92 protein-coding genes and 2 tRNA genes (2 of these 94 cut by a window edge) are annotated in these 115,343 nt (G+C 60.3%); 42 read left to right on the top strand and 52 right to left on the bottom strand.

The genetic code is table 11. The features are described from left to right. Positions 1-2,556 carry the 5' portion of a DUF4329 domain-containing protein gene (locus AEQ63_RS09310; protein ID WP_161806072.1) on the bottom strand. Its footprint begins 2,250 nt before the window's first position, so 2,556 of the gene's 4,806 nt are visible here — the first part of the coding sequence; its start codon is at positions 2,554-2,556; its stop codon lies beyond the left edge, outside the window. A 307-nt stretch (positions 2,557-2,863) separates the two neighbouring features. Between AEQ63_RS09310 and urtA the strand changes: the two genes are divergently transcribed. From urtA to ureC, 11 genes are all read left to right on the top strand, one after another. Further along, complete coding sequence (gene urtA / locus AEQ63_RS09315; protein WP_064363020.1) at positions 2,864-4,129, top strand: urea ABC transporter substrate-binding protein; 1,266 nt, start codon at positions 2,864-2,866, stop codon at positions 4,127-4,129. A 161-nt stretch (positions 4,130-4,290) separates the two neighbouring features. Then, a complete protein-coding gene (gene urtB, locus AEQ63_RS09320) occupies positions 4,291-5,793 on the top strand; it encodes an urea ABC transporter permease subunit UrtB (protein WP_064363022.1) in 1,503 nt (500 codons plus the stop codon). Further along, the gene (gene urtC / locus AEQ63_RS09325; protein WP_064363024.1) at positions 5,793-6,872 is read left to right on the top strand and encodes an urea ABC transporter permease subunit UrtC; all 1,080 of its coding nucleotides are present in this window, start codon (positions 5,793-5,795) and stop codon (positions 6,870-6,872) included. The genes urtB and urtC overlap by 1 nt, the downstream gene beginning before the upstream one ends. After that, complete coding sequence (urtD, locus tag AEQ63_RS09330) at positions 6,869-7,738, top strand: urea ABC transporter ATP-binding protein UrtD (RefSeq protein WP_039756989.1); 870 nt, start codon at positions 6,869-6,871, stop codon at positions 7,736-7,738. Before urtC ends, urtD begins: the two co-directional genes overlap by 4 nt. 133 nt (positions 7,739-7,871) lie before the next feature. Further along, positions 7,872-8,570: an urea ABC transporter ATP-binding subunit UrtE gene (urtE, locus tag AEQ63_RS09335; protein WP_016771889.1), complete on the top strand. Its 699-nt coding sequence runs from the start codon at positions 7,872-7,874 to the stop codon at positions 8,568-8,570. 44 nt (positions 8,571-8,614) lie between these two features. Next, positions 8,615-9,454, top strand: coding sequence for an urease accessory protein UreD (locus AEQ63_RS09340; protein ID WP_064363027.1), 840 nt, complete (start codon positions 8,615-8,617; stop codon positions 9,452-9,454). A gap of 154 nt (positions 9,455-9,608) precedes the next feature. Beyond that, entirely contained in the window at positions 9,609-9,911 is a 303-nt protein-coding gene (gene ureA / locus AEQ63_RS09345; RefSeq protein WP_042608931.1) for an urease subunit gamma, read from the top strand. Positions 9,912-9,920: 9 nt separating this feature from the next. Next, positions 9,921-10,454 carry a GNAT family N-acetyltransferase gene (locus AEQ63_RS09350; protein ID WP_064363030.1) on the top strand — a complete coding sequence of 178 codons (534 nt, stop codon included), beginning with the start codon at positions 9,921-9,923 and terminating at the stop codon, positions 10,452-10,454. 5 nt (positions 10,455-10,459) lie between these two features. After that, a complete protein-coding gene (locus AEQ63_RS09355) occupies positions 10,460-10,996 on the top strand; it encodes a GNAT family N-acetyltransferase (protein ID WP_042608933.1) in 537 nt (178 codons plus the stop codon). Next, on the top strand, positions 10,993-11,298 hold the full coding sequence (locus AEQ63_RS09360; protein ID WP_064363032.1) for an urease subunit beta: 306 nt from the start codon (positions 10,993-10,995) through the stop codon (positions 11,296-11,298). The genes AEQ63_RS09355 and AEQ63_RS09360 overlap by 4 nt, the downstream gene beginning before the upstream one ends. A gap of 156 nt (positions 11,299-11,454) precedes the next feature. Then, positions 11,455-13,155, top strand: coding sequence for an urease subunit alpha (ureC, locus tag AEQ63_RS09365; protein ID WP_064363034.1), 1,701 nt, complete (start codon positions 11,455-11,457; stop codon positions 13,153-13,155). Positions 13,156-13,215: 60 nt separating this feature from the next. Here the strand turns inward: ureC and AEQ63_RS09370 are convergent, their stop codons facing one another. The 3 genes from AEQ63_RS09370 to AEQ63_RS09380 form a co-directional block, all read right to left on the bottom strand. Further along, positions 13,216-14,685: a hypothetical protein gene (locus AEQ63_RS09370; protein WP_236705250.1), complete on the bottom strand. Its 1,470-nt coding sequence runs from the start codon at positions 14,683-14,685 to the stop codon at positions 13,216-13,218. A 111-nt stretch (positions 14,686-14,796) separates the two neighbouring features. Next, the gene (locus tag AEQ63_RS09375) at positions 14,797-15,102 is read right to left on the bottom strand and encodes a chaperone modulator CbpM (protein WP_042608936.1); all 306 of its coding nucleotides are present in this window, start codon (positions 15,100-15,102) and stop codon (positions 14,797-14,799) included. A 23-nt stretch (positions 15,103-15,125) separates the two neighbouring features. After that, positions 15,126-16,070 carry a DnaJ C-terminal domain-containing protein gene (locus AEQ63_RS09380; protein WP_024011397.1) on the bottom strand — a complete coding sequence of 315 codons (945 nt, stop codon included), beginning with the start codon at positions 16,068-16,070 and terminating at the stop codon, positions 15,126-15,128. Positions 16,071-16,361: 291 nt separating this feature from the next. Between AEQ63_RS09380 and AEQ63_RS09385 the strand changes: the two genes are divergently transcribed. Then, positions 16,362-17,636: an Hsp70 family protein gene (locus AEQ63_RS09385; protein ID WP_064363038.1), complete on the top strand. Its 1,275-nt coding sequence runs from the start codon at positions 16,362-16,364 to the stop codon at positions 17,634-17,636. Positions 17,637-17,700: 64 nt separating this feature from the next. Here the strand turns inward: AEQ63_RS09385 and AEQ63_RS09390 are convergent, their stop codons facing one another. The 3 genes from AEQ63_RS09390 to AEQ63_RS09400 all read right to left on the bottom strand — a co-directional run bounded on the left by AEQ63_RS09390 (position 17,701) and on the right by AEQ63_RS09400 (position 20,204). Continuing rightward, the gene (locus AEQ63_RS09390; RefSeq protein ID WP_039756974.1) at positions 17,701-18,714 is read right to left on the bottom strand and encodes an AI-2E family transporter; all 1,014 of its coding nucleotides are present in this window, start codon (positions 18,712-18,714) and stop codon (positions 17,701-17,703) included. A 326-nt stretch (positions 18,715-19,040) separates the two neighbouring features. Further along, on the bottom strand, positions 19,041-19,346 hold the full coding sequence (locus tag AEQ63_RS09395) for a PsiF family protein (protein WP_064363040.1): 306 nt from the start codon (positions 19,344-19,346) through the stop codon (positions 19,041-19,043). Positions 19,347-19,409: 63 nt separating this feature from the next. Continuing rightward, positions 19,410-20,204, bottom strand: a complete 795-nt coding sequence (locus AEQ63_RS09400) for an AraC family transcriptional regulator (RefSeq protein WP_064363042.1) — start codon at positions 20,202-20,204, stop codon at positions 19,410-19,412. Between the two features lie 94 nt (positions 20,205-20,298). Here AEQ63_RS09400 and AEQ63_RS09405 point away from each other — a divergent pair, with 94 nt between their 5' ends. Next, a complete protein-coding gene (locus tag AEQ63_RS09405; protein ID WP_064363044.1) occupies positions 20,299-21,186 on the top strand; it encodes a DMT family transporter in 888 nt (295 codons plus the stop codon). Positions 21,187-21,281: 95 nt separating this feature from the next. On the opposite strand, the gene AEQ63_RS09410 is transcribed toward AEQ63_RS09405, so the two are convergent. Further along, complete coding sequence (locus AEQ63_RS09410; RefSeq protein WP_064363046.1) at positions 21,282-22,160, bottom strand: esterase/lipase family protein; 879 nt, start codon at positions 22,158-22,160, stop codon at positions 21,282-21,284. Positions 22,161-22,452: 292 nt separating this feature from the next. Between AEQ63_RS09410 and AEQ63_RS09415 the strand changes: the two genes are divergently transcribed. Continuing rightward, positions 22,453-22,983: a ferritin-like domain-containing protein gene (locus tag AEQ63_RS09415; RefSeq protein ID WP_042608942.1), complete on the top strand. Its 531-nt coding sequence runs from the start codon at positions 22,453-22,455 to the stop codon at positions 22,981-22,983. 101 nt (positions 22,984-23,084) lie between these two features. Here the strand turns inward: AEQ63_RS09415 and AEQ63_RS09420 are convergent, their stop codons facing one another. Beyond that, entirely contained in the window at positions 23,085-25,160 is a 2,076-nt protein-coding gene (locus AEQ63_RS09420) for an AsmA family protein (protein ID WP_064363049.1), read from the bottom strand. Positions 25,161-25,543: 383 nt separating this feature from the next. Between AEQ63_RS09420 and AEQ63_RS09425 the strand changes: the two genes are divergently transcribed. From AEQ63_RS09425 to AEQ63_RS09455, 7 genes are all read left to right on the top strand, one after another. Further along, complete coding sequence (locus AEQ63_RS09425; RefSeq protein ID WP_064363051.1) at positions 25,544-26,050, top strand: hypothetical protein; 507 nt, start codon at positions 25,544-25,546, stop codon at positions 26,048-26,050. Positions 26,051-26,204: 154 nt separating this feature from the next. Then, the gene (locus tag AEQ63_RS09430) at positions 26,205-26,837 is read left to right on the top strand and encodes a TetR family transcriptional regulator (RefSeq protein ID WP_064363053.1); all 633 of its coding nucleotides are present in this window, start codon (positions 26,205-26,207) and stop codon (positions 26,835-26,837) included. Positions 26,838-27,135: 298 nt separating this feature from the next. Then, positions 27,136-27,636, top strand: coding sequence for an urease accessory protein UreE (gene ureE, locus AEQ63_RS09435; protein ID WP_042608946.1), 501 nt, complete (start codon positions 27,136-27,138; stop codon positions 27,634-27,636). Further along, positions 27,633-28,307, top strand: a complete 675-nt coding sequence (locus AEQ63_RS09440) for an urease accessory protein UreF (protein WP_064363055.1) — start codon at positions 27,633-27,635, stop codon at positions 28,305-28,307. The genes ureE and AEQ63_RS09440 overlap by 4 nt, the downstream gene beginning before the upstream one ends. A 23-nt stretch (positions 28,308-28,330) precedes the next feature. Beyond that, positions 28,331-28,945, top strand: coding sequence for an urease accessory protein UreG (ureG, locus tag AEQ63_RS09445; RefSeq protein ID WP_064363057.1), 615 nt, complete (start codon positions 28,331-28,333; stop codon positions 28,943-28,945). Positions 28,946-28,972: 27 nt separating this feature from the next. After that, positions 28,973-29,545, top strand: coding sequence for a HupE/UreJ family protein (locus AEQ63_RS09450; protein ID WP_064363060.1), 573 nt, complete (start codon positions 28,973-28,975; stop codon positions 29,543-29,545). Positions 29,546-29,728: 183 nt separating this feature from the next. Continuing rightward, positions 29,729-30,862: an AGE family epimerase/isomerase gene (locus AEQ63_RS09455; RefSeq protein ID WP_064363062.1), complete on the top strand. Its 1,134-nt coding sequence runs from the start codon at positions 29,729-29,731 to the stop codon at positions 30,860-30,862. A gap of 96 nt (positions 30,863-30,958) precedes the next feature. On the opposite strand, the gene AEQ63_RS09460 is transcribed toward AEQ63_RS09455, so the two are convergent. From AEQ63_RS09460 to amaB, 9 genes are all read right to left on the bottom strand, one after another. Further along, positions 30,959-31,864, bottom strand: coding sequence for a cation diffusion facilitator family transporter (locus AEQ63_RS09460; RefSeq protein WP_064363064.1), 906 nt, complete (start codon positions 31,862-31,864; stop codon positions 30,959-30,961). 205 nt (positions 31,865-32,069) lie between these two features. Next, positions 32,070-32,834: an SDR family oxidoreductase gene (locus AEQ63_RS09465; RefSeq protein ID WP_064363066.1), complete on the bottom strand. Its 765-nt coding sequence runs from the start codon at positions 32,832-32,834 to the stop codon at positions 32,070-32,072. An 838-nt stretch (positions 32,835-33,672) separates the two neighbouring features. Beyond that, positions 33,673-34,389 carry an ABC transporter ATP-binding protein gene (locus tag AEQ63_RS09470; RefSeq protein WP_042608953.1) on the bottom strand — a complete coding sequence of 239 codons (717 nt, stop codon included), beginning with the start codon at positions 34,387-34,389 and terminating at the stop codon, positions 33,673-33,675. Next, positions 34,386-35,258, bottom strand: coding sequence for an ABC transporter ATP-binding protein (locus AEQ63_RS09475; RefSeq protein ID WP_064363068.1), 873 nt, complete (start codon positions 35,256-35,258; stop codon positions 34,386-34,388). Before AEQ63_RS09475 ends, AEQ63_RS09470 begins: the two co-directional genes overlap by 4 nt. Next, positions 35,255-36,556, bottom strand: a complete 1,302-nt coding sequence (gene livM, locus AEQ63_RS09480) for a high-affinity branched-chain amino acid ABC transporter permease LivM (protein ID WP_024011385.1) — start codon at positions 36,554-36,556, stop codon at positions 35,255-35,257. Before livM ends, AEQ63_RS09475 begins: the two co-directional genes overlap by 4 nt. Before the next feature lie 3 nt (positions 36,557-36,559). Continuing rightward, on the bottom strand, positions 36,560-37,474 hold the full coding sequence (locus tag AEQ63_RS09485; RefSeq protein ID WP_039756948.1) for an ABC transporter permease subunit: 915 nt from the start codon (positions 37,472-37,474) through the stop codon (positions 36,560-36,562). 241 nt (positions 37,475-37,715) lie between these two features. Then, on the bottom strand, positions 37,716-38,849 hold the full coding sequence (locus tag AEQ63_RS09490) for an ABC transporter substrate-binding protein (RefSeq protein WP_064363070.1): 1,134 nt from the start codon (positions 38,847-38,849) through the stop codon (positions 37,716-37,718). A gap of 368 nt (positions 38,850-39,217) precedes the next feature. Next, on the bottom strand, positions 39,218-40,501 hold the full coding sequence (gene amaA, locus AEQ63_RS09495) for an L-pipecolate oxidase (protein ID WP_064363072.1): 1,284 nt from the start codon (positions 40,499-40,501) through the stop codon (positions 39,218-39,220). A 151-nt stretch (positions 40,502-40,652) separates the two neighbouring features. Further along, on the bottom strand, positions 40,653-42,143 hold the full coding sequence (gene amaB, locus AEQ63_RS09500) for an L-piperidine-6-carboxylate dehydrogenase (protein WP_064363073.1): 1,491 nt from the start codon (positions 42,141-42,143) through the stop codon (positions 40,653-40,655). Positions 42,144-42,307: 164 nt separating this feature from the next. Here amaB and AEQ63_RS09505 point away from each other — a divergent pair, with 164 nt between their 5' ends. From AEQ63_RS09505 to nadE, 3 genes are all read left to right on the top strand, one after another. After that, positions 42,308-43,207, top strand: a complete 900-nt coding sequence (locus AEQ63_RS09505) for a LysR family transcriptional regulator (RefSeq protein WP_064363075.1) — start codon at positions 42,308-42,310, stop codon at positions 43,205-43,207. Positions 43,208-43,422: 215 nt separating this feature from the next. Beyond that, on the top strand, positions 43,423-44,646 hold the full coding sequence (pncB, locus tag AEQ63_RS09510; protein ID WP_042608959.1) for a nicotinate phosphoribosyltransferase: 1,224 nt from the start codon (positions 43,423-43,425) through the stop codon (positions 44,644-44,646). 4 nt (positions 44,647-44,650) lie between these two features. Next, positions 44,651-45,478, top strand: coding sequence for an ammonia-dependent NAD(+) synthetase (gene nadE / locus AEQ63_RS09515; protein ID WP_064363077.1), 828 nt, complete (start codon positions 44,651-44,653; stop codon positions 45,476-45,478). Between the two features lie 150 nt (positions 45,479-45,628). Here nadE and azu read toward each other — a convergent pair whose 3' ends face one another. Then, positions 45,629-46,075, bottom strand: a complete 447-nt coding sequence (gene azu, locus AEQ63_RS09520; RefSeq protein WP_064363079.1) for an azurin — start codon at positions 46,073-46,075, stop codon at positions 45,629-45,631. A 342-nt stretch (positions 46,076-46,417) separates the two neighbouring features. On the opposite strand from azu, the gene AEQ63_RS09525 reads away from it, so the two are divergent. Together AEQ63_RS09525 and AEQ63_RS09530 are read left to right on the top strand one after the other, a co-directional pair. Next, positions 46,418-47,005, top strand: coding sequence for a TIGR00730 family Rossman fold protein (locus AEQ63_RS09525; protein ID WP_042608963.1), 588 nt, complete (start codon positions 46,418-46,420; stop codon positions 47,003-47,005). A 68-nt stretch (positions 47,006-47,073) separates the two neighbouring features. Beyond that, entirely contained in the window at positions 47,074-47,262 is a 189-nt protein-coding gene (locus tag AEQ63_RS09530) for a hypothetical protein (protein ID WP_016771927.1), read from the top strand. 205 nt (positions 47,263-47,467) lie between these two features. On the opposite strand, the gene AEQ63_RS09535 is transcribed toward AEQ63_RS09530, so the two are convergent. The 4 genes from AEQ63_RS09535 to AEQ63_RS09550 all read right to left on the bottom strand — a co-directional run bounded on the left by AEQ63_RS09535 (position 47,468) and on the right by AEQ63_RS09550 (position 56,917). Next, positions 47,468-48,358 carry a transglutaminase family protein gene (locus tag AEQ63_RS09535; RefSeq protein WP_064363081.1) on the bottom strand — a complete coding sequence of 297 codons (891 nt, stop codon included), beginning with the start codon at positions 48,356-48,358 and terminating at the stop codon, positions 47,468-47,470. Then, on the bottom strand, positions 48,358-50,844 hold the full coding sequence (locus tag AEQ63_RS09540) for a circularly permuted type 2 ATP-grasp protein (RefSeq protein WP_064363082.1): 2,487 nt from the start codon (positions 50,842-50,844) through the stop codon (positions 48,358-48,360). Before AEQ63_RS09540 ends, AEQ63_RS09535 begins: the two co-directional genes overlap by 1 nt. An 88-nt stretch (positions 50,845-50,932) precedes the next feature. Next, positions 50,933-54,208: a transglutaminase family protein gene (locus AEQ63_RS09545; RefSeq protein ID WP_064363084.1), complete on the bottom strand. Its 3,276-nt coding sequence runs from the start codon at positions 54,206-54,208 to the stop codon at positions 50,933-50,935. 405 nt (positions 54,209-54,613) lie between these two features. Continuing rightward, a complete protein-coding gene (locus tag AEQ63_RS09550; RefSeq protein ID WP_064363086.1) occupies positions 54,614-56,917 on the bottom strand; it encodes a YgiQ family radical SAM protein in 2,304 nt (767 codons plus the stop codon). Positions 56,918-57,125: 208 nt separating this feature from the next. On the opposite strand from AEQ63_RS09550, the gene AEQ63_RS09555 reads away from it, so the two are divergent. Continuing rightward, complete coding sequence (locus tag AEQ63_RS09555) at positions 57,126-59,738, top strand: hypothetical protein (RefSeq protein WP_236705251.1); 2,613 nt, start codon at positions 57,126-57,128, stop codon at positions 59,736-59,738. 373 nt (positions 59,739-60,111) lie between these two features. Beyond that, positions 60,112-64,506, top strand: a complete 4,395-nt coding sequence (locus AEQ63_RS09560; RefSeq protein ID WP_236705252.1) for an NEL-type E3 ubiquitin ligase domain-containing protein — start codon at positions 60,112-60,114, stop codon at positions 64,504-64,506. 42 nt (positions 64,507-64,548) lie between these two features. On the opposite strand, the gene dnaB is transcribed toward AEQ63_RS09560, so the two are convergent. The 7 genes from dnaB to rnr form a co-directional block, all read right to left on the bottom strand. Then, entirely contained in the window at positions 64,549-65,946 is a 1,398-nt protein-coding gene (dnaB, locus tag AEQ63_RS09565) for a replicative DNA helicase (protein WP_016771936.1), read from the bottom strand. A 119-nt stretch (positions 65,947-66,065) separates the two neighbouring features. Next, positions 66,066-66,512: a 50S ribosomal protein L9 gene (gene rplI, locus AEQ63_RS09570; protein ID WP_003221136.1), complete on the bottom strand. Its 447-nt coding sequence runs from the start codon at positions 66,510-66,512 to the stop codon at positions 66,066-66,068. An 18-nt stretch (positions 66,513-66,530) separates the two neighbouring features. After that, positions 66,531-67,424 (bottom strand): hypothetical protein, encoded by an 894-nt coding sequence (locus AEQ63_RS09575; RefSeq protein WP_064363089.1) that lies wholly within the window; start codon positions 67,422-67,424, stop codon positions 66,531-66,533. Positions 67,425-67,460: 36 nt separating this feature from the next. Next, positions 67,461-67,691, bottom strand: a complete 231-nt coding sequence (gene rpsR / locus AEQ63_RS09580; protein ID WP_002551829.1) for a 30S ribosomal protein S18 — start codon at positions 67,689-67,691, stop codon at positions 67,461-67,463. A gap of 29 nt (positions 67,692-67,720) precedes the next feature. Continuing rightward, positions 67,721-68,143: a 30S ribosomal protein S6 gene (gene rpsF, locus AEQ63_RS09585; protein WP_016771938.1), complete on the bottom strand. Its 423-nt coding sequence runs from the start codon at positions 68,141-68,143 to the stop codon at positions 67,721-67,723. 306 nt (positions 68,144-68,449) lie between these two features. Next, positions 68,450-69,214 carry a 23S rRNA (guanosine(2251)-2'-O)-methyltransferase RlmB gene (gene rlmB / locus AEQ63_RS09590; RefSeq protein ID WP_024011372.1) on the bottom strand — a complete coding sequence of 255 codons (765 nt, stop codon included), beginning with the start codon at positions 69,212-69,214 and terminating at the stop codon, positions 68,450-68,452. Next, complete coding sequence (rnr, locus tag AEQ63_RS09595; RefSeq protein ID WP_064363092.1) at positions 69,211-71,841, bottom strand: ribonuclease R; 2,631 nt, start codon at positions 71,839-71,841, stop codon at positions 69,211-69,213. The genes rlmB and rnr overlap by 4 nt, the downstream gene beginning before the upstream one ends. A gap of 225 nt (positions 71,842-72,066) precedes the next feature. Here rnr and AEQ63_RS09600 point away from each other — a divergent pair. The 4 genes from AEQ63_RS09600 to AEQ63_RS09615 all read left to right on the top strand — a co-directional run bounded on the left by AEQ63_RS09600 (position 72,067) and on the right by AEQ63_RS09615 (position 75,181). Further along, positions 72,067-72,153 (top strand) — tRNA-Leu (locus AEQ63_RS09600). Positions 72,154-72,333: 180 nt separating this feature from the next. Further along, positions 72,334-72,420, top strand: a tRNA-Leu gene (locus AEQ63_RS09605). Positions 72,421-72,605: 185 nt separating this feature from the next. Beyond that, on the top strand, positions 72,606-73,616 hold the full coding sequence (locus tag AEQ63_RS09610) for an extracellular solute-binding protein (protein WP_064363094.1): 1,011 nt from the start codon (positions 72,606-72,608) through the stop codon (positions 73,614-73,616). Next, a complete protein-coding gene (locus AEQ63_RS09615) occupies positions 73,616-75,181 on the top strand; it encodes an ABC transporter permease (protein ID WP_064363095.1) in 1,566 nt (521 codons plus the stop codon). The genes AEQ63_RS09610 and AEQ63_RS09615 overlap by 1 nt, the downstream gene beginning before the upstream one ends. 91 nt (positions 75,182-75,272) lie before the next feature. Here AEQ63_RS09615 and AEQ63_RS09620 read toward each other — a convergent pair whose 3' ends face one another. The 3 genes from AEQ63_RS09620 to AEQ63_RS09630 all read right to left on the bottom strand — a co-directional run bounded on the left by AEQ63_RS09620 (position 75,273) and on the right by AEQ63_RS09630 (position 79,878). Further along, on the bottom strand, positions 75,273-77,207 hold the full coding sequence (locus tag AEQ63_RS09620; RefSeq protein ID WP_064363098.1) for a methyl-accepting chemotaxis protein: 1,935 nt from the start codon (positions 77,205-77,207) through the stop codon (positions 75,273-75,275). 139 nt (positions 77,208-77,346) lie between these two features. Next, entirely contained in the window at positions 77,347-78,636 is a 1,290-nt protein-coding gene (locus AEQ63_RS09625; RefSeq protein WP_064363103.1) for an adenylosuccinate synthase, read from the bottom strand. Between the two features lie 54 nt (positions 78,637-78,690). Further along, positions 78,691-79,878 carry an ATP phosphoribosyltransferase regulatory subunit gene (locus AEQ63_RS09630; RefSeq protein WP_042607806.1) on the bottom strand — a complete coding sequence of 396 codons (1,188 nt, stop codon included), beginning with the start codon at positions 79,876-79,878 and terminating at the stop codon, positions 78,691-78,693. 49 nt (positions 79,879-79,927) lie between these two features. Between AEQ63_RS09630 and AEQ63_RS27900 the strand changes: the two genes are divergently transcribed. Continuing rightward, positions 79,928-80,173 (top strand): hypothetical protein, encoded by a 246-nt coding sequence (locus tag AEQ63_RS27900; protein WP_133247382.1) that lies wholly within the window; start codon positions 79,928-79,930, stop codon positions 80,171-80,173. Between the two features lie 17 nt (positions 80,174-80,190). Here the strand turns inward: AEQ63_RS27900 and hflC are convergent, their stop codons facing one another. The 9 genes from hflC to AEQ63_RS09675 form a co-directional block, all read right to left on the bottom strand. After that, positions 80,191-81,060 carry a protease modulator HflC gene (gene hflC / locus AEQ63_RS09635; RefSeq protein ID WP_016771945.1) on the bottom strand — a complete coding sequence of 290 codons (870 nt, stop codon included), beginning with the start codon at positions 81,058-81,060 and terminating at the stop codon, positions 80,191-80,193. Beyond that, entirely contained in the window at positions 81,060-82,226 is a 1,167-nt protein-coding gene (gene hflK, locus AEQ63_RS09640) for an FtsH protease activity modulator HflK (protein ID WP_024011368.1), read from the bottom strand. The genes hflC and hflK overlap by 1 nt, the downstream gene beginning before the upstream one ends. Before the next feature lie 96 nt (positions 82,227-82,322). Then, the gene (hflX, locus tag AEQ63_RS09645; protein WP_042607805.1) at positions 82,323-83,624 is read right to left on the bottom strand and encodes a ribosome rescue GTPase HflX; all 1,302 of its coding nucleotides are present in this window, start codon (positions 83,622-83,624) and stop codon (positions 82,323-82,325) included. Between the two features lie 12 nt (positions 83,625-83,636). Beyond that, entirely contained in the window at positions 83,637-83,903 is a 267-nt protein-coding gene (gene hfq, locus AEQ63_RS09650) for an RNA chaperone Hfq (protein WP_016771947.1), read from the bottom strand. Between the two features lie 95 nt (positions 83,904-83,998). Next, positions 83,999-84,970 carry a tRNA (adenosine(37)-N6)-dimethylallyltransferase MiaA gene (gene miaA / locus AEQ63_RS09655; RefSeq protein WP_064363106.1) on the bottom strand — a complete coding sequence of 324 codons (972 nt, stop codon included), beginning with the start codon at positions 84,968-84,970 and terminating at the stop codon, positions 83,999-84,001. Then, the gene (gene mutL / locus AEQ63_RS09660) at positions 84,970-86,877 is read right to left on the bottom strand and encodes a DNA mismatch repair endonuclease MutL (protein ID WP_042607803.1); all 1,908 of its coding nucleotides are present in this window, start codon (positions 86,875-86,877) and stop codon (positions 84,970-84,972) included. The genes miaA and mutL overlap by 1 nt, the downstream gene beginning before the upstream one ends. Then, positions 86,874-88,253, bottom strand: coding sequence for an N-acetylmuramoyl-L-alanine amidase (locus AEQ63_RS09665; protein WP_376779067.1), 1,380 nt, complete (start codon positions 88,251-88,253; stop codon positions 86,874-86,876). Before AEQ63_RS09665 ends, mutL begins: the two co-directional genes overlap by 4 nt. A 51-nt stretch (positions 88,254-88,304) precedes the next feature. Then, entirely contained in the window at positions 88,305-88,775 is a 471-nt protein-coding gene (gene tsaE / locus AEQ63_RS09670; protein ID WP_042607801.1) for a tRNA (adenosine(37)-N6)-threonylcarbamoyltransferase complex ATPase subunit type 1 TsaE, read from the bottom strand. Continuing rightward, on the bottom strand, positions 88,763-90,262 hold the full coding sequence (locus tag AEQ63_RS09675; protein WP_064363107.1) for a bifunctional ADP-dependent NAD(P)H-hydrate dehydratase/NAD(P)H-hydrate epimerase: 1,500 nt from the start codon (positions 90,260-90,262) through the stop codon (positions 88,763-88,765). The genes tsaE and AEQ63_RS09675 overlap by 13 nt, the downstream gene beginning before the upstream one ends. 63 nt (positions 90,263-90,325) lie before the next feature. Here AEQ63_RS09675 and queG point away from each other — a divergent pair, with 63 nt between their 5' ends. Beyond that, positions 90,326-91,399, top strand: a complete 1,074-nt coding sequence (gene queG / locus AEQ63_RS09680; RefSeq protein WP_064363109.1) for a tRNA epoxyqueuosine(34) reductase QueG — start codon at positions 90,326-90,328, stop codon at positions 91,397-91,399. Between the two features lie 25 nt (positions 91,400-91,424). Here queG and AEQ63_RS09685 read toward each other — a convergent pair whose 3' ends face one another. From AEQ63_RS09685 to orn, 7 genes are all read right to left on the bottom strand, one after another. Beyond that, a complete protein-coding gene (locus AEQ63_RS09685) occupies positions 91,425-96,206 on the bottom strand; it encodes an RHS repeat domain-containing protein (protein WP_082367774.1) in 4,782 nt (1,593 codons plus the stop codon). Positions 96,207-96,290: 84 nt separating this feature from the next. Continuing rightward, positions 96,291-97,277 (bottom strand): hypothetical protein, encoded by a 987-nt coding sequence (locus AEQ63_RS09690; protein ID WP_064363113.1) that lies wholly within the window; start codon positions 97,275-97,277, stop codon positions 96,291-96,293. A 337-nt stretch (positions 97,278-97,614) separates the two neighbouring features. Next, complete coding sequence (locus tag AEQ63_RS09695; protein WP_152972345.1) at positions 97,615-100,044, bottom strand: DUF6543 domain-containing protein; 2,430 nt, start codon at positions 100,042-100,044, stop codon at positions 97,615-97,617. Positions 100,045-100,228: 184 nt separating this feature from the next. Further along, positions 100,229-101,260, bottom strand: coding sequence for a hypothetical protein (locus tag AEQ63_RS09700; RefSeq protein ID WP_064363117.1), 1,032 nt, complete (start codon positions 101,258-101,260; stop codon positions 100,229-100,231). A 173-nt stretch (positions 101,261-101,433) separates the two neighbouring features. Continuing rightward, positions 101,434-102,045 carry a trimeric intracellular cation channel family protein gene (locus tag AEQ63_RS09705; protein ID WP_042607795.1) on the bottom strand — a complete coding sequence of 204 codons (612 nt, stop codon included), beginning with the start codon at positions 102,043-102,045 and terminating at the stop codon, positions 101,434-101,436. A 146-nt stretch (positions 102,046-102,191) separates the two neighbouring features. Then, on the bottom strand, positions 102,192-102,701 hold the full coding sequence (locus AEQ63_RS09710; RefSeq protein ID WP_064363118.1) for a hypothetical protein: 510 nt from the start codon (positions 102,699-102,701) through the stop codon (positions 102,192-102,194). A 25-nt stretch (positions 102,702-102,726) separates the two neighbouring features. Then, positions 102,727-103,269, bottom strand: a complete 543-nt coding sequence (gene orn, locus AEQ63_RS09715; RefSeq protein ID WP_042607793.1) for an oligoribonuclease — start codon at positions 103,267-103,269, stop codon at positions 102,727-102,729. Between the two features lie 107 nt (positions 103,270-103,376). Here orn and rsgA point away from each other — a divergent pair, with 107 nt between their 5' ends. The 3 genes from rsgA (at position 103,377) to AEQ63_RS09730 (ending at position 106,166) form a co-directional block, all read left to right on the top strand. Beyond that, a complete protein-coding gene (gene rsgA / locus AEQ63_RS09720; RefSeq protein WP_064363119.1) occupies positions 103,377-104,408 on the top strand; it encodes a small ribosomal subunit biogenesis GTPase RsgA in 1,032 nt (343 codons plus the stop codon). Between the two features lie 313 nt (positions 104,409-104,721). Beyond that, the gene (locus tag AEQ63_RS09725; RefSeq protein ID WP_064363121.1) at positions 104,722-105,681 is read left to right on the top strand and encodes a caspase family protein; all 960 of its coding nucleotides are present in this window, start codon (positions 104,722-104,724) and stop codon (positions 105,679-105,681) included. Then, complete coding sequence (locus tag AEQ63_RS09730) at positions 105,681-106,166, top strand: toll/interleukin-1 receptor domain-containing protein (protein ID WP_042607791.1); 486 nt, start codon at positions 105,681-105,683, stop codon at positions 106,164-106,166. Before AEQ63_RS09725 ends, AEQ63_RS09730 begins: the two co-directional genes overlap by 1 nt. Before the next feature lie 254 nt (positions 106,167-106,420). Here the strand turns inward: AEQ63_RS09730 and motB are convergent, their stop codons facing one another. Continuing rightward, the gene (motB, locus tag AEQ63_RS09735; protein WP_064363123.1) at positions 106,421-107,467 is read right to left on the bottom strand and encodes a flagellar motor protein MotB; all 1,047 of its coding nucleotides are present in this window, start codon (positions 107,465-107,467) and stop codon (positions 106,421-106,423) included. 3 nt (positions 107,468-107,470) lie between these two features. Further along, a complete protein-coding gene (motA, locus tag AEQ63_RS09740; protein ID WP_024011357.1) occupies positions 107,471-108,322 on the bottom strand; it encodes a flagellar motor stator protein MotA in 852 nt (283 codons plus the stop codon). Positions 108,323-108,488: 166 nt separating this feature from the next. Here motA and AEQ63_RS09745 point away from each other — a divergent pair, with 166 nt between their 5' ends. From AEQ63_RS09745 to AEQ63_RS09760, 4 genes are all read left to right on the top strand, one after another. Then, positions 108,489-110,027, top strand: a complete 1,539-nt coding sequence (locus AEQ63_RS09745; protein ID WP_064363126.1) for an HDOD domain-containing protein — start codon at positions 108,489-108,491, stop codon at positions 110,025-110,027. 42 nt (positions 110,028-110,069) lie between these two features. After that, positions 110,070-110,903 (top strand): thiosulfate sulfurtransferase, encoded by an 834-nt coding sequence (rhdA, locus tag AEQ63_RS09750; RefSeq protein WP_064363127.1) that lies wholly within the window; start codon positions 110,070-110,072, stop codon positions 110,901-110,903. Further along, positions 110,903-111,763, top strand: coding sequence for an archaetidylserine decarboxylase (asd, locus tag AEQ63_RS09755; RefSeq protein ID WP_064363130.1), 861 nt, complete (start codon positions 110,903-110,905; stop codon positions 111,761-111,763). The genes rhdA and asd overlap by 1 nt, the downstream gene beginning before the upstream one ends. Before the next feature lie 66 nt (positions 111,764-111,829). Next, positions 111,830-113,578 carry a hypothetical protein gene (locus AEQ63_RS09760; RefSeq protein WP_064363132.1) on the top strand — a complete coding sequence of 583 codons (1,749 nt, stop codon included), beginning with the start codon at positions 111,830-111,832 and terminating at the stop codon, positions 113,576-113,578. Positions 113,579-113,681: 103 nt separating this feature from the next. Here the strand turns inward: AEQ63_RS09760 and serB are convergent, their stop codons facing one another. Beyond that, positions 113,682-114,896 (bottom strand): phosphoserine phosphatase SerB, encoded by a 1,215-nt coding sequence (serB, locus tag AEQ63_RS09765; protein WP_041477650.1) that lies wholly within the window; start codon positions 114,894-114,896, stop codon positions 113,682-113,684. A 134-nt stretch (positions 114,897-115,030) separates the two neighbouring features. On the opposite strand from serB, the gene AEQ63_RS09770 reads away from it, so the two are divergent. Continuing rightward, positions 115,031-115,343: the start of an AhpA/YtjB family protein gene (locus AEQ63_RS09770; RefSeq protein WP_064363135.1), read on the top strand. 1,199 nt of this gene lie beyond the right edge of the window; 313 of the gene's 1,512 nt are visible here — the first part of the coding sequence; it begins with the start codon at positions 115,031-115,033; the stop codon falls past the right edge of the window.

A 115,343-nucleotide genomic window follows, 5' to 3' on the forward strand; every position in this document is an offset into this window, starting at 1 on the left:
CAGGGCATCGTCGCCTGTCGCGATGAACAGTGTCTTGTGCAGGCCAGAGGTGATGACCGGGCGCCGGGGCGACAAGTACATCGCCACGGCGAGGGTATCGGGTGAAACAAAAAAATGCCCAAGCCAGTCCGCAGGATCACGCGAAGGATCCTCGACACGCCGGTGCGAATAAAAACCGGCATGCAGATCGAAGCCATCCGGGTATTCATGCCAGGGGGGTGTTGTTCGGGAGCCAAACACCGATGCCAGGCGAAACAGGTTGTCGCCTGCGTCATTCACGGGAAACAGTTCGGTGCCGATGTACTCTTCCCGATCGTTGTGCTTGAGGATAAAACCGAACCACGCTCGGTTTTCGGTGTGCAAGCGCCGGTCAGCAGCGCACTGACTCACGGCCACATCGTCCGCCGAAGCGAAAACCGCACCGAAGAGCACCCTCTCAGGGCGTTTCCATGGCATCACCGTAGCGGCGGGCAGAGGGGGTGCCGGCGACGGATACGGCGGCAAAGAAGGTTGCGGCAATGACGGCGCCGGCAGCGTGGTCTGCGGCCTCTCGGGCTCGGCGGGGACAGCCGGGAAAGCCACCGGCAGGTAACCGTCGGGCTTGATCTGACCGCGATAGCCCCACAGGGGATGGTCGATCAGATTGACCAATTGTCCCGCCTGCGCCTGTTCGCGGACAAAATCCTGCGGCCGCTTGCTGCCTCTTTCCAGCTCATTGGCCAACCAGCCCGGCTGCTGGCGAGTGCCGAGGCGTTTGGCCAGGTCGTTGGCCTGCGCGGTTGCCGAGGGCTCGAATCTGATCAGGCTATTGCCGGCACCGGAACAGTACACAATCGCGCCATCGAGCAAGGTCTGGCGCATTTCATCGACACTCAGCATCTGCTGACTCAGCACCGCTTCTTCCCATGTCCAGCGCAAATAGCGGACATGCACCGGATCAAGTTGCGACAGCGCCACGTGACAGACATAACGCGCATATAACCGGTGGTCGTCCGGAAATACCGGGCGCCCCTGATTGTCCTGCGGATAGAGCCGCCCCTGGCTCAGCGTATCGATGTCCGCCGGCAACGGCTCGGTCACGACAAAGCGTTGATCGCTGCGCTGGAAAACAAAACCGCCGTGCTGCCGATCGCGACGGCTGCCGAGCTGTTCATGGGCATGCAGTGCGGCATCGTCAGCGCGCAGGAAATCCCGACTCAGCACCGGCCAGGGGAAGTTGGCGAACGGCAGCCACTGCAGACTCACTGGGCCCAGGTTCGCCCAGAGCGCGCTGCCCCGCACCACCTCCAGCCTGCCGGCCAATACCAGCATCGAGACGAACTCACGCGGGCTCAGCGTGCCGGCCAGCAACCTGGCCTGCACGCCGTTATCGCTGACCGTGGCGTCGGCGTTCACGACGCTCAATGCCGCCTCGATCGGCTGGTCGCTGAAGCAGTACCTCAACATCGAATGATCCTGCGCGCGCATGTACAGCGACAGCGCCCCCCCAACCTTTGCCAGGTGTTTGCTGCGACCGAACGCTTCGATGCCGATGGCGATTTCCTGCGGGGTGAAAAAGTTCTCGTATAGCCACGGTTGCGCGGCTGGAAACTGCGCAGGGTCGGGACGTGATGCGAAGTAAAAACCCTCCAGCAGATAGCCCCGCGGCAGTTGCAATTGCCCTTGGGCGTCAGCGGGAAAGATCTGCTCGGGATCCCACGCAGCGAGCCCGGCCGGGCGTGCATGGGTCGCGACATATTCTTCACCGGTAAATTTTTTCAGCAGCAGCCCGGCGGTTTGCGCGCCGGTGGATTTCAATGCGGCGAGCACTGCGCGCTCGGCGTTGACACAGACCCGGGTCATCAGCGGTGGCTCGCTCGGGGTACCCGTGGAAAACCCCTGACCCGGTTGCCAGTCCAGCGGCACCACGCCCACTGAATCGCCCCAGTCGGCATTGGAAACGATGACCTTCAGTTCACCGACCGAGGCAAGCCGGATGATGGTATCGATGATGTTGATCGCCCATGATTTCTGCCCAGAGCGTGATTGCTCGCCATATGACCGATAACTGTCGAGCTCCGCTTGTGAACCACTGGGCGAATATTTCAGCAAGGTCCCATCGGGGCCGGAAATATAGGTACCGGGAAACTCGGCGCGCAGATCGATGGCCGTCTTGAAATCCTTGAGCGAGAAAAAGTTGACGAAGAGTCGCCGACGCCTTTCGTCCAGTTCCGGCCAGGCGGCACTGACAACCTCGTAGAGAGCCACATGGCTGTGAAGATGGGCAACGAACCGGTACCCCGAGGGCGCTTGCCAATATCCGGAGATACCCAGATCGAGCACAGTGCTGAGATCGAAAGAAGTGGCATCCCCGGGCGTGGGTGCAGTGGCCACGAACCTGCCGTCCGGGCGCAGCAGAATCACGCTGCCATATTCCCGGTCCGGTTTACGCGGCAGACGTGTGTGGACCCAATAAGCCGCGTCCTCCTCAGACAGGAACGCCGGACTCAGCGGCGGCAGCCTGGATTTTCCATTGTGGGTGGCAGCAAGACCGGGCCGGCCTGGGACGTCATTCATGATAAAAATCCTGCGAAAAGAAATCGGGATATCGATCGAATGAGTGTCGGCCGTCGGTTCGCCCGTGCTGTGGTACATGTTTATCGTTTCTGTATCTGCATTCGAGCGTCGCGCGCGCCCCAATCTGGCGCACCCCTGCGCACCACCGCCCGCAACCCGTCCCCTCGTGGTGCACGCCTTCAGCGCGCAAGCGCTCTAGCACGACATTTTCCTGCCTGATCCCGACCGGGCACAGCCCTTGCAAAACACCCTTCAGTCGTCCGCATCTGCCAATCAAAAAAAATCGAATGTTCATGGAGATCGCACAATGAAGCGTCGCAGTTTGATCAAGGCTTTCACACTCACGGCATCCATTGCCGCGATGGGCATGACCTGGACCGTCCAGGCCGCCGAGACCATCAAGGTCGGGATTCTGCATTCGTTGTCCGGGACCATGGCGATCTCCGAAACGTCGCTCAAGGACATGGCGCTGATGACCATCGACGAGATCAACGCCAAGGGCGGTGTGAACGGCAAGATGCTCGAGCCGGTGGTGGTCGACCCTGCTTCCAACTGGCCGCTGTTCGCCGAAAAAGGCCGGCAGTTGCTGACCCAGGACAAAGTCGCGGTGGTGTTCGGATGCTGGACGTCGGTGTCGCGTAAATCGGTATTGCCGGTGTTTGAAGAGCTCAACGGCCTGCTGTTCTACCCGGTGCAATACGAGGGTGAAGAGATGTCGCCGAACGTGTTCTACACCGGCGCCGCGCCGAACCAGCAAGCGATCCCGGCGGTGGAATACCTGATGAGCGAAGAAGGCGGCAGCGCCAAGCGCTACTTCCTGCTCGGCACCGACTACGTCTATCCGCGCACCACCAACAAGATCCTGCGCTCGTTCCTGCACTCCAAAGGCGTGGCCGACAAGGACATCGAAGAGGTCTACACGCCGTTCGGTCACAGCGATTACCAGACCATCGTCGCCAACATCAAAAAATTCTCGGCCGGGGGCAAGACTGCCGTCATCTCCACCGTCAACGGCGACTCCAACGTGCCGTTCTATAAAGAGCTGGCCAACCAGGGCCTGAAGGCTACCGATGTGCCGGTGGTAGCGTTCTCGGTAGGTGAGGAAGAGCTGCGCGGCATCGACACCAAACCGCTGGTGGGCAACCTTGCGGCGTGGAACTACTTCGAATCCGTGGAGAACCCACAGAACCAGAAATTCGTCGCGGACTGGAAAGCCTATGCGAAGAAACACAACCTGCCGGGCGCCGACAAAGCGGTGACCAACGACCCGATGGAAGCCACCTACGTCGGCATCCACATGTGGGCGCAGGCGGTCGAGAAAGCCAAGTCCACCGACGTCGACAAGGTTCGCGAAGCGCTGGCCGGGCAGACCTTCGCCGCGCCATCGGGCTACACCCTGACCATGGACAAGACCAACCACCACCTGCACAAACCGGTGATGATCGGCGAGATCCAGAGCGACGGTCAGTTCAACGTCGTGTGGCAGACCGAAGGCCCGATCCGCGCGCAACCGTGGAGCCCGTTCATTCAGGGCAACGACAAGAAGCCGGATTATGCGGTGAAGAGCAACTGAGTCACCGGATGTCAGTCTCGCGCCTGGCGTGAGGCTGATGCAATTCCCTGTGGGAGCGAGCCTGCTCGCGAAGACGTCGGCACATGCAACATCCATGTGACTGACAGACCGCTTTCGCGAGCAGGCTCGCTCCTACAATGTCCGCGTCAAGGCGACTGACCATGCCCACTGCCCTTTTCCGATTCATCTGTGCCATCGCACTGTTGCTGCCCATGCTCGCCCACGCCGGCGACGCCGAAGACTTCGTCGCGGCCAACCCGATGCAACAGGCCAGGCTCCTGGAAACCTGGGCCGCGCAGCCCGATCCGGCGCGTATCGAGTTGCTCAATGCCCTGCAACAAGGTGCGCTGATCATCGACGGCCAAAGCAAGACCCTGCGCCTGAACAATCGCCTGCGGGGTCTGATCGACACCGCCATGGCCAGCCATCAACTGCTCGCCGCTGACGGCAAAATCCGTCTGGCTGCCGCACAGCAATTGCAGAAAACCGCGAAACCCGCGCAGCTGAGATTCCTCGACCAGCAACTGGCTGGCGAAAAAGATGAAAGTGTCCACGCCGCCCTGAGCCTGGCGCTGGCCAATCTGCAACTGGTCGATGCGGATCCGGCGGTGCGCCTCGCCGCTGTGCGCCTGCTCGGCGAAACCGGTGATCCGCTGGCGCGCACACGCCTTGAAGGCTTGCTCGAACCCGGCGTGGAAAGCGATGCCGGCGTACGTACCGCCGCCGAAACCAGCCTCGCTCAGGTCAAGCGCAAATTGCTGATCGGCGAAATGCTCGGCCAGGCGTTCAGCGGCATGTCGCTGGGCTCGATTCTGCTGCTCGCCGCCCTCGGTCTGGCCATCACCTTCGGCCTGCTCGGCGTGATCAACATGGCCCACGGCGAGATGCTCATGCTCGGCGCCTACTCGACCTACGTGGTGCAACTGATGTTCCAGCGTTACGCGCCGCAGGCCATCGAGTTCTATCCGCTGATTGCGCTGCCGGTGGCGTTCTTCGTCACCGCGGCCATCGGCATGGCGCTGGAGCGCACGGTCATCCGCCATCTCTACGGTCGGCCGCTGGAAACCCTGCTGGCGACCTGGGGCATCAGCCTGATGCTGATTCAACTGGTGCGTCTGGTATTCGGCGCACAGAACGTTGAAGTAGCGAACCCGGCATGGCTGTCCGGCGGCATTCAAGTGCTGCCCAATCTGGTGCTGCCGTACAACCGCATCGTCATCATTGCTTTCGCATTGTTCGTTGTAGTGCTGACCTGGCTGCTGCTGAACAAAACCCGGCTCGGCCTCAACGTCCGTGCCGTCACCCAGAACCGCAACATGGCCGCCTGCTGCGGGGTGCCGACCGGGCGCGTCGACATGCTCGCCTTCGGCCTCGGATCGGGCATTGCCGGCCTCGGCGGCGTGGCGCTGAGCCAGATCGGCAACGTCGGCCCGGATCTGGGCCAGAGCTACATCATCGACTCGTTCCTGGTGGTGGTGCTCGGCGGCGTCGGTCAGTTGGCCGGTAGCGTGCTCGCTGCGTTTGGCTTAGGCATCGCCAACAAGATTCTCGAACCGCAGATCGGTGCGGTGCTCGGCAAGATCCTCATCCTCGCGCTGATCATTCTGTTCATCCAGAAACGTCCGCAAGGTCTCTTCGCACTGAAAGGACGGGTGATCGACTGATGAACCAGCCTCTGTTAGTCACGGCTACACAAAAGGCCGGGCCGAAAGCCACGCTCGCGGTCGGTGGTGTGATCCTTGCGCTGCTGATCGTACTGCCGCTGCTGTCATTGCTCGCGCCGGACAATGCCCTGCACGTCTCGGCCTACACGCTGACCCTGGTCGGCAAAATTCTCTGCTACGCCATCGTCGCCCTCGCGCTGGACCTGGTCTGGGGTTACGCCGGCCTGCTGTCGCTGGGCCACGGTCTGTTCTTCGCCCTCGGCGGTTATGCGATGGGCATGTACCTGATGCGTCAGGCGGCCGGCGATGGCTTGCCAGCGTTCATGACCTTTCTGTCGTGGAGCGAATTGCCGTGGTACTGGACCGGCACCAGCAGCTTCCTCTGGGCCATGTGCCTGGTGGTGCTGGCCCCGGGCTTGCTGGCGCTGGTGTTCGGTTTCTTCGCCTTCCGCTCGCGGATCAAAGGCGTGTATTTCTCGATCATGACCCAGGCCCTGACTTTCGCCGGCATGCTCCTGTTTTTCCGCAACGAGACCGGGTTTGGCGGCAACAACGGGTTCACCAACTTCCGCACGATTCTCGGTTTCGGCATCACCGAGCCGGGCACCCGCGCGGTGCTGTTTCTGGCCACGGTGTTGTTGCTGGTGGCGAGCCTGTTCATTGGCTGGCGCCTGGCACAGAGCAAATTCGGACGGGTATTGACCGCCCTGCGCGATGCGGAAAACCGCCTGATGTTCTGCGGCTACGACCCGCGCGGTTTCAAGTTGTTTGTCTGGGTGCTGAGTGCGGTGTTGTGTGGTCTGGCCGGTGCGCTGTACGTGCCGCAGGTCGGCATCATCAATCCGAGTGAGATGTCGCCGACCAACTCCATCGAAGCGGCGGTGTGGGTCGCCCTTGGCGGGCGCGGCACGCTGATCGGGCCGCTGCTCGGCGCCGGCGTGGTCAATGGCATGAAGAGCTGGTTCACCGTGGCCTTCCCGGAGTACTGGCTGTTCTTTCTCGGCGCGCTGTTCATCGTCGTGACGTTGTACCTGCCCAAAGGCGTGATCGGTCTGCTGAAGAAACGAGGTGAACAATGAGAGTCACAGCGAGTGCGGAATTCATGCTGGAACCTGCGTTCTTTCCCGTGGAACCGAACAAGGACGAAGGCACCAGTCGCGACTCGATCGGCCTCGGCCAGCGCGTCGGCCCCGGCCTCGATACGCGCCATGGCACGATCCTGACCCTGGAAGACATCAGCGTCAGCTTCGACGGCTTCCGTGCGCTGAACAATCTCAACCTGTATATCGGCGTCGGTGAACTGCGCTGCATCATCGGCCCCAATGGCGCCGGCAAGACCACGCTGATGGACGTGATTACCGGCAAGACCCGGCCCAGCCATGGCAAGGCCTGGTTCGGTGAAACGCTGGATCTGACGCAGATGAGCGAAGTGCAGATCGCCCAGTCCGGCATCGGCCGCAAGTTTCAGAAACCGACGGTGTTCGAAGCTTTGAGCGTGTTTGAAAACCTTGAGTTGGCGCAGAAGACCGACAAGTCGGTGTGGGCCAGTTTGCGTGCGCGTTTGAGCGGCGAGCAGAAGGACCGCATCAGCGAAGTGCTAGAAACGATTCGCCTGACCACCTCGGTCAATCGCCAGGCCGGGCTGTTGTCCCACGGCCAGAAGCAGTTCCTCGAGATTGGCATGTTGCTGATGCAGGACCCGCAACTGCTCCTGCTCGACGAACCCGTGGCGGGCATGACCGACGCCGAAACCGAGTTCACCGCTGAATTGTTCAAGTCGCTGGCGGGCAAGCACTCGTTGATGGTGGTCGAGCACGACATGGGCTTTGTCGGCTCGATTGCCGACCACGTCACGGTGCTGCATCAGGGCAGCGTTTTGGCTGAGGGATCGCTGGAACAGGTGCAGGCCGATGAGCGAGTAATTGAGGTTTATCTCGGCCGCTGAACTGCAAACGCTTTCCAAACTGTAGGAGTGAGCCTGCTCGCGATAGCGGTGTATCAGATACATAGACGTTGACTGACACTCCGCTATCGCGAGCAGGCTCACTCCTACAAGGGGACTCAAGGAGATTCTGGACATGCTGCAAGTCGACAAGCTGCATCAGTATTACGGCGGTAGCCACATCCTGCGTGGCCTGAGCTTTGACGTGAAAGTCGGCGAAGTCACCTGCCTGCTCGGCCGTAACGGCGTCGGCAAGACCACCCTGCTCAAATGCCTGATGGGCCTGCTGCCGGCCAAGGAAGGCGCGGTGAACTGGGAAGGCAAACCGATCACCACGTTCAAGCCGCATCAGCGCGTGCATGCCGGTATCGCCTACGTGCCGCAGGGCCGTGAGATCTTCGGGCGCCTGACGGTAGAAGAAAATCTGTTGATGGGTCTGTCGCGCTTTCCCGGCAGCGAGGCCAAAGAAGTCCCAGGTTTCATCTACGAACTGTTCCCGGTGCTGCTACAAATGAAGCAGCGGCGTGGCGGCGATCTGTCCGGCGGTCAGCAACAACAATTGGCGATCGGCCGAGCGCTGGCCAGCCGTCCGCGACTGCTGATTCTCGATGAGCCCACGGAAGGCATACAGCCGTCGGTGATCAAGGAAATCGGCGCGGTGATCAAACAGCTCGCGGCGCGCGGTGACATGGCGATTCTGCTGGTCGAGCAGTTCTACGACTTTGCCGCAGAACTGGCCGATCAATACCTGGTGATGTCCCGGGGCGAGATCGTTCAGCAGGGTCGCGGTGAAAATATGGAGGCCGAAGGTGTACGCGGGCTGGTCACAATCTAATGCGGCGGTCTAATCTGTAGCTTCCTAACGATAATCACAACACCATGAATTCAATTGCTGCACCTGCCCTGTTTACCCCCAGCTGGCACGCCGAGCTGGAACTGGCCTACGCGCGTTTCGGCGACTGCACGCGCCCGGTCATGCGCCGCCACCTCGGCCCGCTGCGGGTGCAAAAGCATCTGTACGCGGAAGGCCCCGAAGTCTGCCAGCACATCATCGTCCATCCGCCGGGCGGGATCGCTGGCGGCGATCGGCTGGATATCAGCGCCCGCGTCGAACCCGACGCCTGGGCACAGATCACCAGCCCCGGCGCCGCCAAATGGTATCGCGCGGGTGGGCCGGCGTATCAGCAGCTCGACTTGCAAGTCGCTGCCGGTGCGACCCTGGAATGGCTGCCGCAGGAAACCATCGTCTACAGCGCCGCGCAGGCCGAGTTGAGCACGACGATCGAACTCGAAGGCGATGCGCGACTGTTCTACTGGGACGTGGTGGCGCTGGGTCGTCCGGCCAGCGGCGAGCGTTTCGACCTCGGGCATTTTCAGGCGCACCTGGATATACGCCGTGACGGGCGGTTGCTCTGGCACGAACGACAGCGCATTGTCGGCAACGATGGTTTGCTCGACTCGCCAATCGGGCTGGATGGGCAACCGGTGTTCGCGACGATGCTGGTGACCGGTGAGATAGACGCCGAGCTGCTGGAGCGTTGCCGCTCGCTGGGGCATGAGGTGCGCGGGGATCTGACGCAATTGCCGGGACTGCTGGTGGCTCGTTGTCTGGCCAGTGAGGCGTTGCTAGCCCGCGCCTGGCTGATTGATTTGTGGCGACTGCTAAGGCCTGTGCTGCTGGGGCGCGAGGCTATGCCCCCCCGAATCTGGAACACCTGAAATGCATTGCCCTGTAGGAGCTGACGAGTGAAACGAGGCTGCGATCTTTTGATCTTGATCTTTAACAGCAAGATCAAAAGATCGCAGCCTTCGGCAGCTCCTACAGATCGCGATCGACCTGATCATTCTCAACTGCCGATATTGGATTCCAACAATGGACCTGACCCCACGCGAAAAAGACAAGCTGCTGATCTTCACCGCCGGCCTCGTCGCCGAACGGCGGCTGGCCCGTGGCGTGAAACTCAACTACCCGGAAGCCATGGCCTACATCTCCGCCGCGCTGCTCGAAGGGGCCCGCGATGGCCAGACCGTGGCCGAGCTGATGCACTACGGCACCACCCTGCTCAGCCGCGAACAAGTGATGGAAGGCATCGCGGAAATGATCCCGGAAATCCAGGTCGAGGCGACGTTCCCTGACGGCACCAAACTGGTCACCGTTCACCAGCCGATCGTCTGAGGCCGCGCCATGACTTATGCGATTCGCGATGCAACCCGGGCCGATCTGCCGGCGATCCGCGACATCTATAACGACGCCGTGCTCAACACCACGGCGATCTGGAACGAACAAGCTGTCGACCTCGGCAACCGCGAGGCCTGGTTCGACGCCCGTCAACTGCAGGCGTACCCGATTCTGGTGATCGTCGACAGCCAGAACGCAGTGCTGGGTTACGCCTCGTTCGGCGACTGGCGGCCGTTCGACGGTTTCCGTCACACCGTCGAGCATTCGGTGTACGTGCGCAGCGATCAGCGCGGCAACGGCCTCGGCCCGCAACTGATGAACACGTTGATCGAACGCGCCCGCACCTGCGACAAACACGTCATGGTTGCCGCCATCGAAAGCGGCAACGCCGCCTCGATCCGCCTGCACGAACGCGCCGGTTTCACCATCACCGGGCAGATGCCGCAAGTCGGCACCAAGTTCGGCCGCTGGCTCGACCTGACCTTCATGCAGTTGACCCTCAACCCCGGCGCACCGCCGCCGAATGTTCACAAGGAGTGATGTCGATGAACGCCGCCCAGTTGCGCCGCGTCAACGCTGAGAGTTTTGCCCACTATCGCCAGGGCCTGATCGATCTGCTGCTCGACGCCGTCGGTTACGGCGCCAGCGTCGGCTTCATGGCCGACCTCGATGCCGCGCAGGCGCGCGCCTATTTCGACGAGGTGCAGGACAACGTCAACAAGGGCAGCACGCTGCTGTGGGTGGTGGTCAAGGACGAGCAGGTGCTGGCCAGTGTGCAATTGGGCCTGTGCCAGAAAGCCAACGGTCTGAACCGCGCCGAAGTGCAGAAACTGCTGGTTCGCGAACACGCCCGCCGCCGCGGTCTCGGTCAGCAACTGATGCAGGCGCTGGAACTCGAAGCGCCCAAGCACAAGCGCGGCATGCTCTATCTCGACACCGAGGCCGGCTCGCCGGCTGAAGATTTCTACAAGGCGCTGGGCTACGTTCGCGCAGGCGAAATCCCTGATTACGCCTGCGACCCGAACGGCACCTATCGCCCGACCGCGCTCTATTACAAAGTCCTGCAAGGAGCCCAGCGATGATTCCTGGCCAATACCAGATCCAGCCCGGCGACATCGAACTCAACGTCGGCCGTCGCACCGTCAGCCTGAAAGTCGCCAACAGCGGCGACCGGCCGATCCAGGTCGGCTCGCACTATCACTTTTTTGAAACCAACGACGCGCTGACCTTTGATCGCGCAGCCAGTCGCGGCATGCGCCTGAACATTCCCGCCGGCACCGCCGTGCGCTTCGAGCCGGGGCAGAGCCGTGAGGTCGAACTGGTGGATTACGCCGGGCATCGCCGGGTGTTCGGCTTTGCCGGACGCATCATGGGTGATCTCTGACATCGGCGTGCACCGCCGCCCCTCACCCCAGCCCTCTCCCGAGGGAGAGGGAGCCGATCACCGATAGCCGCACGACCGCGATCAGTCCCCTCTCCCTCTGGGAGAGGGCTAGGGTGAGGGTCCATGGCTCACCACCATTTTCCTGAAGGACGCAGCATGAAGATTTCCCGCCAAGCCTACGCCGACATGTTCGGCCCCACCGTCGGCGACAAGGTGCGCCTGGCCGATACCGAGCTGTGGATCGAAGTCGAGAAGGACTTCACCACCTACGGCGAGGAAGTGAAATTCGGTGGTGGCAAAGTCATCCGCGACGGCCAGGGCCAGAGCCAGTTGCTCGCCGCCGAAGTGGTCGACACACTGATCACCAATGCGCTGATCATCGACCACTGGGGCATCGTCAAGGCCGATGTCGGCCTCAAGGACGGGCGCATTGCCGCGATCGGCAAGGCCGGCAACCCCGACGTACAGCCCGACGTGACCATCGCCATCGGCGCCGGCACCGAAGTGATTGCCGGCGAAGGCATGATCCTCACCGCTGGCGGCATCGACACGCATATCCACTTCATCTGCCCGCAGCAGATCGAAGAAGCGCTGATGAGCGGCGTCACCACCATGATCGGCGGCGGCACGGGACCTGCCACCGGCACCAACGCCACCACCTGCACCTCGGGTCCGTGGCATCTGGCGCGCATGCTCCAGGCCGCCGATGCCTTCCCGATGAACATCGGTCTGACCGGCAAGGGCAACGCCAGCCTGCCGGAGCCGTTGATCGAACAGGTCAGGGCCGGCGCCATCGGCCTCAAGCTGCACGAGGACTGGGGCACCACCCCGGCGAGCATCGACAACTGCCTGAACGTCGCCGATCAGTACGATGTGCAGGTGGCGATCCACACCGACACCCTCAACGAATCCGGTTTCGTCGAAACCACCCTCGGTGCGTTCAAGGGCCGCACGATCCACACCTATCACACCGAAGGTGCCGGTGGCGGCCACGCGCCGGACATCATCAAGGCCTGCGGTTTCCCCAACGTGCTACCGAGCTCAACCAACCCGACCCGGCCATTCACCCGCAACACCATCGACGAACACCTCGACATGCTGATGGTCTGCCACCACCTCGATCCAAGCATCGCCGAAGACGTCGCCTTCGCCGAGAGCCGTATCCGCCGAGAGACGATAGCCGCTGAAGACATCCTCCACGACCTCGGTGCGTTTTCGATGATCAGCTCCGACAGTCAGGCCATGGGCCGAGTCGGCGAAGTCATCACGCGAACCTGGCAGACGGCCGACAAGATGAAAAAACAGCGCGGCCCGCTGCCGCAGGATGGCGAAGGCAACGACAACTTCCGCGCCAAACGCTACATCGCCAAATACACGATCAATCCGGCGATCACCCACGGCATCAGCCATGAAGTCGGTTCGATCGAAGTTGGCAAATGGGCAGACCTGGTGCTCTGGCGCCCGGCATTCTTTGGCGTGAAGCCGACACTCATCCTCAAGGGCGGTGCGATTGCCGCCAGTCTGATGGGCGATGCCAACGCCTCGATTCCGACGCCGCAACCGGTGCACTACCGGCCGATGTTCGCCAGCTACGGTGGCTCGCTGCACGCCACCAGCCTGACCTTTATCAGTCAGGCGGCGCAGGAGGCCGGACTGCCGCAAGCCTTGGGACTGAAGAAGAAAATCGCGGTGGTCAAAGGCTGCCGCGACGTGCAGAAAACCGACCTGATCCACAACGACTATCTGCCGGACATCGATGTCGATCCTCAGACCTATCAGGTCAAGGCTGACGGTGTATTACTGTGGTGCGAGCCGGCGGAAACACTGCCGATGGCGCAACGTTACTTTCTGTTCTGATAACTGCCGGGGGCCGAATACGGACGGGCACATCCGTATTCAGCCGTGCACGGCAAAGGCTCAGGGAAACGCCCACGACATCTGTTGCTCGCTGTAGTTGTAATCCAGACGCAGCTCGGTGCCCGCGGGGATGTCCTGGGTGGCAAATACGGCGTTGAGGATAAAATCCCTGGTGACCAACTGTTTGCCGATCCATTGCTGCGCCTCGACATCGAACGGCACCAGCTCGACGTTGTACCCCTCCGTTGCCTGACGCACAGGCTTGCCCGTCGCGTCATATTCAAAGGTGGAGTTGATGCGGGACATGATGGTGTCACCCAGGATCGCGAGCGGATCAGGGATAAACTCTCCGGCGCCATACTTCAAACGTACACCGGCAAGCATGGTGAAGGTCTGCTCGTGGGGCTGGACGAAGCGTGCTGGCGTGATGGCCCCGCCGTAGACACCCAGCGCCTCGCCTTTGGCAATGCGCCGGTTGGCGACCACCATGGACTGACCGATCAAGGCCCGCTCACCGGGGGCTTGCATATCGGCTTCGGTAAACAAGCGCCATTGCAGCTTCTCCTCATACAGCCGCGCGACATCCTCGTACCCTTCAAACCTGATGTAAGGTTTGATCTGCTCGGAGGTGTAGAGATCGCCGTTTTCGAAGCGCACTTTCGTTTGCAGTTTTTTGATGCGGATCGGCCGGCCAGCGGTGTCCCGCAGCGGATACTTGCCGTTGTTGGCGCGGTTGTAGGTACCCAATTGATTGGCCAGGAATGAATAACGCGTTTCACTGCGCATCGTGTTCAGTTCTTCCGCCGTGTAAGGCTGGATCGGCATCGATTCGGAGGCCAGATAAAACGTCTCGCCAGCGCCTTCGTGATCACTGGGCAGCTCTTCGAGCGCCGACTCGAATTCATCGTCACTCTGCCGGCTTACACCGCGGTTTTTCCGCGGCAGGAGTACGGAGCCGTCCGCGGGCGCGGTGAAATCCTGCAGCGGATACCAGTGATTGTGCAGCGGGTCGAACGCGAGAGTGGGACCGGAGGCTCGCGCCTCGCTGGGTAATGTGGCCCGGTACAGACCGGTTTCGGCATCGACGCCAAGCAGGACGGTACCGCCATTCTGCAGGTCGGCGTATTGACGTCCCTTGAACACACGAAACCCCTGAGCATCGGCGCCTGGCAAGGCAACCGTCGAGGGAATCAGATAATGCTGCAGAGAAACGGCTTCAGCGGTCGCGGCCATCGAAGCGCTGGACGATGATGGGTGAACCTGGATGTTCGGCGTTGCGGCTGCGGTCTCGATCTGCCGCGTGCCGCCGCCGGTTCCTTGCGTATCGCGCGGGGTCTGGTGAATGACCGGATCGGGGGTAATGCGCAGCGTTTCAAGACCCTGCGCAGTTGCATCGCCAGGCGGGCGCGCAGGCGTGTTCACATCGGCTGTGGCCGTTTTGGGCGGTTTAGGTTTGACTGGCATGAGCAGGCTTCCTTGCAAAGTTTGCGTAGCGCTGGCCCGCGTGGCTGGCGCTACGACAGTCGGCATCCATTGCCGACCTGAGCGCGAAAAAGTATCAGACCCTGCTCACGCTTAACATGGATGGAAACACGCGCAAACACTAACCCGCTGATGACCCGCACACAGCCTTCAGACCCTCTATTCCACCACCAGGCGCCCCAACCGTTGCCGCAACATGCGGTTCTCGGCGCGCAGCGCTTGCACTTCCTCCAGCAGGTCCAGGGCCAGCGCCACGCCTTCCCACTCCAGCTCAAGATCACGCCGCAGCTTCGCCGCACGTTTGGCCAGCGCCAGTTCGTAATCGGTGAAGCGCCATTCCCGGGGCTGCGCGCCCTGAGGTTCGAGGATGCCGTGCTCGACGATTTCGATCACGTAGACGTCCGACAAATCGGCCGCCTCACAGAATTCTGCCAGGTCCAGTTGAACGATCAGGGGGCTGCTCATGATGGGCTACTCCGTCGTCGGGTTCAGAAGTTCTCTCGCGGGTTGAACGCGGCTTTCTTCGCCAGTTCCTGCCACAGCGCCTTGACCTCATCGTCGGACGCTTTCGGCATCACGGCCTTGAGTTGCACGAACAGATAACCGCGCTCGCCGGCCTTGTTCAGCAGGCCGTGGCCCTTGGCACGCATGCGCTGGCCATTCTGACTGCCGGCCGGAACCTTGAGGTTGATCTTGCCGGTCAGGGTCGGCACGGCCACTTCAGTGCCCAATGCCAGCTCCCACGGCGCCAGCGGCAAGGTAATGATCAGGTTTTCGCCTTCGACATCGAATTTCGGGTGGGGCGCAAAACGAATGGTCAGGTACAGATCGCCATTCGCTCCGCCACCGATGCCCGGTGCGCCCTGGCCCTTGAGGCGAATGCGCTCGCCGTCGGTCACGCCGGCCGGGATCTTCACGTTCAGGCTCTTGCTGGTGTTGCTCACGTGCTGGCCGTGCGCGTTGTATTGCGGCACCTGAAAGGTGACTTTCTTCGATTCGTTCGACAGGGTTTCTTCGAGGAAGACCGGCAATTCCATTTCCACGTCTTGCCCTCGGCGTCCGCGTGATTGGCGGCTCTCGGCGCCACCGAAACCGGGGCCGCGATTGCCGAAGATCGAACTGAAGAAGTCCGAGAAGTCGCCGGTGTCGCCACCGCCGCCGCCAAAACCGCCACGGCTCTGCCAACCCGGTGGCCCCTGGAACGGCTGACCGTGCTGGCCATAACGACGCAACTCGTCGTATTCGGCGCGCTTGTCGGCGCTTTTCAGCGCTTCATAGGCTTCCGAGGCGTCCTTGAACTTGGCCTCGGCGTCTTTTTCCTTGCTGACATCGGGGTGGTATTTGCGCGCCAGCTTGCGATAGGCCGCTTTGATGGCCTTGTCGTCGGCTGTCGGCTCCACGCCGAGTATCTTGTAATAGTCTTTGAAGTCCATTGAAGGATCACCATCCGTTATCGATTTCGCGCCGAGGCCAGCGTGCGCCCGAATGGCGCGTGCCGGGTTGACCGATCTCAAGGTTGTGACCGGGTGGCGCCGCAGAAGTTTATCGGCAGTGGACGACGGTTCTTGCGACCGCCGGTGTGTCTGCCGGCCCATGCCAGCAAGTTTGGGGCGATGCGGCGGTTTTCAACCTGCCAGGTGGCGAAATAGCGGATGACCGGCCTTCGAATCTGCCGCGCACTGACATACACTGCGCGGCCGTTTTTTGACCGGAATCCGAAAGACATGAAAGACGCCTCTCCAGCCCGTGCCTGCGGCATCGACTTCGGCACGTCCAACTCCACCGTCGGCTGGCTGCGCCCCGGCATGGACACCATGATTGCGCTGGAAGACGACAAGATCACCCTGCCGTCGGTGGTCTTCTTCAACATCGAGGAGCGCCGCCCGGTGTACGGTCGCCTGGCCCTGCACGAGTATCTGGAAGGCTACGAAGGCCGCCTGATGCGCTCGCTCAAGAGTCTGCTCGGTTCCAAGCTGATCAAACACGACACCAGCGTCCTCGGCACGGCGATGCCGTTCAAGGACCTGCTCGGGCTGTTCATCGGTCAGCTCAAGCACCGCGCCGAAGCCGCCGCCGGTCGGGAATTCGAACAAGTGGTGCTGGGCCGTCCGGTATTTTTCGTCGATGACGATCCGTTGGCTGACCAGGAAGCCGAAGACACCTTGGTCGAAGTGGCGCGCAAGATCGGTTTCAAAGACGTGTCGTTCCAGTACGAGCCGATCGCGGCGGCATTCGACTATGAGTCGACCATCGAAAAAGAAGAGCTGGTACTGATCGTCGACATCGGCGGTGGTACCTCCGACTTCTCGCTGGTGCGCCTGTCGCCCGAGCGCCGCGCTGTGGATAACCGTCACGATGACATCCTCGCCACCGGCGGCGTGCACATCGGCGGTACAGACTTCGACAAACAGCTGAGCCTGCAGGGCCTGATGCCGCTGTTCGGCTACGGCAGCCGGATGAAAAGCGGTGCCTACATGCCGACCAGCCACCATATGAACCTGGCGACCTGGCACACGATCAACTCGGTGTACTCGCAGAAGTCCACGCTGGCCCTGGGCAGCATGCGCTACGACATCGAAGACACCGGCGGCATCGATCGCCTGTTCAAACTGATCGAACAGCGCGCCGGCCACTGGCTGGCGATGGAAGTCGAAGAAACCAAGATCCAGCTGACCCACGCCGACAGCCGTCACGTGCCGCTGGACCGCATCGAAGCCGGCCTGAGCGTCGAGCTGACGCGTGCGCTGTTCGAATCGGCAATCGAAGCTTTGCTCGAGCGCGTGCGCGGCAGCGTTACGCAGCTGTTGAATGACGCCGGAGTTGCGGTCGATCAGGTCGACACGGTGTTTTTCACTGGGGGTTCGAGCGGCATCCCGGCCCTGCGCAACAGCGTGTCAGCAATGTTGCCGAACGCGCGGCATGTCGAAGGCAACATCTTTGGCAGCATTGGTAGCGGTTTGGCGATTGAAGCGATGAAGCGCTACGGCGCCATGAACTGACTACAATCTCTGTGGCGAGGGAGCTTGCTCCCTCGCCACAATGGTCGACAGCCAGACAGTCAGCTCAAACCATCCCGCCCAGCTTCAACTCACTCTTCAGGTACGCGTAATAAATCGGTCCCGCCACCACGCCCGGCAAACCGAACGCGGCTTCGAACACCAGCATTGCCAGAAGCAATTCCCACGATTTGGCACTGATCTGCCCGCCGACGATGCGCGCGTTGAGGAAGTATTCGAGCTTGTGGATAACGATCAGGTAGCCCAGCGCGGCGAGCGCTACCCAGATCGACAGCGACAGGCCGACGATGGTGATCAGCGTGTTCGACATCAGGTTGCCGATCACCGGCAGCAGGCCGAGCAGGAAGGTCAGCACGATCAGGGTTTTGGTCAGCGGCAGCTTGATGCCGAACATCGGCAGGATCACTGCGAGGAAGATCCCGGTGAACACCGTGTTGAGCAGGGAAATCTTGATCTGGGCGAAGACGATATTGCGAAACGCCTGCACCAGCAGATGCAGACGGTCGAACAGGGCCGCGGCCAGGGGTTTGCGCTTGGTCACGTCGGGGATGCGCTGCAGGGCGATGATCGCGCCGAGCACCATGCCGATAAGCAGAGTGACGAACATGTGCGCGGCGTCCTTGCCGACCAGTTGCAGGTCGGCCAGATGCTTGCTCGCCCACTCGCCGATCGCCACGCGAAATTCCGCCGCGCTGGCCGGCAGATAGGCGTCGATGAACGGCGGCAACTGCCCCCGCGCGCGATCGACCACGCCCATGAATTTATCCAGTGAAGCGCCCGGATTTTCCGCTTCATGCAAGAGGAAACTGATAGCCCCGGCGAAGATCAGCGCCAGCACACTCACCACCAGCGTGCCGAGCAGCGCCACCGCCAACCAGCGCGCACGCCGTCCTTCGATCAGCCGTTGCAGTTGCGGGGTGAGCATGTTGACCAGCTCGAACACCAGCAACCCGGCCAGCAGGCTCGGCAACAGGCGCAGCGGCAGCACCAGCAGCAGTCCGCCAAAAATGATGATGCAACTGACCCAGAACACAACATGACGCTGAGAAAACGTTGGCATACAGCCTCAAAACGAACGGCGTGAAAGGATGGGCAGTCTGCCAGCGATCCGGGGTTAGCACTAGGGATATGCGGGGTTTCGGATTTTCGTGCAACGCGTGCGATTTTCCCCCTCACCCTAGCCCTCTCCCAGAGGGAGAGGGGACCGATTGGGGGTTGCTCGAGAAATTTGCCGACCTGAACGTGCAGCGCCGAATCCGCCATCGACTCGGCAAACCACAGTTCCTGTCGGTATCCATGCGGTCGGTCCCCTCTCCCTCCGGGAGAGGGTTAGGGTGAGGGCAAATCTCAAGCCGACCGAATCAATCGGACACGCATGGCGCCCGCTTATTTCTTCTTCAGACACTCACTCATGAATGTCTTGCGCGCATCGCCGGTCAGCGCCTTGGTTTTCGCATCGGCATTGCAGGTAGTCATCTTCTGCTGCTGCGGGGTCAGCACCTTGCCATCGTTGGCCGCTGGCGCCGCTTTCAGGCAGGTGCTCATGAACGCCTTGCGCTCATCGCCCTTCAAGCTCTTGGCGGTCGCATCGGCATTGCAGGTGGTCATCTTGTTCTGTTGCGCCGTGGCGGCGAAACCCTGGGAACACAGGAGCAGACCGATCATCAACAACGGCACACGCAACATCTTCATGGAGTTTTCTCCTTGTTGCCGCACCGATGGATGCGGCCTCTGTCGCAGTGTAGTCAAAGCTTGTTACACCTTCCTGCCGTCGAGGTGGCTGCGCCGATACTGCTCTGGCGTACAACCGGCCTGGCGGGAAAACATGGCGATGAAGGCCGAGCCGCTGCTGTAGCCGAGATCGAAAGCGATTTCCTGCACCGAACGCGAGGTCTCCAGCGCTTCGATCGCCGCCAGATAACGCAGGCGCTGACGCCACTCGCCAAAGCTCATGCCCAGCTCGCGGACAAACTGCCGCGCCAGCGTGCGCTCGCTGACATGCACCTGCGCGGCCCAATGCGCCAAGGGCTGATTGTCGCCCGGCGCGGCCTGCAAGGTTTCCAGAATCGTCAGCAGCCCGGGACTGCTCGCATACGGCAGGTAACATTCCTGCACCGGCGCCTGTTGCAGTTGATCGACCAGCACCTGGGCCAGACGCTGGTCGGCCGAATGTTCGGGGATCTTCACATCGCGGGCGGCAAAGTCCTTGAGGATCGCCTTGAGAATGTCGCTGATTGCCAACGTGCAGGCGCGCGCCGGCAAGCGCGCGCAGACATCGGGATCAAGGCACACCGCGCGGTAGTTGACCGGTTGATGACTGTAGAAACTGTGCTCGACCTCGGGCGGCACCCACACCGCGTATTGCGGCGGCGACATGAAGCGACTGCCGTCGACATCCATGTGCAGCACGCCGTGGGCCGCGTACTCCAGCGTTCCCCAAGGATGCCGATGGGGGGCGGCATATTCGTGGGCATTGAAATCGGCATAGCGGAAGTACACCGCTGACGGCAATTGGCTGAATTCGAGCAAGTCGATGTGTTTACTGTTCATGCTGTCCGGATGCAGGCGCAGGTTGTCTGGTTCGCAGTATAGGCCTGCATCCAGACAGGGGATAATCGCGCTTCATCAATGTAGGTTTTGTCCCATGCAATACGCTTTTCCCCTGCTGGCGATTTTCATCTGGGCCGGCAATACCGTGATCAACAAACTGGCGGTCGGGGCGATCTTCCCCGCCGAGATCGGTTTCTATCGCTGGCTGCTGGCCGGGCTGCTGTTTACACCGTTCATGCTGCGCAAAGTCATCGCGCACTGGCCGCAGATTCGGCCGAACCTGGGGCGGATCTTCGTCCTCGGCGTGCTCGGCATGGCGGTGTATCAGAGCCTCGCCTACTTCGCCGCGACACAGACCACGGCCACCAACATGGGCATCATTCTCTCGCTGATGCCGTTGATGTCGCTGGCCATGGCGATCATCAGCCTCGGTCAGCGCCTGACGGCTGGCGCCCTGGTCGGCGCAGTGCTGTCGTTCGCTGGCGTGCTGGTGGTGGTGTCGGCCGGCAGCCTCGGTGCGCTGCTGCAACACGGGGTCAACATGGGTGACGCGATGATGCTGATCGCGACGCTGGCCTATGCGGTTTACAGCACGCTGTTGAAAAAATGGCAACTGCGCCTGCCACCGTTGGTGCTCCTGTACTTGCAGGTGCTGGTGGCGATTGTGGTGTTGTTTCCGTTGTTCGCGGTGTCGCCGAAGACCGGTTTGAATCTGCAGAACGTGCCGCTGGTGCTGTATGCGTGCCTGCTCGCTTCGATGGTCGCGCCGCTGGCGTGGATGCAGGCGGTGCAGCGGCTGGGGCCGAGCCGGACAACGTTGTTCTTCAATCTGCTGCCGCTGATTACCGCGATGATTGCCGCGGTGGTGCTGAGGGAGCAGTTGGCGATGTATCACCTGGTGGGCGGATTGCTGACCTTGGGTGGGGTGGTTGTGTCGGAGCGCTGGACCACAGTATTGGGCCGCAGGATCAGCGTCGCCTGATAAGGCCCCTTCGCGAGCAGGCTCGCTCCCACAGGTATCCGCATTTCAATGTGGGAGCGAGCTTACTCGCGAAGAACGATGACGCGGTTTGACTGTTAACACCCAGCCGCCTCCAGCCGCGCCGCATGCTCGACAAACAGCCGCACCGGATCCGCGCCCTTGCCCACCAGCCCCAGCGACTGATTGACGATGTCGAAATGATCCAGCGGATAGTCATCACCGATTACCGTGCCCAGATGCGAGCTGTAACGGCCGACCATGCCATCGCACTGCCCGCGCTCGCGAACGAAGGTCGTGGCGAACAGGCGGCAACTGCGATTGGTGCCGTCGAAAAGATTGCCACCACGATCGGTCTTGCCCGGTTGCAGCGTTCCTGACCAAGAGTAGTACCGTACACCGTTGACCTCTTCCGGGCCCTGCCCGCCCCAGGTTTGCGGCAACCCTTGTGGATACCGCTGATTGAACAAGGCAACGCCCGCCGTCGTCAGCGAGTGGTGGGAGGCGTGGATATCCACAGGCAATCTTGGCCCGTGATAACCGGTGTCGAGCATCGCCATGATCCAGCCGATCAAGCGCAACAATGCTTCGAGCAGACGCCCTTTGGCGGTGTTCGCCGGATAGTTTTTTTCCAGATGATCGGCCAGCTCCGAACCGTGATTCGGCCCGGCCACCGAGGTTACCGAGGCGACCAGATCGGGACGTTTCGCCGCTGCATAGCGCGCCGTCAGCGCGCCCTGGCTGTGACCGAACAGATTGACCTTCTGCGCCCCGCTCTCGCGGAGAATGTCCTCGATCCGCGCCAGCAACTGCTCACCGCGCACTTCGGTGGAGTTGAGCGGCGAAACCTGCACCGCGATCACCGTCGCACCACCACGGCGCAAGGCCTTGATGACGCCGAACCAGTACGGGTAAAGCACCAGCCGGACAAAGCCGAGCATGCCCGGCACCAGCACCAGTGGATAACGTGTCGACATGGGTTACATCCTTGTGCGCGGTAAGTGGAGGCCTGACGTGCAAGACGCCCGCCAAGCATCCACCGTGACGATGACAACTGAACGATGAGCCTACTTCAGCCCGCCACGATCCGCTCCACCGAAACCGGATTGACCAGCGTCAGGCCCTCCGGACATAGCAGTCTTCAGCAGTTCCTGCAGCGCGTCCGGCGTAAATCGCATAAAACTTTTCGCTTCGCTCAAGACTCACAACCTGGGTAGCGACCGCGTCTTCAGAACGTGGGCCCATCGGATTAGCCTCCAGGAGAATGAAATGAGTGACCTGCATTTGTCTGATGTTCAAACCCTGCGCGAACGCGCACGGCAACACGTGGAAAACGGCGCGGTCACCGAGACCTACAGTGCCAACCGTGAGGAGGTGCTGCGCTTGCTGAACGAGTCGCTGGCCACCGAACTGGTCTGCGTATTGCGCTACAAGCGCCACTACTTCATGGCCAACGGCCTGAAAGCCAACGTCGCCGCCGACGAATTCCTCGAGCATGCCAACCAGGAAGCCGAACACGCCGATCGCCTCGCTGAACGCATTGTGCAACTGGGCGGCGAGCCGGAGTTCAACCCTGACCTGCTGAGCAAGCTGTCCCACGCGCAGTACGTGGCCGGCAATTCGCTCAAGGAAATGGTTTACGAGGATCTGGTGGCCGAGCGTATCGCGATCGACAGCTACCGGGAAATCATCCAGTACATCGGAGACAAGGACCCGACCACCCGCCGTATCTTCGAAGACATCCTCGCCCAGGAAGAAGAGCACGCCGACGACATGGCGGACATCCTCAACGACCTGTAACCCTTAACAGCAAAAGATCGCAGCCTTCGGCAGCTCCTACACAAGGAACGCATTCCAAATGTAGGAGCTGCCGAAGGCTGCGATCTTTTGATCTGCCCTGCTTACTTGGTAGGTTTGACGGTCACCGGCGCCTTGCCCTGCTTCATCTGCCCCAGCAACGGCGCGCATTGATTCGCCCCCCCCCCGCCCGGCCCCCCCCGCCCCACCACCCCCGCCGCTGGTGCGGCGATCACGCCCAAGGCGACCATCCCCGCCCCACGCAGCATCAACGGTACGGCTTTGACGCCGGTATCCGGCTTGATGAACTTGCCGCGCACATACAGCGGCGAGCGCAGGGAGATCAGGCGCCAGCCCTTGGATTCAGGCGTCACGGTCAGATCGAGTTGCTCGGTGGCCATGTTTGCCGTGCCATCGATGTAGATGATTGCGTTCTCGGTATCGAAGACAAACAGCCGCGTGGTCGCCAGGCCGGTCTTGATATCGAAGTCCGCCGCCGCGCAATTGATCTTCACTTCCTTGTCGCCAAAGATCTTCCCGACCACGTAGTTACCGACATTGAGCCCGGCCAGTTCCATCAGCTCACGGCTGATCGCACCGTCGTTGATCAGCATCTTCAGATTGCCGTTGGCGCCGCCAAGCAGTTTCGCTACGGAGTTGCCACGGCCACTGATGTCGGCATCACCGTTGAGCTCGCCGAAACTGGTTTTCATCGGTTCGAAAGTCGGGAACAACTCTTTCAGCTTGAACTTGCGTGCGGTCAAACGCGCCCGGCCTTCCAGTGGTTCGGTACGACCATTGAGGCGAATCTGTGCATCCAGGGTGCCGCCAGCAACGCCGAAGCGCAGCGGTTCCAGGCTGAGCTCGCCATCGTTGAGTTTCACATGGGTATAGAGGTCGTTGAACGGCATCTTCTCGCTGTGGACGATACGTTTGCCGGTGAACTCGACATCGGCATCCATGGCGCGCCAGCGGTCGGTCTTGAACTCTTCTACCGGCAGAACCTTGTCCGCGGGTTGCTTGCTCGCACCGCCACGGGCTTTCTGTTCGGTGTTGGAGTCGGCGCCGATCAATGGCGCGAGGTCGGCGAACAGCAGTTGATTGGAGAGCAACGCACCGCTGAGTTTCGGCCGTGGCTGGCTGGCGATGTAGGTGAGGTCGCCGTGGATGTCGCTGTCGCCGATCTTGCCGTTGAATTTCTCGTAAGTGAATCTCGCCCCGGCCTCGTCGTGCAGCTTGGCGATCAGGTGGCCGTCGGTGGAATACGGTGGCGTGTCCGGCAGGGTTACGCCGGTCAGCGGATAGAGATTGCCAAGGCTATCGCCGGCGAGCTTCAGGCGCAGGTCGAGGGCGCCGAGGTTGAGCGGGTCGGTGAGGGTACCGGCCAGCTCGATACGGGTGTCGCCAATCTTCGCCTGGGCCTGCAACGGGAACGGTTTGCTCGCGTCCTGCAAAGCCAACAGTCCGCCGATCTTGCCCTGCCCGGTGAGATTCTGCGCGTGGTACTGGCCTTTGACCTTGAGCGCAAAAGCGTAGTCCTGCGGTGCGCCGCCCTTGTCCTGAGCGGTTTTCGCCGCTTTGTCGCCGACGATTTCGCTGAAGGGGATCGGCTTGCCGAGCGGGTCGATCAACACGTCGAGATTGGTTTTCAGGGTCTGATCGTCGAGGGTCACGTGGCCCTTATCGAAGCCGATCGCGCCGATGTCGACCACCCAGTTCGATGGCTCGGCGTTCGGGTCCTTGGGGTCGAATTTGAAGGTCCAGTTGGCGCGGCCATCGGCCAGACGTTGCAGCTCGGCATTCGGCTCGGTCAGGTCGATGCGCGGAATCACCACGCGCTGGGCCAGCAGGGCGAGCGGCGAAATGCGCAGCTCGACGCGTTTCAGCGTGACCATCTGCGGCTGCTTCGACCAGTCCGGATTGCCCAGGCTGAGATCCTCGGCGACCACGTGCGGCCACGGCACCCAGGCACGCCAGCCGCCCTCTTCCGACTCGCGCTGCCAGATCACCGCGAGGTTGCCATTGATAGCAAACGCCCGGTGCAGTTCTTCCGAGACTTTGGCGTTGATGGTGGGTTTGATCCGGTTCCAGTCGAAGAACACGATGATCAGAATCAAGGCTGCCACTAGCAGCACGAGGATAGCGAAGGTCCAGCTGAAGATTTTTCCAGTGCGCGTCATGCACAAAGCTCCTGATCACGACTGCACGCCGATTACCCGACGCACAGCTGAAACGGCAGACCGAAGCGGCCCCTATGCAGTCTGTGACTGGAGAAAGGCCCGCAGGTTTAATCGAAAGGCAGTTTAAGCCATAAAAAGCGCAGCAAATCTGACCGATCGGTCGAGCAGTGTTACCGCGACCCGCACTTTTACGAGGCGCGAGTGAGTCGAAAATACCCACGACGGTGCAAAACCGCCGCCCGCAAAGGCCCGTGCTAGAGCCTTCGCGTGGAACAATCAATTCTGTTGATTATTACCATTGCGTTTATGAACTTTTATATCGACTTATCGAGAGTAGCATTGCCCTCGTACCCACTTTATCGCCCTCCCAAGGAGCCACTATCATGAAACGCCAATTACTGCTCAGCCTTACCCTGTCGATGCTAGCCAGCACTGCTTTCGCCCTGCCCGCTGCCGATCAGGCCACTCCGCAAATCAAATCGAGCCACTCGGTGTTTAGCCAGACCGTAGCTTCCGACGGTTCCGAGCGCACTCCACAAGGTCAGACCCTGGCTGAAAACGGCCGCAACCGCCTCGCACAAAAAGGCCTGGTTCAAGACGGCGCGGATCGCACCCCACAAGGCCAGGCCCTGGCTGAAAACGGTCGCAATCGCCTCGAAGAAAAAGGGCTGGTGCAAGACGGTTCGGATCGCACGCCTCAAGGTCAGATCCTCGCCTCCGACGGCACCGAGCGCACCCCACAAGGCCAGACCCTGGCTTCCGATGGTTCCGAGCGCACTCCACAGGGCCAGACCCTGGCTGATGACGGCTTCGATAAAACCCCACTGGGTCAAGCCCTCGCTGAAGGCGGTGGTGACCGTGTGATCGAACGCAACAGCAAACTGAGCTGAGCCCATGACGGCCCGGCAAAAAAGCCCAATCAGCGGATTGGGCTTTTGACTTTTCAGCTTCTGTAAATTCCTCGCTGCACGACTCCCCGTTCGACGCCGACAAAGCCGATTTGCTAGAGTGCGGCGCTTGTCCTGCCGAAGAACACACCCTGCGATGCTGCCCCGCGCCGAACAGAAACAACAGACCCGCAACGCCTTGATGGCCGCGGCCCGCCACCTGAGGGAAGGCGGCCGGGGATGCGGCAGCCGGAGCCTGCGCGAAGTGAGCAAGACCGCCGGCATCGTGCCCACTGGGTTCTATCGTCACTTTGCCGACATGGACGAGTTGGGGCTGGTGCTGGTCAGCGAAGTCGGCCAGACCTTCCGCGAGACCATCCGCCTGGTGCGGCACAATGAATTCGTCATGGGCGGCATCATCGATGCGTCGGTGCGCATCTTCCTTGATGTGGTCAACGCCAACCGCTCGCAATTCCTGTTTCTCGCCCGCGAACAGTATGGCGGCTCGCTGCCGGTACGGCAGGCAATCGGACGCTTGCGCGAAAACATCAGCGCCGACCTCGCGGCGGACCTGGCGCTGATGCCCAAACTGCAACATCTGGATCTGGCGGGTCTGAGCGTGATGGCCGACCTGATCGTCAAATCAGTCTTCGCCACCCTCCCCGACATCATCGACCCACCGGCCGAAGCCTTGCCGGAGCACCTGACGCCGCAGGCGAAGATCACCCAACAGTTGCGCTTCATCTTCATCGGCCTCAAGCACTGGCAAGGGCTGGGCAGTACCGAATAACTCCCCCCTACCGCGACAACACATATCCCCTGTAGGAGTGAGCCTGCTCGCGATAGCGGTTTAACAGTCAGATATTTACTGACTGATCCACCGTCATCGCGAGCAGGCTCACTCCTACAAGGGTGCACCGCGACAGCCTCGATTTGGTGCATGACAAATTCTTCATGCACCAAAACCTTCCAGAATCCCCGCACCTGTTGAAAGATCGGATGCGCGCCGACAGCTATTTCCTACATCTCGTGCGATTGGCGCGGCCCTTGCTCTAGCCCAATCAACGTTCATTGCTGGAAGCTTTCCGATGCTGGTGATTCATCGCAGAATCGACCCTCAACCCGTCTGGGCCGCCGAGTTGCACCTGACCTTCGAAGCGCGCAGCAAAAGCCGTTTGCGCTGTTTCAGTGCCGAAGGCGAAGACGTCGGGTTGTTTTTGGAGCGCGGCCAGCCACCGCTGCATGACGGCGAATGCCTGCAGGCCGAAGACGGCCGCGTCGTGCGCGTCTGCGCCCGTCCCGAACAACTGCTCCATGTCACCTGCGCCAATGCGTTCGAACTGACGCGCGCGGCCTATCACCTCGGCAACCGCCATGTCGCCCTGCAGGTCGGCGATGGCTGGCTGCGCCTGCTCGACGATTACGTGCTCAAGGCCATGCTCGAACAGCTCGGCGCACAAGTCGAAGCCATCGAAGCGCCGTTCCAGCCGGAGCACGGCGCCTACGGCGGCGGCCATCATCATTCCCGCCACGGTGACGAGGACTTCAACTACGCGCCGAAACTCCATCAGTTCGGCGTGCGCCTGTGAATCCGGCCTGGGCGCTGCTGCGTCTGGCCAGTCCGCAATTGCCGATTGGCGGCTACAGCTATTCCCAGGGTCTGGAAATGGCGGTGGACAACGGCCGGGTTAACAACCCGGACAGCGCCCGACGCTGGATCAGTGATCAATTGCTGCTGAATCTCGCACGCTTCGAAGCGCCGCTGCTGTTGGCGCATTGCCGGGCGGCGGCGGACGAAAACTGGGCCGACCTGCAGCTGCTTTGCGAAAACCATCGTGCCAGCCGCGAAACCCGCGAACTGCATCTGGAGAGCCGACAGATGGGCTACTCCTTGCAGCAGTTGTTGAACGGTTTGCCGGAACTCGACGCGTCCGCCCGCGATTTTCTTGCACAGATCACAGAACCGCATCTGGCCCTGTGCTGGGCACTGGCCGCGCGCGCCTGGGGCATCAGCCCCCAGGACGCACTTGCCGCGTGGCTGTGGAGCTGGCTGGAAAACCAGCTCGCGGTATTGATGAAGACCTTGCCGCTGGGCCAGCAAGCCGCCCAGCGCCTGACCAGCGAGCTGCTGCCGCTGCTGCAACAGGCGCAGCACGACGCAAGCCAAATCAACCCCGAACACATCGGCAGCGCCGCTTTCGGTCTGTCCCTGGCCTGCATGGCCCATGAACGCCAGTACAGCCGTCTCTTCCGCTCTTAGGCCTGTTTATTTTGGAGAATGAAATGCAAACACAACCTCTGCGCGTCGGCATCGGCGGCCCGGTCGGTTCCGGCAAGACTGCGCTGACTTTGGCCCTGTGCCTGGCCCTGCGCGAGCGCTACAACCTCGCCGTGGTCACCAACGATATATACACCCGCGAAGACGCCGATTTCCTGGTGCGCAACGAGGCCCTCGCGCCGGAGCGGATCATCGGCGTGGAAACCGGCGGTTGCCCGCACACCGCAATCCGCGAAGACGCTTCGATCAACCTTGAAGCGGTCGACCAACTGAACCGACGCTTTCCTGGGCTGGATCTGATTCTGGTCGAGTCCGGCGGCGACAACCTCTCGGCGACCTTCAGCCCTGAGCTCTCCGACCTCACCATCTACGTGATCGACGTTTCCGCCGGCGACAAGCTGCCGCGCAAGGGCGGCCCGGGGATCTGCAAGTCCGACCTGCTGGTGATCAACAAGATCGACCTGGCTCCGCTGGTGGGCGCCTCGCTGGAAATGATGGACAGCGACACCAAACGCATGCGCAACGGCAAGCCGTTCGTGTTCAGCAACCAGAAAACCGGTCAGGGCCTTGAAGAAATCATCGCCTTCATCGAACGCCAAGGCCTGCTGACCGCCGCCTGATTCACTTATCAACAAGGAAGCTTATCCATGACATTCAAACGCATTCTTGGCGCCGTGGCGCTGCTGCTGACACCGGCGCTGGCCTTCGCTCACCCGGGGCATGGCGACAGTGGCCTGGTCGCGGGCATCAGCCACCCGATCGGCGGTCTCGACCACTTGCTGGCAATGCTCGCCGTCGGTTTGTGGGCGGCGCAGCAACAAGGCGCGGCGCGCTGGGCGCTGCCGTGCACCTTTGTCGGCACCATGCTGCTGGGCGGCCTGCTCGGTTTTGAAGGGCTGGAGTTGCCAGCGCTGGAAAGCGGGATTGCCGCGTCGGTACTGGCGCTGGGCCTGGCCGTGGCACTGGCGGTGCGTCCACCGCTGGTGATGGCGGTGGCAGCGACGGCGCTGTTTGCGCTGTTCCATGGCGTGGCGCATGGGCTGGAGTTGCCGGAGATGAGCAGCCCGTGGGCGTATGCGACCGGGTTTGTCGCGGCGACGGCGGTGTTGCATGCGCTCGGCTATGGCGTGGTGCGGGTTCTTCCGCAGGCAGCGGCACCGCTTGTGCGACTGGCGGGTGCGGCTTCGGCGGCGACCGGGGTCTGGTTGTTGGCAGGATGATTGTTTAGCGCCTGCACTGGTCTCTTCGCGAGCAGGCTCGCTCCCACAGGTTTTATGTACGCTGCAAATCCACTGTGGGAGCGAGCCTGCTCGCGAAGACGGCCTGACAGACACCGCATCTCTCAAGCAGTGCTCTCTGCTACCATGTCGCGCAATCGCCCCAGCCCGTGACGACATCCGCTCATGCCCCACGCTTCCCGCTCCACCACCCTGCCCGAATTGACCGCCCTGTTTGCCGAGGTGCAGAAGCATTTTCTGCATGTCATCGTGCCGCTGTGGCAAGGCCCGGGCTGGAATGCCGACATGGCGTTGCCCTATGAGGCGCTGGACGCCGCGCATCAAGCGTTGCCGGCGCAACGTTATCGGGCGATGGCCTGCGCACGGCAGCTGTACCTGTTCTCCAGCCTGATCGGGGTTGTGGATAACGCCGAAGCACGGGCGGCGGCGCTGTTCCGTTCCTTGCAACGGCACTTCCATGACGCTGAGCATGGCGGCTGGTTCTACAGCATCGACGCCCAGGGCAAGCCGCTGGATCAGCGCAAGGATCTCTACACCCACGCTTTCATTCTGTTTGCCTGCGCGCATTACTGGCACAAGTCCGGCGATTCGCTGGCCGAGTCGACATTGAACGCCGCGCTGGAAATCATCGGCCGCCGTTTCGCCACCGGTGACGGCTTGTACGAAGCCTGCCTTGAGCGTGACTGGATCACCTTGCAGACCGGCCCGTTGCAAAATCCGCTGATGCATTTGGCTGAAGCCTTTCTGGCCACCCTTGCGGTGCGCGAAGATCCGCAGACGCAGAAAGCCCTGCTTGAGTTATGCACAGCCATGCACAAGCAATTCGTCGATCCGCAACATGGCGTGTTGATGGAGAAGCCGCTGGGCGCTGTGGATAACTGGTACGAGCCGGGGCATCAGTTCGAATGGTATTTCCTGCTCGAATCGTCGCCGCTGTTGCGCGATTCCAAACTGCATCGGGCATTGGATCGGGCGTTTGCCTTTACCGAACAGTATGGCGTGCTGGAGTCTTGCGGCGCCGTGCGGGCGATGCTTGATCTGGAAAGCAATGGCCGACCAAGGGATTCGACCCAGCGTATCTGGGCTCAGGCCGAATACCTGCGCGCACTGACGTTGCGCAAGGATAGCGGAGCGGCGGTGCTGCGCCAGTTGCAGGCGTTGCAGCAACGGTTTCTACACGCCGGTGGGTGGCACGAGTGCCGGGATGAAAACGGCGAAGTCAGCCGCAAGGACATGCCTTCGACCACGCCTTATCATTTGGCGACCTGCTATCAGGGTTTGGCTGCGTATCTTCGCTGACTGAACGATTGCCTTCGCGAGCAGGCTCGCTCCCACAGTTTGAAATGCATTCACCTGTGGGAGTGAGCCTGCTCGCGATCAGCCATTACGCGGTGCTCAGGCAATCCACTTCTTGTCCCCGGTGAAACTGATGGTCAGCCACCGCGCCGCATCCGGCTTGCCCAACTGCGCGGAAATCTGCTCACGCAACGCGTCCAGCTGCGCGACATTGCGCAACGGATAAGCCGCCGGCAGCACCACATGAATTTCGATGAACCGCGCCCGACCGTGCTTTTGTACGTAGGACACGTAATCGTCGAAACCATGCTCGACCTTCGCCACCTCCATCACCTGCCGTACCTGCTCATCCAGCGTGTCCGGGGCGATACCCAGCACATCACGCAACGCCGGGCCGAGGATCTTCAACGCCGGGGGCAGCATGCTCAGCGCAAGTACGATAAGGATCAGCGGGTCGACATACACCGCCCACTCGCCATAACCCTGGGACTTGAGCAGCAGCGCGGCGAGGAAACTGATCAACAAGCCCACCGAGAGCATCGCATCGACCAGCCAACTGATGTTGTCGAACTGGATCAGGCTGGATTTGAGCGTGCGATTACGCCGGCGCACGTAGAAGAAATAAGCGAACTCGACGACGGTGAACACCGCCGCGTAGACGATCACCAGACCCAGCTCGATATCGCGACCACCGTTGATGATGCCGAACACGCCATTGAGAAATGCATAGATGGCGATCAGCAGCAGGAAGCTGCCTTCAATCAGCAGCACCATCGGCTCCAGATGCCAGAAGCCGAACTGGAAACGCTGATTGCTTTGCTTGGCGATCAACCGGGCGGTGATCAGCATCAGGATTTTGATAAACGTTGCGATCAGCGAGAAAAATCCATCGAACAGGATGGAGTGCGACCCTGAAACAAAACCGGTGACGACCCCGGCAATCGACACCGCCAGCATCAGCAGCGTCGATTGTTTGAGCAGTGCCTGCTCACCTCGGTTACTCACTTGAACTCCTCATGAAACCTTGCACACCGCGGGGTGCGGCGGGCTGGCTGAGTGCGGAGTTTAGCTTATCGTCGATTTACACCCGACTTTGTGGCGAGGGAGCTTGCTCGCGCTGGGGTGCGAAGCGCCCCCCTGTTTCAGCAAAAAAGCAGGGGCCTGCTGCGCAGTCCAGCGGGAGCAAGCTCCCTCGCCACAGGATCAGGTATCAAGCCTTGTTACGCTCAATGGCAAACCCGGCCCAGGTCTGACTCACCGGCATCAGCTCCAGGCTGTTGATGTTGATGTGCGCCGGGGTGTTCATCACCCAGAAAATCGTCTCGGCGATGTCCTGCGGCTGGATCGGCTCGGCGCCGGCGTAAGTGGCGTTGTAGCGTTCCTGGTCGCCGGCGAAACGTACCAGCGAGAACTCGCTTTCGCACAGGCCGGGTTCGATGTTGCTCACGCGCACGCCCGTGCCCTGCAAATCGCAACGCAGGTTCAGCGAGAACTGTTTGACGAAGGCTTTGGTCGCGCCATACACGTGGCTGCCCGGGTACGGGTAGTTGCCGGCAATGGAACCGAGGTTGACGATACCGGCGCCACGGCCGTGGGCGATCAGGCGTGGCAGCAGCAGGCGGGTGGCGTACATCAGGCCTTTGACATTGGTGTCGACCATGGTGTCCCAATCGTCCAGGTCGCACTTGGGCGCCGGATCGACACCAAGCGCCAGGCCGGCGTTGTTGATCAGGCCACGGAGTCTGGCGAACGACGGCGGCAGGTTGGCGATCGCCTCTTCCATCGCCTTGCGATCACGCACATCGAGGACCAGACCGTGCACTTCGGTCTGCTTCGACAGCTCGCTGCAGAGGGCGTTGAGGCGTTCTTCACGACGGCCGGTCAGCACCAGTTTCCAGCCTGCATCGGCAAAACGGCGGGCACAGGCTTCACCAAAACCGGACGTCGCGCCGGTGATAAACAGGGTGTCGGACATCGTGTTCTCCTTGCTTCGGCCGCCACGGCAGCCCTTGGAATAGAAAATCAGCAGGCAGCATGCCCGCCCTCGCGGATACGGGCAACACCTGCCGCCTGTACAAAAATCAACCAGATGCACCAAGTCCGCAGCCTGCGTGGCTTCCAGCCATGTGCACGCACGTTATCCACAGTCTGCTCCACAGTTTCCGGGGGCAAGTAGAAACGCGCAAAGCCGCGCTGCACAAGGCTTTGCGGGCGAAATCGAAAGTTTTTTGCTTGACCCTGAGTGACCGGATGTGCGGGACAGGGCATTTTGCACGACGGACGGTACAACCGCGTGATTGCGCGAGGCCAGCAATTACGGCCTTCAGCGAGGTCTTTCCAGAGTTTAGTCACAGACTTATCCACAGGCCGAGGCACACGAAATCGTGTGTGCTACCAACGCTATAAAAAGGTTGACAATGGCACCCCGCGCTTGCTTGAAATTGCCTGATCAAAAAACAACCACGAGCTTGAAAGCCACGGATTACAAGGGCTGCAACCATATACACCCACGTTATGCACAGCCAGCTCCACAGCAATCGGGGACAAGTCAAAACTGTGGAAAAACAGCCATTTGCAGCGTCTATATGTCGCGCTTTGGCAGCTTGGGGAATTTGTTTTCCACAATTCTGAAAGTTGTGCAATTCCAATGTAGGAGTGAGCCTGCTCGCGATCGCGGTTATTCAGCAACATCTACAGGACTGACACACCGCTATCGCGAGCAGGCTCACTCCTACAGGGGGAGGTGGTGAGTTGGGGGGATAAAAAAACCCCGGGACTGTCGTCGCCGGGGCTGTGTATAACCGCGAGAAGAATCAGTGCCCGCCCAGATAGGCGTTACGCACCTCCTCATTCACCAACAGGTCTTTGCCTGTGCCGGTCAGACGGATCTCGCCGTTGACCATCACATACGCCCGGTCCGACAGCTTCAGCGCATGGTTGGCGTTTTGCTCGACGAGAAAAATGGTCATCCCGGTTTTCGCCAGTTCACGCAGGGTGGCAAAAATCTGCTTCACCACGATCGGTGCCAGGCCCAGGCTCGGTTCATCGAGCAGCAACAATTTCGGCCGGCTCATCAGCGCACGGGCGATGGCGAGCATCTGCTGCTCACCGCCCGACATGGTCATCGCGCGCTGATTGCGTCGTTCTTCAAGCCGTGGGAACAGCTCGAACATGCGCTGCATGTCCTCTTTGGCGTACTTGTCGCCAATCGGGATGGTGCCCATCAGCAGGTTTTCCTCGACGGTCATGTCGGGGAACACCCGCCGTCCTTCCGGCGACTGCGCGATGCCGTTGGAGGCGATGTAATGCGAGGACTTGTGGGTAATGTCGACGCCTTGATAAAGAATCTGCCCGCCCGCCGCTCTGGGCTGACCGAAGATCGACATCAGCAGGGTCGACTTGCCGGCGCCGTTGGAGCCGATCAGGCTGACGGTCTCGCCTTCGTTGATCTGCAGCGAAACGCCTTTGAGCGCCTGGATCGGGCCGTAGAACACGTCCAGATTGCGCAATTCGAGGATCGGTTGGCTCATACCAGCTCCTCTTCGTCGGCGCCCAGGTAGGCTGCAATCACTTTCGGATCGCTGCGGATCGCTTCCGGTCCGCCTTCGGCGATAACGATGCCGTGGTCGAGGACCACGATGTGATCGGAAATGCTCATGACCATGCCCATGTCGTGTTCGATCAGCACCACGGTCAGATCGTGCTCGTCGCGCAGCAGCCGGATCATCGCGCTCAGCGCTTCGGTTTCCTGAGGGTTGAGGCCGGCGGCCGGTTCGTCGAGGCAGATGATCTGCGGCCGCGTGCACATGGCCCGAGCGATCTCCAGACGGCGTTGTTGGCCGTACGACAGCTCACCGGCGAGACGGTTGGCGCAGTCGACCAGATCGACCACTTCCAGCCAGTAGAAGGCGACATCCAGCGCTTCGCTCTCAGCCTTGCGATAGCCCTTGGTGTTGAGGATGCCGGCGAGCATGTTGCGGTTGACCCACATGTGCTGCGCCACCAGCAGGTTTTCCAGCACCGACATTTCCTTGAACAGGCGAATGTTCTGGAACGTCCGGGCCAGACCTGCACGGTTCACCAGGTGAGTCCCGCCGAACATTTTGTAGTACATGCGGCTGAGGAAGGATTTCGGCGAGACGAAATCGGTCGCTTTGAACGACTCGCCCAGCAGCTGGATGACGTTGGTCTGCTGGCCGCGCACGTTGAGTTCGATCTTGCCGCCAGAGGCCTTGTAGAACCCGGTCAGGCAGTTGAACACCGTGGTCTTGCCAGCGCCGTTGGGGCCGATCAGGGCGAAGATCGAATTGCGTTTGACCTTCAGGCTGACATCGCTCAAAGCCTTGATGCCACCGAAATGCATCATCAGTTTTTCAACAGAGAGTACGACTTCACTCATGGCGCAGTCCTCTCGTAGTGAATGGCACCTTTGCGTGGTTTGACCCCGGTGCGGCTGATGCGGATCAGCCCGCGTGGTCGCCAGATCATCATCAACACCATCAGGATGCCGAACAGCAGCACTCGATACTCAGCGAAACCGCGCAGCAGTTCCGGGGCGACGGTGAGTACGAACGCAGCGATGACTACGCCGATGGTCGAGCCCATGCCGCCGAGCACGACGATGGCGAGGATCAGCGCCGATTCGAAGAAGGTGAACGAGGTCGGGTTGACGAAGCCTTGATAGGTGGCGAAGAACACCCCGGCCAGACCCGCCGTCGATGCACCGATGGTGAACGCCGAGAGCTTGACCAGCACGTGGTTGAGGCCCATCGAGCGGCAGGCGATTTCATCTTCACGCAGGGCTTCCCAGGCGCGACCAACCGGCATTTTCACCAGACGATGCTTGACGTACAGCACCGCCAGTACCACCAGGAACAACACCGCGTAGATGAAGTAATACTTCACGTCCGGGTTGTAGGTCAGGCCGAAGAACTCGTGAAACGGTACCCCGCCATCCTTCGCGCGCTTGCCGAATTCCAGACCGAAGAACGTTGGCAGTGGCGCTGGCATGCCGTTTGGGCCACCGGTCAGGGACAGCCAGTTGTTCAGCACCAGACGAATGATTTCACCGAAGCCCAGGGTCACGATCGCCAGATAGTCACCGTGCAGACGCAGCACCGGGAAACCCAGAATGCAACCGGCCAGGCCTGCGGTGATCGCCGCCAATGGCAGCACGGTCCAGAAACCCAGCCCCAGATACTGGTAGCCCAGCGCCAGACCGTAGGCACCGATGGCGTAAAACGCCACGTAGCCGAGATCGAGCAGACCGGCCAGACCGACCACGATGTTCAGCCCCAGCCCCAGCAGCACGTAGATCAAACCGAGGATGACCACGCCAAGCAGGTAGGAGTTGGAAACAAACGGCACGATGATCGCCAGCACAATGATCAACGGAATGATCCAGCGCAGCCGCGATTTGTAATCCGCCGGCAGCACGTGCACGCCGGAACCGGTGCTCTCGAATCCGTCGAGGATCTTCAGGCCCTTGGGCGTCTGCAGGAACAGGCTGAGGGCAAAACGCCCGGCCATGACGATGGCAATGATCCACGCCACGCGGGTTGCTTCGAGATTGAAGCTGTAGCCGTCGAGGACCACGCCGACAATCGGCCCGAACACGATCAGCGCAATCAGGCCGGCAAGAATCGCCTCGACCAGACTTTTTTTGATATCGATGGATTTTTCAGTGGTTGCAGACATCGCTTACACCTTCGACACAAGAGGACGGCCCAACAGGCCCTGCGGCCGGAAGACCAGTACGAGGACGAGCAGCGAGAAACTGAACACGTCTTTGTAGTCGGAGTTGACCAGACCGGAGAACAGCGACTCGGAGATGCCGAGGATGATCCCGCCGAGCATGGCGCCGGGCAGTGAGCCGATGCCGCCAAGTACCGCTGCGGTGAACGCTTTGATGCCGATGATGAAGCCGGCATAGAAGTCGAACGTGCCGTAGTTCATGGTGATCAGCACACCAGCGAGTGCCGCCATGGCTGCACCGATGATGAACACGTAGGAAATCACCCGGTCGGTGTTGATCCCCAGAATCGAGGCCATCTTGCGGTCTTGCTGGGTCGCGCGGCACATGCGGCCGAGCTTGGTGTATTTGATGACGTAGGTCAGCAGCCCCATGCCGACGAATGCGGCGATCAGGATGAAGACTTTGGTGTAGGTCAGTTGCACGAAGCCGCTACCGACTTCAACACGCCAGGCACCGGTCAGCAGCGTAGGCACGCCCTGTTGTTTGGCGCCCTGAGCGATCTGTGCGTAGTTCTGCAGAATCAGCGAAATACCGATGGCGCTGATCAGCGGCGCCAGGCGGGTCGAGTTGCGCAGGGGTTTGTAGGCGACACGCTCGATGACCCAGCCATACACCGCCGTGACGACGATGGTGAAGATCAGCGTGCCGAGCATCAGCAGCGGGAAGGATTCGATACCGAAGTAAGCCAGCAGAGCCAGACTGATTGCCGCCAGGTAAGCGGAAATCATGTAAACCTCGCCGTGGGCGAAGTTGATCATGCCGATGATGCCGTAGACCATTGTGTAGCCGATGGCGATCAGGCCATAGACCGACCCGAGGGTCAGGCCATTGACCAGTTGCTGCAGGAAAATACCATCCATAACGCAATCTCACGCAGTGAGAACCTGCGCACCAATGGCGCGCGGTTCTTCTAGGAAAAATACAGATGTACGTCGGAGCAATGTCGGAGCGTGACCATCGGACCACCACCGGCCCCTGTAGGCCTTCGCCTGCTCGCGATGACGGACTGACAGGCAACACATGTGTTGAATGTTCAACCGCTATCGCGAGCAGGCTCACTCCTACAAGAAAACCGTGGTGATCAGATGATCGCTTCAGCCCTTACTTCTGCTTTTCCAGCTGGTGGTATTTGCCGTCCTTGTCCCACTGGTAAACCACGTAGTCGGAGACTTTCAGGTCGCCCTTGGAATCCCAGGTCTTCTCGCCCATCACGGTTTTCACCGGATTTTTCTTCAACCAGGCTGCAGCCTCTTCGCCCTTGTTGGACTTGGCGCCGTTGAACGCGGCAGCCAGGGTCTGAACCGAGGCATAGGCGTACAGGGTGTAGCCCTCAGGCTCGGTGCCGGCCTTGCGGAATGCGTCCACTACGGTCTTGCTTTCAGGCAGCAGGCGCGGATCGGCGCCGAAGGTCATCAGCACGCCATCGGTGAATTGCGGGCCGCCGGCGGTGGTCACCAGCTCGTCGGTCACGATGCCGTCGTCGGACATGAACTTGACGTCTTTCAGGCCTTGTTCACGCAGCTGACGAACCAGTGGACCGGCCTCCGGGTGCAGGCCGCCGAAGTAGACGACATCGGCGCCGGCGCCACGGATCTTGGTCACGATGGTGCTGAAGTCTTTCTCGCCACGGGTCAGGCCTTCGTACAGCACAGGCTTGACGCCGCGTTTTTCCAGTTGCGCCTTGGTGGCGTCCGCCAGGCCTTGGCCGTAGGTGTCCTTGTCGTGCAGGACAACGACTTTCTTGCCCTTGAGGATGTCGACGATGTAGTCGCCGGCAACGATGCCTTGTTGGTCATCACGTCCGCACATACGGAACATGGCGCTCAGGCCACGCTCGGTGACCTGCGGGTTGGTCGAGCCCGGAGTGATCGCAATGATCCCGGCTTCGTCGTAGATCTCCGACGCTGGAATGGTCGACGAAGAGCAGAAGTGACCGACCACGCCGGCGACTTTCTGGTTGGTGAGGTCCTTGGCGACCGTCACCGCCTGCTTCGGTTCGCAGGCATCATCGCCTTTGACCAGGACGATTTTCTCGCCGTTCACGCCGCCCGCCGCGTTGACCGCATCGGCCGCCGCCTGTGCACCCTTCATGTACTGCTCGCCGAATGCCGCGTTGGCACCGGTCATCGGACCCGCTACACCGATCTTGATATCAGCTTGAGCAAACGCAGAAACACCCAGCGCAGTAGCCACTGCGAGGGCCAGAAAGCCTTTCTTGTAAAACGTCTGGGACATGAGGTGGTGCTCCAAGGTTTTTTTTAGTTGGCACTGCGACTTCACTTCACTCAAAGCGCAGAGCAAGGCCCGTGCCATCGGTTTTTTATTCTTCAAAAAGTCGCTGCGTTGTTGTTATTTCGACTGTTTCGTTCCCATTTTCATTGGGCGTGCAACCGTCTAAACCGCGGAAGGTGAAACCGTTTGTTTTTTCAGGCGCAACCCGCGCGCGCCATCATTGCAACCGCAGCGGCAAACGACGTGCAACCCGCCTGTAACAGCCCGCGTCACCGAACTGCACACTGCTGGTGCGCAACTGCTACAACCCGCACCATTACAGGCTAGTCGCTGGCTGCAAAAGCGCTGCGTCCGGCAACAAATTTCAACACTCAAATAACGATGCGCAGGCACTGGCCCGCGTGATACAGGGAAAACCCGGCCTCGTACAGGCAACTGCGCAGCCCCGCACCCGCCAAGGGCTGCATCGGTGCGAAGGGAATCGGCAGTGCCTGTGCATCGCCGTGGCACAGGTAATCGGCGAAGGCTTTGCCGACTACGGTGCCGGTGGTCACGCCGCGACCGTTATAACCGGTGACGGCCACCAGTCCCGGCGCCGGCTCGAACAGGCGCATCAGGTGATCAGGCGTAAAAGCAATGCGCCCGGTCCAGGTGCATTCCCACTCGACCGGCTTCAGATTGGGGAAGTAATGCTGCTGGACCCGATCAGCCCAGGCTTTGAGAAACCACGTCGGTTTCTGGTTGCCATTACCGAGGCTGCCGAGCAGCAGACGTCCGTCCTTGTCGCGGCGAATACTGCTCAGCACCTGGCGGGTGTCCCACGAGCCCTGCCCGCCCGGAAGAATCGCCTGCGCGGCGTCTTCGGTGAGCGGCACCGAGGCGACCTGATAGTAATAACCGGGAAAGAAATTGCGTTTGAGCTCGGTCCAGTCGCCTTCGGTGTAGGCATTGGAGGCTATGACCACTTGCTCGGCGAGCACCGCACCCTGGGCGGTCTGCACTGACCATTTCTGCCCGATGCGTTCGAGGCGAGTCACTGGTGAATGATCGAACATCTGCCCGCCGAGCCCCAGCACCGCGTTGGCCAACCCGGTGACATAGGCCATCGGATTAAGCGTGCCGGCGCGACGATCAAGCAGCGCAGCGGCGATTTTCTGCGTACCGGTGGCTTGCTCGCAGGCTTTGCCGGTCAGCAACTCGACCGGCGCGCCACGGCGTTTCCATTGCTGCTCGCGACTGCGCAGGTCAGCCTCGCCCTTGGCGTTATGCGCCATGTGCAAAGTGCCTTCGCGACGCAACTGGCAATCGATGTGGTATTTATCCACAAGGCTGAACACCAGCGCCGGCGCCGCCCCGAGCATGCGGTTGAGCTGGCTGCCGACCGCCTCGCCGAAACCGGCCTCGATCTCGTCCGGGGGAATCCACATGCCGGCATTGACCAGCCCGACGTTGCGCCCGGAGCCGCCGTGCCCTGCGCGATGAGCCTCCAGCACGCAGACGCTTTTGCCCTTTTCCAACAGATGCAGCGCCGCCGACAACCCGGTGAATCCGGCGCCGATCACGCAGACATCGACCTTGACCTCACCCCTGAGCGCCGAATGATCCGGACGTTGTGGCGTGAGCTTTTCCCACAGACATTCTTCCCGTAACGGCATTGCCAGACTCCAACAGAAACCCAACAAACACACTGCAGATCCTGTGGGAGCGAGCCTGCTCGCGAAAGCGGTAAATCAGCCAACATCAATGTCGACTGACCTGACGCATTCGCGAGCAGGCTCGCTCCCACAGCCATCGCATCAATCTCCATCAGTCGAAGGTAATGCCCTGCGCCAACGGCAATTCCAGCGAGTAGTTGACGGTGTTGGTCTGCCGGCGCATGTAGGCGCGCCAGGCATCGGAGCCGGACTCACGGCCGCCGCCGGTCTCCTTCTCGCCACCGAAGGCGCCGCCGATTTCCGCACCGCTCGGGCCGATGTTGACGTTGGCGATGCCGCAGTCGCTGCCGACCGCCGACATGAACCGCTCGGCCTCGCGCACGTCGGTGGTGAAGATGCACGCCGACAGGCCTTGCGGCACAGCGTTGTTCAAGCGCAGCGCTTCCTCGAAATCGCTGTAGCCAACCACATAGAGAATCGGCGCGAAGGTTTCGCTGCAGACCACATCGCTCTGCTCGGGCATTTCCACGATGGCTGGTGATACGTAGTAGGCATTGGGGAACTGATCTTCCAGTTGACGCTTGCCACCGAACACCCGGCCGCCTTCGCTGAGTGCCTGCTCCAGCGCATCCTGCATGTTTTCGAAGCTGTGTTTGTCGATCAGCGGGCCGACCAGATTGCCTTGCAGCGGATGGCCGATGCGTACTTTCGAATACGCGGCTTTGAGGCGGGTGACGATTTCTTCCTTCACCGATTCGTGAGCGATCAGGCGACGCAGGGTCGTGCAGCGTTGCCCGGCGGTGCCGACGGCGCTGAACAGAATCGCGCGCACCGCCATGTCCAGATCGGCGCTCGGGCCGAGGATCATCGCATTGTTGCCGCCCAGCTCAAGAATGCTGCGGGCAAAACGCGCGGCGACTTTCGGCGCCACTTCGCGGCCCATGCGCGTGCTGCCGGTGGCGCTGATCAGCGCGACGCGCGGATCGTCGACCAGCGCTTCGCCGGCATCGCGACCGCCAATCACCACTTGGCACAGGCTCGCCGGGGCATCGCTGAAATTCTTCACCACGCGGTCGAACAGCGCCTGACAGGCCAGCGCGGTCAGCGGGGTTTTCTCCGAGGGTTTCCACACCACAGGGTTGCCGCAAACCAGCGCCAGCGTGGTGTTCCACGCCCACACCGCGACCGGGAAGTTGAACGCGCTGATCACCCCGACCACGCCAAGCGGATGCCAGGTTTCGCGCATGTGGTGGCCGGGACGCTCGGAGGCGATGGTCAAACCGTACAACTGGCGCGACAGGCCGACGGCGAAGTCGCAGATGTCGATCATCTCCTGCACTTCACCCAGACCTTCCTGCGTGATCTTGCCGGCTTCCCACGACACCAGCTCGCCGAGGTCGGCCTTGTATTCGCGCAACACTTCGCCGAACTGACGCACCAGCTCGCCGCGACGCGGCGCCGGGACCTTGCGCCAGTGCTCGAATGCATGATCTGCGCGACTGATGTGCTGCTCGACTTCGGCAGCGCCTTCCCAGTTCACCGAGGCAATTTCGCTGCCATCGATGGGCGAATGCACCGGCACTTTGCCGTTCTGGTACAGGGCCGGGTTGACTCCCAGACGATCAAGCAATGCGGCAACCATCGGTCTCTCCTCAAGCAAAAACAGAATGTGTGCGGCCATTCATTTCATGGCCGGGCAGGCCTTTAGTTGTAGCGTCACTGCGGCGATGCAACAAACGACCTTTACGCCAGATATCATTCCGTTTATTCATGCTGCGTACAGAAAGACAAGAAAAAGGACTGGCCATGCTGAACAAACGCCACTTGCCCTCGATCACCGCCCTGCAGTGCTTCGAGGCGGTGACCCGGCACCTGAGTTTTACCCGCGCCGCCGAAGAGCTGAATCTGACCCAGAGCGCGGTGAGCAAGCAGGTCGCACAGCTTGAAGAACTGTTGCAGCACTTGCTGTTCCGCCGCGTGCGTCGGCGTTTGCAGATGACGCCCGCCGGAGATTTGTATCTGGTCGAAGTCAGAAAAATCCTCACTCAAGTGGAGATGTCGACGCATTACCTGCGTTCCTACGGCGGAGAGACCGAAGTCCTGCGTGTATCCACCCCTTCGACCTTCGGTGCCCGCTGGCTGGTGCCGCGCCTGAAAGGCTGGCGACTGCGCCATCCGTCGATACATCTGGACCTGTGCAACGAGCAGGAAGCCGATGATCTGTTGCAAGGGCGCAGCGATCTGGCCTTCTATTTCGGCCAGGCGTCGCGCCCGGGTACTGAGTCCCTGAAATTGTTCGGCGAAGAACTGGTACCGGTCTGCGCCCCGGGCAGCCTGCCCGACACGCCTTTGACTGACCCGACGCAACTCACCGATCTGGTGCTGCTGCAAAATGCCTCGCGACCGCAGGCCTGGCACGACTGGTTTGACAGCCAGGGCTACCACACCGAACACAGCTACCACGGGCCGCGTTTCGAAACCTTCTATATGTGCATCCGCGCCGCCCAGGTCGGCTGCGGCGTGGCACTCCTGCCACGGTTTCTGGTGGAAGAGGAATTGGCCGAGGGCAAACTGGTCATACCCTGGCAGCATGCGATGCCCAGCAGCGACGCCTATTACCTGGCCTACCCCGAGCACGCGGCGGAAGTACCGAAGGTACGGGATTTCGTGAAGTGGATGCTGGAGCAGATCGACAGCCCGGCTTGAGGTCAACCGGGGATCCCTGTGGGAGCGAGCCTGCTCGCGAAAGCGTCGGGTCAGCCACATCATCTCTAACTGACACACCGCATTCGCGAGCAGGCTCGCTCCCACATTCGATCTGCGGTGTGCTTAAAAAATGCTGGCAATCCCTACCTCCGATATGCGCCACTAGCGCCATCGATATAGACCGCGCAAGGCGCGGCGCAACTGGAGACCCGTTTATGAGCGAGAGTGTGTTTGCCGATCGCATCGTGCAGAACCTGCTCGACACCGACTTCTACAAGCTGACGATGATGCAGGCGGTGCTGCACAACTACCCCAACGTCGAAGTCGAATGGGAGTTCCGCTGCCGCAACGCCGAGGATCTGCGCCCGTATCTGGCCGAGATCCGTCATCAGATCGAGCGCTTGGCCGAACTGAGCCTGAGTGCCGATCAGCTGAGTTTTCTTGAGCGCATCACCTTCCTGAAACCGGACTTCCTGCGCTTCCTGGGTCTGTTCCGCTTCAACCTGCGTTACTTGCATACCGGCATCGAGAACGGCGAGCTGTTCATCCGCCTGCGCGGGCCATGGCTGCACGTCATCCTTTACGAAGTGCCGCTGCTGGCGATCGTCAGCGAGGTGCGTAACCGCTATCGCTACCGCGAAACCTCGCTGGAGCAGGCCCGCGAACAGCTGTATCGCAAGTTCGACTGGCTGACCGCCAACGCCTCGGCCGATGAACTGTCGCAACTGCAGGTCGCCGATTTCGGCACGCGTCGGCGCTTTTCCTTTGGTGTGCAGGCCGAAGTGGTCAACGTACTCAAGCACGATTTCCCGGGGCGGTTCGTCGGCACCAGCAACGTGCATCTGTCCCGCGAGCTGGACATGAAACCGCTGGGCACCATGGCTCACGAGTGGATCATGGCCCATCAGCAACTCGGCCCGCGCCTGATCGACAGCCAGATCGCCGCGCTCGATTGCTGGGTTCGCGAGTACCGGGGCCTGCTCGGTATCGCCCTTACCGACTGCATCACTACCGACGCCTTCCTTGGCGATTTCGACCTGTTCTTCGCCAAGCTTTTCGACGGCCTGCGCCACGATTCCGGGGACCCGGTGGCGTGGGGCGAAAAGTGCATCGCGCATTACCACAAGCTCGGCATCGACCCGATGAGCAAGACCCTGGTGTTTTCCGACAGTCTGACCCTGCCCAAATCGTTGGAGATTTTCCGCGCGCTGCACGGTCGCATCAATGTGAGCTTCGGCATCGGCACCAACCTCACCTGCGACATCCCGGGTGTCGAACCGATGAGCATCGTGCTTAAAATGACCGCCTGCAACGGCCAGCCGGTGGCGAAGATTTCCGACGAGCCCGGCAAGACCCACTGCAAAGATCCGAATTTCGTCGCCTATTTGCGACATGTGTTTCAGGTTCCTGCCGAATCCAGTCTATCTAGCAAGGAGTGAATTCATGCAAGCCGTACAGCGTGAGATTGCTGAGCAGCTCAAGGTGCAACCACCGTTCGCCGACGATCAGGCCCTGCAGGCCGAAGTCGCCCGACGCCTGACGTTCATTCAGGATTGCCTGGTTAATTCCGGCCTCAAGACCCTGGTGCTGGGCATCAGCGGCGGCGTCGACTCACTCACCGCCGGCCTCCTGGCCCAGCGCGCGGTCCGTGAACTGCGCGAAAAAACCGGCGACGACGGCTACAAATTCATCGCCGTGCGCCTGCCCTACGAAACCCAGTTCGACGAGCACGACGCCAAGGCTTCGCTCGACTGCATCGCCCCTGACGAAATCCACACCGTGAACATCGGCCCGGCGGTCAAGGCGCTGGCTGCTCAGGTGTCGGCGTTCGAAGGCAAACCGGCGGCGTCGGTGGATTTCGTGCTGGGCAATACCAAGGCGCGGATGCGCATGGTGGCGCAGTACACGATTGCCGGGGTGGCGGGCGGTCTGGTGATTGGCACCGACCACGCGGCGGAAGCGGTGATGGGTTTCTTCACCAAATTCGGCGACGGCGCCTGCGACCTCGCCCCGCTCAGCGGTCTGGTGAAAAATCAGGTGCGCGCAATTGCCCGCAGTTTTGGCGCGCCGGAGTCGCTGGTCGAGAAAGTGCCGACCGCCGACCTCGAAGACCTGTCGCCGGGCAAGCCGGACGAAGCGGCGCACGGCGTGACTTATGCCGAGATCGATGCGTTCCTGCACGGTGCAACGGTGCGGGACGAGGCGGCGAAGATCATTGTCGATACGTACAACAAGACTCATCACAAGCGGGTCATGCCGTTCGCACCGTGAGGTACTGAGGAACCTGTAGGAGCTGACGAGTGCAACGAGGCTGCGATCTTTTGATCTTGCTTTGAAGATCAAGATCAAGAGATCGCAGCCTTCGGCAGCTCCTGCACAAACAAAAAAAGCGTCCCTCGGGACGCTTTTTTTTTATCTGAATCACTTGACGACGACGGTGCCTTTCATCATCGAGATGTGGCCAGGGAACGAGCAGAAGAAGCCGTATTTTTCAGCAGCATCCAGTTTCGATACATCGAAAGTCACCGAATCGGTTTCCTTGGCGCCGATGATCTTGGTGTGCGCGATGATGCGGGCGTCGCCATCCTTCAGGTAGCTCTTGTCGATACCGGCGGCCAGGCCGTCGGTAGCGATTGGCTGCATGTCAGCTTCTTTGCTGATCACCAGGTTATGACCCATGACGTTCTTCGGCAGGCTGCCGGAGTGGGTCAGTTCGACGGTGAAGGTCTTGCAGCTCTTGTCGATCACGATTTCCTTGGTGTTGAAGGACATCTGATCGGTGGAATCAACGGTGGTTTTGCACTCGGCAGCCATCAATTGGCTGCTGGCCAGCGCCAGCAGGGATACCGCAACAACTTTGGAAAACATGGTGAATCTCCAAGGCAGGGTTAACAAAAACACTAGTGGTGGAAAGACTGCCTGAAATCATCGCAAGTTCATATGACTTGAGTCAAAAATTGTATACAACTTTCAGGCTATGACACTCATCGACACAATCTAACGGTCATTCCATTCGCTCGGCCCTATGATCGGCCCACCTACTGATACGGAGTGCCTGTCATGTTCTTTAACGGCCTGTTGTGCAGCTTGCTCGCCGCCTACGCCTGTGGCGCCAGCGGTACCTTCGAAGCGCCCGAACGCGAAGTCTGATCCTTGGAGCGCGGAGCGGGAGCCGTTACCCTGTGCGACTGATCGCCTCAGGAGTAACCCATGTCGCTGAAATCCGTTTGTGTATTTTGCGGTGCCAACGCCGGTACCGTGCCAGCCTATACCGAAGCTGCCGTGGCCCTTGGCCGGGCGCTGGCCGAGCGCAAGTTGACCCTGGTCTATGGCGGTGGCGCCGTCGGTTTGATGGGCATTGTCGCTGATGCGGCCCTGGCTGCTGGCGGCGAAGTGATCGGCATCATCCCGCAAAGCCTGATGGACAAGGAGATCGGCCACAAAAGCCTGACCCGTCTCGAAGTGGTCGATGGCATGCACGCGCGCAAAGCGCGGATGGCCGAACTCAGCGATGCGTTCATCGCCCTGCCCGGCGGCCTCGGCACGCTGGAAGAGCTGTTCGAAGTCTGGACCTGGGGCCAGCTCGGCTACCACGGCAAGCCTTTGGGCCTGCTGGAAGTGAACGGTTTCTACAGCAAACTCACGGCTTTTCTCGATCATATCGTCGGCGAAGGCTTCGTTCGCGCGCCACACCGTGACATGCTGCAAGTGAGCGAATCGCCAGATTCCCTGCTCGACGCCCTCGATCAGTGGCAGCCGACCGTCACGCCCAAGTGGGTCGACCAGAAACCCGGTTAACCCCCGGACACCGATACAGGGCAGAATACGCGCCGCTCAACCTCACCTTCGACCCCAGAGGATCGCCCATGGCCAAACCCAATTACTCCTTCGCCAAACGTCAACGAGACCTGGCAAAGGAACAGAAGAAAGAGGAAAAGCTTCAGCGCAAGAAGCAAACCGCTGAAGAAGCGGCACTGAACCCTGACGGTGAAGTGGCGACCGATGATGATGTTGATGCATCCGATGCACCGAAAGATCAGACGCCCGACGCCTGAGCCCCACCGGGTTTGATGATCGAATCAGGCCCTGCGGATTTGTGACGGGGCTGGCGGTTCTGCCGCCGGCCCTCACAGCCCTTTCCAAAACACCCATTTCCCTTGTAGGAGTGAGCCTGCTCGCGATAGCGGTGTGTCAGTCACAACATTTATCGCCTGACACACCGCCATCGCGAGCAGGCTCACTCCTACAGTTTGATCTGCGTTATTCCAGTGGCATCACCGTGACCCGCACTTCCGGGTCGTGATTACCGCCACCGAGAATCACCCCGCGCAACGGCGATACATCGGAGAAGTCCCTTCCCCACGCCAACGTGATGTGTTCCAGCGCCGGCTGCACATTGTTGGTCGGATCGAAATCCACCCATCCCGATACCGGGCAGAATACCGATACCCACGCATGGGAAGCGTCGGCGCCGATCAGCCGTGGCTGCCCCGGCGGTGGCTGGGTCAGCAGGTAACCGCTGACATAACGCGACGCCAGCCCCCGCGAGCGCAGGCAGGCCAGCATCAGGTGGGCAAAGTCCTGACAGACCCCGCGTCGACGCTCCAGCACTTCCACCAGCGGCGTCGCCACCTGGGTGGCGTCGGCATCGAAAGTGAATTCGCTGAATATCTTCTGCATCAGCGCCTGCACGCCGAGCAGCACCGGACGTCCCGGCGGAAAACAGCTGTGCGAGAACTCGACGAAGCTGCGCTTCAAATGCACATAAGGCGACTGGAACCGGTAGCGACAGGCTTCGAGCAAGTCGGCGGACAACGGCTGGCCGCTGTAGGTCAGCGCATCGCGGGTGTGCTCCCACGCCGGGGACTGATTGAAATCCAGCGCCGGTCGCGCCAGCACCTCAACCGTCAGCCGGGCGTTGACCTGCAACTGGTCATGGGGCCGTTCGAAGGCCAGGCGCGTCAGCGGATTGCCGAACACGTCCAGCTCGTCGCGGCGCATGGTCGGCTCGGGGCTGATCAGCAGTTGCTGCTCGGTGCAGCGCTGCCAGCTGCATTCGCGCGGCCACAGGTGCGCCAGTTGCTGCGCGAGGGAGACCGGGCTGTCGTACTGGTAACAGGTGTCGTGAAAGATCTGATACTGAGCGCTCATCACACCGACACCGTACGCTGGCTGACATCATCGACATGGGCGAAATGGCGCAACGCCAGACGATCCGATACCTGGCCGCTGGCCTCGGCGATTTCCTGCAACAGATCGGCCAGACCGTCCAGCGCGGCACGTACGCTGGATTTGCCGAACAGCGGATTTTCCAGACAGCCGAGATCAAACCGCGACAGGCGTTCGACCAGTTGCGGCAATCCGGTCTCGCGAGGCGCAGCGAAATCGTCGTTCAAACGCTTCACCGTGCGGGTCACCAGTTTCAGCTGAAACAACACGGCGTGGGGGTTCTGCTCATCCAGCAACAGCAGATCGAGCACCGGAATCAACTGTGCCACCGCGAGATAGCGCGAGCGATAGGTGATGCTGCTGTTGCCCAGTTCCAGCAACCACTCAAGCCCCGCCTGATCGAACGCACCGGCACCGCGCAGAAACGCGGCCAGACTGCTGCTGAGAAACTGCAAGCGTTCGATGCGTCGGCCGATCATCAGAAAACGCCAGCCTTCGTCGCGGGTCATGTCATCCAGGGCAAACCCCGACAGTGCCGCCAGCGACATCACCAGACGGTTGAGGAAATCCAGCAGTTCGCCGAAGTCCGGCTCATCGACTTCCAGCTCCAGTGCCTCGCGCTGCAATTCGACCAGCGCCTGCCAGTTCTCGCGGGACAGCTTGCCGCGCACTTGCGAGGCGGCCCACTGCAAGCGCTGCAAGTTGGAACGCAGGCTGAACGACCAATCCTCGCCCAGCAACGCAGCGAGCAAGCGTTCCGGCAGTTCGCCTTCATCCGGCAACAGCGCCAGTCGCTCACCGAGATCGACCGCCGCCTGCAACGCTTGCGGATCATCACCATCGACATAGCGCGTGAGCATGATGCGCAGCAGCCGCGCGCTGTCGTCACAGCGTTCGCAGTAGCGGCCGAACCAGAACAGGTTTTCCACCACCCGCGACGGCAAGTACGGATCGCGTCGGACCAGATCATGCACGCCGATATTGCGCTGTGCCTTCCACTGCTCGCCACTCGGCGCACGATCGCTCAGCACCCAGGTGTCCTTGCTCGCCCCGCCGCGCTGCATCGACACCACCTCGGCATCGGCGTCGGCCGCCACTCGGGTCAACCCGCCCGGCAATACGCGGTAGCCATCGTGGCTGGCCACGGCGTACATGCGCATGCCAATCGCGCGGGGTTGCAGTTGACCGTCATCGGCTTGCCAGACCGGCGCCTGCGACAGTTGCGCCAGTTCTTGCGCGACATAGGCATAAGGCCGCGCCTGCATGCGTTGCGCCAGCTCCAGGCGCTGACTTTCATTCAAATCACGGCCGAAAACCGGCGCGAAGCTTTGCGACGGAAACGCCGGTTTGATCAGCAGTTCAGGGAGTTTTTCCAGCGCTTGCGCCAGCACTGGTGCTTCGCCGCACCACCAGGTGGCGATCGACGGCAGGATCAGGTCTTCACCAAACAGGAATTGGTTGATCTTCGGCAGAAAGCCCAACAGGCCCGGCGATTCCAGCACCCCGCTGCCGAGCGCATTGGCCACCAGCACCCGCCCTTGACGCACCGCTTCGAGCAGGCCGGGCACGCCCAGCGCCGAGTCGGTACGCAACTCCAGCGGGTCGCAGAAATCATCGTCGAGGCGGCGCATGATCGCGTGCACCCGGCGCAGGCCGCTGAGGGTTTTCAGGTACACCGTGGCATTGCGCACGGTCAGATCGCCGCCCTCGACCAACGGATAACCGAGCTGGCGGGCCAGATACAGATGCTCGAAATAACTTTCGTTGAAACGCCCTGGGGTCAGCAGCACTACCAACGGTGCGTCATCACCCTCCGGTGCCTGACGCGCCAGGGTTTCCTGCAACGTGCGGAAGAATCCGGCGAGATGCTGAACCTTCAGATCACGGTACAAATCGGGAAAGGCGCGGGAGACGATGGTGCGGTTTTCCAGCGCATAGCCGGCACCGGACGGCGCCTGAGTGCGATCAGCGGTGACCCACCAGCGGCCATCCGGCGTGCGCGCCAGATCCACGGCATACAAATGCAAAAAGGCTGACTCGGGCGGCGCAATGCCCTGACAGGGCCAGAGAAAATTGTTGTGCCCGAACACCAGCTCTGCCGGCAGCAGACCTTCGCTGATCAGCCGTTGCGGGCCGTACAGATCCGCCAGCACCGCATTGAGCAAGCGCCCACGCTGAGCAATGCCGGCGGACAATTGCTGCCACTCATCCGCCGCAATCACATGGGGCAACAGATCCAGTTCCCACGGCCGATCGGCGCCTTTGGGGTCGGCATAGACGTTGTAGGTGACACCGTTTTCCTGAATCTGCCGGGCCAGTAGGGCCTGGCGTTGCACCAGTTGCGCGGGGCTGCTGCGCTGCAACTGATCGAACAGCCGCTGCCAATGCGGACGCACTGCGCCGCTGCCGTCGAGCAGTTCGTGGTAGGTGCCCGCGTTCAGCGGGTAGCGGTCTAGCAGGTCAGGCATGGAAAGCTCGGCAGACAGCAGGGAACGGTCAGACTAACGCAGGCACGTGACACGCGGATATACGAAAAATCCGCGTGTCACGTGAGACTTAGAAACGTCGCAAATCGAGGGTCATCGGCAGTTCGTCACTGATGTCCACTTCAGGTATCGCAAGTTTCCCCGGGGTATGTCCGAGGCGGAAAAACCGCGCCATGCGCCGACTCTCCGCTTCGTTGGCGTTGACCGGCAATGTCTCGTAATTGCGTCCGCCGGGGTGGGTGACGTGATACTGGCAACCGCCCAGCGAACGTCCCATCCAGGTATCGAGCAGGTCGAACACCAGCGGCGCGTGCACCGCGATGGTCGGGTGCAGACAGTTGGCCGGTTGCCAGGCCCGAAAGCGCACCCCGGCGACAAACTCGCCCACCCGTCCGGTCGGGTGCAACGGCACCGCGACGCCATTGCAGGTCAGCAGATACCGCTGCGGCGCCAGGCCGTTGAGCTTGACCTGCAAGCGCTCCAGCGAAGAATCGACGTAGCGCACCGTGCCGCCCGCCGAGCCCTCCTCGCCCAGCACGTGCCAGGGTTCGAGGGCCTGGCGCAGCTCCAGCTCGATGCCGTTGACGGCGTAGTCGCCGACCTTGGGAAAACGAAATTCCAGATGCGCAGCGAACCACTCCGCGCGCAAAGGATAGCCGGCATGGTTGAGCTCGACGATGACGTCGGCAAAATCCTGCTCGATAAAGTGCGCCAGCAGGAAGCGGTCGTGCAGCTCAGTGCCCCAGCGCGCCAGCTTCGGCGGCGCGTAAGGCTCGCGCCAGAACCTTGCAACCAATGCCCGCAACAGCAACTGCTGGGCCAGACTCATCTGCGCGTGTGGCGGCATCTCAAATGCGCGCAATTCAAGCAAACCGAGACGCCCGGTAGCGCCGTCCGGCGAATACAGTTTGTCGATGCAGAATTCGGCGCGATGGGTGTTGCCGGTAACGTCGATCAGCAGATTGCGCAACAGCCGATCCACCAGCCACGGCGCGCATTCTTCGCCCGGTTCGGGTATCTGCGCGAAAGCGATCTCCAGTTCGTACAAGGCATCATTGCGCGCCTCATCGACCCGTGGCGCCTGGGACGTCGGGCCGATGAACAGCCCGGAAAACAGGTACGACAGCGACGGATGGTTGTGCCAATAACTGATCAGGCTGCGCAGCAGGTCCGGCCGCCGCAGAAATGGTGAATCCGCCGGTGTCGCGCCGCCGAGGACGAAATGGTTGCCGCCGCCGGTACCGGTGTGGCGCCCGTCAATCATGAATTTCTCGGTGGTCAGGCGGGTTTGCCGCGCCTGTTCGTAAAGAAACTCGGTGCGCTCGACCAACTCGTCCCAGGTCGCCGACGGCTGCACGTTGACCTCGATCACACCAGGATCCGGAGTGATCCGGAAATTGCTCAGGCGCGAATCACTCGGCGGCTCATAACCTTCCAGCAGCACCGGGCAATGCAGTTCCTCGGCGGTGGCCTCGATGGCCGACACCAGTTCCAGATAATCCTCGACCCGCTCCAGCGGTGGCATGAACAAGTACAGCCGCCCTTCACGAGCCTCGGCGCAGAATGCGGTGCGGGTCAGCCAGTCAGCGGACTCATCGATTTTCGGCACGCGCTCATCCAGCGCAGCAGGTTCGCCGTGCACACTGAGCTGCGCGGGATCCGGCAGCTCGGCAAAGTCCTGATTCGGATCGTTGGGATGGATGAACGGATATTCCGCCGCCTTCACCCACGGCTGCGACGCCAGCGGCAAGCGATACCCCAAGGGCGAATCCCCCGGCACCAGACGACAATGTTCATCGCGCAGATACCAGCGCCCGCTCTGCCACTGATCGCCCTTGGCCGTGCGCGCCAGCGGCAGCACCTGACCGATCACCTTGTTCAGGCCCTGACCGAAAACCTTGCGCAGCCGGGCGCGCTCCAACGGATCTTCCAGGCGCGAATCTTCGGCGCTGACGTTGCCGGGCAACGCGCCCTCGCGCCACAGGTAATAGAGATGATCCTCGTAGGCCGGAAAGACAAAGCGCGCAGGCAACTTCAGACGCTCGGCGACGCTGGCCAGAAAGCGCCCGGCCAGTTCGCCGTCGGCGCCGTAGTCCTCCTGCTCGTCGGCAATCAATGCGGCGTTGTGCCAGATCGGCTGTCCGTCGCGGCGCCAGTAGCAATTGAGCGACCAGCGCGGCAATTGTTCGCCGGGATACCACTTGCCCTGGCCGAAATGCACCAGCCCCTGCAGCGCGTACTGCTTGCGCATGCGCTGGAACAGTTCGGCGGACAGCCGACGCTTGTCCGGCCCCAGCGCGGCGGTGTTCCATTCGGCGCCGTCGGGGTCATCGATGGAGACGAAGGTCGGCTCGCCGCCCATGGTCAGGCGCACATCGCCTTCGAGCAGGTCGGCGTCGATCTGCCGGCCCAGCGCCTGGATCGCCCGCCATTGCTCATCGGTGTAGGGCCTGGTGACCCTCGGCGCTTCCCAGATTCGCTCGACTGACATCTCGTGGCTGAACTGCGTTTCGCAAGGTTCGACCAGACCACTGATCGGCGCCGCCGAGGACGGATCGGGACTGCAGGCCAACGGGATATGTCCTTCACCAGCGAACAGCCCGGACGTGGCATCAAGGCCGATCCAGCCGGCACCCGGCAGATACACCTCGCACCAGGCATGCAGGTCGGTGAAGTCGACGTCGGTGCCGGACGGGCCGTCGAGGCTTTTCACGTCGGCGGTCAGTTGAATCAGGTAACCGGAGACAAACCGTGCCGCCAGACCGAGATTGCGCAGCAACTGCACCAGCAGCCATGCCGAGTCGCGGCAGGAGCCAGAAGCGTGCTGGAGAGTGTGCTCCGGGGTTTGCACGCCCGGTTCCATGCGAATCAGGTAACCGATGTCTTCGCTGAGACGCTGATTGAGCGCCACCAGAAAATCCACGGCAGGCAGCGGCGTGCGGTCGATGCTGTCCAGGTAAGCGTTGAAGGTCGGGGTCAGCGGCAAGATTTCCAGGTACGGCGCCAGCTCCTTGCGCTCATCGGCGGCGTAGCTGAACGGGATTTTTTCGGCGTAGGGTTCGAGGAAGAAGTCGAACGGGTTGAACACGGCCATCTCGGCGAGCAGATCGACTTCGATGCGCAGCTCTGTGGTTTTTTCCGGGAATACCAGGCGTGCCAGGTAATTGCCCTGAGGGTCTTGTTGCCAGTTGATGAAATGCTGCTCGGGCGAGACTTTCAGCGCATAGGACAGAATCCGCGTGCGACTGTGGGGCGCCGGGCGCAGGCGGACGATCTGCGGGCCGAGTTCGACAGCGCGGTCGTAGCGATAATGCGTGACGTGATGCAATGCGACATGAATCGACACGGCGTGCCTCCTGCGAGCCTGGGCGTAGAGGAAAGCGCGCAAGACTTATGCCATGCACAGGCCAGCGCGCTTTCTCGAAATGCTCAAGGCAGTACAGCACCAAAACCGGGCGATGCGAGGAAATGCTTTGGCTCAGTTGCACGCAAATGTTGCGAAGAGCCCCTCACCCTAGCCCTGCCAAAGGGAGAGGAGACTGACCGAGGTGGATGTAAGAGATACGCCGACGTGAAAGTCCTGAGTCGAACCCGGATTTCGAAAAGCATGGAGATCTGCTCCCTTCCCCCTCGCCCTCTTGGGGGAGAGGGCTGGGGTGAGGGGGATGGATCTTGGGGCCTGAATAAATCCAACGACAGAAATGCAAAACGCCAACCCGGAGGTTGGCGTTCTGTTCAGCTTAAGCAGTATTTAGCGCGGCACGACCGGCTTGCGCGTCGGCTTCGGTCCTTTGCCCTTCGCCGCATCCTTGCGCTCCTTGGCCGCCTGCTGGTTGCGGGCAAATGCCGCAGCCTTGGCCTGTTCACGCTTGTCCCAGGGATTACCGCCATCACTGGCACGCGGCGGCAGGCCGGTGTGCTGGGTGAGGATCTTGGTGGTCTTCTCTTTGGCGACCTTGTGGCTGCCGGCCGGCGTCGAGTTCTTGCGACGGGCACTCTGGTAGCTGTCGGTCGTCGGCTGATGCGCCGGAATCAACTGATCCTTGCCCGAGCCGATCAGATCGGCGCGGCCCATGCGCACCAACGCTTCACGCAGCATCGGCCAGCCTTTCGGATCGTGGTAACGCAAGAATGCCTTGTGCAGGCGACGCTGCTCTTCGCTCTTGACGATGGTCACGCCGTCGCTCTTGTAGGTGACCTTGCGCAGCGGGTTCTTGCCCGAGTGGTACATCGCCGTGGCGGTGGCCATCGGCGACGGGTAGAACGCCTGCACCTGGTCGGCGCGGAAGCCGTTGCCCTTGAGCCACAGGGCGAGGTTCATCATGTCTTCGTCGGTGGTGCCCGGGTGGGCGGCGATGAAGTACGGAATCAGGTACTGCTCCTTGCCCGCTTCCTTGGTGTACTTCTCGAACATGCGCTTGAACTTGTCATAGCTGCCGATGCCCGGTTTCATCATCTGGTTGAGCGGGCCTTCCTCGGTGTGTTCCGGGGCGATCTTCAGGTAACCGCCGACGTGGTGGGTCACCAGCTCCTTGACGTACTCCGGCGACTCGACGGCGAGGTCGTAACGCAGCCCGGAGGCAATCAGAATTTTCTTCACACCCGGCAACGCACGGGCGCTGCGGTACAGCTGAATCAGCGACGAGTGGTCGGTGTTCAGGTTCGGGCAGATGCCGGGGAACACGCAGGAAGGCTTGCGGCACGCGGATTCGATTTCCGGGCTCTTGCAGGCGATGCGGTACATGTTCGCGGTCGGGCCGCCGAGGTCGGAAATGACGCCGGTGAAGCCCGGGACCTTGTCGCGGATCTCTTCGATTTCGCGAATGATCGACTCTTCGGAACGGTTCTGGATGATGCGGCCTTCGTGCTCGGTGATCGAGCAGAAGGTGCAGCCACCAAAACAGCCACGCATGATGTTCACCGAGAAACGGATCATGTCGTAGGCGGGGATCTTTTCCTTGCCGTACGCCGGGTGCGGCACCCGGGCGTACGGCATGCCGAACACGTAGTCCATTTCTTCGGTGGTCATCGGAATCGGCGGCGGGTTGAACCAGACATCCACCTCGCCATGCTTCTGCACCAGCGCACGGGCGTTGCCCGGGTTGGTTTCCAAGTGCAGCACGCGGTTGGCGTGGGCGTACAGAACCGGGTCGTTTCGCACCTTCTCCATCGACGGCAGGCGGATCACGGTCTTGTCGCGGGTCATGCGCGGGCTGGCGAGGATCTGCACCACCTTGGCTTCCTGCGGATCTTCGACCGGGCCTTTTTCCTGCTCGATGGCGCAGGCCTGAGTGTCCTGGGTATTCACGTACGGGTTGATGATCTTGTCGACCTTGCCCGGACGGTCGATGCGCGTGGAGTCGACTTCGTACCAGCCCTGCGGCGTGTCGCGACGGATGAACGCAGTGCCGCGGACATCGGTGATGTCTTCGATCTTGTGACCCCACGACAGACGCTGGGCGACTTCAACGATGGCCCGCTCGGCATTGCCGTACAGCAGAATGTCGGCGCTGGCGTCGATCAGGATCGAGTTGCGCACGCGATCCTGCCAATAGTCGTAGTGGGCGATGCGCCGCAGCGAGGCTTCGATGCCGCCGAGCACGATCGGTACATGCTTGTAGGCTTCCTTGCAGCGCTGGCTGTAGACCAGGCTCGCGCGATCCGGACGCTTGCCGGCCATGCCGCCGGGCGTGTAGGCGTCATCGGAACGGATTTTCTTGTCCGCGGTGTAGCGGTTGATCATCGAGTCCATATTGCCCGCCGCGACGCCGAAGAACAGATTCGGCTCGCCGAGCTTCATGAAGTCGTCTTTGGACTGCCAGTTCGGCTGCGCAATGATCCCGACGCGAAAGCCTTGCGACTCCAGCAGCCGGCCGATGATTGCCATGCCGAACGACGGGTGATCGACGTAGGCATCTCCGGTAACAATGATGATGTCGCACGAATCCCAGCCAAGCTGATCCATCTCCTCCCTGCTCATCGGCAGGAATGGCGCTGGCCCGAAACATTCGGCCCAATATTTTGGATAGTCAAATAACGGCTTGGCTGCTTGCATGTCGACGACCGGTGTTGAAGTGAAAAATCGCGGGCGCGGAATATAGCACAAAAATTAACCAATTCCGACGGCAATGGTCGGTTTCTCTTACAACCACGTCGAGCCTGCCTGACAGCCCGTCACAGTGAAAAAAATCAGTGTTCCAATACAACATCCATTAGTCGAGCATCTGTGCCGACTGATGTGACAACCCTTCAAGGATGAAGCAATGTCACCCAAACAGCCCGCCAAGGGCAGCATCAAAGTCAATCTTCCGACCAGCCCTGATTCGCCGCAGCCAGGCCATAGCGGGCGAGCGCCACGGACGCAGCCTGAACCGTCCCTGTCCACCCCTCCTCCGGTGCGGCCGCTCGGCACTCACGGCACAGCCGGCCCTGAGCTGACAAGACAATCTCCCGTCGTCATAGCGCATGCGACTACGGCCTCGGTAGAAAGGGGCGCCACAGGGCCACAATCGCTGGAGCGCTATCGAATCCCGGCTCCTGAACGCTTGTCCCTCGCCAATACCGAGGGCTTGAGGACGTACAAAGGACGCGAATACGTCGATGTCGCGGATGGCGGCATCGTGTTGGTCGGAGTCGATCCGCAGACCGGCCTCTACCGCGCCCAACTCGCCGCCGAGCGGGTTGCCTCGGGTCCGCTCCTGCTGCGTGACACTGGCAGCCGACTGTGGCATTCGCTCAACGACGGTGACGCCGTTACCTTGGCCGACACTCACCTGCAGACGTTTCACACGCCTGTGCATATAACCGACGCCAAGGTCGACAGCGACGGATTGCTGCGCCATGAGGGTCGGCTATACCTGACCCTGCACAATCACGTTTATCGGGTCATGCACGATGTGAGCGCCTCCACGGCGACACAAAAAGCCTGGCGTATCGTCAACCAGAAAGACCCCGTGGCAGCCGACAGCGCAAACATCTACCGGGCCAGCCGCAGCGGCGAGACGCGGCCGGTCAGGCGCGATGACGGCAGTCGCTGGGTCTATCACCTGCCAGACCTGAAGAAAGTCATTCAGGACGCAGAGATTGCGCGCTTGAGTAAAGATACGCTGATGCAGATGTATGAGCCTTTTCACAAGGCCCACACCGATTTGACCAACTCCTCGGCACGTCATAACACCCTCTGGGAAGAGACCCGGAAACTGCCAGAGGGCAGCGCAGAGCGAAACGCAAAATTGCTGAGCCTTGAAGTGCACCTGCTCAAGCATGTGCAAAAGCAGGCGGATTTCGTGGAATCGCTGGTGCTCAACAGGAAATGGCTGGTCCTTGCCAAAGCCGGCGGGTTGTTCAAGGAGGAACTGCACACCTTTCGCATAGAACGCGGCGAATTCCTCAACCGCCTCATGGCGGTCATGGACCTGAGGGTCAAGCCTACGATTTCCAGGCTGGATGCCGACAGTTGCAAAAAGATCATTCCTCACCTGAACAAGAAACTGAGGTTTATCGAAGAACGTGAAGTGGTGTTGGCAGAAATCAGAAAAGCCGCGCCTGGAGCGGAGCCGATACTCGAAGAAATCAGGCAGCAAGTACCGTCGGCCGAGCGCATCAACTTCAACAAGCTGACCCTTTACGTACACCTTTATGCGGGCACGCCAGACCATTCGCCCAATACCACCATGCCATCGCTTTCCTGTGTCGACCTGGTCACCGGAGACCTGAAAAACATTCCGCAACACGAGCACCCGATGGCGCTGCTCTTGAGCCTTGACCAGATCAGGGCGGACAGGTCCCGATTTGCAATGCAACTGGTCGCCAACGCTGACACCGATGCTGTGAAGGCCGGGTATCTCAGGGAAATCCTCAATCTGATTGATCCACTCGAGACGCGGATCGAAAACAGGCTCAGCGGCATTCTGGAATCGATCGGCCGCGATCGGGAACTGCCCGACATCGACCACGATATCGATTTCGATTTCCTGCCAGCGCAGCCCGACCCTTCCGAAAGTCCCCGCCCCCTGACACCGAGAAAAGTTTTCCGGGTCCGCCAACACGGCACCTACCGGGTTCTGGTCGGCGAAACGGAAACCGCTCAGGACGGCAATGTCATCGTCAGGGTTCCAGACCCGTTGCGCCCAGGCTCTCCCTCCGCCCGCTATGAAAAAAGACAAGGTGAATGGTTGCCAGTGCGACCGCCTATCGCCAGCACCCCAAGCCCCCAGCTGGTCGCCGAGGCGAAACGGTTACTGACCGATGTCGAACAACACGTTGCCAAGGCCAGGGTGGATGAAACCAGAAAAGCCAATCCGAGCGAGATTGTCGAAGACCTGAGCAAAGAAACCGAGCGTATGAACGAGCAGGCGAGACGCCTGGAAGGCCATGAGGACGCGCCCGGTGACCGCGAAATCCTCGACCTGGCTGCGCGTTTGCGAACCGCTGCCAGGTTACTGGAAGCGCATGGCCGAAGCGTTCTTGTGCGCATGTACAAGAACAGCGACGTGCTCGACATCATGCGTTTGAATTATCTGATGGATGCCGACGAAGTCAGCGTGAGCAAAACCGTTGATCGCAAGCAGTTGGGCAAAGGCAAGAGCAAGTCGTTTCTCGACGTTTATTCGATCACTGATCGCGCCAATGACGCACCGCTGTGGGAGGCACATTTCCACTATGACCAGCGCGACGCCCCGCCCCTGAGTTTCACCACACGGGGCGGCCACCTTAAAACCCTCGAACAGAGCCGACGCGGCATCGACGCTCAGCGCCGCGACGAACAGGCCGGCTTGCCGCACGTGGCGATCTGGCGCCAGACCTTCGATGGCAAGACCGCGAGCAAAATATTTGCACTGGCCAACCCGGCTGCTGTGCCCGCCAGGGCTGAGTGAAGGACTCAGGACAACACCATCCATCAGGCAATGACGCCGACCCTGCCATCAGTTCCCGTTCAGTCGGGCTGATGCGCAAACCCTGCAAGGATAGAAAGACATGCCCGTTAAATCGCCTCCCAGAGGAAACAGTTCCGGCAACCCCCCGGTTCGGCAAAACGCTGTGCCAGACGTGGACACCCCGCGTCTCGACTTGCCACTGCGCACAGCTTCAGAGATCTCGATACCCGGTGGGCAGTCATCACGACCGGGCCGCTTGCCAACGCCAGCCGATATCGACGCGATCGAGCCGGCACCAGGCGTCACGGTTCATCAGCCCGGGTCGCCCATTGATAATGCGCATGGGGCAAGCCAGTCCCTGGAGCACTACTGGGTGCCCGCGGCCAGCGGTTTGTCGGATCGCAACGCTGACGGTTTGAGAACGCACAAGGGCCGCCAGTACGTCGACGTGCCCGGTGGCATCGTACTGGTCGGCAAGGATCCGGAAACGGGACTGTACAGAGCCAGACGGCCCAGCGAGTCCAGCCCCTCGGGCCCGGTGCTGCTGCGCGACTCCAGTTCAGGTGTCTGGCATGAGCTGGAACAATTCGAACCGATCGGTATCGCGTTGTCGGTCACCCGCCTGGAGGCATTCCGTACACCGCTGGACTTCAGCGGCTTGCAAAGCGGCAACGATGGTCTGCACCGGTTCAACGGCAAACTGTATGCGGTGATCGACAACCACAGCTATCAAGTGCTGCACGACGTTGATGCGTCAACCCCGTCGACGACGGTGATGCGTATCGTCCGTGCGCAGGATCCGGTTGCCCGTGACAGCGCCAATACGTATATCGCCACGCGTCCGGGGCGGTCGGAACCGATTATTTTCGATGCCCGCGAAGGCTGGCTGGGAACCGAGGTCGGCGGTGCCGGCGGCATGTTCCGTAGCGAGTCGGGCGACCCCGCACACCCAGGCCTGTTGCAACGGCTTGCCACGGCGGTCAATCGTTTGCGTACCCCTGAGTCGCGTGCACGAAAGCTCTTTCCGGCACTCGACAGCGAGGGAATCACTCGACTTTTGCGCTCGAAGGGGGAAAACGTCAGCAGCTTTCTGAGCCAGCGCGAGAATGAATACACGTTGCTCAAGGCAGAACTCGCTGCCTGGATCAAGAAGACTTCCCCAGAGTCCGCCACCGACCCTGCGCACCCCGCGGTGGAGCATGCGGTCGAAGAAATCAAACGCTGTTGGAAGCGCCAGACCGGGGAGACGCTGAAACTTGACCTGGGGAATGCAATCCTCGCCCCACTGACTGCCGATTTCAGCCATGTACGCACGCTGGAGTTGAAAGCGCTTGCCTGGACTGACAGCGCCGACACCTTCCTCGGCAGTTTTCCCAACCTCGAAAAACTTTCGGTCACCCACTCCTCTCTGGATAAGCTGCCCGCCGGCATTGCGAACATGTCCGGTCTCAAAACCCTGGAGCTGAACTCCAATCACATCGAGCTGAGTGAGCAAAAGGCGATAGAACTCGGCGCGCTCCACCAGCTCGAACAACTGGATCTGTCGGGTAACCCGCTCGGAAAAACGCCAGACTTCAGCGGCATGTCGCAACTGCGGTCATTGAACCTGAGCAACGCCGGATTGCAGAGCTGGCCCAGCGGTCTGCGCGAGCAGGGGGCACTGCAGGTGGTCGACCTGCGCAACAACCAACTGCGCGAAATTCCGCAGGCGATCCTCAATCCGCCCAGCGATCAATTCTTGGCCAGCGCCCGTATCAACTCGGTCACCCTGATTGAAGGCAACCCCTTCCCTGCCGGCTATTGGCGAACCCTCGAAGTGTACTGGCGGCGTGTGGCGAACGATTTTCCATCGATGCGCACTGACTCTCGTGCAGATGCGTTCAGACTGGATGGGGAAATTCCTGAATTAGCGATGGTACGACGCATGTACCCGGACAAGGATGTGCAAGCCGCCAGGGAGTATCTGATCGGCCTGGGTGATGGCGCCGAGACTCGGATAGTCCAACGGATTGCCGGTTTCGAACTGCTGGAAACGCAACTGCAAGCCTATATAGCCGACAGTCAACCCGGCCCGGCCAGCGTCATGGGGCCGGACAGGATCAACGCAACGCGCCTGGCAAGAATCATCAGAGGCTGCTGGCTGGGCGACTCGGATGGCGTGCTGAAACTGCCACCGATGTACGGCCCGCTGCCATTGCTGACCGTGGACTTCAGTCACGTCAGAACCCTCGAACTCGACTCAGTGATCTGGTCGGACACGGCCACTACTCTGCTGTCCAGCTGCCCCAATCTGCAAAGCCTGACCATTGTCCACTCAGGCCTTGAAAAATTACCCGCCAGGATTGCCGAGCTGGACAAACTCAGCCATCTGAACCTGAGTTCAAACCGGATAAAGCTGGATGAGCAAAGCGCTTCGGCAGTGAGTGCATTGCATCAGTTGAAACACATCGATCTGTCCAACAACCAATTGCGCACAGTGCCCGACTTCAGCGCCATGCCCGGCTTGCAGGTCTTGAATCTGAAAAACACCGGCCTCAATCAGTGGCCGGTCGGGCTGCTGGATAAAACCGGCTTGACCAGCCTGGACCTGCGCGACAATCGCTTGAGCGAGGTTCCCCAGGCGAACCTCAACCCGACACCCGAGACGCTGTCCGTTGTCGCGCGAATCAACAATGTCACGCGGCTTGAAGGCAACGACTTTCCGGCTGCGTACTGGCGAAAATTCGACAGCTACTGGAAGCGCCTCAAAGAATCTCACCCCGAACTGATGGAGCCCGCCCACCCCGCCGTGTTCGATAGCGAAAACTCGAGGGCGCAACGCTATCGAACTCTGTATCCGGCCAAAACCATTAAAGAGTGCAGAGAATTCATCTGGAATCATGACCGAGGCACCGTTGCCCCGCGCTTGCTCGCGCTGGAACAAGAGTTCGAACAGCTGAAAGGCCAGCTCGACGATTGGGTGTTTTCCGGCGCTGGCAACAGGCAGCATTACGTGCGTGCCAATGAACTGCAAATCAACGCCATGACCCGCAATGACCGCACCACCGCGCGTGATCGAATCATCAGTTGCTGGCGGCGTGAAACGGCGCAGGTGCACGCTTTTGATGGCTCGCCAATTGGCCTGGAACTTGACTTGAGCGGCCTGACCTTGCCGACGCTGCCGGATCTGAGCATGGACTTCAGTCACGTTGGCTCACTGCGGTTGAGCGGAATGAGCCTGACGGCGTCTCCGGAAGGTTTCCTCACCCGCTTTCGTCATGTGCGCTGGCTCGACATGTCGAGCAACGGGCTGGGGGACTTACCGCCGGCCGTGGGCGAAATGCATGGGATGACGCGGCTGTTCTTGCAGAACAACCAACTTGAACTCAACGCGGAAACGGCGCAAATACTGGCCGAACGCACTACCCTCAGAGCACTCTGGATAGACAATAATCCGCATCTTGGCGTGCTACCGGACTTCAGCCAGATCCCCGATATGCGTGAAGCCAGTCTGGCGAACACCGGAATCTCACAGTGGCCGACCGGCCTGTTCGATCAACCCAGGCTGACCAGAATCGATCTGAGCGACAATCAGATCACCACGATTCCTGAGTTTGTCACCCCAGTGGCCGTCGAGCGCCTGGCGCATTCGGTTCAGGTCAACAGTGGCACGCTGGTGAGCAATAACCCGTTGTCTGACGCCAGCCGCCTGCAGTTGCAAGCCTACGGCGAGCGACTGAGGCTGGCGAGAACGCCACTGAACCGAAGATCCAACCTGATCTCGACGTCTGTCACCGTTACCCGGCGCCCCATTGCAAGAAACAACATGGAACCGGACCCGCAATGGACTGCGGGATTAACCGTCGATGAAGTCTCCCGCAGAAAAGCGCAATGGCGCACATTGCGCGAACATGAAGGCTCGGACGGCTTCTTCAACATCCTGGCAAGCCGCGTTCACCACGCCGATTTCCGGCGCCAGGCCTGGGACGTGATCGATGTCATCACCCAAGACAATCCGCAGTCGCGAACCTTGCGCAGGGAGCTGTTCGCTCGCGCATGCGAAGCCGGTTGCACTGACCTCGCCGCAGCGACGTTCACCGACCTGCAGGTGCTGGCCATGACGCACAAGGCTCGCGTGCAGGCCAGACAGGACCTGCAGGGCGGGCCATTGGTGGAATTGTCCAAAGGATTGTTTCGTTTGAAGCACGTTGACGAGATTGCGGCAGCAGAGATCGCGTCGAGCAAGGCAATCATCGACAATCCGGCAACATCCCCGGAGCTGCGAAACAGCCACAGCCTGCGCATCCGCGATCCCCATGAAATGACCATGGCTTATCGCTTTGGCCTCAAGGATCGGCTGCAATTACCGTTTCAACCGCAATCCCTTACGTTTATCGGCATGGCCGGGGTGACTCCGGCCATGCTGGAGGTGGCTTATAAAAAGGTCATTGCGCTGGACGGTTCGCCCGAAGAATTTCAGGCGCTGGTATCGATGGATTTCTGGCAGGACTTCATCGTTCACAAATACCAGGCGCAATTCGATGCGAGCCGCCAGCCGTTTCAGGATCGGCAAGAGATGCTGGACAGCCAGTCAGCGCAACGCCTGCTGACCGACGCTCAATACAAATCAAAAACCGATGATGTGACGGCGCAGCTGGCGATTGTCGAAGCGACTTTGATTCAAACGCTGACGCGCAAGGAACTGCAGCCCCGAGCGACCGTCGAGGCACCTGCTGTAGACGGCACGCCTGCGGACGAAAGTCCGGGACCAAGCGGCGCGACTGGGTAAGCGGTGCAGCGTGACAGCGGGCCGGTCGATTTCGTCCTGCTGTCACTCGTCGTCGTCGAAGTTGTAGCTGCCAGGCGCAAGGTTTTCAAAACGCGTGTACTTGCCGATGAACGCCAGCCGAATGAACCCGATCGGACCGTTACGCTGCTTGCCGATGATGATTTCGGCGATGCCCTTGTGCTCGGTTTCCGGGTGATACACCTCGTCACGGTAAACGAACATGATCACGTCGGCGTCCTGCTCGATCGCTCCGGATTCCCGCAAGTCGGAGTTCACCGGGCGCTTGTTGGGACGTTGTTCAAGGGAACGGTTGAGCTGCGACAGGGCGACTACCGGGCAGTTGAATTCCTTGGCCAGGGCCTTCAGGGATCGGGAGATCTCGGAAATCTCGTTGGTACGGTTGTCACCGCTGGACCCGGGGATCTGCATCAGTTGCAGGTAGTCGATCATGATCAGACCGACGTCGCCATGCTCACGCACCAGGCGCCGGGTTCGCGCGCGCATTTCCGAAGGACTGATACCCGCGGTGTCATCGATGAACAGTTTGCGATCGTTGAGCAGGTTGACCGCCGAAGTCAGGCGCGGCCAGTCATCGTCTTCGAGCTGACCGGAACGCACCTTGGTCTGGTCGATCCGGCCGAGCGACGACAGCATACGCATGATCAGCGATTCGCCTGGCATCTCGAGGGAGTAGACCAGCACCGCTTTCTCGCTGCGCAACACGGCGTTTTCCACCAGGTTCATTGCGAAGGTGGTCTTACCCATCGACGGACGGCCGGCGACGATAATCAGGTCGGACGGCTGCAAGCCGCTGGTTTTCTCGTCGAGATCCGTGTAGCCGGTGGACAGGCCGGTGATCGCGTCTGCGGTGTTGAACAGGGTATCGATGCGGTCGATGGCCTTGGTCAGCAGCTCGTTGACGCCGACCGGGCCGCCGGTCTTCGGCCGCGCTTCGGCGATCTGGAAGATCTGCCGTTCGGCTTCGTCGAGGATTTCTTCGGCAGTACGGCCTTCCGGGTTGAAGGCGCTGTCGGCGATCTCGGTGCTGATCCCGATCAGTTGGCGCAACGTCGCACGCTGGCGGACGATCTGCGCATAGGCCTTGATGTTGGCGACGGACGGCGTGTTTTTCGCCAGTTCGCCAAGATAGCCGAGGCCGCCGACTTGCGACGTCTGACCTTCCTTGTCCAATTGCTCGGCAAGGGTCACGACGTCGATCGGCGAGTTCTGATCGGCCAGTTTGGCGATGGCACGGAAGATCAGGCGGTGGTCATGTCGATAGAAATCGCCGTCGGAGACTTGATCGAGCACGCGTTCCCAGGCGTTGTTGTCCAGCATCAGACCACCGAGTACGGCCTGTTCGGCCTCGATGGAATGCGGCGGCACCTTCAGGGCAGCGGTTTGCAGATCGTATTGCTCGGGAGCGGAGATATCGTTCATGGCCACTTGAGTATTAGTGAAAAGCGGGGAATTCAGAAAGACAAAGGGCACGACCTGTAAACAGGATCGTGCCCGATGTTAACCGTCTGACGGACAAGCCGCCAGCCGATCGATGTTGCTTAAGCTGCTACCACGACAACGCGTACGGTGGCTTCAACTTCGGCGTGCAGGTGCACGGCCACGTCGAATTCACCCACGTTGCGGATGGTGCCGTTCGGCAGACGAACTTCGCTCTTCTGCACTTCAACGCCGGAAGCGGTCAGTGCGTCAGCGATGTCGTGAGTACCGATCGAACCGAACAGCTTGCCTTCGTCGCCAGCGGTGGCAGTGATGGTCACTTCCAGCTCGGCCAGTTGGGCAGCACGGCTTTCAGCCGATGCCTTACGGTCTGCGGCAGCTTTTTCCAGCTCGGCGCGACGCTCTTCGAACGCAGCCAGGTTGGCAGCGGTCGCAGCGGTAGCCTTGCCGAAAGGCAGCAGGTAGTTACGGCCGTAACCGGCCTTAACGTTTACTTTGTCGCCCAGGTTGCCCAGGTTGGCGATTTTTTCCAGAAGGATCAGTTGCATGTGAAAATCCTCTAACTTTTAACCTTCACCGTTCGCGCTGTCGGTGTCTTTCGACACGTGACGACCGCGAAAATCAATCAGGCTGTCGACAATGGCCAGAACCACGAGCAACGGATAGATCAGCTGCATGAACAACAGCAGCGTGACGTACAACCCCACCAGCCAGAAACCGGCCAGTCGCTTCTGCCCGACCAGCCCATGAATCAGGGCCAGCCCGGCGAACACCAGCGGTACACTGCACAACGGCGTCAACATGGCCATCTGTGCACCGAGATTCGGGCCCAGAAGCATCAACGCCAGCAGTAACATCGCCGGCCCCAGCGGGATGCGGATGGCGCGAAACTCGCGACCGAAACCACCCGGGTTGTACAACAACGCCTGCCAATGCCGCCCGACAATCAGGCTCAGCACGCTGACGATCTGCAACAAGGCCGCAATCAGTCCGGTCAGGACCGGTGCAATCAGGGACGCGAAACGCGCTTGCTCATCGACCGACAATTGCTTGTAGGTCTTACCGAGAAGCGCCGGCATGACCTTTATAAGGGCCTGTGCGAGCATCTCGATCTGGGCCGCAAACGCGACCCCGAGCACCACTGAAAACACCACTCCGATCACTACGCTGACCAGCAGCGTACGGACCCAGGATTCGCTTGCGCGCAAAACCAACGCAAGCACCGCAGACCCCAGCAGCACCAGAAGTGCCCGTGGGTCGTCGGCATACAGCCACCAGATCAAGGCTGGCAGCAGTCCCAGGGACAGAACGCCAAGGGCGTCCGCCAATCCGCGCCGCAGCAGCACAAGGCTCCCGGCGGCAGCACCCAACCAATACAACAACGGCAATGTTGCACATCCGGCCACCACGAGAGTGGCCTGCATTCGGCCTCGCATGATGAACTCAGCTAAGGCGCGCATGCATTCAATCCTTTGCTACTTGTCGACTGCCCGGTCTCAGCGGCCGTGGCTGTCGGTGTAGGCCAGCAGGGCCAGGAAGCGGGCGCGCTTGATAGCGGTGGCCAGCTGACGCTGATAACGAGCTTTGGTACCGGTGATGCGGCTTGGAACGATTTTGCCGGTCTCGGATACGTAGGCTTTCAGAGTGTTGAGATCTTTGTAATCGATCTCTTTCACGTCTTCAGCGGTGAAGCGGCAGAATTTACGACGACGGAAGAAACGTGCCATTTGATAGGCTCCTTAATAAGGTCCGTGGATTACTCGTCAGCGTTATCGCTGTTGTCGCTGTCATCACTGTCGGTGCCTTCGGCGCCTTCGTGCTCAGGACGGTCGCGACGCTCACGGCGCTCACTGCGGTTTTCTTCAGCCTTGAGCATCTCGGACTGGCCGGTAACGGCTTCGTCGCGACGGATGACCAGGTTACGGATCACTGCATCGTTGTAGCGGAAGTTGTCTTCCAGCTCGGCCAGGGCCTTGCCAGTGCACTCAACGTTCAGCATCACGTAGTGAGCCTTGTGAACATTGTTGATTGCGTAGGCCAGTTGACGACGGCCCCAGTCTTCCAGACGGTGGATTTTGCCGCCGTCTTCTTCGATCAGCTTGGTGTAACGCTCAACCATGCCGCCGACTTGCTCGCTCTGATCCGGGTGGACCAGAAAGATGATTTCGTAATGACGCATGAATGCTCCTTACGGGTTGTAGCCTGCCGCTCAAAAACGGTCAGACAAGGAGTGAATGACACTTATGGACTTGCTGGCGCGGGGCACATGCGTGCCTGCCGTCACAGCAAGGGGCGCAATTGTAGAGAAGGGACAGAAGAGGTGCAAGGCAATTGGTGATTATTTGAACAACCACCGATCTTCGCCTTGGCGCAAAGCAATGTAGGAGTGAGCCTGCTCGCGATGAGGGTGCAACATTCAACTTATGTGCTGAATGTAACTCCGCTATCGCGAGCAGGCTCACTCCTACAATTGATTGCGTGAAGCTTATTTTTTCGCGGCAGCCTTGGCCTTCGCCCCGCGCTGGCGCTGGGCCTCGAACAGGCACACGCCGGTGGCGACCGAGACGTTGAGGCTGCTGACGCTGCCGGCCATCGGCAGGTTTACCAGATAGTCGCAATGTTCACGGGTCAGGCGACGCATGCCTTTGCCTTCGGCGCCCATGATCAGGATGGTCGGGCCGGTCAGGTCCTGGTCATAAATGCTGACCTCGGCTTCACCGGCCGTGCCGACTACCCAGAGGCCGCGCTGCTGAAGCTTTTCCAGCGTGCGTGCCAGGTTGGTCACGGCCACCAGTGGAATCACTTCCGCTGCGCCGCAGGCGACTTTACGCACAACCGGGGTCAGCGTGGCCGACTTGTCTTTCGGCACGATCACCGCCAGCGCCCCGGCCGCATCGGCCGAACGTAGGCAGGCGCCGAGGTTGTGTGGATCGGTCACGCCGTCGAGTACCAGCAACAGCGGCGCGCCTTCAGTACGATCGAGCAACTCGTCGAGCATCGCCTCGCCCCAGACCTGGCTCGGACTGACTTCCGCGACCACACCCTGATGCACGCCCTCAACCCAGGCGTCCATTTCGCGACGCTCGGCCTGGCCGACCTGCACACGGTTTTCGTTGGCCAGTTCGACCAGCGTCTGCACGCGCGGATCGTTGCGGCTTTCCGCCAGCCAGATCTGCTTGACGCGTTTGGGGTGGTGACGCAGCAACGCTTCTACCGCGTGAACGCCGTAGATTTTTTCCAACTGACTCATGACTTCGCCTTCGGTTTACGCGCCCCGCCGCTTTTGGCTGGAGCGGAACCCGCTTTTGGCGGGCCCTTACGGTGTTTGCTCGGCTTGGCTGGCTTGCCGTCGGTCGCCCTGTCAGGCGCCGACCGCCCGGTCTTTCCCCCGGACGCCGCTTTACCACCGTTTTTCGCATCGGCCAACAAGGCCTTCTTCAATTCACGGCTTTTGCGCAGCTCGGCGTTTTTCGCCACGGCATCGCTCGGGCGATAGGCTTCGGCAACCTTTTCCTTGGCCGGACGACGGCTGGCGGTTTTCGCTGGAGCCTTTTCTTCCGAAGCCTTGGCAGCAGGCGCAGCGGTTTCGGTGCCACGTTTCTTGCGACCGATCGGCGCGCTGATGGTTTTTTCCGCCATCTCGAAGTCGATCTTGCGTTCGTCGAGATCAACGCGCATGACCCGCACTTCAACGGTGTCGCCAAGACGGAAACTGCGACCGGTACGCTCGCCCGCCAAGCGGTGATGCACTGGATCGAAGTGGTAGTAATCGCCCGGCAGCGCAGTGACGTGCACCAGGCCTTCGACGTAAATGTCGGTCAATTCGACGAACAGGCCAAAACCGGTCACAGCGGTGATCACGCCCGGGAACGACTCGCCGACGCGATCCTTCATGAACTCGCACTTGAGCCAGTTCACCACGTCGCGGGTCGCTTCGTCGGCGCGGCGTTCGCTCATCGAGCACTGCTCGCCGAGTTGCTCCAGCGCCGCTTCGTCGTACGGATAGATGCGCGCCTTGGGAATGGTCATCGCACCGGCACGACGAACGTGCGGGGTGTCCTGTTTGGAATGGATCACGCTGCGGATCGCGCGGTGCGTGAGCAGGTCAGGGTAACGACGGATCGGCGAGGTGAAGTGGGTATAGGCTTCGTAATTCAGGCCGAAGTGACCGTCATTTTCAGCGCTGTACACCGCCTGGCTCAAGGAACGCAGCATCACGGTCTGGATCAAGTGGAAATCCGGACGATCCTTGATGCTGGCCAGCAGGGCCTGGTAATCCTTCGGCGACGGACCGTCCTTGCCCTTGTGCAGGGACAGGCCGAGCTCACCCAGGAAAGCGCGCAGCTTTTCCAGACGCTCTGGCGGCGGGCCGGCGTGAACGCGATACAACGCAGGAATTTCGTGCTTCTTGAGGAATTCGGCGGTGGCGACGTTGGCCGCCAGCATGCATTCCTCGATCAGCTTGTGCGCATCGTTGCGCACGGTCGGCCGGATTTCGGCAATCTTGCGCTCGGAACCGAAGATGATCCGGGTTTCCTGGGTCTCGAAATCGATCGCGCCACGCACATGACGGGCAGCCAGCAATACTTTGTACAACGCGTAGAGTTGCTTGAGGTGCGGCACGACGTCGGTGTACTCGCCACGCAATTTGCGCGCTTCGGTAGCTTTCGGCGTTTCCAGCATCGCGCTGACCTTGTTGTAGGTCAGACGGGCGTGGGAATGGATCACTGCCTCATAAAAGCAGTAGTCGGTCATTTCGCCGGACTTGGAGATGGTCATCTCGCAGACCATGGCCAGACGATCGACCTGCGGGTTCAGCGAGCACAGGCCGTTGGACAGCTGTTCCGGCAGCATCGGGATCACGCGCTCGGGGAAATACACCGAGTTGCCGCGAACCTGAGCCTCGTTATCCAGCGCCGAGCCGATCTTCACGTAGCTGGAAACGTCGGCAATCGCCACGTACAACTTCCAGCCACCGGAGAACAGACGCAGTTTGCCCGGTTTGGCTTCGCAGTAGACCGCGTCATCGAAGTCGCGGGCATCTTCGCCGTCAATGGTGACGAACGGCAAATGGCGCAGGTCGATGCGCTTCTCTTTGTCCTTCTCTTCGACTTCCGGCTTGAGCTTGCCAGCTTCCTTCAGAACGGCTTCAGGCCAGACGTGCGGAATGTCGTAAGTGCGCAGGGCAACATCGATTTCCATGCCCGGCGCCATGTAGTTGCCGACCACTTCGACCACATCGCCCTGAGGCTGGAAGCGCGGCGTTGGCCAGTGGGTGATCTTCACCTCGACGAACTGACCGATCTGCGCGTTGGCATTGCGGCCCGGGGTGACGAGCACTTCCTGCTGGATCTTCGGATTGTCGGCAACGACGAAACCGATGCCGCCTTCTTCGAAGTAGCGGCCGACGATCGTTTCATGAGCGCGGGATACCACTTCGACGATCACGCCTTCGCGGCGACCACGCCGGTCGAGCCCGGAAACCCGCGCCAGTGCACGGTCACCGTCGAACACCAGGCGCATTTGCGCCGGGCTCATGAACAGGTCGTCGCTGCCGTCGTCCGGCACGAGGAAGCCGAAGCCGTCACGGTGACCGCTGATGCGGCCGAGGATCAGGTCGAGCTTGTCCACCGGCGCGTAAGTGCCGCGGCGGGTGTAGATCAATTGAGCGTCGCGCTCCATAGCGCGCAAGCGGCGGCGCAGGGCCTCGATCTGGTCCTCTGTGGTCAGACCAAACTCTTCGACCAGTTGCTCGCGGGCAGCAGGCGAACCCCGATCGGCGAGGTGCGCCAGGATCAGTTCGCGGCTGGGAATAGGGTTTTCGTATTTTTCCGCTTCACGAGCGGCCTCGGGATCGAGGGACTGCCAATCGGCCATTAGAGAGTTTTCACCTTGTCTATATGCGGGTTAGTTTGGCATAGGCGCCGGGAAACGGGAAATTTCCGACTCTATAAGGCCTTACAAGGCCCTGTATCGACGCGCAGATACGCTTTTGAACGCCGCTGGTAAAAAAATTCAGTTTTTTCTGCAGCAGGGGTTTACAGTTAAAAAGACGCTCCGTATAGTGCGCGCCATCGACGACGCACAAGCGCTTTCGATGATGCCCAGGTGGTGAAATTGGTAGACACGCCAGCTTCAGGTGCTGGTGACCTTACGGTCGTGGAAGTTCGAGTCTTCTCCTGGGCACCAATTTCGAGTTTGAGACTAGATCAGTTTCAAGACTCACACAAAACCCGCGAAAGCGGGTTTTTTGCATTTGCGGGAAAGCTTTTGTTCACTCTGATTTATTAAAACCAAATCAGGGGTTTACAGATCAAAAAGGCCTCCGTATAGTGCGCCACATCAACAGCGGCAACGCTTGCGATGATTGCCCAGATGGTGAAATTGGTAGACACGCCAGCTTCAGGTGCTGGTGACCTTACGGTCGTGGAAGTTCGAGTCTTCTTCTGGGCACCAATTCAAATCCAAGGTTCAGGCCTTGGATTTCCCAAAAACCCGCGAAAGCGGGTTTTTGCGTTTCTGGCTCCCTGAATTTCCGCAGGTCTACCCGACCCCCTTGTCCCGCACAAGCCGCACTTGAGAAACAATATCGTTTATCATTGTTGCAAGTTTTTGCAATGCGACAGTGAGGAACCCTGCGAATGACGTTTCGAAATACCCTGCGCCGAGGCTTGACCTTCACCCTCCTCGGCCTGGCGCTCGCCACTCCCCTCACCCAGGCTGCCGATGCGGTTTCCCTGACCCTCTACAACGGCCAGCACAAGGAAGTCGGCGATGCGATTGCCAAGGCTTTCGAGGCCAAGACCGGCATCCACGTCAACGTGCGCAAAGGCAGCAGCAACCAGCTCGCCAGTCAGATCATCGAAGAAGGCGACCGCTCCCCCGCCGATGTGATCTACACCGAAGAGTCGCCGCCGCTGAACAACCTCGGCGAACAGGGCCTGCTGGCCAAGGCCGATGACGCCACACTGGCGGTTCTGCCGGAAAAATATGTAGCGGCCAACGGCACCTGGATCGGCGTTACCGCCCGGGGGCGCGTGGTAGCGTTCAACCCGAAACTGATCGATGAAGAAGACCTGCCGAAATCGGTCATGGAGTTCTCCGAGCCACAATGGCAGGGCAAAGTCGGTTTCGTTCCGACCAGCGGCGCCTTCCAGGAGCAGGCCGTTGCGATCATCAAACTGCACGGTCGCGACGCTGCCGAAGAATGGCTGACCGGTCTGCGCGCGTTCGGCAAGACCTACAGCAACAACATGGTCGCGCTCAAAGCCGTGGAGAACGGCGAAGTCGCCACGGTGCTGGTGAACAATTATTACTGGTTCGCCCTGCAGCGCGAGAAAGGCAAGCTCGACTCCAAACTGCATTATTTCACCGGCGGCGACGCTGGCGGCTTGATCACCGTGTCCAGCGCTGCGGTTCTCAAATCCAGCAAACATCCAAAAGAAGCCCAGCAATTCCTCGCGTTCATGGCCAGCGAAGAAGGCCAGCGCGTGATCACCCAAACCACCGCCGAATACCCGCTGCACAAAGGCATGGAATCGGATCGCGGCCTCAAGCCATTCAGCGAACTGGAAGCGCCGAACGTCACTCCGGCGGATCTGGGCAATGCTGAAGAAGCCCTGGAGCTGGAACGCGAAGTTGGCCTGAACTGATGGCAGCATCGTTATCGGCCCCCGCCGCGCGCGGGGGTTATGTGCCAAGACGCAAACGGCCGTCGATCTGGCTGGTGCTGCCGGTTCTGCTACTGGTGGTATTGAGCCTGTTGCCCCTGGCCTACGTCGGAGTGAAAGCCTGGCAGGCCGGCTGGGCCGAGGCGTTGCACTTGTTGTGGCGCCCGTATGTGTTTGGCCTGTTGCGCAATACTTTGGCACTGATGATCGGCGTGACGATTACCTGCGGCGTGATCGGCCTGTCACTGGCATGGCTACTGGAACGCAGCAATCTGCCGGGTCGACGCCTGTGGGGCGTGATCCTGTGCCTGCCGTTCGCGGTGCCGGCGTTTGTCAGCAGCTTCACCTGGGTGTCGCTGAGTGCGCAGTTCGAAGGCCTCGGCGGCGCGATACTGGTGATGAGCCTGTCGAAGTATCCGCTGATCTTTCTGCCGGTTGCCGCGACCCTGCGCAATCTCGATCCCTCCCTCGAAGAATCCGCCCGTACACTGGGGCAGAATCGCTGGGGCGTGTTTTTCCGCGTCACCCTGCCGCTGCTGTGGCCATCGCTGCTGGCCGGCTCGTTGCTGATTGCCCTGCACATGCTGGTGGAGTTCGGCGCGCTGTCGATCATCGGCCTGCAGACGTTTACCACGGCGATCTACCAGCAATTCGAACTGGAATTCAGCAACGCCAATGCCGCAATGCTTTCTGCGGTGTTGCTGGCGCTGTGTCTGCTCTTGTTGTGGCTGGAGTTGCGCGTGCGCGGTAAGGGCCGGCATGTGCGCACCGGCCAGGGCGCAGCCCGACAGGCCGAACAAGTACAGCTTGGGCCGTGGGCTGCGCTCGGTCAGTTGTATTGCCTGTTGCTGGCGATCATCGGCAGCGGAATTCCGTTGGGAATGTTGGCGTACTGGCTGGCGGTCGGTTCGTCAGCAGCGTTCCCGGTAGCAGCGATCAGCGAGGCGTTGTTGTCGTCGCTGGCATTGTCACTGGGCGGCGCGGCGTTGTGCCTGGTGCTGGCGGTTCCGGTCGGACTGCTGGTGGTGCGCTATAAAGGCCAATTGGCAATCTGGGCCGAACGCTTGCCTTATCTGCTGCACGCGCTGCCGGGACTGGTGATTGCGTTGACGCTGGTGTATTTCGCCCTGCATTACGTGCCGGCGCTGTATCAGACGTCGGGCTTGTTGCTGATCGCCTATGCGCTGCTGTTCCTGCCACTGGCGCAAGCGCCGATCCGTACCGCGCTGAACAAGGCTGCACCGCAGCTGGAAGAAGCGGCGCGTACGCTGGGCGCGTCGTCGTTCACGGCGTTTTGCCGGGTGACCCTGCCGATCATTTTCCCGGCACTGGGCGCGGCGTTTGCGCTGGTGTTTCTCGATGCGATGAAGGAATTGACGGCGACGTTGCTGCTCAGTCCGACTGGACTGAATACGCTGGCGACAGAGGTCTGGGCGCACACGGCGAATGTCGAGTTTGCGGCAGCGGCGCCGTATGCGGCGTTGTTGATTCTGGTCTCCGGACTGCCGGTATATCTGCTAACGACGCGGATGTATTTGAGCCGCTGAAACAGCTATCGCGAGCAGGCTCACTCCTATAGGGGAACGTATTCCAAATGTAGGAGTGAGCCTGCTCGCGATACGGCCAGCCCAGCCAACATCAAGCGCGGAACTGCCCCAGGCTGGCTTTCAGCTGCGCCGCCAGACCATCCAGCACCTTGCCACTGGCCGTGGTTTCCACCACTGCCTGCGCCGCTTTTTCGGCCTGTGCATGGATCGTCTCGACACGCCCCCGCACTGCCTGCGCGCCCTGCGCCTGATGCGCTGCCGCTTGCGTCGCCAGACCGATCGCCGCATGCACCTGCTCAACCGATGCCTGCACCGACTGCTGCAACCGCGCACTGTCGCGCAATACCAGCAAACCTTCGCTGGCCTGCCGTCCGGCCTGGCCAATCGCTTCGACCGCTTCACGCGCGCCCTGCTGCAGAGCGACGATGTGCGCCTGAATATCGCCGGTGGAGCTTTGCGTCTTGCTCGCCAGGGCACGCACTTCATCTGCGACCACAGCGAATCCACGTCCAGTCTCACCGGCCCGCGCTGCCTCGATCGCTGCGTTCAACGCCAACAGATTGGTCTGCTCGGCGATGCCGTGAATGACCGTCAGCACCACTTCGATCTGTTCGCTCTGCTGCGCCAGCCGCTCGATGACTTTCGCTCCGGTATCGACCTGCCCTGCCAGTGCCTCAATCAGGCTGCCGACTTTGGCGGAAGTACGAGTGTTCTCATCAGTGGCCTGGCGAATGTCGACAACCTGCTTCAGCGCCGCCTGCATCGCCTGACTTTCCGACTGCGCCTCGTCGGCCATTTGCGACAGAGCGCGCAGGCTTTCTGCGACCTCATCGCGCTGCATCCCGGCAGCCGCATCGGCGCCGGCATTGCGCAAGGTCATCGCACCGATTTCCACGCCGGTGCGCTGAGCGACGTCGCCCGCCTCGCGCACGATCGGCTGCAACTTGTCGACGAAGCGATTGACCGCCGATGCCATGTCGCCAATCTCATCCTTGCTGTTGATCTGCACACGCTTGGTGAGATCGCCCTCGCCTGCCGCCAGATCATCCATCGCCGCGTTGAGCATTTTCAGGCGATTGACCACCCGATGACCCAGCACCACCGCCAGCAACAGCAGCACGCCGCAACCGACCAGCGCCAGGCCGAGGCCGATGCGCCAGCGTAATGTCGCAGCCGCCTCTTGAACGGTCTGTGCGGTGTTGGCTTTCATTTCGCCAGCGGTGGCCTGTGCCGATTGCAGGCGTGCCTGCATAGCCATGGCGCTGTCCGCGGCAGCGCCTTTGAGGCTGTCGCCGACCAGTTGATCGCTGCTGGCAATCAGCGCAAGGAAACGCTTGTCGAGCTCGGCCAGATCGGTTTCCACCGACGCCGTGGAAACACCCATCAGCACCTTGCCGATTTCCACGCCGTTGGGATTGATCGAGGCTTCGAGGTAGTAGACCGAGGGGTCGTTCTTCGCCGCATCCAGCACTTTGTCCAGCGCACGCTCGCCCTGGCCTTTTTCCAGCAAGGCCTTGTTGATCGGGTTTTCGCGATTGAGATAACGAGTCAGATGTTGGCCGGTGGCGTCGTCGTACACCACGAACAGCACGTTGGGGTTGCGCTGGGCACGGCGGGCGAACTCCGACAGCGTCGGTACGTCGCTGTCCCACATGGCACGCGGCGCTACGGATGCAAGCAACTGCGCCATGTCGTTGGCCGAATCCTTGAGATCCTTTTCGAGGGTCGCCCGTAGTTGCGCCTGCTCTTCTTTGAGGCGGGCAGACAAACCGGCGGTCAGGCGCTGACGAGTGCTGGCCGATAACGCATCAAGACTCGAGGTCACTTCACGCCCGGCCTGCTCCAGTTCACCGGAGAGCTTTTGACTGTCGGCACCCAGGCGCACGGCCAGATCGGCTTCCAGCGCCGTGACCGTGCTCCGCGTCAGGGCGACTGCGACCAGCACCTGCACCAAAAGGGCGATACCAAGGGTAACGAACACCGGCCGCAGCAAACGGCTTTGTAACAGTGAGAGAACGGCTGACACTTTAAATCCCTCTACTTCTGACGCCATTAATTTGATGGCACTCTTGTAGACAGATTCACAGCAAAGGTCATGCCGTCCAACAGGCATAAACGACAAAGGCCCCGATTAAGGGGCCTTTGTTTTTCGCATCAACGACTTATCAGGCAAACGGATGACGCAGGACGATGGTTTCGTTGCGGTCCGGACCCGTCGAAATAATGTCGATCGGCGCGCCGATCAACTCTTCAATGCGTTTGATGTAAGCGCGAGCGTTGGCCGGCAGCTCTTCCAGGGTCTTGGCACCCACGGTCGATTCGCTCCAGCCCGGCACTTCTTCGTACACAGGCTGCAGGCCTACGTAGCTGTCCGCATCGGTCGGGGCAACGGCATTGCCTTCGGCATCCTTGTAGCCGACGCAGATGTTGATGGTTTCCAGACCGTCGAGCACGTCCAGCTTGGTCAGGCAGATACCCGAGATGCTGTTCACATCGATAGCGCGACGCAGGATGACGGCGTCGAACCAGCCGCAACGACGAGCACGGCCGGTGGTAGCGCCGAACTCGTGACCTTGCTTGGCCAGGTGCGCGCCGACGTCATCGAACAGCTCGGTCGGGAACGGGCCGGAACCGACGCGAGTGGTGTAAGCCTTGGTGATGCCCAGGATGTAGTCGAGGAACATCGGACCAACGCCCGAACCGGTCGCTACGCCACCAGCGGTGGTGTTGGAACTGGTCACGTACGGGTAGGTGCCGTGGTCGATGTCGAGCAACGAACCTTGCGCGCCTTCGAACATGATGTCCTTGCCGGCACGACGCAGGTCGTGCAGCTCGGCGGTCACGTCGAGCATCAGCGGCTTGAGCAGCTCAGCGTATTCCTTGCACTCGGCCAGGGTCTTTTCGAACTCGATGGCTGGCTCTTTGTAGTAACCGACCAGCATGAAGTTGTGGTAGTCCACCAGTTCACGCAGCTTGTCTTCGAAACGTGGCATGTTCAGCAGGTCGCCGACACGCAGGCCACGACGGGCAACTTTATCTTCGTAAGCCGGGCCGATGCCGCGACCGGTGGTACCGATCTTCAGCTCGCCACGGGCCTTTTCACGGGCCTGGTCCAGCGCGACGTGGAAGGACAGGATCAGCGGGCAGGACGGGCTGATACGCAGGCGCTCGCGCACCGGTACGCCTTTCTCTTCCAGCTTGGTGATCTCGCGCAGCAGGGCGTCAGGTGCAACCACCACGCCGTTGCCGATCAGGCATTGCACGCCTTCGCGCAGCACGCCCGACGGAATCAGGTGCAAAACGGTTTTCTCGCCGTCGATCACCAGCGTGTGACCCGCGTTGTGGCCACCCTGGTAGCGCACTACGGCGGCAGCATGTTCGGTCAGCAGATCAACGATCTTGCCTTTGCCCTCATCACCCCACTGGGTGCCCAGGACTACGACATTCTTACCCATAACACTTGTCCTCATTCGCGCAAACTTGGTGCCGGCGATGGCCGGCAGGAAAACTCAAGAAGCCAGTGGCGATACTTGCCAAAGCCCGTTCTGCTGAATCAATTGCCGGTCGCAGTCCGCATCACGGGCGGCGGCCAAAGGTTGTCCAGGCAACGCCTGAACGACACGCTGACCCTCACTGCGCAACTGGCAAACCTGCTGCCAGAGTGCCGCATCCGTACTGTCAGGCATCCAGATACCGCCAGACGGTAGCTCGATCTCAGCACGCCCCAGGGTCACCAGGGTTTTCAAATCGGTAGAGAAACCAGTCGCCGGACGCGCGCGACCGAAGTCGGCGCCGATGTCATCGTAACGACCGCCCTGAGCGATGGACTGACCAACGCCCGGCACGAACACCGCGAACACCACACCGGTGTGGTAGTGATAGCCGCGCAATTCGCCGAGGTCGAAATACAACGGCAACTGCGGGAAGCGCACGGAAAGCCGCTCGGCAATCGCCAGCAGATCTTCCAGCGCTGCCAGAACCGGCGCCGGCGCATTGGCCAGACGCTCGCGCGCAGCATTCAACACTTCACGGCCGCCACACAGATCAACCAAGGCGCGCAGCATGCCCGACAGATCGGCCGGCAGACCTTCGGTCAGGGTAATCACTTCATCGATGGCCTTGCGCTGCAGGGCATCGAACAACTGCTGCTCGACTTCACCGGATAGACCGGCGGCGCGCGCCAGACCACGGTAGATGCCGACATGCCCGAGGTCCATGTGCACATCCGGCACATCGGCCAGCTGCAGCATGGCCAGCATCAGGCTGATGACTTCGACGTCGCTGCTCGGGCTGGCATCGCCGTACAACTCGGCGCCCAGCTGGATCGGGCTGCGCGAGGACGACAATGCACGGGGCTGGGCGTGCAGGACGCTGCCGGCGTAGCACAGACGGCTCGGACCTTCGCGACGCAGGGTGTGCGCATCGATACGCGCGACCTGTGGCGTGATGTCGGCGCGGAAACCCATCTGCCGGCCCGATTGCGGGTCGATGACCTTGAAGGTACGCAGATCCAGGTCCTGGCCCGCGCCGGTCAGCAGGGATTCCAGGTACTCGATATGGGGAGTCACGACAAACTCGTAACCCCAGCTCTGGAACAGATCCAACACCTGACGACGCGCGACTTCAATGCGCGCCGCCTCCGGTGGCAGTACTTCTTCGATGCCATCTGGCAGCAGCCAGCGGTCTACCGTTGCCATTACGCCATTCCCCTTTGATCCGGGCGGCCAGCACGAGGGCGAGCCTTGAGTGAAGCAGAAAATGACCGGGGCGTTCAAAACGCACGCGCATGAACGACGCAGCGAAAGGCCTGTTACCGGCTTCGCCCATCACTTTCCTCGAAAAACGCTCGGGCCGTTCAACCCGACGCCTGCAACAAAAACAGCAATCAAACATGCAGACGCAAAAAAGCCGGGAATTTCCCGGCTGCCGCATCATACACACGTTTTCCGAAAGGATCACCCCGCCCGAGGTTTTAGCCGCCGGGCGGAATGATTCAGGTCAACGTCGTGTCAAGGCTTGGCTTTTTCCAGGTAACGGAAGAAGTCGCTGCTTGGGTCGAGGACCAGGACGTCGGATTTGTTCGCGAAGCTTTCACGGTAGGCACGCAGGCTGCGGTAGAAACCGTAGAACTCCTGATCCTGACCGTAGGCCTTGGAGTAGATCGCTGCAGCCTGGGCATCACCGTCACCGCGAACCTCTTCGGATTCACGATAGGCTTCGGCCAGCAACACGCGGCGTTGACGATCGGCGTCGGCACGGATGCCTTCGGCCAGCTCGTTACCCTTGGCGCGGTGCTCGCGAGCTTCACGCTCACGCTCGGTGCTCATGCGCTCGAACACGCTGCGGTTCACTTCTTTCGGCAGATCGATGGCCTTGACCCGCACATCGACCACTTCGATACCCAGCTCTTTTTCCGCCATCTTGTTCAGCGATGCAGTGATGTCAGCCATCAGCGCATCACGCTCACCCGACACCACTTCGTGCAGGGTGCGCTTGCCGAACTGGTCACGCAGACCGGATTCCAGACGACGGGACAGACGCTCGTCGGCGATCTGCTTCAGACCCGAAGTCGCGGTGTAGAAGCGCTCGGCATCCTTCACCCGCCACTTGGCGTAGGCATCGACCATCACGGCTTTCTTTTCCAGGGTCAGGAAGCGCTGCGTCGGTGCATCCAGCGTCAGCAGGCGCGCGTCGAATTTGCGCACCTGGTTGACGTAAGGCACCTTCACATGCAGACCCGGCTGGACATCGGCCTGAACCACACGACCGAATTGCAGCAGCACCGCGCGCTCGGTCTGAGCGACGATGTAGAAGCAATTCCAGCCCACCAGTACCACGACGACGCCAACGATCAGGGCGATCAGCGATTTATTGCTCATCAGCGGGTCTCCCTTGTACGCGTCTGCGGCACGTCAGTGACATGCGGCGTGACGTCCGTGTTGTTGCTGGCGGCCGAACCGGTCACCGGTGCATTACCCGAACTGTTCTGGATCATCTTGTCCAACGGCAGGTAGAGCAGATTGCTCTGGCCGTTCTTGTTGCCGGTCACGAGGACCTTGCTGGTATTGCTGAAGACTTCCTGCATGGTGTCCAGGTACAGACGCTCGCGGGTGACTTCAGGAGCCTTGCGATACTCGGCGACCAGCTTGGTGAAGCGATCGGCCTCACCCTTGGCGCGCGAGATGGTCTCGTCGCGGTAACCGTTGGCATCCTCGATGATGCGCTGGGCCTGACCACGGGCTTCCGGCACCACGCCGTTGGCGTAGGTTTCGGCCTGGTTACGCGAACGCTGCTCGTCTTCACGGGCGCGGATCACGTCATCGAAGGCTTCCTGCACTTCACGCGGTGCCGCTGCGCTCTGTACGTTGACCTGAGTGACAGTGATACCGGTGCGATAGGTATCGAGGAAACGTTGCAGACGCTCCTTGATTTCGCTCGCCATCAATTCACGGCCTTCGGTCAGCACCTGGTCCATGGCGGTGGAACCGACCACGTGACGCAGTGCACTTTCGGTCGCGTGCTGCAGGCTGATTTCCGGCTGATCGACGTTCAGCACGAAGTCCTGCAGGTTGCTGATCTTGTACTGCACGGTCAGCGGCACTTCGACGATGTTCTCGTCTTCGGTCAGCATCTGGCCCTGCTTGGTGTACGCACGCTCACGCGTCACGTTCTCCATGTACTTCTTGTCGATCGGCGGGAAGTAGATGTTCAGGCCCGGGCCGACAGTCTCGTAGTACTTGCCGAAGCGCAGCACCACGGCCTGCTCCTGCTCGTCCACCACGTAAACCGCGCTGTACAGCCAGACGGCCGCCAGCACGACCAGGCCGATGCCGAGCAGACCGCCGAAGCCGCCACTGCTCCTGCCGGAACCGCCGCCGTCATCACCGCGTTTCTTACCACCACCGAACAACCCGTTCAGGCTTTCCTGCAGCTTTCGGAAGGCCTCGTCGAGATCCGGTGGTCCCTTGCGGTCGCCGTTATTGCGGCGCTTGCCACCCCAGGGATCCTGATTATTCGAGTTGCCACCCGGCTCATTCCAAGCCATAGCGCTCTCCATCTGATAAAGCAAAGACGCACCCACGGCGCGCCGACCAATGCTACAGAATGCCTGCCGTCGCGGCACAACCGCTTTTTCAGGCTTTTATTGCAAAGTGTGTTGCTCGATGAATTCCATCGGCTGCAATCCTTCGCGGCTTACCAATCGATTCAGCTCGATCCGGGGCAAACGAACGGCCAGCAGGCTGACACCTTCTTCATCGTATTCTTCTTTCTGCACCGCTCCGAGTTCGAAGAACTGCGCACGCAGTCGAGCGAATCGTTGCGGCAGGCGCAAGGTCCCCACGAACAGGTCACTGCCGAGCAACTCGGCGATCGCTTGTTCGAGCAACTCCAGACCACTGCCATCACGCGCCGACAGCCAGACCCGTTGCGGCTTGCCATCGGCATCGCGCTGGATCTGCGGCTCGACGCCTTCAAGCAAATCGAGTTTGTTATAGACCTCCAGGATCGGCAAGTCCTGAGCGCCAATCTCGCCCAGCACCACCATCACCTGCTCGATCTGCAACATGCGATCCGGTTCGGCCGCATCGATCACGTGCAACAACAGGTCGGAATTGCTCGACTCTTCGAGCGTAGACCGAAATGCCTCGACCAGCTTGTGCGGCAGGTGACGAATGAAGCCCACGGTGTCGGCCAGGACAATCGGACCGAGGTCGTCAAGTTCCAGGCGGCGCAGGGTCGGGTCAAGTGTGGCGAACAGTTGATCGGCCGCGTACACGTCGGATTTCGTCACGTTGTTGAAGAGTGTCGATTTGCCGGCGTTGGTGTAGCCCACCAGCGACACGGTAGGAATGTCCGCACGGGATCGGCCACGGCGCGACTGCTCGCGCTGACTGCGCACCTTCTCCAGCCGCCCCTTGATCTGGCGCAGACGGACCCGCAACAGACGGCGGTCGGTTTCCAGCTGGGTTTCACCCGGGCCGCGCATACCGATGCCGCCACCCTGACGTTCAAGGTGAGTCCAGCCGCGAACCAGTCGCGTGCTCATGTGGTCAAGCTGGGCCAGTTCGACCTGCAGCTTGCCCTCATGGGTACGTGCGCGTTGAGCGAAAATATCGAGAATCAGCCCGGTGCGGTCGATCACGCGACACTCGAAAACACGTTCGAGGTTGCGTTCCTGACTGGGCGTGAGGATGTGATTGAAAATCACCAGATCGGCTTCTTCAGCCTTGACCAGGTCGCGCAGTTCCTCGACCTTGCCGCTGCCGATCAGATATTTGGCGGTTGGCCGATGACGCGGCACGTTAAAAAACGCAACGGTCTCGGCGCCAGCCGAATTTGCCAACTCCTGAAACTCCTGCGGATCTTCGCGCGCCTCAGGGTCCTGTCCATCCAAGTGAACGAGGATGACTCGCTCACCACCACCGTGGCGCTCAAAGAACAAAGGAGACTCCTATCAGGCGTTACCCGGCGCTGCATCGGCATCGCCCTGTTCGTTTTCGGTTGCGCTAGGCAGACGAATTGGACGAACCGGCACGACGGTCGAGATCGCGTGTTTGTAGACCATCTGGCTGACGGTGTTTTTCAGCAGGATCACGAACTGGTCGAACGACTCGATCGTTCCTTGCAGCTTGATACCGTTGACCAGGTAGATGGAAACCCCGACTTTCTCTTTACGTAAAGTGTTCAGGTAAGGGTCTTGTAGCGAATGCCCTTTTGACATGTGCCGCACTCCTTTAAGGATTCAATAATAAAAACAGGTAAATTCAGATGGCTTCGGCCGTCACACCCCCAAGGATAGACGGCAATTGCAAGGACTCAGCTCAATATGGAGATGGTCCCGAGGTATTTCAAGGCGCGTGGCAGATTGTCGCAATCAAGACTGTCCAGCCAGTGTAAATCGTCCCAGCTGCGCAGCCAGGTAAACTGGCGCTTGGCCAATTGGCGCGTGGCGATGATGCCGCGCTCCTGCATCTGGGCCAATGTCAGCTTGCCGTCCAGGTAATCCCAGACTTGGCGGTAGCCTACCGCACGTATAGACGGCAACCCGGCATGCAGGTCACTTCTTTTACGCAGGGCTACGACCTCGTCGATGAATCCCTGTTCCAACATATTTGTGAATCTTTGTTCAATTCGCTGGTGCAGAACCTGACGATTCGCCGGAGCGATGGCCAGGTTCGCGACAGTATAGGGCAATTGTTGGCGTCCCGAAGCGGCTGCTTCAGTACTTTGCGCAGATTGTTGCTCACGCAGGGTGGTCATGCTCTGCCCGCTGACTCGATAGACTTCAAGCGCCCGACTCAAGCGCTGCGGATCATTTGGATGAATCCGCGCCGCCGACACCGGATCGATTTGCGCCAACTGATCGTGCAGCGCTTGCCAGCCCAGGCGTGCAGCCTCTTCCTCGATCTGCGCGCGCACCTCGGGATCGGCCGCCGGCATGTCGGCCAGACCTTCGACCAGAGCCTTGTAATAGAGCATGGTGCCGCCGACCAGTAGCGGGATCTTTCCCCGCGCGGTGATCTCGGCCATGGCTTGCAGGGCGTCGCGGCGGAAATCGGCAGCGGAATACGCCTCAGCGGGGTCGAGGATATCGATCAGCCGGTGCGGGTATTGGGCCAGCAGCTCTTTCGAAGGCTTGGCGGTGCCGATGTCCATGCCGCGGTAGACCAGCGCCGAATCGACGCTGATCAATTCGCACGGCAGCACCTTGGTCAGCTCGATGGCCAGATCGGTCTTGCCCGCAGCGGTCGGGCCCATCAGAAATATCGCTGGAGGGAGCTGGCTCATCAACGACCGCGCAGGAACAGTTTGTCCAGATCGTCCAGGCCCAGTTGGGTCCAGGTCGGTCGGCCATGGTTGCATTGGCCACTGCGCTCGGTGTTTTCCATGTCGCGCAGCAGGCCGTTCATTTCCGGCAGGGCCAGACGCCGGTTGGCGCGGATCGCGCCGTGGCAGGCCATGGTGCCGAGCAGTTCGTTGAGGTGCGCCTGAATGCGGTCGCTGGTGCCATATTCCATCAGGTCCGACAGAACATCGCCGACCAGCCGATTGGCTTCCGCCTGTTTGAGCAACGCAGGAATCTGCCGGATCGCCAGGGTTTCCGGGCCAAGCCGCTGCAACTCAAAACCAAGTCGCTGAAACCACGCCGCGTGTTCTTCAGCGCAATCGGCCTCGCGCTGACTGACCGCCAGCGACTCCGGCACCAGCAACGGCTGACCACTCAGGCCTTCGCTGGCCATGGCGATTTTCAAGCGTTCGTACATGATCCGCTCGTGGGCGGCATGCATGTCCACCAGCACCAGGCCATGGGCGTTCTCAGACAGGATATAGATGCCCTTGAGCTGCGCCAGTGCATAGCCGAGCGGCGGAATATCTTCCTGACCAGCCGGAAGCGCGTTGGCATTGGCTTCTGGCAGCGGCGCGAAAAACTCTTTGTAAGCGGCTTGCGCCTCGGCGGCAGGCACTGTCGATTGCGGCCGCGGCGTGTATTGGTACTGATAGGCACCGCCAGCGCTGGCACCGGATGACGTGTTGAACGCAGGTTGCGCCTGCGGCTGCTCGAGCAGCGCATTGGCGGCCAGACGCATCTCGCCCTGCGGGCCGAATTCGCCCGCCTCGATTCCGCTGGGTCGAACGATCGCCGTGGTGACCGAACCGGCCAGTTGATCCTCCGGTCGCACGTCGCCCAGCGCACGGTGCAGCGTGCCGTACAGGAAGTCATGAACCATGCGCCCGTCACGGAAGCGTACTTCGTGCTTGGTCGGGTGGACGTTGACGTCTACTGCTGCCGGATCGACCTCGAAAAACAACGCGAAGGTCGGATGCCGGCCGTTGAACAGCACGTCGCGATAAGCCTGGCGCACCGCATGGGCCACCAGTTTGTCGCGCACCGCCCGACCGTTGACGAAGAAATACTGCAAGTCCGCCTGACTGCGGTTGAAAGTCGGCAAACCGACCCAGCCCCACAGGTGCAGACCGTTGCGCTCGATCTCGATCGGCAGCGCCTGTTCGAGGAAACCGGAACCGCAGATCGCCGCCACGCGCCGCGCACGGGCCGCATCGTCATGGGCCTCGTGCAGGCTGAGAATGGTCTTGCCGTTGTGGCGCAGATGAAATGCCACGTCGAAACGCGCCAGCGCCAGACGCTTGATCACCTCCTGCAGGTGATCGAATTCGGTTTTTTCGGTCTTGAGGAATTTGCGCCGGGCCGGGGTGTTGAAGAACAGGTCGCGAACTTCCACCGAGGTGCCGACCGGATGCGCCGCCGGCTGCACGCGCGGTGCCATGTCGCGGCCTTCGGTCTCGACCTGCCAGGCCTGATCGGCATCGCGGGTGCGCGAGGTCAGGGTCAAACGCGCCACAGAGCTGATCGACGCCAACGCCTCGCCACGAAACCCCAGGCTCATCACCTGTTCAAGGTCTTCGAGGTTGCGGATCTTGCTGGTGGCGTGACGGGCCAGAGCCAGCGGCAGGTCATCGGCAGAAATGCCGCTGCCGTCATCGCGCACCCGCAGCAACTTGACGCCGCCCTGCTCGACATCGACGTCGATACGCTTGGCGCCGGAGTCGAGGCTGTTTTCCAGCAGCTCCTTGATAACAGAGGCCGGACGTTCAACCACTTCACCGGCGGCGATCTGGTTCGCCAGCCGCGGGCTGAGCAGCTCGATGCGCGCAGTGTTCAATACCTGGTTCATTCTTTGGACGCCAGTTCGGTGCCGGGAATGGTCAGGTGCTGACCGACTTTCAGCTCATCACTTTTCAGGTTGTTGGCGGCGCGCAGAGTGGCCGGGGAGACTTGATAGCGCACGCCGATCATCGCCAGGGTTTCCCCAGGGCCGACGCGGTGGTCGCGCGGGCCCTGGGCAATCTTGCCGGAATCACGCAGCCAGGCGATGTAGGTGCCCGGTGGCGGATTCTGCTGGAAGAACTGGCGCACGCCGCTGCTGATCGATCGGGCCAGGGCCTGCTGGTGGCTGGATGCAGACAGTTTGTTCGCTTCGTTGGCGTTGGAGATAAAGCCGGTTTCGACCAGGATCGACGGGATATCCGGCGACTTCAACACCATGAAGCCGGCCTGTTCCACGCGCTGTTTGTGCAGCGGCGTAACGCGACCGATGTTGGTCAGAACCTTCTGGCCGACGTTGAGACTGGAGGTCAGCGACGCAGTCATCGACAGGTCGAGCAGGACGCCGGCGAGCATGCGATCCTTGTCGTCGAGGCTGACGTTGCCGGCGCCGCCGATCAGGTCGGATCGGTTTTCACTGTCGGCCAGCCAGCGAGCGGTCTCGGAGGTAGCACCACGATCGGACAGGGCGAACACCGACGCACCGAAAGCGGCTGCGGACGGTGCGGCGTCGGCGTGGATCGAGACGAACAGGTCGGCGCCCTTCTTGCGGGCGATCTCGGTACGCCCGCGCAATGGAATGAAGTAATCGCCAGTCCGGGTCAGTTCGGCGCGGAAGCCTTTCATGCCGTTGACCTGACGCTGCAGTTCGCGAGCGATCTGCAGCACCACGTCTTTCTCACGCTGGCCGCGCGAACCGGACGCCCCCGGGTCTTCGCCACCGTGGCCGGCGTCGATCACGACAATGATGTCGCGCTTGCCGGCCGGCGCTGGCGGCAGCTTGATCGCCGGCTCAGTCGGGGTCACCGGCACTGCCGGCAAGGTCGCCACCGACGGCGTTGGAGCTGGCGGCGGCGCGGCATCGGCCGGGTTGTCGAACAGATCGACCACCAGACGGTTGCCGTACTGCGCGTTCGGCGCCAGCGAGAAACTTTTCGGGGTGACGGCTTTTTTAAGGTCGATGACCACCCGCAGGTCGGTCGGCGTACGCTGGGCCGAGCGCATCGCGGTGATCGGCGTGTTCGCGGTCTGCACGTTCAACGGTGCGCCCAACGTGGCGCCATTGATGTCGATCACCAGCCGGTCCGGCGCGGTCAGGGTAAAGACGCTGTGCTGCACCGGGCCACTCAGGTCGAAGACCAGTCGCGTGTTGTCCGGCGCCCGCCACAGGCGCACGCTGTTGACCTTTGAATCGGCCACAGCGTTGACGGTTACTGCCATCAACATCAGTCCAGCGGCAGCCACCAACGCGCGAAAGCGCATACCAAACCCCATCATTTAATTGGATTCCAATGCCAAAGCGGCACACCAGGCCTCGCCACGCGAGCCCTCGGCTAAAATTTTCAGCGAACGCCCGCTGTCTTGCGGGCCAATGGTAATGGTCAGGTCAGGCTTTGGCAAAAAGCCTGCACCTTTATCGGGCCATTCGATCAGGCACATCGCGTCGTCTTCGAAGTAGTCGCGGATGCCGAGAAACTCCAGCTCCTCCGGATCGACCAGGCGATACAGGTCGAAGTGGAAGGCGCGGATGTCACCGATCTCGTAGGGTTCAACCAAGGTGAAGGTCGGACTTTTCACCGCGCCGACATGACCCAGCCCGCGAATGATGCCCCGCGACAGGGTGGTTTTGCCCATGCCCAGATTGCCTTCGAGAAAAATCAGGCCATGGCCCTGGGTCACGCGGGCGATCCGTGCGCCAAAGTCGCTCATGGCCTGTTCATCGGCCAGGTACAGGGTTACTTCAGACACGGTGCATGCTCCTCCAACAACTGACGAATGGCTGGAATCAGATCACTGGCCGCCAGCCCACGGCCGAATTTGCCTTGTTGCAGGCCGGCATTGGCGTGCAGCCAGACGGCCAGGCTTGCAGCGTCGAACGCGTCCATGCCTTGCGCCAGCAATGCGCCGGTCAGACCGGCCAGCACATCACCGAGCCCGCCCGTGGCCATTGCCGGATGGCCTTGATGACACAGGGCCAGACGCCCATCGGGATGCGCGATCAAACTACCGGCGCCTTTCAGAACCACTACCGCTGAATACTTTTTGCTCAACGCCAATGCAGCGGCCGGACGATCGGCCTGTACTTCGCCAGTACTGATGCCGAGCAGGCGCGCCGCCTCGCCCGGATGCGGGGTGATCACGCAATCCCTGGGCAACTGGACAAAACCGCCGGCCAACAGGTTCAACGCGTCGGCGTCCCAAACCTGCGGTACCGACGCATTGGCGGCTGCCGACAACAAGGCGCGACCCCAGCTTGCCTGCCCAAGGCCCGGTCCGACGACCAATACCGAAACCTTTTCCAGCAGGCCCATCAGTTGATTGGCAGACGAGGTGCCGAGGGCCATGGCTTCCGGCACGCGAGTGAGCGCTGCCGGCACATGCTCGGGACGGGTCGCCAGCGACACCATGCCCGCGCCGCTGCGCAACGCCGTTTCAGTGCTGAGCAGAATCGCCCCGCCGAAACCATGATCGCCGCCGATCAACAGCACATGGCCAAAGCGGCCCTTGTGCGAAGTCGGCGCGCGCGGCGCAAGTGCCGGAAGATTAGCGGCGCTGAGGCGTCGAGCGCAGACAGGAATGTCACTGAAAATGTCATCGGTGGCTTGCAGATCGTTGAAGACCAGTTCACCGGTATGATCCGCTGCATCGCCGGTCAACAGCCCGACCTTCATGCCGATGAATGTCACCGTCAGATCGGCACGCACCGCGACGCCCAGTTCCCGACCGGTGTCGGCGCACAGCCCGGAGGGAATATCGACGGCCACCACCGGTAAACCGCTGGCATTGATGGCGGCGATGGCAGCGGCATACGGCTCACGCACTTGGCCAGTGAGACCCGTGCCGAGCAGGGCATCGAGGACGACACCGCGCAGCTCGTTCTCTGCCTGCCAGCTCTGCACCGCAACGCCAGCAGTTATGGATTCGGCACGGGCCAGTGCGGCATCACCCTGCAAACGCTGCGGATCGCCGACCGCCAGTACGCGCACGGTCCAACCTGCCCGCAGCGCCAGTGCGGCCACCAGATAACCGTCACCGGCATTGTTGCCGTGCCCGGCGAGCACCGTCAGTTCATTCACTGCCGGCCATTTGCGCAGCAGTGCGCGCCAGGTGGCGCGGGCGGCGCGCTGCATCAATTCGAAGCCCGGCGTCCCGGCGGCAATCAGCCGTGCGTCGAGTTCGCGCACCTGCGCGGCGCGGTACAGCGCGTCGGGTAAATCATCTTTCGTCTGCGGCATGCGTCTTCGGGCTCCGATGTCTGGCAGAATTATACGCACCTCAGCTCCGGTTTCTCTCGCCTCATGTCCGCCATCACCACAGACCTGCCCGCCCTCGCCCAATCGATCAAGGATTGGGGCCGCGAGCTGGGCTTTCAGCAAGTCGGCATCAGCGGTCTGGATCTGGCCGAGCATGAGCAGCACCTCGCGCGCTGGCTCGAGGCCGGCTACCACGGCGAAATGGACTACATGGGCGCCCACGGCAGCAAACGCTCGCACCCCGAAGAGCTGGTACCGGGCACGCTGCGCGTGGTCTCGCTGCGCATGGACTACCTGCCCGGCGATACCGAAATGGCCAAACGCCTGGCTGAACCGGAAAAAGCCTACGTGTCGCGTTATGCCTTGGGCCGCGATTACCACAAATTGATCCGTAAACGTGTGCAGCAATTGGCCGACAGGATTCAGGCGCAGATCGGCCCGTTCGGTTTTCGCGCCTTTGTCGACAGCGCGCCGGTGCTGGAAAAAGCCATCGCCGAGCAAGCCGGGCTGGGCTGGATCGGCAAAAACACCCTTGTACTGAATCGCAAGGCAGGCAGTTATTTCTTCCTCAGCGAGCTGTTCGTCGACCTGCCGTTGCCGGTGGATGAACCGCATAGCAGCGAACATTGCGGCCGTTGCACTGCGTGTCTGGACATCTGCCCGACCAACGCCTTCGTCGGCCCGTACGTGCTGGATGCGCGGCGCTGCATTTCCTACCTGACCATCGAACTGAAAAGCGCCATCCCTGCAGACCTGCGTCCGTTGATCGGCAATCGCGTATTTGGCTGTGATGACTGTCAGATCGTCTGCCCATGGAACCGCTTCGCCAAGCCCTCCGGGGAAGGCGATTTCAAGCCAAGGCACAACCTTGACAACGCCGAGCTGGCCGAGCTGTTTTTATGGGATGAAGAGACGTTCCTGAGCAGTACCGAAGGCTCGCCGTTGCGGCGGGCGGGGTATGAGCGCTGGTTGAGGAATCTGGCGGTAGGACTGGGCAATGCGCCTTCAACGATTCCGGTGCTGGAAGCGTTGAAGGCGCGACGGGATCATCCGTCAGAGTTGGTCAGGGAACATGTGGAGTGGGCACTGGAACGGCACTCCAGACCTTCAAACCTATAAATGGCAAACAAAGTACTCAGGTTGCTCACGTCCGAGCTGTATCCATATTTCCCGCCGCTCTTATTCTTGCGGAAGTTTGCCCGGGAGACCAATGGCCGCCCGACTGAAGGACTTTGCAAACTCTCGTTGCACTATCCTCCAGAAGATAAATACGATGCCCGCCTCCAGTGATCTTCGTCATATAAACATGCGTTAACTTTCTGGTTTGGCTGTATTTGGCTAGTTCCGAGTACGCAAGACCCGCCTCCCCAGCTGCTTGGCGGGCAGACTTATTGCTTTCAATGAGTTTGTAGAAATCGTCTGCCTTCTTCCGATAATTATCGTAGACGGGGGCGCTGAACACGTCATCCGTCCCGGTGGCCCTGACCAATTGCCAAGGTTCATCCGCCACAGGCTCCACAGGAGCATTGACTTTTTTGGCCGCAGCCTTGGCGCCTTTCCCGGTCCTCTTTAAATATTTCCCCGCTTTTCCTGCCCCCCTGCCACTAAGCCCTTGGCTAAACGCTGAAGCCATCTTCCTGCCAGCATTCACCGCCGCTTTTGCACCCGCCGCCAAACCTGCACCGAGCGAAGCCAGCCCGAGACCGAAACTGATCCAGCCCAGTATCTCGCCTGCTTGAGAATCCGGTGCCAGCTCATTGACCACTTCACTGGCAATACCCGCCAGGCCTGAAGTCACGGCCAGCCCCAGCGCCGCCACTGCCCATGGCGTCGCCGCGCCCATCGTCAACACGCTGGCAACGATCCCGAGAATACTGAGGCCGATGCCCAATATCGATTGCCAGGAGATATGCCCGGTAGGGTCGACACGATTGACAGGGTCGCCCAGGCAATAACTGTAGGCATTCAATCCGCCCGCGCCGAACGGACTCATGCTGTCGGGGGCGAGGAATCGCATCAATGTCGGACTATAGGCCCTGTAACCGTTACCCAGCAGATACAGCCCGGTCACCGGATCCAGCTGCTCGCCGTTGAACCCCGCCAGGCTGAACAAACCACCCTCGGCAGGACGATGGCCGTAAGGGCTGTAGGCGCAATCGGTGAGCTGTTCCTTGCCCAGCGTTGCCAGCACGCTTTGCTGCTGATCGGTCCCAAATAGCTGCGCGCCAGCGTGCAAACCAAATTGCTGTTGGCCCACCAGCGCGCCACCGTGACGCACAACACTGGATGAATTTTCACCACTCACCTCATTGGCGACCCGGCCTGCGTGGTAGTAACGCTGCACCGTTGTCTTTTCGGGTTGCGACAGTTCAACCAGATCGTCGAAACCGTCGTAATGGTAGCCACGAATGACTGATCCCCCTGCGCCGGACAATTGCTCAAGACGTCCGAAGGCGTCATAGGCCAGAGTCCGCGCCTGGTCGTCCTTGATCATCCTGCCGTTGGCGTCGTATTCCAGCGTCACTGCCGGTGGATAGTCGACATGGGAATGTTTGACTGCGCTGAGCTGGACAGGATCGGGATTGTCATAACTGAACGTGGTCAGATTCACGCCCAGCGGGAACTTCGTCTGCACGGTGAGGATGTTATCCAGCGCATCGAAGGTGAACGTTTGCTGGACAATTTCCTTGCCATACGGATCGCGGGGCTTTTGGGTGCCGGCACAGTCGTACTGGATCAGACGCCCGCGCACATCGTAGGTGAATTGCTCGTCACGCAATAGTTGCGTGCCACGCCTGGAGACTTTCTGCGCCAGTTTGCCAGCCAGCGTGTAAGTCAACTCCAGGGTCTGGTCGGGTTGGCCCTGAATCTCGAATGTACGGCGGGTTTCGCGACCGATATCGTCATAGGCAAACCGGGTGATCATCTGACGCTTGATCGAGGTTTCTTCGGTTTTAGTCCAGTCCAGCATCCCCGTCTGTATGTTGTAGTGGAACTCGGTTTTCAGCGTGCCCTGCGAGGTGGATAGCAGGCGACCATGCTGATCGTATTCGGATGTGCTTTCGGCTCCGAGTACATCGACATGGGTGATCGGCCGCCCCTGCAGGGACCAGGTACGGGATGTTGCTTTCGTGACGGCACCAAGGGTCGTCGTTTCGGTTTTCACGCGCCCGGAAGGGTAATAGGTGAAACGGCGTTCCCTGCCGTTTTCGGTACAGGTCAAGGGATTGCCACTGACGGGGTCATAAGTCATGGTCGTGACCAGCCCCCCCGCCTTGCGCTCAGTCAGCAAACCGCCCAGATCGCGCAAGTAAGTGAATTCGGTTTTCTGGCCATCAGCACTCTTGAACCACTGTGGCTGAGTGAAGCCCGCTTCATAGCCAGCCTCGGACTTTCGTCCGCCCACGGTACTTTGTATCAAACGACCCAGACCATCGTAGGTCTGCTGTCCCAACGCTTTGTCACCGACCTTGATGCCGATCGGCAGCCCTTCATCGCTATGTTCGGCGTAGTCGGTCACTACCTCACTGGCGTCAGGCAGGACGGTGCGAATTATCCGGTCAAAAACGTCGTATTCATATCGAGTGGTATTGCCGACGGGATCTGTCTCGCTGGTTGTGCGCCCGAATCCGTCATAGGTGTAAACGGTCTTGCCGAGACTCTTGTTCTTCAGATTGAAGCTCTCGACACTGAGCGGTTTACCGAAGTCGCTAATGACGGTGAGTGTCCTGCCCATCCCCTGGAGCCGGTTGGTTTGCTGGCGAAGGACCGGATCCGTCTCGCTGTGTTCGATACGCCCATCGGCATGCAGCGTCTTGCAGACCTGCCCCCAGGAATCGAATTCGTAGCGAGTGCTGACCGGATACGGCTTGCCATCACGCCAATCCGTCAGCGTCGCTTTCACCCTGTGACCGACCGAATCATGCAGGGCAGAATAAAGCGTGCGCGTCTGGATGAGACCGTCCTTGTCGGGATGGTCGCAGTCCTTTTCCTGAACGGTGACTACCCGCTCCAGGCCGTCATAGGTCACTCTTTGCTCGCCGCCAACGGGATCGGTGGTCACCACGGTAGCCGGCTGCTGTTTGCTGGCAGCCAGATAGGCCCACCGGGTCGAAGCAGCATAGGGGGTGCCGGAAGCAACCGTTTTGCACACTGCGCGGCCGATCGCATCGTATTCATGCTCGATGCGCTCGCCCTCGACAGCGATTTCAGAGACCTGTAATCCGGTCAGCGTCGACAGCACTTTCTCACTGGTCTGTAGCGCGCCGTCAAATCCGCGTGTGCTGGACTTGACCCGCAACCTGTCACCCTCAAGCTCATAGGAAAATTGGGTAGAGGTTTTTTTATCATTCAGAATGATGCTTTGCTCTTTCGTGGCCCCGTGCTTGAGCGGGTCCTTGGGCGCGTCCAGGTAACTGCGTTCGGTTTTCGAACGCAAGACCTCAACACCTTCCACAACTTCGTAAAAACGCTCCGTGATCGGTAATACGGATGGCAGTTCCGCACCTGCCAACGCCGGGTGCAGGGCATAGTCGTAGTACGTGACTGTCGCAGCACCGCCCGACGCGGCAGCGGTGACCGTCCTCTTCCTTGGAAATCTGGAAAACCCCAGCGGATCCTGCGGGCAATTGTCGCCTCCGCTTGCCGGATGAAACTCCGTCGAAGTCGTCACCCCGTTCGGCTCGACGTGCCTGATCAGGTTGCCTTCGCCATCGAACTCGGTGACGGTCGTTTCCTCGCGCTTCTGCTGAGTGCGCCGATCGAGGTAAGTCACCGTCTGAACCTTGGGCAGGCGGAATTGCGCCAACTGCTCATTGAAAGGTTTGGCGACAGAACCGTGATACTCCGTGGCGGTGGCGATCTGGGCGTCGCCGCAGGTTGTAACCTCAGCCACCAACAGATGGAACTTGTTGTAGGTGCGTTTAATGCGGGTATGGACTTTGCCGCTCACCAGCAACTGCTCGTCCGAGGTGTAGACATAGTGGCCGGGCGCCAGATAGAGCGGATCCAGATCATTGTCCGTGGCCGGGAGAAGGCCTTGTCCGAGAAAATTATGGTCGGAGTATGTGTATGCCCTGCAAAGCCGGGGCTGGCCACGTCCTGGATAAGCATCGTGAGCTATGACAAACGGGAGTGTCTTTTCCCCGTCATTGACGAAATGGTGACCCTGGCGCTTGTAGCGAATGATTTCTACGCCACGCAACGGGTTGACGACGCGCCACAAGTAGCTGGCCCCATCGATGATTTCATATTCCAGCTCCCAGCCGTTACCGACCGGAAGCTCGATGGCCGTTACCCGACTGTTTTTCAAGATCAACTTGTAGGTTGAACTGGACGAAGTGTCAGGATGCCGGGTCAACTTCACTTGACCTTCAGTGCGGGTGATTTTCAGCAGGCATCGTTTGGCATCACGGATTTCGGCCAGTCTGGGAAACTGATTGAATAATTCATGCTTGAGCGAAATGCTCACACCGTTCGCCGCGATTATTTTTTCCGCTACGGCGACCTGAGTGCCAGCCAGGACCTTGAGCAGTTCACGCCGACCATCCTTGTATCGAACTTCATAGCGCCCTGCTCCGGTCACCAATACCTTCGCCGTTTGCAGCTTCATTTCCCTGAACTTCAGACCGGTAGATGTTTCCACAGCCTTGTAGCGCTCACCGTTGGACAGCGTCATGACTTTGCTGAGCATGTCGTAATTGGTCATGGTCAAAGACCAGCCGATGCCGAAACCGGAGTCCGCCTGGTTGAGCGGATTGAAGCTCAGGGAAAGTGCAAATTCAGGACCGTTAAGATCCGACGAGTGCAACTTTCCCAAGGAAAAGGAGCTTGTGTACATGCCGGTGCGCGGGTCAACGCCTCCTGATACAAACTCACCAAAGTTGAAAGCGTTTGAATGAACAGCGGAAGATGAATTATTTGCCATTGAAAAACGTCCCTTTATTTCAAGATTGTGCTACTGGCAGATCAAAAAACGGCCAGCGAGAACCCGCTGACCATGCAGATGAAATCAGGCAAATTGTTTTGTCGAACGCTTCGATTCACCCAGAATGAAAGTTCGCTGCTCTATATCACCTTTGATACCAAGCCAGTGCTCCGTACCGAACTCATCAATAACGGCAACTTCGAAGGTTTCGCCGGTTGCCGGCTTCTCCTCTGTCTGCAGAGTCGTGCGCTGCACAAGAGTCAACACGCCCTGCACATCGTTAATCGGAAAGGTAATGTAACCGAGAGGAGTATTGACCGAGGCCGATCGTCCGTATATCGGCGCCAGATAACCATAGAAAGTTCTGCCGCCGCCACTGTAGTGGTTTATCGTGCCTGACGAGTACACCATCACTGCATCTTCAGCATCATACGGGTTAAGCTCTATATCGTTGCTATACCAGTCGAGCAGCTGAATCTGACGACCGTCAGCGTGAAGTCCGAGATGAAAATACTGAATGCGTTCCTCGTAGACTCTTTCGCTGAACGTGCCGTACTTGTGAAGAGAAAAACTACTCTGGTTATATTTTTTCGGCGGGATCGCCTCCAGTGCGACACTGCTGTCAAAACCAATTCCGTTACTTCGCAATACCACGTTATCCATAACGATTTCAGCGGCTACTTCCATGACACCAGGCCGGGTGGCCGAAACCCAAAACTGAAAAATCTGCACCGGATCAGAGTCGTCGCTTATCCGGTTATGCGTGGCACGTGGGATTTCGGTAATCCGCGGAGCCCCACCTGACATTTCGTGGGCATAACGGTTTTCCTGCAACGAAACGCTCCAGGCCCCTTCCAGCGGTCGAGCACCGTTATAGTCAATAAGTCGCAGGGACTGTAAGGCGGGGTGCCCATGCAGTGATGCACCATCGCCGTTGTTATCGATCCCGTGCAGAAGCACCAACACGCGCACCTGCATACGTCCATTGGCATACAGCACTTTATGCTGGCCCGACCTTGTGGCGTCGAGTTTTACCTCGATACGAGAAATACCAATATGATCATTAAACATTTAACAATACCTGGCTGATTGAAGATTTCGCCCTTTAAGGACTCAGCAAAGTATTGAGGCTCGATTTAAAGAATAACAGCTGCGACATTAGACAAATTATGAGGAAGTAATATTTCAACATCACCTCCAACAACTTACATAAATACTAATATCTTCAAGAAGCGTGAGTTTTATAGCACCGCCTGCAACAACTCCCCTGCCATCCTTTGGTTCTGGCACTCAATGATTGCTCCCCTCCCGACCTGACCGTCACAGAATCAGAAGCGGAGCCCTCGAGTAGTCTATTTCTTGTCTGGCTATGTCAGCAAAACAAAGGAGTCGTTACTTTAACCAATATTCAGTCACTCTCTGAACCTGTCGAAAAACCGCTCTCCGAGGACTCACTATCGGAGTCGGACTGTAAAACTAGATCCTCCGTGTGGATTTCCACCTTTCGATCCATACTGGAACTTTCAAGATAGTGACCAATCCGCTGCCTTGACTCGGCACTCAGCGGATTATTCAATAAACCGATGAACAGATCCTGGGTATCCGGAATCTCTAACAGTTCATGTCCCACGTCTGAAATATTATTATCATGCAATGCCACGACACCCAGTTTCGTGAGCCGATCTATGCCTAAAGGAATGCTTGAAAGATTTGCGTTGCTCAGCATCAATCCGGTCAAGCCAGCCATGTGACCTACATGCGGAGTAACTGTCAGAGGATTGTTTGCCAAATTCAAGCGGGTAAGCGTTTCAATTCTGGACAATCCTTCAACTGTGGCCTCGGATAGTGTCAGCGAGCACCCGTCCAGCGCAAGATCGCTTAACTGGCGCATTTGAAATATTCCTGACGGGAATTCCTCTGTCTTTATGCCAAAGACTCCCAAAGATTGAAGATTTGGAAAACTGTCAAGAAATGCACCTATCCGTGCTATCGGTTCATTTGCGGTCAATATCAACTCTGTTACATATTCAAACCGGCTGGACAACCTTGGTAATTCACCCGAAAAATCAACGTAGTGAGAAAAATGATCGTCTCCCTCGTCCCACTTCGAAACCGACTTGCGTTGCCAGATAGCTTGCAACTTTGTGCTGAATTGCTCGCGAGCCTGGCGCTGTCCGGCGGGTGTCGGCGCGCCTTCTGGTTGCGCTGTCGGTGTATGGGGTAATGTCCCTTCGGCCGTCCATACCGCCAATTCCTCACGCAACGTCGCAAGCTCTGTTTCCAGGCGAAACAAAACCTCTGATGAATCACTCTTCAAGCGCTCAGTGATAAATGCCGTCACCTCCTCATCTGGAAGATGCGGATATAGATTACGTACGCGCTCTACAATGGACTTTGGCGATAGCGGGTTGTCGTCACCTCCCCCTCGCAGATGCCCCGTTTGCCCATATCGCGCGATGGCAGGATCGGCGGTAACCGGAAGCGTCGGCATCCCCAGCAATTCGTTCACGGCATGGTGCGACGGCAACGGCAGTGCACGGATCAGCTGTTGCAGTGCCGCGCCCCCACCTTCTGTCACACCCAGCAAACGGCGATGCCCGGGCAACAACACAAGCCAGATGGCTGAATACAGATCCTTCGAGTCCTCAGGTATTTGGGCGTCGCTGCTTTGGATGACATAGCCATCATCCTCACGAATCAGTATGTGACGAAACGGCGACCGGGCGTCGCCGCTAGTGCTGAGCACAGGCCCGTCCCCAGCCCCCTGGCGAATCTCGAAAGCAATCTGCCGCGGCCAGTTCGCGAGATTTCCGAGCATATGCAGCACTAGCCGATCACTGTCCAGATTGGATACCGCCTCCAGATAAATACCTTCCCTGGCCCTCGCCAGGCGAATATCCCGAAGCGCCACCAGTGCCTCTTTCGCCACTCGCTGTGGCATGCCAGGCTGGTTGTGCATATGTAAACGCTCGGCGGCGCTCATGTTGCGCCATATCGCCAGTGCAGCCGTTTTCGGTAGATTTGGAAATACCCGGCGCATCCGTAAAGTATGTTCATCGCAATTGGCTTCAAATGCGTCTTCCAGTTCCTTGAACCTCGTAAACCGCTCAGGTGCGGCCCCGCGTCCCTGCGCCTGAATCTTCTGATCAAGTTCGAAGCGCCTGATGGTGTCCTCCAGTAAAAACGGCGCAGGACGATCATTAATGAGCACATCGCGCAGGACGACTTCATCGACGCCACTCACTGCCAGCAGGCGTGCAACCGTGGCGTCGGAAAACTGCGCCACAGAACGACCCATCCGGCGGAAAAGTTGTGCGGTTTGTACTGATATTGAATCGGTGACGGTGGCGAAATCGCTGTCAAGCGGGCCCCAGAACCGGCCCTCGCTGTCGAGTTTCATCAGCGGGCCGGAAGGGTCGAGTTCACTGGCCAGCGTGGCACGAAACAGGCCACTCTCGACATCCAGCACCACTTGCACCATATGGTCATCGTCTACGGCAACATACTGACGCTGCTTCACGATCCGCATGCCTTGCGCATCGAACTCGCCGAGTTTTTTGGGTGTGGGTATCCAGTAATCTGCCAGTGAAGACTTCGCGACGTGCATCGTGAGTTCATTGATCACGGAAGAGCTCGGGTTCACGCTCACCCAGATCTCTGGCGTCAATGCGGCCGGGGCAGGCGCCAGAGAAGGATGCGCGGGCTCCAGGCGGCGCGGGATGGGCAGAGCCGGCGTTGATGAAGAAACGGAGGATGACCAGTGAGCATCCTCTACGCTGAAATCGGGGGTTTTGGTTGGGGCGGGTACAGGTTTGACTCTGGGCGGTTTGCCAGTCATGACTACTCATCCTTGATATATGGGTGTGTTGGCCCTCGCATAGCTGGAGGGCCAACGCTAGATATAAATAACAGCACGTTCGGTGCGATTACCTGATAACTGAACACCGCAGCTTATCGGTAGTCGTCATGCCAAAAAGCATATATATATCTATTCCATCCACCGACATTGCATCAGTGGAGACTCAACCTCGCTCCAGGTATAAATTACGCTCGTAGAAGTTCACGCGAATCGCCAGCCTATGCTCCGTGCCGTGTTCATCAATGGCCAGAAAATAAAGTTTATTTCCGTATTTGAATGCTTTTCCGATTTTCGAGTATTCCGACAGCGCTTGTACGACGGTAAACTCGCCGTCGCTCTGAACCCTGACAGTATAATTCTCGTCCTCCCAGGTATGGGCGTCGGGGAAAAAAGCGAATACAAAAGGATCACCTTTAACCGGCAAGGACACTGTCACCTCACGGGTTTCAGGGCTGGCAAGAATGACCTTCATATAATTGGTTTTGCTTTCATTAAGCCTGTTACCCCCCGCAAAATCATGATCAGCCCCTTTCTCTATACCGTCTACAACCCAATCGACCAGCTTGATCTGCTGCCCCCGCGGATACAGTCCCAGACGATAGCTCCAGATCCGATTACCCGGCAATTCGTCGCCGCGCCGGGTTTGATACCAACGAAATTCTTCCATGGAGTACGCCGAAGGGGGTTGTGCTTCGATGGTTACACTGCTGTCCTGGACACTGGAAAGTGTGGTTCCGTTGCTGAGAATCCTCTCACCGTTCAGAGACAGACGCGCGCCAATCCGGGTGGTCCCGGCGCTGGACGTGGATACCCAGAACGTGCGTACCTGCGGATGGGCACTATCATTTTCCAGATCATCGTCGTGAACCTCTGAGGCAGTGAGTGAAGGCCTTGCCTCAAGGGTAAAGCGACCTTGCACAGTGCTCGCGGCCCAGCCGTCGCGCAACGTATTGCCGGTGCTGTAATGAATGAGCTCGATACTGTCCATTACATCAGCCGGTACGTGCATGGTATTGCCGTCGGCGTCTACCCCGGTAACCAGAACTTGAACCTTGACCTGCATCCGGCCATTACCGAACAGTGTTTTGCTGCGAGTACTGTCATTGGCGTCGAACTTGACGCTTAAACGGGCGAGGCCTGTAAGTACTGGCGCAATGGTTTGCTGACCGTGTGTAGCGTCCATGCTTTCACTCATGATGCATTTCCTTGAAAAGTTGTATTTGAATATTGACATCGAAAAGGTGCCAACAAAAAAACTACAGACCCTTCAAATAAACAGCAAAGCGAAAAATGTAAGAAACATACACTTGCAAGCCCATGACGATTTACCGGACTTTATTCGACAGGCCAATAATCCCTGCAAAGTTATTAATGCTCGTCGTTATAAACGAATTTTGGCATTTCCCAATGGAAACGGATGGCAAGCAGACGTAACAAAAACCCGCCGAATAGTGTGATCAAAATGGCTTGTTCGCTCGGCACATTCAAATAAAGACACAGCATGTAGCACCACGCGGCAGCGAAGGAGACACTCGCATACAGTTCGCGCCGAAAAATCAGCGGAATGTCGTTGCAGAAAATATCCCGCAGGATGCCGCCGAATACCCCGGTGATCACGCCGCTGACCGAAGCCACCAGCATGCCATGGCCCATTTCCAGAGCGGTCATGCAGCCGATCAGCGTAAACGCCACCAGACCGACAGCGTCGAGCACCAGGAACAGCGAGCGCAGATGGCGCATCCAGCGCGCGGTGAATACGGTGAACATTGCCGCAACCGAGGTCAGCACCAGGTATTCCGGGTGCTTGACCCAGGTCAGCGGATAATGCCCAAGCAACACATCACGCACTGAGCCACCGCCCAACGCCGTGATGCAGGCAATCAGCACCACACCGAACCAGTCCATGCCGCGACGACCGGCAGACAGCGCGCCAGTCATGGCTTCAGCGGTGATGGCAATCAGATAGAGCATCAGCAACATGGGGGCAATCCTGGCAGTGAGGCGCGCAGTTTAGCCACTAGGCGCCGGCACTGACAGAGATGACGCCAAGCTCGCTCCGATTCAAAGCCGCCGTCATGGGTGACGGAACGGAATGCCGGCGGTGGGATTTCAGAAAAAATGAAGTATCAACCTCGTTCCAGCCTGAAGCTTCGTTCTTTGAAGTCAGTGCGGATAGCCAACTTATGCTCAGTGCCGAATTGATCCAGAGCGGTGAAGCGAAAAACTTCCCTGTCCGGGCGAAGCAGAATTCCTGCCTGAAACACTGCATTCCATGCTTCGACTTTATTACCGAAAGCAAATACCACATTCTTTACCGGACCTTCAGCAATCCAGTCCACCAACTTGACTTGCTGCGAATGGGGATACAGGCCGAGATAGTATTTGTAAATACGTTGATTCCTGAATCCGCCGTCGTACCAGACATCTTCCCAACGGAATTGCTCAATCGCGTAGGTGACCGGCAGGATGGCTTCAATGCTGATACTGCTGTCATGCCTGCTCGACAGCGTTGTCCCATTACTGCGGATGACGGTGTCAGCAAACTTTAATGGAAGCACCGATCTGAATGGTTTCAACATTTTCGCTGCAAACCCAGAACGTGCGTACCCGGCGCTGGTCCGAGGCACAGGAGCCACCTGTGGCAGCTCCTGCACAACACCATCAGAACTTGATGAAATGCTTACGGTAATGCTGCAACTCGGCGATGGATTCGCGAATGTCGTCCAGCGCCAGGTGCGTGCTGCCCTTCTTGAAGCTGTCACGCACGTCCGGCGCCCAGCGCGCGGCCAGTTCCTTGAGTGTGGAAACGTCGAGGTTGCGATAGTGGAAGTAGCTTTCCAGCGCCTTCATATGGGTGTAAAGGAAGCGACGGTCCTGGCAGATGCTGTTGCCGCAGATCGGCGACTTGCCCTTCGGCACCCATTGTTCCAGGAAGGCGATGGTTTCGGCTTCGGCCTCGGCCATGCTGATGCGGCTCTCGCGCACACGCTGGGTCAGGCCGGAGTTGCCGTGAGTGCGGGTGTTCCACTCATCCATGCGCGCAAGGACTTCGTCGCTGTGATGGATGGCGATTACCGGACCTTCAGCCAATGTGTTCAGCTCACTGTCGGTGACGATGGTAGCCATTTCGATGATCACGTCGTTGTCCGGGTCCAGACCGGTCATCTCCAGGTCGATCCAGATCAGGTTCTGCGGGTTTTGCATATTCGGGCTCCTAGGCAATGCTGCGCAGTTTAGCCTAGGCCGGTGGCCGGGCGTGCTAAACTCGCGGCCGTTTTACCTAATCGCTGCATTCTTCAGACGGAACACCCATGGCCAAACGCCAACTCAATCGTCGTCAAAACTGGCGCATCGAAAAGATTCAGGGCGAGCGCGCCGCACGCGCCGCCAAACGCGAGTCCTCGGCGGTCGAAGCCCTCGAGGGCGGTGACCTCGGCCCTGAGCAACACGGCCTGGTGATCGCTCACTTCGGTGTACAGGTCGAAGTCGAGGCCGTTGACGGCGAACTCGCCGGTCAAGTGTTCCGCTGTCACTTGCGCGCCAACCTGCCGGCGCTGGTGACTGGCGACAAAGTCGTCTGGCGCGCCGGTAACCAAGGCATCGGCGTGATCGTCGCGCAACTGCCGCGCAGCACTGAACTGTGCCGCCCGGACAGCCGTGGTCAGCTCAAGCCGGTTGCCGCCAACGTCGACATGATCGTCATCGTTTTCGCGCCGCTGCCCGAGCCCCACGCCAACCTGATCGACCGCTATCTGGTTGCCGCCGAACATGCCGGCATCCGCCCGCTTCTGCTGCTGAACAAATTCGACCTGATCGACGAGCAGAACGCCCCGGCGCTCAACGCGTTGCTGGCGGTGTATCGCACGCTGGGTTACCCGGTGCTGGAAGTTTCGGCGCAGCACGGCGACGGCATGGAACAGCTGCAAAAGCAGCTCGACGGGCGCATCAGCGTATTCGTCGGCCAGTCCGGCGTCGGCAAATCGTCGCTGGTCAACAGCCTGCTGCCGGAAGTCGAAACCCGTGTCGGGCCGTTGTCCGAGCTGTCCGGACAGGGCACGCACACCACCACCACCGCGCGTCTGTTCCACTTCCCCGGCGGCGGCGAACTGATCGACTCCCCGGGCATCCGCGAATTCGGTCTCGGCCACGTCAGCCGCGCCGATGTCGAAGCCGGTTTCATCGAGTTCGACGACTTGCTCGGCACCTGCCGCTTCCGCGACTGCAAGCACGATCGCGAACCGGGTTGCGCGCTGCTCAAGGCGCTCGAAGACGGCCGCATCCAGCAGCAGCGCATGAACAGCTACCGCTCGATCATCGCCAGCCTGCCTGAAAACGGCTATTAAACAGCCGCGCCGGCAACCCCGCGCCATGGGTTGCCGGTTGTCGGATCGCATCTGACACAATCACTCCCTTCTTAAACATCAGCCCTGTCTGTAGGCTTTTGCGCGCCTGCCTGTAGGACCTTTCTGTTTTGCCGCTTGGACCTTGTAGGTCTTTACCAGCGGCCTACATTCGTTTCCTCCTTCGCTTACTGCGATCCAAGAGGAATCCAATGCAAAGCTGTCATTCATTCATCAGCCAATCGTCTCGCATCGTCCACGTGTGCAATCCCCACAGAATCGTCAGCGCGAACAGCCTGCACACGGTGCTGTAACCATGCGCAAGGCACTGTTTATCGGCATCAATGACTATGCGCATATTTGCGGGTTGAGCGGCTGTTGCAACGACGCCATGGCCATGGCGTCGGTACTCAAAACCAACGCCAATGGCGACCCCAATTTCAAGAATGTCGTGTTGACGTCCGCTGAGGATTATCTGAGCCGGGAGAAAATCGAGGACCAGATCCGCGAGTTGTTTTCCGGCGACAGCAACGTCGCTCTGCTGTACTTCGCCGGCCATGGTGATTTCGACGCCGACAGCGATGAAGGCATGCTGATCCCCCAGGATTCCCGTACCCCCAAGGACGGCATCCGCATCAGCGACATTCTCAACTGGGCGGACAAAGCCACGCGGATCAAAAACAAAGTGATCATCCTCGACTGCTGCCAGAGCGGCTCGGCCGGCGAAGTGCGAGCCTTGCGCAGCGAGAGCAGCATGGTCGGCGAAGGCATGAGCATTCTCACCGCTTGCAAAAAAACCGAGCCGGCCATGGAGGGCGCGCAGCATGGCGTATTCACCGGCCTGCTCCTGCAAGCGCTGCATGGCGGCGCGGCGAACATCCTCGGCAAGATCACCCCCGGCAGCCTGTATTCCTTCGTGGACAACGCCCTCGGCGCCTGGGAACAGCGTCCGGTGTTCAAGACCAATGTGTCGCAGTTCATTTCCCTGCGCGAAGTCTCGCCGCTGATCCCCAAGGACATCCTGCGCAAATTGCCGGACTGGTTCGCCGAAGCCGAATCGGTGTTCCCGCTCGATCCCAGCTATGAGCCGACTGAAAAGGCGTTCGTGCCCGAGCATGGCGAGGTCTTCGCCCAGTTGCAGAAGTGCAACCGCCACAGCCTGATCGAACCGGTCGACGCCGAGCACATGTATTACGCCGCGATTCACTCGACCGGCTGCCGCCTGACGGCGCTCGGCGCCTATTACCGCGAACTCGCCCTCAAAGGACACTTCTGATGCCCGTCTTTATCAGCTACCGCCATATGGATCGCGCTCATGCGATTGCCATCAACACCCGCCTGACTCAGGCGAAGATCAGGACTTACCTGGACGTGCTCGATCCGGAATCGCAGACCACCGACGACATCACCGGGGTCATCACCCGCAACATCACCGAATGCACGCATTTGCTGGCGGTGGTGTCGGAGAGGACAGCGCTGTCGTGGTGGGTGCCGTTTGAGATTGGCGAGGCGACGATCAGTAATCGGCGGATCTGTACGTTCAAGACCGGGCCGGCTGAACTGCCGATCTATCTGGACAAGTGGCCGAAGCTGAGCACGGCCAGCGATCTGGATTTCTTTATCGAGGCGTATCGGGATGAGGTGTCGAACCAGCGCTCGATGACGCTGGACTCGATCAGCGAGTCGGTGAAAGGGGCCTACAAGCGTGATGCAGAGATGTTTCATGAACAGTTGAAGAATCGGATTCGTCGTGGGTTCTAGAACGCCGTCACGTCTGAAAAGCCCCTCACCCTAACCCTCTCCCGGAGGGAGAGGGGACTGACCGTGTCGCGTTCAAGAATAACGTCGACTTGAAATTACTCAGTCGAACTCAGGTTTTGGCCCCCCGGAAATCGGCTCCCTCTCCCTCGGGAGAGGGCTGGGGTGAGGGGCAGAGGTCTGTCTGGTTACACAACTCTCAAGCCGAAAAAAAATCCTGACAAAAAAGCCGACATCACTGTCGGCTTTTTTGTCACTTACTGCTTCGGCGCAGGCGCTGGCGCGGCCCCCCCCGGCTCGGCCGGCTTCGGCGCGGCGTCATCGAACAGATTCAAGCGTTCGCGCAACTCGTGGGCCGGCACTGGCTGCTTGTCCGCCGGCAATGCGTTCGGATCAACCGGGGCTGCCGGAGCAGCACCGTTCTGCCCCTGATCCGCCGGTTTCGCCGCCTCAGGACCCTGCGCGCCTTCAATCGCCGCCTGGGCTTTTTTGGTCAGCACGACAATGTCGATCCGGCGGTTCACCGGGTTGAACGGGTTTTCCCGGTCGAACAATGCCGACGAGGCATAACCCACCACACGCGCCACTTGCGCATCCGGATAGCTGCCGGCGACCAAGGCACGACGAGCCGCGTTGGCACGGTTGGCCGAGAGTTCCCAGTTGCCGTAATCGCCAGTGCCGATGTATGGCTTGGCGTCGGTGTGGCCACTGATGCTGATCTTGTTCGGCACCGCTTTGATGGTGTCGGCCATGGCCAGCAGGATGTCTTCGAAGTACGGTTTCAGGCGCGCGGAACCGGAGTCGAACATCGGCCGGTTCTCAGCGTCCATGATCTGGATGCGCAAGCCGTTCGGCGTGATTTCGAAGAGGATCTGATCCTTGAATTTCTGCAGTTGCGGGTTCTCGTCGACCTTGTTCTGCAGTTCTTGCAGCAGCAGTTCGAGACGCTCCTTCTCGACCTGTTCGGCCATGCCTTCCACCTGTTCGGTATCGACCGTGACCTTGTCAGGCTGCGGCTGCGACTTCACTTCCGGGTTGAGGGTGTTTTCCGGCGCCAGGGTCGGCGTGCCACCGAGATCGATGATGTACGGCGTGCCGCTTTCGGAGAAACCGACCGGGTCCTTGAAATAACCGGCGATGGCGATCTTCTGTTCCGGCGTGGCGGTGGACAGCAGCCACAGCACCAGAAAGAACGCCATCATCGCCGTGGCAAAGTCGGCAAAGGCGATTTTCCACGCCCCGCCGTGGTGCCCGGCGGCAATGCGCTTGACGCGCTTGACGATGATCGGCTGATTATTTTCCATAACTTAACGACCGCGAACCGCTTGTTCCAGCTCGGCAAAGCTTGGACGGTGCGCCGGGTACAGAACCTTGCGGCCGAACTCGACCGCCAGCGACGGCGGCATGCCGGATGCCGAAGCCACCAGCGAGGCCTTGATGGCTTCGTAGACGTTCAGCTCTTCCTTGGCATCGTGGGCCAGGGAATGCGCCAGCGGGCCGAAGAAACCGTACGCCGCGAGAATACCGAAGAAGGTACCGACCAGTGCCGCACCCACGTGCAGACCGATCGACGCCTGGTCGCCCTCGCCCAGCGAGGCCATGGTAACCACAATACCGAGTACCGCCGCGACGATACCGAAACCGGGCATGCCGTCGGCGATGCCGTTGACCGCGTGCGATGGGTGTTCGAGGTCTTCCTTGAGGCTGTACAGCTCCATGTCGAACAGGCCTTCCAGTTCATGCGGGGCCATGTTGCCGGAGGACATGATGCGCAGGTAATCGCAGACGAACGCGGTCATGCGTTCATCCTTGAGCACGGCAGGGTACTTGGCGAAGATCGGGCTCGCGGCGGCATCTTCGATGTCGCCCTCGATAGCCATCATGCCTTCGCGGCGGCTCTTGTTGAGGATCTCGTAGATCAGCCCGAGCACTTCCAGGTAGAAGGTGTGGGTGAAGCGCGAACCGAACATGCTCAGGGATTTCTTGAGCACGTGCATCGTCATGTAACCGGGGTTGGCCTGGAGGAAAGCGCCGAGGGCCGCACCGCCGATGATCATCACCTCGAAGGGCTGGATCAGGGCGGCAATCTTGCCGTGGGAGAGCACGTATCCGCCGAGCACGCTCGCGAATACGACGATGATGCCGATAATTTTAGCCATAGGTAGAAGGTACTTGTTTAAGTCGGGTTCAAGGTCATATTCGGAAGTTAAAAAATCTCTTCTTCTACTTATCGGCAAAACTGCGCCAGACTATAGCCAGTTCAGGCGAAAAGCCAATTTAGCCCATGCCGGGCGCGTCTACAGTCAGTGAAGATCTCGTCCAGACATGGCTAATGAAACGAACATTCCATCGGTAAAACCGACCACCCTCCAGGCGTGGGTCAAGCTGCTCGACAGCGTCCGCCTGCCCGTGCCGCAAGAGGCTCACGACAAAGTCTGCCGGGCAATCCGCGACAACCGCAGCTCGCTGCGCGATATCGCCGACCTGATGCAGGACAGCCCGGCGCTGGCCTTGAGCATCATCCGTGAGGCGAATCGTCACACCCACGGCACGATGGCTGCGCCGGCGGAAAATCTTGAGGTGGCAATCAATCGCCTGGGCCTGGCCCGTACCGAAGAACTGCTCGCGCGCCTGCCCGCCGAAGCGCACATGCAGATCCCCAAGGCCCTGCGCCAGTTGCAGTTGATCAGCCAGCATGCGACGCAACAGGCCAACGGTTTTTTCGCCAGTCGCCTGGCACGGCTGTGGCAGGACATTCATTGGGGCAGCCTGTTGTTCCTCTCGCCGCTGTGGCCGTTGGCGCTGACCTATCCCCAGTTGCTCGAAGAGTGGGAATTGCGGGTGATCCACAAGGGCGAATCGGCACGTGTGGTTGAAAGACAGTTGTTCGGCGTGCGCCTGTTGAAAATTGCCGAGGCACTGGTGCATGCCTGGCACCTGCCGATCTGGGTGGAGCAAGGCTACAAATTGCTGCTCAGCGAACAACGCGAACTGGTCAAAGTGCTGCGCATCGCCCGTGACAGCGAACACCCGCTGCGCCAGCAGAACCGCCTCGACGATGACCCGACGCTACGGCGCTGGCTCAACCAACCGGCGAATACCGTGCTGCTGGCCAACGGCCTGGCGCTGTCGGCGCAACAGGCCTGGGACAGTCCGCACAGCAAACGCTGGCAGTACCTGACCAGCCTGTACCTGCAAATCTCGATGGACGAAGTGCAGCAACAGTTGCACCAGCAAGCGGCGAACAGCGCACGCCAGCATGCAATGCCCGATCTGTGGCACCCGGCGGTTTCGCTGATCTGGCCGTGGGGCAGCCGTCGCTTGCCTGCCGGCATGCTCCCGGCAGCAGCACCCAATTCGGAAGATCTGGGCCAATGGCGTCGGCAATGCGCCGAGCTGCTCGCCGAGCCCAGCCGCTTCACCAACGCGATGAGCCTGACCGTCGCTGCCCGCGAGGCACTGGTGGCCAGCGGCATGCGCCGGGTGATGATTCTGATGGCTGACCGCACCCACTCGACCCTTCGCGTGCAGCAAACCGCTGGCCTGCCGAAGGACGCGGCAGCGCTGAGTTTTGCCGTCAGCCAAAGCAAAGTCCTGCAGCGTCTGCTCGCCCAGCAGGCACAGGTGCGAATCACCCCGGAGAACAACGCTCAGTTCTCCGCCTTGTTACCTGCGGGGCTGCGCACGCTGTTTCGCGGCGAGCATCTGTTCCTGCGTTCATTGGTCAACAATGGCCGGGTGATCATGATTGTCGTCGCCGATCAGGGCGGCGGGCCGGTCGCCGACATCACCGTGCAGGCCTTCGGCAAAACCGCGCAGTGCATCGAAAAAGCCCTGCACAGCTTTAGCAGCCGCGGCCAATGAGCCTGCGCTACAATCCTCCCCTTTGTGCTCTGGAGACCTCACATGTCTGACTTCTCTGGCTTGCCGCTCGTCATCGAGCCGAGCGACCTGCTGCCGCGCCTGGAGTCCCCGGAACTGATTCTGGTGGACCTGACCAGCCCTGCCCGGTATGCCGAAGGTCACTTGCCCGGCGCACGCTTTGTCGATCCGAAACGCACCCAGCTCGGCCAGCCGCCGGCGCCGGGACTGATGCCGGCGAAAGCCGATCTGCAAGCGTTGTTCGGTGAGCTTGGCCATCGCAAGGACGCGGTCTACGTGGTGTATGACGATGAAGGCGGCGGTTGGGCCGGGCGCTTCATCTGGCTGCTCGACGTTATTGGCCACGACAAGTACCACTATATAGACGGTGGCCTGCCGGCCTGGCTGGCGGCCGGCATGCCCATGTCGATCCAGGTGCCCGCCGCGGTCGGCGGCCCGGTGTCGCTGACCCTGCACGATGAACCGACCGCCACCCGCGAATACCTGCAAAGCCGTCTCGGCGCCGCCGATCTGGCGATCTGGGATGCGCGCGGGCCGCTGGAATATTCCGGCGAGAAAGTCCTCGCCGCCAAGGGCGGCCACATCCCCGGCGCGGTCAATTTCGAATGGACTGCCGGCATGGATCAGGCACGCCAGCTGCGCATTCGCACCGACATGCCGCAGATCCTCGAAAACCTCGGGATCACCAAGGACAAGGAAATCATTACCCACTGCCAGACCCATCACCGGTCGGGCTTCACTTATCTGGTGGCCAAATCCCTCGGTTATCCGCGGGTCAAGGGCTACGCCGGTTCCTGGGGCGAATGGGGCAACCACCCCGACACGCCTGTCGAGATTCAAGCTTCCAAGGACAACTAATGAAAGAGCGTCTGTTTATCCTCAGCCAATACCTGCTGCCGCATCACCTGCTGTCGCGCCTGGCCGGTTGCATCGCCGAATGCCGCGTGCGCTGGTTCAAGAATGCCTTCACCCAGTGGTTTGCCAAGCGTTATCAAGTGGACATGTCGCAAGCGCTGGTCGAAGACCTGACCGCTTACGAGCACTTCAACGCATTCTTCACCCGCGCCCTGAAAGACGGCGCGCGTCCGCTGGACGAAACCCCGGGCGCGATCCTCAGCCCGGCCGACGGCGCGGTCAGCCAGCTCGGCCCGATCGAGCACGGTCGCGTGTTCCAGGCCAAGGGCCACAGTTTCAGCGTGCTCGAATTGCTCGGCGGTGATGCGGCCAACGCCGCGCCATTCATGGGCGGTGACTTCGCCACCATTTACCTGTCGCCGAAGGACTACCACCGCGTGCACATGCCGCTGGCCGGCACCCTGCGCGAAATGGTCTACATCCCGGGCCGGATCTTCTCGGTGAATCAGACCACCGCCGAGAACGTTCCCGAGCTGTTCGCCCGCAACGAGCGCGTGGCGTGCATCTTCGACACCGAACGCGGACCGATGGCGGTGGTGCTGGTCGGCGCGATGATTGTCGCTTCGATCGAAACCGTGTGGGCCGGTCTGGTCACGCCACCAAAGCGCGAGTTGAAAACCTTCCGCTACGACGAAGCCGCGCGCGCACCGATTCACTTGGAGAAAGGCGCTGAACTGGGGCGCTTCAAGCTCGGTTCGACGGCGATCGTGCTGTTTGGCCCGGATCAGGTGAAGTGGGCCGAAGAGCTGGTGGCCGGCTCGCCAGTGCAGATGGGCCAGGGTCTGGCACTGCCAAGAGCGTGATCCTGTTCGCGGAAGCAGCCGAGGCTGCTTCCGCAAACCGCGGCAATTGCTGCTATGGTTTTGCTCATGAGCCAAAACCTCTTCCCTCCCAAGTTACGCGCTCCGACTCCTACGCAAACGCGCCTGTCGTTCTGCGACGCCACCCCGCGCGACCTCAAGCGCTGGATCGCTGGCCTGCCCAAGGCCAACATCGGCGAAACCGCGCGCCTGCTCTATCAGGGCCTGGGCGAACTCAACCTGCTGCTCACCCCCAGCGATAATCGCCTGCAACTGCTGGAGTTGCTGCGGCCCGAGGTGTATTTCGTCTGCCAGCATCTGGAACGGCATTTTTTGCATCAGGCGATCATGCTCGACGAGCGCTCGCGCAAGGTCAGCAACCTTTGCCAGGCGCTGCAGGGTCAGCTGGCCATCGGCTATAAACAGATCGTCCTGCGCATCCTGCCGAAATACAGCAAGGATCGCGCGACGCTGGTCAGCACCGCCTTGCAACGCGCCGCGCATGCTCTCAAGGCGCAACTGGTGCGCGCAACGCAGCTGTACAGCTCGCCGCCCGAACATGTGTGGTTCGAACTGCATCAGCTGTATCGCAGCGCTTCTGAATTACAGCTGCAGCAGCGGCGACTGCGCGATGATCTGGCTTATCTGACCAGCGATTTGAGCGTGGAGCAGACCTACATCGCCGCCCTGCTGCTGGGCAGTGCCCGTTGCAATCAGTTGCGTCAGAGCCAGATTGCCCGTCTCGCCGAGGTCATCGAACCCTGGAGCGCCCTGCTCACACTGCATCCAGGCCGCGCAGACGACGGTTTGTTTGCGGTCAGCCCGGAACTCGATGTCGGTCCACGCTACCGCAAGATGTTTCGCAGCGAACAACAGAGCGGACTGCTGGGCTTCGATCCGCAACCGCTGGTCAAGCAGCTCGAAACGCATTTGCTGCAGCAGCCGACCTCGACACCCTTACCCGTCTCCGCCGGCCTCAGCATCGATACCCTGCAACATCTGCACGCCACCTGGGGCCAGGCTGCCGAACGCAGCTTCCAGCGCAGCGCCGGGCAAGGCACATTGACCGTGTGCGTCGGCATGAGCGCCCTGCACTTCTACCTCGGCGGCGAGCGCACCTTCAGCGAATTGCTCAAACATCCCGGTGCCCGCGCGGCAAATTTCAGCAGCGTGGTCGCCAACGGCGAAAAGGACAGCTGGAGTCAGGCGTTCGACGCCGCACCGCAAAGTAACGATGAGCTGTTGCCGTACGAAGAAATCCAGTACGACCAATTAGCCGAGGATGAAGGCCCCGGCAACGCGCCGAACTATCCGACCTACGCCTTGCCCGTGATCAACCACAGCCCCGGCGGCTATTGCCTGGCCTGGCCGAGCGAGGTGCCCGCCGAATTGCAGGCCGGGGAAATGCTCGGCATTCAGGACAGCGAAAGCAGAGGCTGGAGCATTGCGGTGATTCGCTGGATCCGCCAGGTACGCGGCAGCGGCACGCAGATGGGCATCGAACTGGTCGCGCCACACGCCCAGCCGTGCGGCCTGCAACTGGTGCGTTCAAAGGACGATCACGGCCATTATTTGCGCGCTTTGCTGCTGCCGGAGATCAGCGCGATCGACTTGCCGGCCACCGTACTGGCGCCGCGCCTGCCGTTTCAGGAAGGCAACAAAGTGCTGATCAACACTCAAGGCGAGGAACACCGCGCCGGGCTGGATCGGCGGGGGGCGAGTACCCACAGTTTCAACCAGTTCGCCTATCGCTCGCTGGATCCTGCGCAGAATGGCGGGGGTGAAGAGGATTTCGATTCGTTGTGGAATTCGCTCTAGACCGAGGCGCGGCCTTCGCGAGCAGGCTCGCTCCCACACTGGAATGAGGTTCCCTGTGGGAGCGAGCCTGCTCGCGAAGGGGCTGGTTCAGGCGCTCAAGAACTCAAAGCTGCCCGTCGCGATCGCGGAAGCCCAACAGATACAACACACCATCGAGACCCAGCGTTGAAATCGCCTGCTTCGCCGACTGCTTGACCAGCGGCTTGGCGCGGAACGCCACACCCAAACCGGCAATTGCCAGCATCGGCAGGTCGTTGGCGCCGTCGCCGACGGCAATGGTCTGCTCCAGGCGCAGACCTTCCTTGTGCGCCAGTTCCTTGAGCAGATCCGCCTTGCGCTGTGCATCGACAATCGGCTCGATCGCCACGCCGGTGCACTTGCCGTCGACCACTTCCAGCTCGTTGGCGAACACGTAGTCGATGCCAAGTCTGGCTTGCAGCTGTTTGGCGAAATAAGTGAAGCCGCCGGACAGAATCGCGGTTTTGTAACCGAGGCGCTTGAGTTCGGCGAACAGGGTTTCGGCGCCTTCGGTCAGACGCAGCGAGGCGCCGATCGAGTCAAGCACGCTGACGTCGAGGCCCTTGAGCAGGGCCAGACGCTCTTTGAAACTGGCACGGAAATCCAGTTCGCCGGCCATCGCGCGCTCAGTGATTTCCGAAACCCGATCGCCCACGCCTGCTGCCTTGGCCAGCTCATCGATGACTTCCGCTTCGATCAGCGTCGAGTCCATGTCGAATACCGCCAGGCGCCGGTTGCGGCGGAACAGCGAATCTTCCTGAAAGGCGATGTCGACGTTCAATTCCTGCGCGACGCTGAGGAATTCGGCGCGCAAGGCCTGCGGATCGGCGGCTTCGCCGCGCACGGAGAATTCGATGCAGCCCTTGCCCTTGTCGGCCGGGGTGTCCAGCGGCATGCGCCCTGACAAACGGTCGATATGGTCAATGTTCAGGCCATATTTGGCGGTGATCGCGCTGACAGCCTGCAATTGGCCGGCGGTGACTTTGCGCGTCAGCAGAGTAACGATATGGCGTTTCTTGCCCTGATTGCCCACCCACTGCTGGTAATCCTCTTCGGACACCGGGGTGAAGCGGACTTGCTGGTCGAGTTCGTAGCCTTTGAACAGGATGTCCTTGAGCACCGACTTGCCCTGCTCGGAATCGGGAATTTCAACCAGGATGCCGAACGACAGGGTGTCGTGGATCACCGCCTGACCGATGTCGAGAATGTTCACACCACCTTGTGCCAGAACACCGGTGATGGCCGCCGTCAGACCCGGACGGTCGACTCCCGTGATGTTAATCAGGACGATTTCGCGCAACGCGCACCCCCGCAACTGGAAAAAAACCGCATTCTACCCACTTTCAGTGACCATCGGGCACCGCGAGCGCTTTGCCGGTCTGGGGCCTGTCGCTATACTGCGCGTCAACTTCACGGACAAAGAGCCGAGCTCAAGTGAACCGGCCCACGCCAGTCAAAACCGATAACTTCTTCCTGCTGATCTTCCGTGCACTGCGCCACCGCCGTGTACCGATTGCATTGCGCATTGCCAGCCACAACGTGATCCTGGTCGCTCTGGCCCTGGTGATCTATGCCGGGGTGATGGGGCTGCAATTCAAGCAGGCCATGCACGAGCAGGCCGATGCGCTGGGCGAAAGCCTGACCACGCAGACCGCCACCTCCGCCACCGAGCTGCTGGTGTCCAATGACATCCTCAGCCTCAACGTGCTGCTCAACAACCTGACCAAGAACAAACTGGTGGCCCATG

Origin of the sequence: Pseudomonas sp. RIT-PI-o (assembly GCF_001297215.1) — a bacterium.
Lineage (GTDB): Bacteria > Pseudomonadota > Gammaproteobacteria > Pseudomonadales > Pseudomonadaceae > Aquipseudomonas > Aquipseudomonas moraviensis_A.

What these genes read in the sequence shown, in the direction of transcription:
- dnaB (WP_016771936.1), bottom strand. Translation starts at nt 65,946, where the DNA reads ATGAACGATATCTCCGCTCCCGAGCAATACGATCTGCAAACCGCTGCC.
- motA (WP_024011357.1), bottom strand. Translation starts at nt 108,322, where the DNA reads ATGGCTAAAATTATCGGCATCATCGTCGTATTCGCGAGCGTGCTCGGC.
- amaA (WP_064363072.1), bottom strand. Translation starts at nt 40,501, where the DNA reads ATGCCGTTACGGGAAGAATGTCTGTGGGAAAAGCTCACGCCACAACGT.
- hflC (WP_016771945.1), bottom strand. Translation starts at nt 81,060, where the DNA reads ATGAGCAATAAATCGCTGATCGCCCTGATCGTTGGCGTCGTCGTGGTA.
- AEQ63_RS09725 (WP_064363121.1), top strand. Translation starts at nt 104,722, where the DNA reads ATGCGCAAGGCACTGTTTATCGGCATCAATGACTATGCGCATATTTGC.
- queG (WP_064363109.1), top strand. Translation starts at nt 90,326, where the DNA reads ATGTCCGCCATCACCACAGACCTGCCCGCCCTCGCCCAATCGATCAAG.
- AEQ63_RS09490 (WP_064363070.1), bottom strand. Translation starts at nt 38,849, where the DNA reads ATGTCCCAGACGTTTTACAAGAAAGGCTTTCTGGCCCTCGCAGTGGCT.
- AEQ63_RS09370 (WP_236705250.1), bottom strand. Translation starts at nt 14,685, where the DNA reads ATGCCGACTGTCGTAGCGCCAGCCACGCGGGCCAGCGCTACGCAAACT.
- AEQ63_RS09625 (WP_064363103.1), bottom strand. Translation starts at nt 78,636, where the DNA reads ATGGGTAAGAATGTCGTAGTCCTGGGCACCCAGTGGGGTGATGAGGGC.
- AEQ63_RS09355 (WP_042608933.1), top strand. Translation starts at nt 10,460, where the DNA reads ATGAACGCCGCCCAGTTGCGCCGCGTCAACGCTGAGAGTTTTGCCCAC.
- asd (WP_064363130.1), top strand. Translation starts at nt 110,903, where the DNA reads ATGAAAGAGCGTCTGTTTATCCTCAGCCAATACCTGCTGCCGCATCAC.
- urtC (WP_064363024.1), top strand. Translation starts at nt 5,793, where the DNA reads ATGAACCAGCCTCTGTTAGTCACGGCTACACAAAAGGCCGGGCCGAAA.
- AEQ63_RS09465 (WP_064363066.1), bottom strand. Translation starts at nt 32,834, where the DNA reads ATGTCCGACACCCTGTTTATCACCGGCGCGACGTCCGGTTTTGGTGAA.
- AEQ63_RS09505 (WP_064363075.1), top strand. Translation starts at nt 42,308, where the DNA reads ATGCTGAACAAACGCCACTTGCCCTCGATCACCGCCCTGCAGTGCTTC.
- AEQ63_RS09400 (WP_064363042.1), bottom strand. Translation starts at nt 20,204, where the DNA reads ATGAACAGTAAACACATCGACTTGCTCGAATTCAGCCAATTGCCGTCA.
- azu (WP_064363079.1), bottom strand. Translation starts at nt 46,075, where the DNA reads ATGTTTTCCAAAGTTGTTGCGGTATCCCTGCTGGCGCTGGCCAGCAGC.
- urtB (WP_064363022.1), top strand. Translation starts at nt 4,291, where the DNA reads ATGCCCACTGCCCTTTTCCGATTCATCTGTGCCATCGCACTGTTGCTG.
- AEQ63_RS09350 (WP_064363030.1), top strand. Translation starts at nt 9,921, where the DNA reads ATGACTTATGCGATTCGCGATGCAACCCGGGCCGATCTGCCGGCGATC.
- AEQ63_RS09415 (WP_042608942.1), top strand. Translation starts at nt 22,453, where the DNA reads ATGAGTGACCTGCATTTGTCTGATGTTCAAACCCTGCGCGAACGCGCA.
- AEQ63_RS09340 (WP_064363027.1), top strand. Translation starts at nt 8,615, where the DNA reads ATGAATTCAATTGCTGCACCTGCCCTGTTTACCCCCAGCTGGCACGCC.
- AEQ63_RS09705 (WP_042607795.1), bottom strand. Translation starts at nt 102,045, where the DNA reads ATGTTGCTGATGCTCTATCTGATTGCCATCACCGCTGAAGCCATGACT.
- AEQ63_RS09430 (WP_064363053.1), top strand. Translation starts at nt 26,205, where the DNA reads ATGCTGCCCCGCGCCGAACAGAAACAACAGACCCGCAACGCCTTGATG.
- urtD (WP_039756989.1), top strand. Translation starts at nt 6,869, where the DNA reads ATGAGAGTCACAGCGAGTGCGGAATTCATGCTGGAACCTGCGTTCTTT.
- rsgA (WP_064363119.1), top strand. Translation starts at nt 103,377, where the DNA reads ATGGCCAAACGCCAACTCAATCGTCGTCAAAACTGGCGCATCGAAAAG.
- AEQ63_RS09685 (WP_082367774.1), bottom strand. Translation starts at nt 96,206, where the DNA reads ATGGCAAATAATTCATCTTCCGCTGTTCATTCAAACGCTTTCAACTTT.
- AEQ63_RS09390 (WP_039756974.1), bottom strand. Translation starts at nt 18,714, where the DNA reads ATGCCAACGTTTTCTCAGCGTCATGTTGTGTTCTGGGTCAGTTGCATC.
- AEQ63_RS09405 (WP_064363044.1), top strand. Translation starts at nt 20,299, where the DNA reads ATGCAATACGCTTTTCCCCTGCTGGCGATTTTCATCTGGGCCGGCAAT.
- AEQ63_RS09385 (WP_064363038.1), top strand. Translation starts at nt 16,362, where the DNA reads ATGAAAGACGCCTCTCCAGCCCGTGCCTGCGGCATCGACTTCGGCACG.
- miaA (WP_064363106.1), bottom strand. Translation starts at nt 84,970, where the DNA reads ATGAGCCAGCTCCCTCCAGCGATATTTCTGATGGGCCCGACCGCTGCG.
- AEQ63_RS09380 (WP_024011397.1), bottom strand. Translation starts at nt 16,070, where the DNA reads ATGGACTTCAAAGACTATTACAAGATACTCGGCGTGGAGCCGACAGCC.
- orn (WP_042607793.1), bottom strand. Translation starts at nt 103,269, where the DNA reads ATGCAAAACCCGCAGAACCTGATCTGGATCGACCTGGAGATGACCGGT.
- AEQ63_RS09665 (WP_376779067.1), bottom strand. Translation starts at nt 88,253, where the DNA reads ATGTTGATGGCAGTAACCGTCAACGCTGTGGCCGATTCAAAGGTCAAC.
- rpsF (WP_016771938.1), bottom strand. Translation starts at nt 68,143, where the DNA reads ATGCGTCATTACGAAATCATCTTTCTGGTCCACCCGGATCAGAGCGAG.
- AEQ63_RS09730 (WP_042607791.1), top strand. Translation starts at nt 105,681, where the DNA reads ATGCCCGTCTTTATCAGCTACCGCCATATGGATCGCGCTCATGCGATT.
- ureG (WP_064363057.1), top strand. Translation starts at nt 28,331, where the DNA reads ATGCAAACACAACCTCTGCGCGTCGGCATCGGCGGCCCGGTCGGTTCC.
- ureE (WP_042608946.1), top strand. Translation starts at nt 27,136, where the DNA reads ATGCTGGTGATTCATCGCAGAATCGACCCTCAACCCGTCTGGGCCGCC.
- motB (WP_064363123.1), bottom strand. Translation starts at nt 107,467, where the DNA reads ATGGAAAATAATCAGCCGATCATCGTCAAGCGCGTCAAGCGCATTGCC.
- AEQ63_RS09695 (WP_152972345.1), bottom strand. Translation starts at nt 100,044, where the DNA reads ATGACTGGCAAACCGCCCAGAGTCAAACCTGTACCCGCCCCAACCAAA.
- ureA (WP_042608931.1), top strand. Translation starts at nt 9,609, where the DNA reads ATGGACCTGACCCCACGCGAAAAAGACAAGCTGCTGATCTTCACCGCC.
- AEQ63_RS09745 (WP_064363126.1), top strand. Translation starts at nt 108,489, where the DNA reads ATGGCTAATGAAACGAACATTCCATCGGTAAAACCGACCACCCTCCAG.
- rhdA (WP_064363127.1), top strand. Translation starts at nt 110,070, where the DNA reads ATGTCTGACTTCTCTGGCTTGCCGCTCGTCATCGAGCCGAGCGACCTG.
- rnr (WP_064363092.1), bottom strand. Translation starts at nt 71,841, where the DNA reads ATGGCCGATTGGCAGTCCCTCGATCCCGAGGCCGCTCGTGAAGCGGAA.
- AEQ63_RS09485 (WP_039756948.1), bottom strand. Translation starts at nt 37,474, where the DNA reads ATGGATGGTATTTTCCTGCAGCAACTGGTCAATGGCCTGACCCTCGGG.
- AEQ63_RS09450 (WP_064363060.1), top strand. Translation starts at nt 28,973, where the DNA reads ATGACATTCAAACGCATTCTTGGCGCCGTGGCGCTGCTGCTGACACCG.
- rplI (WP_003221136.1), bottom strand. Translation starts at nt 66,512, where the DNA reads ATGCAACTGATCCTTCTGGAAAAAATCGCCAACCTGGGCAACCTGGGC.
- rpsR (WP_002551829.1), bottom strand. Translation starts at nt 67,691, where the DNA reads ATGGCACGTTTCTTCCGTCGTCGTAAATTCTGCCGCTTCACCGCTGAA.
- AEQ63_RS09555 (WP_236705251.1), top strand. Translation starts at nt 57,126, where the DNA reads ATGTCACCCAAACAGCCCGCCAAGGGCAGCATCAAAGTCAATCTTCCG.
- AEQ63_RS09475 (WP_064363068.1), bottom strand. Translation starts at nt 35,258, where the DNA reads ATGAGTGAAGTCGTACTCTCTGTTGAAAAACTGATGATGCATTTCGGT.
- AEQ63_RS09360 (WP_064363032.1), top strand. Translation starts at nt 10,993, where the DNA reads ATGATTCCTGGCCAATACCAGATCCAGCCCGGCGACATCGAACTCAAC.
- AEQ63_RS09530 (WP_016771927.1), top strand. Translation starts at nt 47,074, where the DNA reads ATGGCCAAACCCAATTACTCCTTCGCCAAACGTCAACGAGACCTGGCA.
- AEQ63_RS09410 (WP_064363046.1), bottom strand. Translation starts at nt 22,160, where the DNA reads ATGTCGACACGTTATCCACTGGTGCTGGTGCCGGGCATGCTCGGCTTT.
- AEQ63_RS09535 (WP_064363081.1), bottom strand. Translation starts at nt 48,358, where the DNA reads ATGAGCGCTCAGTATCAGATCTTTCACGACACCTGTTACCAGTACGAC.
- mutL (WP_042607803.1), bottom strand. Translation starts at nt 86,877, where the DNA reads ATGAACCAGGTATTGAACACTGCGCGCATCGAGCTGCTCAGCCCGCGG.
- AEQ63_RS09470 (WP_042608953.1), bottom strand. Translation starts at nt 34,389, where the DNA reads ATGAGCCAACCGATCCTCGAATTGCGCAATCTGGACGTGTTCTACGGC.
- AEQ63_RS09700 (WP_064363117.1), bottom strand. Translation starts at nt 101,260, where the DNA reads ATGAGTGAAAGCATGGACGCTACACACGGTCAGCAAACCATTGCGCCA.
- livM (WP_024011385.1), bottom strand. Translation starts at nt 36,556, where the DNA reads ATGTCTGCAACCACTGAAAAATCCATCGATATCAAAAAAAGTCTGGTC.
- rlmB (WP_024011372.1), bottom strand. Translation starts at nt 69,214, where the DNA reads ATGAGTCAGTTGGAAAAAATCTACGGCGTTCACGCGGTAGAAGCGTTG.
- AEQ63_RS09550 (WP_064363086.1), bottom strand. Translation starts at nt 56,917, where the DNA reads ATGCAAGCAGCCAAGCCGTTATTTGACTATCCAAAATATTGGGCCGAA.
- AEQ63_RS09375 (WP_042608936.1), bottom strand. Translation starts at nt 15,102, where the DNA reads ATGAGCAGCCCCCTGATCGTTCAACTGGACCTGGCAGAATTCTGTGAG.
- AEQ63_RS09675 (WP_064363107.1), bottom strand. Translation starts at nt 90,262, where the DNA reads ATGCCGCAGACGAAAGATGATTTACCCGACGCGCTGTACCGCGCCGCG.
- urtA (WP_064363020.1), top strand. Translation starts at nt 2,864, where the DNA reads ATGAAGCGTCGCAGTTTGATCAAGGCTTTCACACTCACGGCATCCATT.
- AEQ63_RS09575 (WP_064363089.1), bottom strand. Translation starts at nt 67,424, where the DNA reads ATGCGCGCCTTAGCTGAGTTCATCATGCGAGGCCGAATGCAGGCCACT.
- hfq (WP_016771947.1), bottom strand. Translation starts at nt 83,903, where the DNA reads ATGTCAAAAGGGCATTCGCTACAAGACCCTTACCTGAACACTTTACGT.
- AEQ63_RS09420 (WP_064363049.1), bottom strand. Translation starts at nt 25,160, where the DNA reads ATGACGCGCACTGGAAAAATCTTCAGCTGGACCTTCGCTATCCTCGTG.
- AEQ63_RS09455 (WP_064363062.1), top strand. Translation starts at nt 29,729, where the DNA reads ATGCCCCACGCTTCCCGCTCCACCACCCTGCCCGAATTGACCGCCCTG.
- AEQ63_RS09760 (WP_064363132.1), top strand. Translation starts at nt 111,830, where the DNA reads ATGAGCCAAAACCTCTTCCCTCCCAAGTTACGCGCTCCGACTCCTACG.
- AEQ63_RS09425 (WP_064363051.1), top strand. Translation starts at nt 25,544, where the DNA reads ATGAAACGCCAATTACTGCTCAGCCTTACCCTGTCGATGCTAGCCAGC.
- pncB (WP_042608959.1), top strand. Translation starts at nt 43,423, where the DNA reads ATGAGCGAGAGTGTGTTTGCCGATCGCATCGTGCAGAACCTGCTCGAC.
- AEQ63_RS09690 (WP_064363113.1), bottom strand. Translation starts at nt 97,277, where the DNA reads ATGTTTAATGATCATATTGGTATTTCTCGTATCGAGGTAAAACTCGAC.
- AEQ63_RS09395 (WP_064363040.1), bottom strand. Translation starts at nt 19,346, where the DNA reads ATGAAGATGTTGCGTGTGCCGTTGTTGATGATCGGTCTGCTCCTGTGT.
- urtE (WP_016771889.1), top strand. Translation starts at nt 7,872, where the DNA reads ATGCTGCAAGTCGACAAGCTGCATCAGTATTACGGCGGTAGCCACATC.
- AEQ63_RS09610 (WP_064363094.1), top strand. Translation starts at nt 72,606, where the DNA reads ATGACGTTTCGAAATACCCTGCGCCGAGGCTTGACCTTCACCCTCCTC.
- hflK (WP_024011368.1), bottom strand. Translation starts at nt 82,226, where the DNA reads ATGGCTTGGAATGAGCCGGGTGGCAACTCGAATAATCAGGATCCCTGG.
- AEQ63_RS09540 (WP_064363082.1), bottom strand. Translation starts at nt 50,844, where the DNA reads ATGCCTGACCTGCTAGACCGCTACCCGCTGAACGCGGGCACCTACCAC.
- nadE (WP_064363077.1), top strand. Translation starts at nt 44,651, where the DNA reads ATGCAAGCCGTACAGCGTGAGATTGCTGAGCAGCTCAAGGTGCAACCA.
- AEQ63_RS09615 (WP_064363095.1), top strand. Translation starts at nt 73,616, where the DNA reads ATGGCAGCATCGTTATCGGCCCCCGCCGCGCGCGGGGGTTATGTGCCA.
- amaB (WP_064363073.1), bottom strand. Translation starts at nt 42,143, where the DNA reads ATGGTTGCCGCATTGCTTGATCGTCTGGGAGTCAACCCGGCCCTGTAC.
- AEQ63_RS09630 (WP_042607806.1), bottom strand. Translation starts at nt 79,878, where the DNA reads ATGGCAACGGTAGACCGCTGGCTGCTGCCAGATGGCATCGAAGAAGTA.
- ureC (WP_064363034.1), top strand. Translation starts at nt 11,455, where the DNA reads ATGAAGATTTCCCGCCAAGCCTACGCCGACATGTTCGGCCCCACCGTC.
- AEQ63_RS09525 (WP_042608963.1), top strand. Translation starts at nt 46,418, where the DNA reads ATGTCGCTGAAATCCGTTTGTGTATTTTGCGGTGCCAACGCCGGTACC.